88 protein-coding genes, 5 tRNA genes and 5 pseudogenes are annotated in these 92,120 nt (G+C 54.8%); 41 read left to right on the top strand and 57 right to left on the bottom strand.

Annotated elements, in window-relative coordinates; genetic code table 11:
* Window positions 1–18: 18 nt before the first annotated feature.
* The 4 genes and pseudogenes from ACKLKD_RS16190 to ACKLKD_RS16175 form a co-directional block, all read left to right on the top strand.
* Window positions 19–447 (top strand): annotated as a pseudogene (locus ACKLKD_RS16190) (VirK/YbjX family protein); the annotation flags it as partial.
* A gap of 103 nt (window positions 448–550) precedes the next feature.
* Entirely contained in the window at window positions 551–694 is a 144-nt protein-coding gene (locus tag ACKLKD_RS16185) for an Ecr family regulatory small membrane protein (RefSeq protein ID WP_042929055.1), read from the top strand.
* A gap of 221 nt (window positions 695–915) precedes the next feature.
* Window positions 916–2,052, top strand: a pseudogene (locus ACKLKD_RS16180) (DDE-type integrase/transposase/recombinase).
* A gap of 274 nt (window positions 2,053–2,326) precedes the next feature.
* Window positions 2,327–3,289 (top strand): glycosyltransferase, encoded by a 963-nt coding sequence (locus tag ACKLKD_RS16175; RefSeq protein ID WP_025711084.1) that lies wholly within the window; start codon window positions 2,327–2,329, stop codon window positions 3,287–3,289.
* A 629-nt stretch (window positions 3,290–3,918) separates the two neighbouring features.
* On the opposite strand, the gene ACKLKD_RS16170 is transcribed toward ACKLKD_RS16175, so the two are convergent.
* The 3 genes from ACKLKD_RS16170 to yobA are packed head-to-tail and all read right to left on the bottom strand — an operon-like array spanning window position 3,919 to window position 5,519.
* Complete coding sequence (locus ACKLKD_RS16170; protein ID WP_002911404.1) at window positions 3,919–4,257, bottom strand: YebY family protein; 339 nt, start codon at window positions 4,255–4,257, stop codon at window positions 3,919–3,921.
* Window positions 4,258–4,273: 16 nt separating this feature from the next.
* Window positions 4,274–5,143 carry a copper homeostasis membrane protein CopD gene (gene copD, locus ACKLKD_RS16165; protein WP_087805307.1) on the bottom strand — a complete coding sequence of 290 codons (870 nt, stop codon included), beginning with the start codon at window positions 5,141–5,143 and terminating at the stop codon, window positions 4,274–4,276.
* A 1-nt stretch (window position 5,144) separates the two neighbouring features.
* The gene (yobA, locus tag ACKLKD_RS16160; protein WP_025711086.1) at window positions 5,145–5,519 is read right to left on the bottom strand and encodes a CopC domain-containing protein YobA; all 375 of its coding nucleotides are present in this window, start codon (window positions 5,517–5,519) and stop codon (window positions 5,145–5,147) included.
* 113 nt (window positions 5,520–5,632) lie between these two features.
* Between yobA and ACKLKD_RS16155 the strand changes: the two genes are divergently transcribed.
* Both ACKLKD_RS16155 and exoX read left to right on the top strand, forming a co-directional pair.
* Entirely contained in the window at window positions 5,633–5,863 is a 231-nt protein-coding gene (locus tag ACKLKD_RS16155) for a DNA polymerase III subunit theta (RefSeq protein WP_002911406.1), read from the top strand.
* 78 nt (window positions 5,864–5,941) lie between these two features.
* Window positions 5,942–6,601 carry an exodeoxyribonuclease X gene (gene exoX / locus ACKLKD_RS16150; RefSeq protein ID WP_025711087.1) on the top strand — a complete coding sequence of 220 codons (660 nt, stop codon included), beginning with the start codon at window positions 5,942–5,944 and terminating at the stop codon, window positions 6,599–6,601.
* Window positions 6,602–6,604: 3 nt separating this feature from the next.
* Here exoX and ptrB read toward each other — a convergent pair whose 3' ends face one another.
* From ptrB to ACKLKD_RS16135, 3 genes are all read right to left on the bottom strand, one after another.
* Window positions 6,605–8,665 (bottom strand): oligopeptidase B, encoded by a 2,061-nt coding sequence (gene ptrB, locus ACKLKD_RS16145; RefSeq protein WP_042929056.1) that lies wholly within the window; start codon window positions 8,663–8,665, stop codon window positions 6,605–6,607.
* 120 nt (window positions 8,666–8,785) lie between these two features.
* A complete protein-coding gene (locus tag ACKLKD_RS16140; protein WP_025711089.1) occupies window positions 8,786–9,451 on the bottom strand; it encodes a tellurite resistance TerB family protein in 666 nt (221 codons plus the stop codon).
* Window positions 9,452–9,591: 140 nt separating this feature from the next.
* A complete protein-coding gene (locus ACKLKD_RS16135; RefSeq protein WP_080896662.1) occupies window positions 9,592–9,939 on the bottom strand; it encodes a YebG family protein in 348 nt (115 codons plus the stop codon).
* Between the two features lie 135 nt (window positions 9,940–10,074).
* Here ACKLKD_RS16135 and purT point away from each other — a divergent pair, with 135 nt between their 5' ends.
* Window positions 10,075–11,253, top strand: a complete 1,179-nt coding sequence (purT, locus tag ACKLKD_RS16130) for a formate-dependent phosphoribosylglycinamide formyltransferase (RefSeq protein ID WP_080896661.1) — start codon at window positions 10,075–10,077, stop codon at window positions 11,251–11,253.
* 57 nt (window positions 11,254–11,310) lie between these two features.
* Here the strand turns inward: purT and ACKLKD_RS16125 are convergent, their stop codons facing one another.
* From ACKLKD_RS16125 to ACKLKD_RS16110, 4 genes are all read right to left on the bottom strand, one after another.
* Entirely contained in the window at window positions 11,311–11,952 is a 642-nt protein-coding gene (locus tag ACKLKD_RS16125) for a bifunctional 4-hydroxy-2-oxoglutarate aldolase/2-dehydro-3-deoxy-phosphogluconate aldolase (RefSeq protein ID WP_002911423.1), read from the bottom strand.
* Window positions 11,953–11,990: 38 nt separating this feature from the next.
* Window positions 11,991–13,802 (bottom strand): phosphogluconate dehydratase, encoded by a 1,812-nt coding sequence (gene edd / locus ACKLKD_RS16120; protein WP_025711091.1) that lies wholly within the window; start codon window positions 13,800–13,802, stop codon window positions 11,991–11,993.
* Between the two features lie 222 nt (window positions 13,803–14,024).
* On the bottom strand, window positions 14,025–15,500 hold the full coding sequence (zwf, locus tag ACKLKD_RS16115) for a glucose-6-phosphate dehydrogenase (RefSeq protein WP_025711092.1): 1,476 nt from the start codon (window positions 15,498–15,500) through the stop codon (window positions 14,025–14,027).
* Window positions 15,501–15,510: 10 nt separating this feature from the next.
* Window positions 15,511–15,660, bottom strand: coding sequence for a hypothetical protein (locus tag ACKLKD_RS16110; RefSeq protein ID WP_042929057.1), 150 nt, complete (start codon window positions 15,658–15,660; stop codon window positions 15,511–15,513).
* 159 nt (window positions 15,661–15,819) lie between these two features.
* Between ACKLKD_RS16110 and ACKLKD_RS16105 the strand changes: the two genes are divergently transcribed.
* Window positions 15,820–16,725 (top strand): MurR/RpiR family transcriptional regulator, encoded by a 906-nt coding sequence (locus ACKLKD_RS16105; RefSeq protein ID WP_025711093.1) that lies wholly within the window; start codon window positions 15,820–15,822, stop codon window positions 16,723–16,725.
* A 125-nt stretch (window positions 16,726–16,850) separates the two neighbouring features.
* The gene (gene pyk / locus ACKLKD_RS16100) at window positions 16,851–18,293 is read left to right on the top strand and encodes a pyruvate kinase (protein ID WP_025711094.1); all 1,443 of its coding nucleotides are present in this window, start codon (window positions 16,851–16,853) and stop codon (window positions 18,291–18,293) included.
* 41 nt (window positions 18,294–18,334) lie between these two features.
* Here pyk and lpxM read toward each other — a convergent pair whose 3' ends face one another.
* From lpxM to znuA, 3 genes are all read right to left on the bottom strand, one after another.
* Window positions 18,335–19,309, bottom strand: coding sequence for a lauroyl-Kdo(2)-lipid IV(A) myristoyltransferase (gene lpxM / locus ACKLKD_RS16095; protein WP_025711095.1), 975 nt, complete (start codon window positions 19,307–19,309; stop codon window positions 18,335–18,337).
* Between the two features lie 117 nt (window positions 19,310–19,426).
* Window positions 19,427–20,746 (bottom strand): murein DD-endopeptidase MepM, encoded by a 1,320-nt coding sequence (mepM, locus tag ACKLKD_RS16090; RefSeq protein ID WP_025711096.1) that lies wholly within the window; start codon window positions 20,744–20,746, stop codon window positions 19,427–19,429.
* 15 nt (window positions 20,747–20,761) lie between these two features.
* The gene (znuA, locus tag ACKLKD_RS16085) at window positions 20,762–21,706 is read right to left on the bottom strand and encodes a zinc ABC transporter substrate-binding protein ZnuA (protein WP_025711097.1); all 945 of its coding nucleotides are present in this window, start codon (window positions 21,704–21,706) and stop codon (window positions 20,762–20,764) included.
* 111 nt (window positions 21,707–21,817) lie between these two features.
* Here znuA and znuC point away from each other — a divergent pair, with 111 nt between their 5' ends.
* On the top strand, window positions 21,818–22,537 hold the full coding sequence (znuC, locus tag ACKLKD_RS16080) for a zinc ABC transporter ATP-binding protein ZnuC (RefSeq protein WP_250098844.1): 720 nt from the start codon (window positions 21,818–21,820) through the stop codon (window positions 22,535–22,537).
* Window positions 22,537–23,322: a zinc ABC transporter permease subunit ZnuB gene (gene znuB / locus ACKLKD_RS16075; protein WP_025711099.1), complete on the top strand. Its 786-nt coding sequence runs from the start codon at window positions 22,537–22,539 to the stop codon at window positions 23,320–23,322. The genes znuC and znuB overlap by 1 nt, the downstream gene beginning before the upstream one ends.
* A gap of 63 nt (window positions 23,323–23,385) precedes the next feature.
* Here znuB and ruvB read toward each other — a convergent pair whose 3' ends face one another.
* The 6 genes from ruvB to aspS all read right to left on the bottom strand — a co-directional run bounded on the left by ruvB (window position 23,386) and on the right by aspS (window position 28,652).
* On the bottom strand, window positions 23,386–24,396 hold the full coding sequence (gene ruvB / locus ACKLKD_RS16070; protein WP_004148860.1) for a Holliday junction branch migration DNA helicase RuvB: 1,011 nt from the start codon (window positions 24,394–24,396) through the stop codon (window positions 23,386–23,388).
* Between the two features lie 8 nt (window positions 24,397–24,404).
* On the bottom strand, window positions 24,405–25,016 hold the full coding sequence (gene ruvA / locus ACKLKD_RS16065; protein WP_002911454.1) for a Holliday junction branch migration protein RuvA: 612 nt from the start codon (window positions 25,014–25,016) through the stop codon (window positions 24,405–24,407).
* Between the two features lie 79 nt (window positions 25,017–25,095).
* Window positions 25,096–25,617, bottom strand: coding sequence for a crossover junction endodeoxyribonuclease RuvC (ruvC, locus tag ACKLKD_RS16060; protein WP_025711101.1), 522 nt, complete (start codon window positions 25,615–25,617; stop codon window positions 25,096–25,098).
* Window positions 25,618–25,651: 34 nt separating this feature from the next.
* The gene (locus tag ACKLKD_RS16055) at window positions 25,652–26,392 is read right to left on the bottom strand and encodes a YebC/PmpR family DNA-binding transcriptional regulator (RefSeq protein ID WP_002911459.1); all 741 of its coding nucleotides are present in this window, start codon (window positions 26,390–26,392) and stop codon (window positions 25,652–25,654) included.
* Window positions 26,393–26,419: 27 nt separating this feature from the next.
* Window positions 26,420–26,863: a dihydroneopterin triphosphate diphosphatase gene (gene nudB, locus ACKLKD_RS16050; protein ID WP_025711103.1), complete on the bottom strand. Its 444-nt coding sequence runs from the start codon at window positions 26,861–26,863 to the stop codon at window positions 26,420–26,422.
* A 1-nt stretch (window position 26,864) separates the two neighbouring features.
* Window positions 26,865–28,652: an aspartate--tRNA ligase gene (gene aspS / locus ACKLKD_RS16045; RefSeq protein ID WP_087805312.1), complete on the bottom strand. Its 1,788-nt coding sequence runs from the start codon at window positions 28,650–28,652 to the stop codon at window positions 26,865–26,867.
* Between the two features lie 267 nt (window positions 28,653–28,919).
* Between aspS and ACKLKD_RS16040 the strand changes: the two genes are divergently transcribed.
* Genes ACKLKD_RS16040 through cmoB form a run of 5 tightly spaced genes read left to right on the top strand, consistent with a single transcriptional unit; the run spans window position 28,920 to window position 32,533 of the window.
* A complete protein-coding gene (locus tag ACKLKD_RS16040; RefSeq protein WP_025711105.1) occupies window positions 28,920–29,486 on the top strand; it encodes a hydrolase in 567 nt (188 codons plus the stop codon).
* Entirely contained in the window at window positions 29,483–30,301 is an 819-nt protein-coding gene (locus tag ACKLKD_RS16035) for a DUF72 domain-containing protein (protein ID WP_080896660.1), read from the top strand. The genes ACKLKD_RS16040 and ACKLKD_RS16035 overlap by 4 nt, the downstream gene beginning before the upstream one ends.
* A 52-nt stretch (window positions 30,302–30,353) precedes the next feature.
* On the top strand, window positions 30,354–30,749 hold the full coding sequence (locus ACKLKD_RS16030) for an MAPEG family protein (RefSeq protein ID WP_008804243.1): 396 nt from the start codon (window positions 30,354–30,356) through the stop codon (window positions 30,747–30,749).
* A gap of 39 nt (window positions 30,750–30,788) precedes the next feature.
* Window positions 30,789–31,532 (top strand): carboxy-S-adenosyl-L-methionine synthase CmoA, encoded by a 744-nt coding sequence (gene cmoA / locus ACKLKD_RS16025; RefSeq protein WP_025711107.1) that lies wholly within the window; start codon window positions 30,789–30,791, stop codon window positions 31,530–31,532.
* Window positions 31,529–32,533 carry a tRNA 5-methoxyuridine(34)/uridine 5-oxyacetic acid(34) synthase CmoB gene (gene cmoB / locus ACKLKD_RS16020; RefSeq protein WP_087805314.1) on the top strand — a complete coding sequence of 335 codons (1,005 nt, stop codon included), beginning with the start codon at window positions 31,529–31,531 and terminating at the stop codon, window positions 32,531–32,533. The genes cmoA and cmoB overlap by 4 nt, the downstream gene beginning before the upstream one ends.
* 80 nt (window positions 32,534–32,613) lie before the next feature.
* Here the strand turns inward: cmoB and cutC are convergent, their stop codons facing one another.
* Both cutC and ACKLKD_RS16010 read right to left on the bottom strand, forming a co-directional pair.
* Window positions 32,614–33,357 carry a copper homeostasis protein CutC gene (gene cutC, locus ACKLKD_RS16015; RefSeq protein WP_087805316.1) on the bottom strand — a complete coding sequence of 248 codons (744 nt, stop codon included), beginning with the start codon at window positions 33,355–33,357 and terminating at the stop codon, window positions 32,614–32,616.
* A gap of 76 nt (window positions 33,358–33,433) precedes the next feature.
* Window positions 33,434–34,003: a VOC family protein gene (locus ACKLKD_RS16010; protein ID WP_025711110.1), complete on the bottom strand. Its 570-nt coding sequence runs from the start codon at window positions 34,001–34,003 to the stop codon at window positions 33,434–33,436.
* A 236-nt stretch (window positions 34,004–34,239) separates the two neighbouring features.
* On the opposite strand from ACKLKD_RS16010, the gene argS reads away from it, so the two are divergent.
* Window positions 34,240–35,973: an arginine--tRNA ligase gene (gene argS, locus ACKLKD_RS16005; protein ID WP_080924902.1), complete on the top strand. Its 1,734-nt coding sequence runs from the start codon at window positions 34,240–34,242 to the stop codon at window positions 35,971–35,973.
* A gap of 61 nt (window positions 35,974–36,034) precedes the next feature.
* Here argS and ACKLKD_RS16000 read toward each other — a convergent pair whose 3' ends face one another.
* Entirely contained in the window at window positions 36,035–37,174 is a 1,140-nt protein-coding gene (locus ACKLKD_RS16000; RefSeq protein WP_025711112.1) for a glycoside hydrolase family 88/105 protein, read from the bottom strand.
* Window positions 37,175–37,178: 4 nt separating this feature from the next.
* A pseudogene (locus tag ACKLKD_RS15995) lies at window positions 37,179–38,761 on the bottom strand (MFS transporter).
* Window positions 38,762–39,113: 352 nt separating this feature from the next.
* On the opposite strand from ACKLKD_RS15995, the gene uspC reads away from it, so the two are divergent.
* The gene (uspC, locus tag ACKLKD_RS15990; protein ID WP_025711113.1) at window positions 39,114–39,542 is read left to right on the top strand and encodes a universal stress protein UspC; all 429 of its coding nucleotides are present in this window, start codon (window positions 39,114–39,116) and stop codon (window positions 39,540–39,542) included.
* 23 nt (window positions 39,543–39,565) lie between these two features.
* On the opposite strand, the gene otsA is transcribed toward uspC, so the two are convergent.
* The 5 genes from otsA to ACKLKD_RS15965 form a co-directional block, all read right to left on the bottom strand.
* Window positions 39,566–40,990, bottom strand: coding sequence for an alpha,alpha-trehalose-phosphate synthase (gene otsA, locus ACKLKD_RS15985; RefSeq protein ID WP_025711114.1), 1,425 nt, complete (start codon window positions 40,988–40,990; stop codon window positions 39,566–39,568).
* Window positions 40,965–41,753 (bottom strand): trehalose-phosphatase, encoded by a 789-nt coding sequence (gene otsB, locus ACKLKD_RS15980; protein WP_025711115.1) that lies wholly within the window; start codon window positions 41,751–41,753, stop codon window positions 40,965–40,967. The genes otsA and otsB overlap by 26 nt, the downstream gene beginning before the upstream one ends.
* Before the next feature lie 161 nt (window positions 41,754–41,914).
* Window positions 41,915–42,895: an L-arabinose ABC transporter permease AraH gene (gene araH / locus ACKLKD_RS15975; protein ID WP_004203438.1), complete on the bottom strand. Its 981-nt coding sequence runs from the start codon at window positions 42,893–42,895 to the stop codon at window positions 41,915–41,917.
* Window positions 42,896–42,909: 14 nt separating this feature from the next.
* Complete coding sequence (gene araG, locus ACKLKD_RS15970) at window positions 42,910–44,424, bottom strand: L-arabinose ABC transporter ATP-binding protein AraG (protein ID WP_087805318.1); 1,515 nt, start codon at window positions 44,422–44,424, stop codon at window positions 42,910–42,912.
* A gap of 63 nt (window positions 44,425–44,487) precedes the next feature.
* A complete protein-coding gene (locus ACKLKD_RS15965; protein ID WP_004203441.1) occupies window positions 44,488–45,468 on the bottom strand; it encodes an arabinose ABC transporter substrate-binding protein in 981 nt (326 codons plus the stop codon).
* 884 nt (window positions 45,469–46,352) lie between these two features.
* Here ACKLKD_RS15965 and ACKLKD_RS15960 point away from each other — a divergent pair.
* Window positions 46,353–46,862 carry a non-heme ferritin-like protein gene (locus tag ACKLKD_RS15960; protein ID WP_025711120.1) on the top strand — a complete coding sequence of 170 codons (510 nt, stop codon included), beginning with the start codon at window positions 46,353–46,355 and terminating at the stop codon, window positions 46,860–46,862.
* A gap of 150 nt (window positions 46,863–47,012) precedes the next feature.
* On the opposite strand, the pseudogene ACKLKD_RS15955 reads toward ACKLKD_RS15960, so the two are convergent.
* Window positions 47,013–47,081 (bottom strand): annotated as a pseudogene (locus ACKLKD_RS15955) (succinate dehydrogenase); the annotation flags it as partial.
* Between the two features lie 72 nt (window positions 47,082–47,153).
* On the opposite strand from ACKLKD_RS15955, the gene ACKLKD_RS15950 reads away from it, so the two are divergent.
* Window positions 47,154–48,665, top strand: a complete 1,512-nt coding sequence (locus ACKLKD_RS15950) for an MFS transporter (RefSeq protein ID WP_025711121.1) — start codon at window positions 47,154–47,156, stop codon at window positions 48,663–48,665.
* A 39-nt stretch (window positions 48,666–48,704) separates the two neighbouring features.
* On the opposite strand, the gene ACKLKD_RS15945 is transcribed toward ACKLKD_RS15950, so the two are convergent.
* A complete protein-coding gene (locus ACKLKD_RS15945) occupies window positions 48,705–48,956 on the bottom strand; it encodes a DUF2766 family protein (RefSeq protein ID WP_025711122.1) in 252 nt (83 codons plus the stop codon).
* 150 nt (window positions 48,957–49,106) lie between these two features.
* Here ACKLKD_RS15945 and ACKLKD_RS15940 point away from each other — a divergent pair, with 150 nt between their 5' ends.
* Window positions 49,107–50,531 carry an MFS transporter gene (locus ACKLKD_RS15940; protein WP_025711123.1) on the top strand — a complete coding sequence of 475 codons (1,425 nt, stop codon included), beginning with the start codon at window positions 49,107–49,109 and terminating at the stop codon, window positions 50,529–50,531.
* A gap of 34 nt (window positions 50,532–50,565) precedes the next feature.
* Here the strand turns inward: ACKLKD_RS15940 and ACKLKD_RS15935 are convergent, their stop codons facing one another.
* Window positions 50,566–51,204 (bottom strand): RpiB/LacA/LacB family sugar-phosphate isomerase, encoded by a 639-nt coding sequence (locus ACKLKD_RS15935; protein ID WP_087805320.1) that lies wholly within the window; start codon window positions 51,202–51,204, stop codon window positions 50,566–50,568.
* Window positions 51,205–51,472: 268 nt separating this feature from the next.
* Here ACKLKD_RS15935 and ACKLKD_RS15930 point away from each other — a divergent pair.
* Both ACKLKD_RS15930 and ftnA read left to right on the top strand, forming a co-directional pair.
* Window positions 51,473–51,577, top strand: a pseudogene (locus ACKLKD_RS15930) (hypothetical protein); the annotation flags it as partial.
* A 56-nt stretch (window positions 51,578–51,633) separates the two neighbouring features.
* Complete coding sequence (gene ftnA / locus ACKLKD_RS15925; protein WP_025711124.1) at window positions 51,634–52,131, top strand: non-heme ferritin; 498 nt, start codon at window positions 51,634–51,636, stop codon at window positions 52,129–52,131.
* A gap of 37 nt (window positions 52,132–52,168) precedes the next feature.
* Here ftnA and ACKLKD_RS15920 read toward each other — a convergent pair whose 3' ends face one another.
* Window positions 52,169–52,408 (bottom strand): YecH family metal-binding protein, encoded by a 240-nt coding sequence (locus ACKLKD_RS15920; protein ID WP_080896653.1) that lies wholly within the window; start codon window positions 52,406–52,408, stop codon window positions 52,169–52,171.
* Between the two features lie 190 nt (window positions 52,409–52,598).
* Here ACKLKD_RS15920 and tyrP point away from each other — a divergent pair, with 190 nt between their 5' ends.
* On the top strand, window positions 52,599–53,810 hold the full coding sequence (gene tyrP / locus ACKLKD_RS15915; protein WP_025711126.1) for a tyrosine transporter TyrP: 1,212 nt from the start codon (window positions 52,599–52,601) through the stop codon (window positions 53,808–53,810).
* Window positions 53,811–53,834: 24 nt separating this feature from the next.
* Here the strand turns inward: tyrP and ACKLKD_RS15910 are convergent, their stop codons facing one another.
* The 8 genes from ACKLKD_RS15910 to uvrY all read right to left on the bottom strand — a co-directional run bounded on the left by ACKLKD_RS15910 (window position 53,835) and on the right by uvrY (window position 59,242).
* A complete protein-coding gene (locus ACKLKD_RS15910; RefSeq protein ID WP_025711127.1) occupies window positions 53,835–54,503 on the bottom strand; it encodes a YecA family protein in 669 nt (222 codons plus the stop codon).
* A gap of 98 nt (window positions 54,504–54,601) precedes the next feature.
* The gene (locus ACKLKD_RS15905) at window positions 54,602–55,483 is read right to left on the bottom strand and encodes a dihydrodipicolinate synthase family protein (RefSeq protein WP_025711128.1); all 882 of its coding nucleotides are present in this window, start codon (window positions 55,481–55,483) and stop codon (window positions 54,602–54,604) included.
* Window positions 55,484–55,710: 227 nt separating this feature from the next.
* Window positions 55,711–55,797: transfer RNA gene (locus ACKLKD_RS15900), tRNA-Leu, on the bottom strand.
* Between the two features lie 13 nt (window positions 55,798–55,810).
* A tRNA-Cys gene (locus ACKLKD_RS15895) sits at window positions 55,811–55,884 on the bottom strand.
* 40 nt (window positions 55,885–55,924) lie between these two features.
* A tRNA-Gly gene (locus tag ACKLKD_RS15890) sits at window positions 55,925–56,000 on the bottom strand.
* A gap of 150 nt (window positions 56,001–56,150) precedes the next feature.
* Window positions 56,151–56,699, bottom strand: a complete 549-nt coding sequence (gene pgsA / locus ACKLKD_RS15885) for a CDP-diacylglycerol--glycerol-3-phosphate 3-phosphatidyltransferase (protein ID WP_008804219.1) — start codon at window positions 56,697–56,699, stop codon at window positions 56,151–56,153.
* Window positions 56,700–56,756: 57 nt separating this feature from the next.
* A complete protein-coding gene (gene uvrC, locus ACKLKD_RS15880; RefSeq protein WP_025711129.1) occupies window positions 56,757–58,589 on the bottom strand; it encodes an excinuclease ABC subunit UvrC in 1,833 nt (610 codons plus the stop codon).
* Window positions 58,586–59,242: a UvrY/SirA/GacA family response regulator transcription factor gene (gene uvrY, locus ACKLKD_RS15875; RefSeq protein ID WP_002911539.1), complete on the bottom strand. Its 657-nt coding sequence runs from the start codon at window positions 59,240–59,242 to the stop codon at window positions 58,586–58,588. The genes uvrC and uvrY overlap by 4 nt, the downstream gene beginning before the upstream one ends.
* A gap of 461 nt (window positions 59,243–59,703) precedes the next feature.
* Between uvrY and ACKLKD_RS15870 the strand changes: the two genes are divergently transcribed.
* Window positions 59,704–59,928, top strand: coding sequence for a DUF2594 family protein (locus ACKLKD_RS15870; RefSeq protein WP_004122104.1), 225 nt, complete (start codon window positions 59,704–59,706; stop codon window positions 59,926–59,928).
* 67 nt (window positions 59,929–59,995) lie between these two features.
* On the opposite strand, the gene sdiA is transcribed toward ACKLKD_RS15870, so the two are convergent.
* The 5 genes from sdiA to tcyJ form a co-directional block, all read right to left on the bottom strand.
* Window positions 59,996–60,718: a transcriptional regulator SdiA gene (sdiA, locus tag ACKLKD_RS15865; RefSeq protein WP_080924904.1), complete on the bottom strand. Its 723-nt coding sequence runs from the start codon at window positions 60,716–60,718 to the stop codon at window positions 59,996–59,998.
* A gap of 303 nt (window positions 60,719–61,021) precedes the next feature.
* Window positions 61,022–61,774: an L-cystine ABC transporter ATP-binding protein TcyN gene (tcyN, locus tag ACKLKD_RS15860; RefSeq protein ID WP_025711131.1), complete on the bottom strand. Its 753-nt coding sequence runs from the start codon at window positions 61,772–61,774 to the stop codon at window positions 61,022–61,024.
* On the bottom strand, window positions 61,771–62,439 hold the full coding sequence (gene tcyL / locus ACKLKD_RS15855) for a cystine ABC transporter permease (protein WP_025711132.1): 669 nt from the start codon (window positions 62,437–62,439) through the stop codon (window positions 61,771–61,773). The genes tcyN and tcyL overlap by 4 nt, the downstream gene beginning before the upstream one ends.
* Before the next feature lie 15 nt (window positions 62,440–62,454).
* A complete protein-coding gene (gene dcyD, locus ACKLKD_RS15850; protein WP_025711133.1) occupies window positions 62,455–63,441 on the bottom strand; it encodes a D-cysteine desulfhydrase in 987 nt (328 codons plus the stop codon).
* Between the two features lie 94 nt (window positions 63,442–63,535).
* Window positions 63,536–64,336, bottom strand: coding sequence for a cystine ABC transporter substrate-binding protein (gene tcyJ, locus ACKLKD_RS15845; RefSeq protein ID WP_004203468.1), 801 nt, complete (start codon window positions 64,334–64,336; stop codon window positions 63,536–63,538).
* A 200-nt stretch (window positions 64,337–64,536) separates the two neighbouring features.
* Between tcyJ and amyA the strand changes: the two genes are divergently transcribed.
* Window positions 64,537–66,024, top strand: coding sequence for an alpha-amylase (gene amyA / locus ACKLKD_RS15840; protein ID WP_025711134.1), 1,488 nt, complete (start codon window positions 64,537–64,539; stop codon window positions 66,022–66,024).
* 41 nt (window positions 66,025–66,065) lie between these two features.
* Here amyA and yedD read toward each other — a convergent pair whose 3' ends face one another.
* Entirely contained in the window at window positions 66,066–66,500 is a 435-nt protein-coding gene (yedD, locus tag ACKLKD_RS15835) for a lipoprotein YedD (protein WP_025711135.1), read from the bottom strand.
* 372 nt (window positions 66,501–66,872) lie between these two features.
* On the opposite strand from yedD, the gene rcsA reads away from it, so the two are divergent.
* The gene (rcsA, locus tag ACKLKD_RS15830) at window positions 66,873–67,496 is read left to right on the top strand and encodes a transcriptional regulator RcsA (protein WP_025711136.1); all 624 of its coding nucleotides are present in this window, start codon (window positions 66,873–66,875) and stop codon (window positions 67,494–67,496) included.
* 32 nt (window positions 67,497–67,528) lie between these two features.
* Here the strand turns inward: rcsA and dsrB are convergent, their stop codons facing one another.
* A complete protein-coding gene (gene dsrB / locus ACKLKD_RS15825) occupies window positions 67,529–67,720 on the bottom strand; it encodes a protein DsrB (RefSeq protein WP_012541227.1) in 192 nt (63 codons plus the stop codon).
* 136 nt (window positions 67,721–67,856) lie between these two features.
* Here dsrB and ACKLKD_RS15820 point away from each other — a divergent pair, with 136 nt between their 5' ends.
* Window positions 67,857–68,078, top strand: a complete 222-nt coding sequence (locus ACKLKD_RS15820; protein WP_042929070.1) for a DUF2525 domain-containing protein — start codon at window positions 67,857–67,859, stop codon at window positions 68,076–68,078.
* A 308-nt stretch (window positions 68,079–68,386) separates the two neighbouring features.
* On the opposite strand, the gene dgcQ is transcribed toward ACKLKD_RS15820, so the two are convergent.
* Together dgcQ and ACKLKD_RS15810 are read right to left on the bottom strand one after the other, a co-directional pair.
* On the bottom strand, window positions 68,387–70,057 hold the full coding sequence (gene dgcQ, locus ACKLKD_RS15815; protein WP_025711139.1) for a cellulose biosynthesis regulator diguanylate cyclase DgcQ: 1,671 nt from the start codon (window positions 70,055–70,057) through the stop codon (window positions 68,387–68,389).
* A gap of 124 nt (window positions 70,058–70,181) precedes the next feature.
* A complete protein-coding gene (locus ACKLKD_RS15810; RefSeq protein WP_025711140.1) occupies window positions 70,182–71,093 on the bottom strand; it encodes a DUF808 domain-containing protein in 912 nt (303 codons plus the stop codon).
* Window positions 71,094–71,276: 183 nt separating this feature from the next.
* Here ACKLKD_RS15810 and yedA point away from each other — a divergent pair, with 183 nt between their 5' ends.
* Complete coding sequence (yedA, locus tag ACKLKD_RS15805) at window positions 71,277–72,188, top strand: drug/metabolite exporter YedA (protein WP_025711141.1); 912 nt, start codon at window positions 71,277–71,279, stop codon at window positions 72,186–72,188.
* Here the strand turns inward: yedA and ACKLKD_RS15800 are convergent.
* The 4 genes from ACKLKD_RS15800 to drpB all read right to left on the bottom strand — a co-directional run bounded on the left by ACKLKD_RS15800 (window position 72,163) and on the right by drpB (window position 75,146).
* Window positions 72,163–72,657: a very short patch repair endonuclease gene (locus ACKLKD_RS15800; RefSeq protein ID WP_025711142.1), complete on the bottom strand. Its 495-nt coding sequence runs from the start codon at window positions 72,655–72,657 to the stop codon at window positions 72,163–72,165. The two genes, yedA and ACKLKD_RS15800, sit on opposite strands and share 26 nt — an antisense overlap.
* Entirely contained in the window at window positions 72,638–74,038 is a 1,401-nt protein-coding gene (locus ACKLKD_RS15795) for a DNA cytosine methyltransferase (RefSeq protein WP_025711143.1), read from the bottom strand. Before ACKLKD_RS15795 ends, ACKLKD_RS15800 begins: the two co-directional genes overlap by 20 nt.
* A 76-nt stretch (window positions 74,039–74,114) precedes the next feature.
* Window positions 74,115–74,822, bottom strand: coding sequence for a phosphohydrolase (locus ACKLKD_RS15790; RefSeq protein WP_025711144.1), 708 nt, complete (start codon window positions 74,820–74,822; stop codon window positions 74,115–74,117).
* A gap of 42 nt (window positions 74,823–74,864) precedes the next feature.
* Window positions 74,865–75,146, bottom strand: a complete 282-nt coding sequence (gene drpB / locus ACKLKD_RS15785; RefSeq protein WP_025711145.1) for a cell division protein DrpB — start codon at window positions 75,144–75,146, stop codon at window positions 74,865–74,867.
* Window positions 75,147–75,684: 538 nt separating this feature from the next.
* Between drpB and ompC the strand changes: the two genes are divergently transcribed.
* Window positions 75,685–76,830 (top strand): porin OmpC, encoded by a 1,146-nt coding sequence (ompC, locus tag ACKLKD_RS15780; protein ID WP_087805322.1) that lies wholly within the window; start codon window positions 75,685–75,687, stop codon window positions 76,828–76,830.
* A gap of 272 nt (window positions 76,831–77,102) precedes the next feature.
* Here ompC and ACKLKD_RS15775 read toward each other — a convergent pair.
* Window positions 77,103–77,192 (bottom strand) — tRNA-Ser (locus ACKLKD_RS15775).
* Window positions 77,193–77,282: 90 nt separating this feature from the next.
* Between ACKLKD_RS15775 and mtfA the strand changes: the two genes are divergently transcribed.
* The 5 genes from mtfA (at window position 77,283) to ACKLKD_RS15750 (ending at window position 84,663) form a co-directional block, all read left to right on the top strand.
* Window positions 77,283–78,083 (top strand): DgsA anti-repressor MtfA, encoded by an 801-nt coding sequence (gene mtfA / locus ACKLKD_RS15770; protein ID WP_165931779.1) that lies wholly within the window; start codon window positions 77,283–77,285, stop codon window positions 78,081–78,083.
* A gap of 100 nt (window positions 78,084–78,183) precedes the next feature.
* Window positions 78,184–78,259: transfer RNA gene (locus ACKLKD_RS15765), tRNA-Asn, on the top strand.
* A gap of 161 nt (window positions 78,260–78,420) precedes the next feature.
* Window positions 78,421–79,671 (top strand): tyrosine-type recombinase/integrase, encoded by a 1,251-nt coding sequence (locus ACKLKD_RS15760; RefSeq protein ID WP_080924906.1) that lies wholly within the window; start codon window positions 78,421–78,423, stop codon window positions 79,669–79,671.
* A gap of 634 nt (window positions 79,672–80,305) precedes the next feature.
* Complete coding sequence (locus ACKLKD_RS15755; RefSeq protein ID WP_080896648.1) at window positions 80,306–81,475, top strand: efflux RND transporter periplasmic adaptor subunit; 1,170 nt, start codon at window positions 80,306–80,308, stop codon at window positions 81,473–81,475.
* Complete coding sequence (locus ACKLKD_RS15750) at window positions 81,472–84,663, top strand: efflux RND transporter permease subunit (protein ID WP_080924907.1); 3,192 nt, start codon at window positions 81,472–81,474, stop codon at window positions 84,661–84,663. The genes ACKLKD_RS15755 and ACKLKD_RS15750 overlap by 4 nt, the downstream gene beginning before the upstream one ends.
* Window positions 84,664–84,717: 54 nt before the next feature.
* On the opposite strand, the gene ACKLKD_RS15745 is transcribed toward ACKLKD_RS15750, so the two are convergent.
* Window positions 84,718–85,137 carry an Rrf2 family transcriptional regulator gene (locus ACKLKD_RS15745; protein ID WP_020078429.1) on the bottom strand — a complete coding sequence of 140 codons (420 nt, stop codon included), beginning with the start codon at window positions 85,135–85,137 and terminating at the stop codon, window positions 84,718–84,720.
* A 111-nt stretch (window positions 85,138–85,248) separates the two neighbouring features.
* On the opposite strand from ACKLKD_RS15745, the gene ACKLKD_RS15740 reads away from it, so the two are divergent.
* Window positions 85,249–85,623: a hypothetical protein gene (locus tag ACKLKD_RS15740; protein ID WP_080924908.1), complete on the top strand. Its 375-nt coding sequence runs from the start codon at window positions 85,249–85,251 to the stop codon at window positions 85,621–85,623.
* A gap of 327 nt (window positions 85,624–85,950) precedes the next feature.
* On the opposite strand, the gene ACKLKD_RS15735 is transcribed toward ACKLKD_RS15740, so the two are convergent.
* A complete protein-coding gene (locus tag ACKLKD_RS15735; protein ID WP_075324496.1) occupies window positions 85,951–86,895 on the bottom strand; it encodes an AraC family transcriptional regulator in 945 nt (314 codons plus the stop codon).
* Between the two features lie 197 nt (window positions 86,896–87,092).
* Between ACKLKD_RS15735 and ACKLKD_RS15730 the strand changes: the two genes are divergently transcribed.
* The 4 genes from ACKLKD_RS15730 (at window position 87,093) to ACKLKD_RS15715 (ending at window position 90,152) form a co-directional block, all read left to right on the top strand.
* Window positions 87,093–87,836 (top strand): SDR family oxidoreductase, encoded by a 744-nt coding sequence (locus ACKLKD_RS15730; protein ID WP_080924909.1) that lies wholly within the window; start codon window positions 87,093–87,095, stop codon window positions 87,834–87,836.
* 34 nt (window positions 87,837–87,870) lie between these two features.
* Window positions 87,871–88,638: an SDR family NAD(P)-dependent oxidoreductase gene (locus tag ACKLKD_RS15725; RefSeq protein WP_020078425.1), complete on the top strand. Its 768-nt coding sequence runs from the start codon at window positions 87,871–87,873 to the stop codon at window positions 88,636–88,638.
* 35 nt (window positions 88,639–88,673) lie between these two features.
* The gene (locus ACKLKD_RS15720; RefSeq protein ID WP_080924911.1) at window positions 88,674–89,531 is read left to right on the top strand and encodes an SDR family oxidoreductase; all 858 of its coding nucleotides are present in this window, start codon (window positions 88,674–88,676) and stop codon (window positions 89,529–89,531) included.
* 63 nt (window positions 89,532–89,594) lie between these two features.
* Window positions 89,595–90,152, top strand: a complete 558-nt coding sequence (locus ACKLKD_RS15715) for a flavin reductase family protein (RefSeq protein ID WP_080896646.1) — start codon at window positions 89,595–89,597, stop codon at window positions 90,150–90,152.
* Window positions 90,153–90,318: 166 nt separating this feature from the next.
* Here ACKLKD_RS15715 and ACKLKD_RS15710 read toward each other — a convergent pair whose 3' ends face one another.
* Window positions 90,319–91,224 carry a LysR family transcriptional regulator gene (locus ACKLKD_RS15710; protein WP_080924912.1) on the bottom strand — a complete coding sequence of 302 codons (906 nt, stop codon included), beginning with the start codon at window positions 91,222–91,224 and terminating at the stop codon, window positions 90,319–90,321.
* Between the two features lie 141 nt (window positions 91,225–91,365).
* Here ACKLKD_RS15710 and ACKLKD_RS15705 point away from each other — a divergent pair.
* Window positions 91,366–92,120: aromatic alcohol reductase (locus tag ACKLKD_RS15705; protein ID WP_420061978.1), on the top strand; the 755-nt coding region annotated here is incomplete at its 3' end.

Raw genomic sequence — 92,120 nt, 5'->3', positions numbered from 1 at the left:
TTAATATCTGTGTGAACTTACACATTAATCATCGGCGGTCTGCAGGGACCGCGACGCCACGTTTCCCATGACGTGATTAAGCAGGCGACACGCGCCTGCTATGGCTTGTTCCCAAAGCGTCTGCTGCTGGAGTTTATCTGGCTACTGGCTGCCCGCAGCCATATCGAGTCGATCTACGGTGTCAGCGATAATGGTCATGTGTTCCGCGCGCTTCGCTATCGCCTGAGCAAGGGGCGCCATTTCCATGCCAGCTATGACGAGTTCTGGCAGTCCATCGATGGCAAGCGGGAAAGCGCCTGGCGCTGGCAGTTGCCGCTGGGTCTGGAAAGAAAATCGCTGGAGAGCATCGCCAGTAAAAAACGGGCCGAATACCGACGTCGATTCCAGTTGCTGGATCAGTTGACTGAGCAGGTGGCAATATTGACGCAACCGCGCCACCGTGCTTGAATTTCACTGCCTGTAACGCCGCGCTGACACGCGGCGTTTGCTTATTCGGTCCTTATTTCGCTACTATCATGGCCCCTGGCGCCATTGGATAGTAGGTGGCAAGATGAGTAAAACCGAAATGTTCCTGCTGATTATTCTTGCCATCATTCTGGTTGGCTGCATATGGTTTATTTTCAGCGATGAAATTTGGCTTTTACTCTGCTATCTCGAAAGTCAGATATACCCCACTTTTAGCGTTCCTGAATAAATTTATGTGTTGGGAAAAAGCCTTTTTGCCTATTATTTTATCCACACGCTTGTGCTGAGAGCGCTAATCGCATGAATTGCCAAACCGAGTAGATTTTGCTTATTTTATTTATCATACAAATATGTATACTAGCAGACTTCCGATGTTGGCCCGCCAGTTAACCTGCACGCCGGGCCTGTTTAGGTGCAGGTTTTTTCTTTTCGTCTTCCCTTCCCCAAGTCATGCGCAGCAAGCGTTATCCTGAAGCGTTTAAAAGTGAAGCAGTCGAACAGGATGTTGATCGTGCCCATTCTGTTTCCAGTATTGAAACACGTCTCAATGGCACTACCCCTAGTCGCTATACCTGGATAAAGACGCACGGGCCGGACTCGTCCACCAACAAATAGCATTCAGAGGCTCAGGTCGAGAGCCGCCGACTCCAGAATAAACCGAAGCGGATTACTGACGAGCGGGACAGATTAAAACACCGCGGTGTACTTCACGAAGCTGTTCGACTGAGGGACGTCTTTACCGGTGACAACTTCTGATCCAGGCCTGTTCGTCTACTTTGTCGGGTGGGGAATGATCATCCGAGCTGGTTTTACATCTGATTTTAGCAGCCGTATTCACCGCAGCATTAGGCGGTTCTGAGGCTGACGGACAAATCAAAAAAGTTCTGCCTGGAATCCGGCTACGTCTATGGTTATCGCACCATCTCTCTCGACCTGCGAGATAGCGGGCAATATTGCAGGATAAACCCGGTCTGGCGGTTGAAGACGCGTGCAGGGATAAAGACTCTGAAGGGGGGGGTACCGAAGCCCATGAGCGCGTAAAGGGGAAACCAGTATCGTAGCACTCAACAGACTCAAGCGGCGGTTCATCCCGGATGAACTGGATGAATCTTGGATAAGGAAAATCGCTTACATCCGAACCACCAAAGGCTGATTGTATTTTGATTGTTGGCCTGCTCATACACAACGTTATCAGCTGGTCAATATAACCCGCTGGAAAGGATATTGCCCTGTATATACCTTTGCTGGCCGTGTGGCGTCGTAATCCCCAAAACCCGGCGCAGGTTCTTTCTGATCACGGTAGTCAGTACGCAAGCCATGAGTGGCAGTCGCTGCGGAAATCATCCGGTCTGCGGGGCAGTATGAGCCGTCGCGGTAACTGTCACGGCAACGCAGTGGGAGAAATATGCCACCGCCTGAACCGCGAACCGATAAAGTAAAAAATCTACGGAACACGGGAAGCAGCGCGCAGCGATATTTTTATTATGTCGAAATGTTCTATAACCGTAAGCGCGGCATAGTTCGCATCATCAGGTGTTATCGACAGAATATGAAAATCAATATTATCAATTACTCAGAAGTGTCTAAATTAGACATGGCGCTTCACTTTTCCATTATTCAATATGGTGACTTATATTATTTGACTACCATTCAAAGTAATTTTTTATTTCAAAACTAGAGACAAAGGTTGCTTTTCCGCTGGACATGAAATCATCCTATGCAAGGGCATTAGTCTTAAAACAGGCGGAGTCTTCGATTTTTTATTGATTATCCATATAGCCTCTCTATGGAAATTCATCTATAATGCTGACATGAATAACAAAAACATCCTTAACAATGTTCGCGGGAAATTGTAATTAAGATGAAATTCTCAGTAATTATTCCAGCATTCAATGCTGAACTTTATATAGAAGAATGCATTCAGTCGGTTCTTGACAATGCGTGTCATGATATAGAAATCATCATTATAAACGATGGTTCCACCGATCGAACAGGGGATATCATCAACTCTTTTAAAGATGATTTTATTCATAAAATCCACACTGAAAATAAGGGACAATCCGCTGCCAGGAATACTGGCATTAATAAAGCAACTGGTGATTACATCCTTTTTTTAGACAGCGATGACAAACTTAACAAAAAAACCTTACATAGGTTGCTGGAGGTCATATCTGAAAGTAAGGCAGACGTTATTTTATTCGAGTCAGACGTTTTCTTTGATGATGAACTGTTAACAACCAAGTTCAATCCCATCTATGAAAGGGCACAGTCATTAGCAGATAAAGCACTCACCGGCGTTGAGTTTTTTAAAACAGCAATGAATGAAAACAATTATATAGTAAGCCCTTGTCTATATACATTCAAAAAAGAGTTTTCCCAGGATATAAAGTTTAAGGAAGGAATCATTCATGAGGATAACATATTCACTACGATGTTACTTCTGCATAACAATCCGTCGGTATATTGCATCAAAGAAAAGCTTTATCAAAGACGAGTACGGCATGGTTCCGTTATGACTCAGAAAAAAGGTGACAATCACCTTAATGGCTACTATGCATGTGTATCTGAATTAATAAACAACCCACCCAACAATCATTTACTGGCTCTCCCTGAATATAATAAATTCCTCACACATATGCTTGATTGTTTTAAATACACCAATCTGGATATTGCCAGGCAATATAAAGATGAGATGAGACAAATGCAAATTCAACATGAGAGTGAAATTAATGAGATCAAAAGTCATATTTCAGCATTAAAACAGTCCTCATCATGGAAGATTACAGCTCCGCTAAGGAAAATAAAAGATATCATCAAAAAGTGATTTTTTTAAAGAGTATGCATTACGCATACTCTTTAATGTTGATTTCGCCGCGTATTCCCGCTCGGCCTGCGGGGTTACTGGAGATGAGATTAGCGTTCAAAGAAAAGTACCCAGCCAGACCACCCAACGAATCGGAAGACTCATAGCGCAAAAGCGCTAAGCAGTGGTCAATTTTAGTATGCCACAACAAAGTACTGTCTGGATGAACATGATAAAAAATCGTTCGTTATGCTCTGAATTTTATGTAAAAGGAATGTTAGAGCGCGTTTTGTTGTGTTATAAGTGGATTCGACCGCAATGTGGAAACTGGGGAAAAGTTCGCATAATCTCGGTCACACCCTTGTAGATCTCTGATATCTATGGGGAATAAAAAGAGACCGAATACGATTCCTGTATTCGGTCCAGGGAAATGGCTCTTGGGAGAGAGCCGTGCGCTAAAAGTTGGCATTAATGCAGGCTAAGTCGCCTTGCACTATAAGAATAGTTTAACGCGTCAGCTTTTCCAGTCCGTGGCCAATGTGACCACATAATTCATGGAAAAGGGCCGCCAGTTAGACAAAAAACCGCCACAGCCGCTAGCCGGCAATGGCGGTTTTTTTTATGCTATTACAGGAAGATAGTACAAAAATTTAGCAGAGCTTCTGCGCTCGTTCGATAAACGGGGCGAGGCTCATTTTTTGTCCTGGATGCTGCGGATCGTCGATCTGGATCACTGAGATCGGCTGCGCGGTGGTTTTCCCGGCTTTGACCTGCTGTTCAGCCACCTCATTAAGCGGATACTGGACCAGCGTGCTCGGGTTGATAGCGTAGAGCGCATTACCCGGACGACAGGTCAACATCACCTCCTCACGATTAAATGCCCAGCTTTCTTTCCCCACCTCAAAGCGGCTTACCGTGATAATTTGCGGCGCCGCCAGAGCAGCGCCGGAGCTTGCCAGTAACAACATGGTCAGAACAATTTTTTTCATGATTTTGCCAGTTAATTCAATAAGGTTCCCAGGTGGCAAACAGACTAACGGCCAGTAGCGCCAGCGCGCCTAAACCCATCTCTGCCTGTGTGGTTCGCAGGATCAGGTTTTCCGCCCGCGAACCGCTTGCCGACATGCGTGGTACCAGAACATACCTGTTCACTAACGCAATTGCCACCATCCCGGCGACCAGCGCACATTTGATCAACAGCATCCGTCCCCATGGAGAGGCGCCAACCATTCCCCCCTGGATCAACAGCGCATTGATCACACCGCTGGCAATCGTGCCGGCGACGGCCAGATGCCCGTAGCGTGAAAAGCGCGCCATGGTATAGACCGCCGCCCGCCGCCAGCGCCCCTGCGTGAGGCGCAGACAATAGATGAAGGGCAACAGACCGCCGAACCAGCTGGCAGCGCAGAAGAGATGCAACGCATGATTGGTCCGCTGCAGGGCGCCAAGGAGACCCTCGTGCATAGCAGCATGCCCTACTCCGGCGGAAAGCAGCAGCTGGGCCGCCAGAAGCGCCACCAGCTGTCGGGCACCATGACGGGGGCGGATCCATACCACGGCGAAAGCGATCCATGCCAGCAGGATCTGCCAGATCCATACCCCACCAAAGCGGGTACCCGCCACTGCCTGCCAGACGGCGGGCTGCCAGACGTCCGTCCAGCCGTCGCCCATTATGCCTCCCTGCAGCAAATACAGCCCCGCCGTTGAGAGCGCGCCGATCAACATCACCGGGCGTAACAGGGGGTAAAAGCGCTGCATCAGCAGGCGTCGCAGCGTCACCGGCGCCCACCACGCGCCGTACAGCACGCAGCCAAAAGCCAGTATCAGGGTGAAAAAGTGCGCAAAGCGTAGCGTGATATAGAGCCCGGTCAGCATTTTACTTCACGCTAAAGGTGTATTGCCCCTTGGTTTTATGGCCATCCACCGAGACCACATGCCATGACACGGAGTACTCCCCCGGCGACAAGGTTTCCGCCAGGGGTATGGTGACCTGCGCGGGATTATCGGCATGACGGGTCAGTTTTCCGGTGGCAACCGCGCGCTGCTGCGGACCCGTGATGGTCACGCCGCTGAACGCGGGTTCTATCCCTTCAGAGAAACTGAGCGTCAACGACTGCGGGGCGGCTGTCAGCTGGGCACCGGCGGCGGGGGTCTGCTGTTGCAGGTGAGCGTGGGCGAAGGCGCCTGCCGCGGTTAACATACCGGCAAACGCAACGGAGAGGCGCAACGCGCGTCCAGCGAGGAGTCGCATATTCGTCATTCCCTTTTGTTATGTCTGTAGCACAGAGAATAACCCTGTATAATGGCAGAGTCGAGCTAAGCGTCAGCGACTCGACCGGGTTTACCAGCACACTGGAGTAGATAATGGAAAGAAATCTGGCCAAAATTTCGCAAGATGAGATGGATAAAGTCAACGTCGATCTCGCCGCCGCCGGCGTCGCCTTTAAAGAGCGATACAACATGCCGGTGGTCGCTGATTTGGTCGAACGCGAGCAGCCGGCCCATCTGCGCGACTGGTTTCGGGAACGGCTGATCGCCCATCGGCTGGCCTCTGTCTCTCTTTCCCGACTGCCGTGGGAGCCGAAACAGAAATAATGCGCGCTCGCCTGCTCGTCGTCGGTTGGCAAGACCGGTCAATTCCTTTACGCTTATCGTTTTGCTCTGGAGCGAGCCATGCTGCGCGTCATTGATACCGAAACCTGCGGCCTGCAGGGGGGCATCGTCGAAATCGCCTCGGTCGATATTGTCGACGGACAAATCACCAACCCAATGAGCCATCTGGTGCGCCCCGATCGCCCCATCAGCCCGCAGGCGATGGCCATCCATCGTATAACGGAAGAGATGGTTGCCAATAAGCCGTGGATTGAGGAGATTATTCCGCACTATCATGGTAGCCCGTGGTATGTCGCGCATAACGCCAGTTTTGACCGCCGGGTGTTACCGGAGATGCATGGCGAGTGGATCTGCACGATGAAGCTGGCCCGCCGCCTGTGGCCAGGGATCAAATACAGCAATATGGGGCTATATAAATCACGGAAGCTAAACGTGACGACCCCGCCGGGGCTGCATCATCACCGCGCGCTGTATGACTGTTATATTACCGCTGCGCTGCTGCTGGATATCATCAACGTTTCCGGCTGGACGCCTGACGAAATGGCCGATATTACCGGCCGCCCGGCGCTGCTCACTACCTTTACCTTCGGTAAATACCGGGGTAAAGCGGTCGCCGAAATTGCTGAAAACGACCCCGGCTATCTGCGCTGGTTATTCAACAATCTCGACCGCATGAGCCCCGAGCTGCGCCTGACGCTTAAGCATTACCTCGGGGAATAGCCCCTACACTGCCGCTTTGCCCGGCAGTGTGCCCTGCGCCAGGGCGATGAAAAAGGCGTACTCGAGCGCCACCCCTTCATAGCTTTTGAAGCGACCGGATTTGCCGCCGTGCCCGGAATCCATATCGGTGCAGAGCAGCAGCAGGTTATCGTCCGTTTTCAGTTCCCGCAGTTTGGCCACCCATTTGGCCGGCTCCCAGTATTGCACCTGGGAATCGTGCAGCCCGGTGGTCACCAGCATATGCGGATAAGCCTGCGCCCGCACGCCGTCGTAAGGACTGTAGCTTTTCATATAACGATAATAGGTCTCATCCTGCGGATTCCCCCACTCTTCAAATTCCCCCGTGGTCAGCGGAATAGTTTCATCCAGCATGGTGGTCACCACGTCAACGAACGGCACCTGGGCTATCACGCCATGAAACAGCTCTGGACGTTCATTTACGGCCACGCCCATCAGCATGCCGCCTGCACTGCCGCCCATGCCATAGCAGAGCTGCGGATCGCCGTACCCCTGCGCCAGCAGCGCATCGCAGACGTCCAGATAGTCGTTAAAGGTATTTTTCTTGCACAGGAATTTACCGTCCTCATACCACTGCTGCCCCAGTTCGCCACCGCCGCGGACGTGGGCGATGGCGTAGACAAAGCCGCGGTTAAGCAGACTCAGCCGGCTGGCGCTGAAATCGGCATCAATACTCTCACCATATGAGCCATAGCCATAGACCAGCAGCGGATTGTTCCCTTTACGAAAATGGTCGCGATGGTAGACCAGCGAAACCGGGACTTCGACGCCATCGCGAGCCGTCACCCACAGGTGTTCACTCTGGTAACAGCGCGTGTCAAGCCCCTTCACCTCCTGCTGCTTGATGACCCGCCGTTCACCGGTATCCATATCCAGTTCAAACAGGGTGTCCGGGGTGGTCATGGAGGAATAGCCATAGCGCAGGCGCGACGTTTCGGGTTCCGGATTATAGGCAAGCCAGGTGACATAGGCCGGATCGTCAAAGGCGATCCCCACTACCTCCCGGGTCTTGCGGTTAATTTGCCGCAGGCTGGTCAGGCCGCGCTGGCGCTCTTCAACAACCAGCCAGTCGGTAAACAGCGTAAATCCTTCGAGCATCACGTCATGACGTGGAGGGATCAGCGTGGTCCACTGCTCTTCATCGCGCAGTACGGTACGGTAGAGACCAAAATTCTTTCCGTCCCGGTTGGATCGCAGATAGAAGGCATGCTGATAGTGATCGAGGCTATATTCGTGATCTTTACGCCGCGGCAGGAAACAGACCGGCTCGGCGTCCGGCAGCTCGGCGTTGAGCAGCAGCACTTCGCTGGTGGTGGCGCTGGAAAGATAAATCACCACGAACTGCTGAGAGGTGGTTTTATGCACGCTGACGTAGAAGGTCTCCTCTTTTTCCTCGTAGATCAGCGCGTCGTTCTGCGCCGGAGTGCCGACAGTGTGGCGCCAGACCTGATAAGGAAGCAGCGTAGTCGGATGTTTACGCACATACCACACAAAGCGTGAATCGTTGCTCCAGGCAAATCCGGAGGTGACATTTTCGATAATTTCCGGATACCACTCCCCACTGCTGAGTTCGCAGAAACGCAGGCCATACTGGCGACGGGAAAGGTAATCCTCCGCCACGGCCATCAGCTGGTTGTTCGGCGCGATGCCCAGCCCGCCCAGCGTGTAGAACTCGCTCTTCGCCGCCCGCTGGTTGCCGTCGAGCAGGATTTCCCACTCGTCCCACTCCTCTTTCAGCACCGACTGCCGCTGGTAGATAGCGTATTCGCAGCCTGGCTCATATACCTGACGGTAGCGAAAGCCATTTTTACTGTAGGGGGCGGAGACTTCCCGCTGCGGGATGCGGTCGATAATCTCTTTCAGCAGACGTTCCTGCAGATTGAGCTGCGAATCCATCACTTCCTTGCCGTAGGCGTTTTCCGCGTGCAGGTATTCCAGCACGTCAGGTCGCGCACGCTCATCGTCGCGCAGCCAGTAGTAGTTATCGATGCGTGTATCGCCATGCAAGGTCATGGCGTGCGGGATCCGTTTGGCTTTAGGTGGCATGTTATTCTTCTGCTGCTTTATCGTGACACAAGTGCATTCAGGGCGCACGGTGGCGCCTGAATGATGACGTGTCTATAAGGGTGGCAAAAGACGCGGGCGATGCAAGCGAAACGTGATAATTTAACCGCTTAGCGCTTGTTTTTGTGACTGGATATCCTGTTCGATGTCGGCCCGCACATCTTTTGGCAATGCCAGAGCCTCTCCCAGCGCGTTCAGATAGCTGCGCTCCATAAAATGGTCGATATCAATCACCGCGCAGCTGAGGTAATAGATCTCCAGCGCCTCCTGCGGATCAACAATGCCCTCTGCCAGACGCTGCGGATCCAACGGCTGGGCCAGCGCCTGGTCAATCAATACCCGGGCCTGAACGTCAATATTGGCCGCCCGCAGCTGGGTTTCAATATTCGCCCGCTCGTGGTCATCAATATGGCCGTCGCTTTTCGCGGCAAACACCAAGGCCGTAATCAGCCGTACGCTTCGCGGATCGACATCCGCCGGCACCGCAGTCGTTTCAGGGACAGATCCGGGTGCGGGCGTGTGCTGAGCGCGCATTTTCTGCTGATACTTGTTCCACAATACCGTGCCTGCCACCGCCCCGCCGCCTGCCAGCAGCGCGCTGGTGCCATATTTCGCCAGCAGTTTGCGTGACGATTTGCTGGCCACCAGCAGTCCGGCCAGCCCACCGATGGCGCCGGGTAGTAAGGCGCTTCCTGTTGACGACTCGCCAGTCGGTGACGCGCCCTTCTGCCCAAGCAGCGACTGCAGTTGATTTAGCCAGTTAGCCATGGTTTTCCTCTCAGGTGACAAACACTGTTATCAGCCTAAACGACGCGATGTCAGGAAATGTTAGACGTGGCTAAAGATGCGCAAAGGTGGGCGCGGCAGACGGCTTCCTGCCCCCTCAGCCGATGGCTGGCCGCCGCTAATCAGGCCGCTTTGCCTTTGCGCGCTTTGGCAACCGGCACGGCGTCATCATCCGCCGAAGAAGTCTCGCCGGCCGCCGCCGGTGCGGGGACGTCGTGCGCGGGCGTATCATGCTCCGGCAGTCGGCCGACGCGCAGAATATGCTGCAGCGCCTCTTTTCGCTCTGCCAGCCACATCGCCATGGTATCGCGCTGGGCGTCATCCATCTCCAGCGGCGATGCCACCAGCCAGTCATTCAGCACCTCTGCCAGATCGAGCATTTTGTCGTAAGCGTCGGCCTCTTTTTTGCTGGCAAAAGACATTTTTTCCTCACCTTCGCGGATCACCACATATTTAATTTCAACCGCCATGCTGCAGCCTCTCAATACTGTATTTTTATACAGTATAACAAATTTCCTCTGCGGACTCAACTCACGCGCGTAAAGACAGACGCAAACGTTTTCGTTTATAATCGTGGCCATCTTTTTTTACTGCGGAAGAGAGTTATGACTGTATTAGGCACCGCGCTGCGCCCGGCAGCCACCAAAGTAATGCTGTTAGGTTCCGGCGAGCTGGGCAAGGAAGTCGCCATTGAATGTCAGCGTCTGGGCATTGAAACTATCGCCGTCGACCGCTACCCCGATGCCCCGGCGATGCAGGTCGCCCACCGCGCTCACGTCATCAATATGCTGCACGGCGAGAGCCTGCGCGCCCTGATTGAACAGGAAAAACCCGATTACATCGTGCCTGAGATCGAAGCGATAGCCACCGATACCCTGGTCGAACTCGAGCAGGCCGGGCAGAAAGTGGTCCCCACGGCGCGGGCGGCAAAGCTCACCATGAACCGCGAAGGCATTCGCCGCCTGGCGGCAGAAGAGCTGCAGCTTCCTACCTCCCGCTATCGTTTTGCCGACAGCGAAGACGGCTTCCGCGCGGCGGTTACCGAGATCGGTTTGCCGTGCATCGTCAAACCGGTGATGAGCTCCTCCGGCAAAGGCCAGAGCTTTATCCGCTCGGCTGACCAGCTCAGCGAAGCCTGGCGTTATGCGCAACAAGGCGGCCGCGCCGGCGCCGGGCGCGTGATTGTTGAAGGGGTGGTGAATTTCGATTTCGAAATTACCCTGCTCACCGTCAGCGCCGTCGATGGCGTGCATTTCTGCGCCCCGGTTGGTCATCGTCAGGAAGACGGCGACTATCGTGAATCCTGGCAGCCGCAGCAGATGAGCGACCTGGCCCTCGAACGTGCCCAGACCATCGCCCGCAAGGTAGTGCTGGCGCTGGGCGGTCATGGCTTGTTCGGCGTGGAGCTGTTCGTTTGCGGCGACGAGGTGATCTTTAGTGAAGTCTCCCCTCGCCCACACGACACCGGCATGGTCACGCTGATCTCGCAGGATCTCTCGGAATTCGCCCTGCACGTTCGCGCCTTCCTTGGACTGCCCGTCGGCGCCATCCGCCAGTATGGCCCGGCCGCCTCCGCGGTGATCCTTCCGCAGCTGACCAGCCAGAACGTCCGCTTTGGCCAGCTACAGTCAGCCGTCGGGGCTGGCCTGCAGCTGCGTCTGTTCGGCAAGCCGGAGATCGACGGCACCCGCCGCCTGGGGGTGACCCTCGCCGTTGCCGATTCGGTTGAGGAGGCTGTAGTACGGGCTAAAACCGCCGCCGCTGCGGTCATCGTCGAAGGCTAAAGACAAAAAAACCCGGTCGCGTTGCCGCTGACCGGGTTGTTGACCTTGAGGCGCCGTTTACTTCGCGCCTTCCACCGCTTCACGCGCCAGGGTGGTGATGCGATCGTAGTCACCGGCTTCCAGCGCGTCGGCTGGCACCAGCCAGGAACCACCGATGCACAGCACGCTGTTCAGCGCCAGATAGTCACGGTAGTTAGCCGGAGAGATACCGCCGGTCGGGCAGAAGCGAATGTGGCCGAACGGACCCGCAATCGCCTGCAGGGCTTTCACGCCGCCGTTGGCTTCCGCCGGGAAGAATTTAAACTCTTTCAGACCATACTGCATACCCAGCATCAGCTCGGACACCGTGCTGATCCCCGGGATCAGCGGAATGGTGCCGTCTTCGGTCGCCGCTTTCAGCAGGGATTCGGTCAGCCCCGGGCTGATAGCGAACTGCGCGCCAGCTTCCGTCACCGCTTTCAGTTGCTCAACGTTGGTGACTGTGCCCGCGCCGACAATCGCGTCCGGCACTTCTTTAGCAATCGCGCGGATCGCTTCCAGGGCGCACTCGGTGCGCAGGGTGACTTCCAGCACGCGCACGCCGCCCGCGACCAGCGCTTTCGCCATCGGTACCGCGTGCTCCAGCTTTTTCACTACGATAACCGGGACAACCGGACCGGAGGTGAGGATTGCTTCTGCTGTTGTTTTCCAGTTTTTCATCAGGATTTTCTCTCGCCAGATCTAGAAATTAAATCGTCTTAAAAAGTGATGCAGGTTGCGCCCTGCTCCGCGCCAGAGAGCTTCTCACGCAGCGCCCCAAACATCTCCCGACCGGTTCCCACGCGCGACGCGCTGAGGTCAGGGATATGCGGCTGACGCGCCGCCAGTTCGGCATCCTCCACCAGCAGCGTCAGTTCCCCCGTCTGCCCGTTCACGCGAATAAGATCGCCATCGCGCACTTTCGCCAGCAGCCCACCGTCGTACGCTTCAGGCGTGACGTGGATGGCTGAGGGGACTTTACCGGAGGCGCCAGAGAGTCGGCCATCGGTCACCAGCGCTATTTTGAAACGGCGGTCCAATAATACACCAAGTGGCGGCATAAGTTTATGTAATTCTGGCATCCCGTTCGCTTTTGGTCCCTGATGACGGACCACCACTACGCAATCTTTGTCCAGCAGACCCGCTTCAAAGGCCGGCAACACGTCGTGCTGGCTCTCGAACACCACCGCCGGCGCTTCGATCACCTGGTTCTCTACCGGAACGGCTGAGGTTTTCATCACCGCACGTCCCAGGTTACCGCTCAGCACTTTGGTGCCGCCGTGACGGGAGAACGGTTTTTCGAAAGTGGCGATGACCTGGTCGTCCAGCGGCGCTGTCGCCCCTTCACGCCAGTCCAGCTCGCCGTTATTCAGCCATGGCTCCAGGGTGTAGCGTGACAGACCGAAGCCGGCTACGGTGTGAACATCCTCATGCAGCAGGCCGCCTTTCAGCAGTTCGCGCACCAGTACCGGAACGCCGCCCGCTGCCTGGAAGTGGTTGATATCCGCCGGGCCGTTGGGATAGAGGCGCGCCAGCAGCGGCACCACGTCGGACAGGTCGGAAAAATCATCCCAGTTAATGATGATCCCTGCCGCGCGAGCCATCGCCACCAGGTGCATGGTGTGGTTGGTGGACCCCCCGGTCGCCAGCAGCGCCACGATACCGTTGACCACCACTTTTTCGTCGAACATTTTCCCCAGCGGCATCCACTCGTTGCCATTGCCGGTCATGCGGGTGACCTGGCGCGCGGCGGCGGCGGTCAGCGCTTCACGCAGCGGGGCATCCGGATGGACAAAAGAGGAGCCCGGCAGCTGCATGCCCATAAACTCGACCACCATCTGGTTGGTATTCGCCGTGCCGTAGAAAGTACAGGTCCCCGGCGCGTGGTACGAGGCAGCTTCGGACTCCAGCAGCGCCATACGATCCACTTTACCTTCCGCGTACAGCTGGCGAATGCGGACCTTCTCTTTATTAGCCAGGCCGCTGGCCATTGGACCGGACGGAATAAAGACCGACGGCAGATGGCCGAAAGAGAGCGCTGCCATGGTCAGGCCGGGGACAATTTTATCGCACACGCCGAGGTACAGCGCGCCGTCGAACATGTTATGCGACAGACCAATGGCAGCGGACATGGCGATCACTTCGCGGCTCAGTAAAGAGAGCTCCATCCCGTCCTGCCCCTGGGTTACGCCATCGCACATCGCCGGCACGCCACCGGCCACCTGGCCGACCGCATTGGCGCTATGCAGCGCTTTACGGATGATGTCCGGATAGTGTTCATAGGGCTGGTGAGCGGACAACATATCGTTGTAGGACGTGATGATGGCGATATTGTTGCGCAACATGCTTTTCAGGGAGGCTTTGTCTTCCGCCTGGCAGGCCGCGAAACCGTGAGCCAGGTTGCCGCAGGCCAGTTGCGCACGATGCACGGTGTCGGTTTTAGCCTGGTTAATCCTTGCGAGGTAAGCCGCGCGGGTATCACGCGACCGTTCGATAATGCGATTTGTTACCCGTAACATTGTCGGATTCATAAAGGCTCCTCAAATTTTTATCTGTCCGGCCGCTGCGTGATGACGTATTTTTGTGCTAAAGGCCACCAACACCAGCGCTCAGGGGCAAAATGTCTGAAAGCAGTGTAATAAAAAAAGCCCCGTGGGTGAATCCTCACGGGGCTTAAAAGATTAAAAAGCATGCGACTTTCTGCGTCAGATCATGTTACCGGTAAAATAACCCTGACGGATTAGCCCGCAGGCTTATTCAAACTCGTTCCACGAACGGCCGTCGCGGGTGATCATCGCCACTGACGCAACCGGTCCCCAGGTCCCGGCCTGATACGGTTTCGGCGCATCGCGATCGGCAGCCCAGGCTTCGGTGATGGAATCCACCCACTTCCACGCCTCTTCCACTTCATCACGACGCACAAACAGCGCCTGGATGCCACGCATGGTCTCCAGCAGCAGACGTTCATAAGCATCGGCCAGGTGCGTCTGGTTGAAGGTTTCGGAGTAGCTCAGATCCAGCTTGGTGATCTGCAGGTTATGCTTATGGTCGAGTCCAGGCACTTTGTTCAGTACCTGGATATCCACCCCTTCGTCCGGCTGCAGACGAATGGTCAGCTTGTTCTGCGGCAGCTCCTGCCAGGTTTCTTTAAACAGGTTAAGTTCCGGCGTTTTGAAGTAAACCACGACCTCAGAGCATTTGGTTGGCAGACGTTTGCCGGTACGCAGATAGAACGGTACGCCAGCCCAGCGCCAGTTATCGATATCGACGCGGATCGCCACGAAGGTTTCGGTGTTACTGGTTTTGTTGGCGCCCTCTTCTTCGAGGTAGCCCGGCACTTTTTTGCCCTGGGCAAAGCCGGCGGTGTACTGGCCGCGAACGGTTTTCTCACGCACATTGGAGCGATCAATGCGGCGCAGGGATTTCAGTACCTTAACCTTTTCATCGCGGATGCTGTCGGCGCTGAGATCGGACGGCGGCGACATGGCAATCATGCACAGGATCTGCAGCAGGTGGTTCTGGATCATGTCGCGCATCTGCCCGGCCTGGTCAAAGTAACCCCAGCGCCCTTCAATGCCCACCTCTTCTGCCACGGTGATTTCAACATGATCGATGGTACGGCAGTCCCAGTTATTGACGAACAGGGAGTTGGCAAAGCGCAACGCCAGCAGGTTGAGGACCGTCTCTTTGCCGAGATAGTGGTCGATACGATAGACCTGGCACTCTTCAAAAAACTCGCCGACCTGGTCGTTGATTTCACGGGACGTTTCCAGCGAGGTGCCCAGCGGCTTTTCCATCACCACGCGCGCAGGTTTGGCATTGAGCTTCGCTTCGCCCAGCCCTTTGCAAATTGCGCCAAAGGTGCTCGGCGGCATGGCGAAATAGTTGATGGTGACACGGTTCTCTTGATCCAGCATTTCGCCCAGGCGAGTGAAGCCGCTGGTGTCATTGACGTCAAGATTACAGAACTCCAGACGTCCGCTCAGGGAATCCCACAAACCTTCATCAATTTTTTCCTTCATGAAGGTTTCCAGCGCTTCGCGCACGACTTTGGTGTAAGCCGCGCGATCCCAGTCGGCACGCCCCACGCCAATGATACGGGTGTCAGCGTGGATCTGGCCCGCTTTTTCAAGCTGATACAGGGAAGGCAACAATTTACGTCGCGCCAGGTCGCCCTTCGCGCCGAAAATGACCAGGTCGCATGCCTGGGCCGTTTGCGTTACCGCCATGTCATTCTCCTCAGTTGATAGTCTGGTGCTTTTGCCAGGCTATATTTGTAATTTTCTTACACTGCACTGTACTGTGTTTACGTATTTCCCGAAAGCCTTCCCCTCGGTTTGCGGCGGTAAAACCGCACAGGGTGAAAACATTCGCTGATGATTTGGGCATCTGGCCGTGATTGTTCGTTGTTTGTGCCTGGTTCAGGTCAGTAAAATACGACTCTGATCATGTAATGAAAAAAAACAACATTATTTCACGTCATTCCTCACCGCTGGCGCTTGCGGAGGGGTATATTCTTGCTAAAACGCCCGATGATTTCACCGATTAATGAAATCGTTTCCATTGATGAGCGCCCTGTTACTAATGAACATGCTGGAAAAAATCCAGTCCCGACTGGAACACCTTAGCAAATCTGAACGCAAAGTGGCGGAAGTGATCCTTGCCGCCCCCGCACAGGCCATTCATTCGAGCATCGCCGCCCTCGCCCTTGAGGCCGGGGTGAGCGAACCCACCGTCAATCGCTTCTGTCGCAGTCTGGAAACCCGTGGATTTCCCGACTTCAAACTGCATCTTGCCCAGAGCCTCGCGCACGGCACGCTCTATGTTAACCGGAATGTTGATGAAGACGACAGCGTTGAGTCATACACGGGAAAAATATTCGAATCGGCCATGGCGAGTTTAGACCAGGTCCACCATTCCCTCGACATGTCGGCGGTGAACCGCGCGGTGGATCTGCTGACCCAGGCGAAAAAAATCGCCTTTTTCGGTCTGGGTTCCTCCGCAGCGGTCGCTCATGACGCGATGAACAAGTTTTTCCGCTTTAACGTGCCGGTCATCTATTCCGACGACATTGTCCTGCAACGCATGAGCTGTATGAATTGCGATGACGATGATGTGGTGGTGATTATCTCGCATACCGGAAGAACCAAGAGCCTGGTGGAGCTGGCGCAGCTGGCCCGTGAAAACGATGCCATGGTGATCGCCCTCACTTCCGCCGGTACGCCGCTGGCCCGGGAAGCCACGCTCGCCATTACCCTTGATGTCCCGGAAGATACCGACATCTATATGCCGATGGTCTCCCGTCTGGCCCAGTTGACCGTCATTGATGTGCTAGCGACAGGCTTTACCTTGCGCCGGGGGGCAAAATTCAGAGATAACTTGAAGAGGGTCAAGGAAGCGCTGAAGGAATCGCGTTTTGATAAAGAACCGTTCGTACCCAGTGATAATCAATAAAAGTTGATAACAAGCAGTACCCCATTACACCTTCGATAACGATCCGGCTGTGCGACGTTGCAGGCTGGCGCTACCGAATCCATGTTCACGCAACACCAAAGTTGTATCAGTCAACGGAGTATTACATGTCCAGAAGGCTTCGCAGAACCAAAATCGTCACTACCTTAGGCCCAGCAACGGACCGCGATAACAACCTGGAAAAAGTTATCGCCGCGGGCGCAAACGTAGTACGTATGAACTTCTCTCACGGCACCCCGGAAGATCATCAGCTCCGTGCCGATAAAGTGCGTGAGATTGCGGCAAAACTGGGCCGTCACGTAGCCATCCTCGGCGACCTCCAGGGACCAAAAATCCGCGTATCGACCTTCAAAGAAGGCAAAATTTTCCTCAATATTGGCGATAAATTCCTGCTAGACGCTAACCTGGGTAAAGGCGAAGGCGACAAAGAGAAAGTCGGGATCGACTACAAAGGCCTGCCGGCGGACGTCGTGCCGGGCGATATCCTGCTGCTCGACGATGGTCGCGTGCAGCTGAAAGTCCTCGAAGTGCAGGGGATGAAAGTGTTCACTGAAGTGACCGTCGGCGGCCCGTTGTCTAACAACAAAGGGATCAACAAACTGGGCGGCGGCCTGTCTGCCGAAGCGCTGACTGACAAAGACAAGGCCGATATTGTCACCGCCGCTAAAATCGGCGTCGACTACCTCGCCGTCTCCTTCCCGCGCTGCGGCGAAGACCTCAACTACGCCCGTCGCCTGGCGCGCGATGCCGGCTGCGATGCGAAAATCGTCGCCAAAGTTGAGCGTGCGGAAGCGGTCTGCGATCAGGACGCGATGGACGACGTGATCCTCGCCTCCGATGTGGTGATGGTTGCGCGCGGCGACCTCGGTGTCGAAATCGGCGATCCGGAGCTGGTTGGTATCCAGAAAGCGCTGATTCGTCGTGCTCGTCAGCTGAACCGTTCCGTCATAACCGCTACCCAAATGATGGAGTCGATGATCACCAACCCGATGCCGACCCGCGCGGAAGTCATGGACGTGGCCAACGCCGTGCTGGACGGCACCGACGCGGTGATGCTTTCCGCGGAAACCGCGGCCGGTCAGTACCCGTCAGAAACGGTAGCCGCGATGGCACGCGTCTGTCTGGGCGCCGAAAAAATCCCCAGCCTCAACGTTTCCAAACACCGTCTGGACGTCCAGTTCGACAACGTGGAAGAGGCGATTGCCATGTCGGCAATGTACGCCGCCAACCATCTGAAAGGCATCACCGCCATCATCACCATGACCGAATCGGGCCGTACCGCGCTGATGACCTCGCGCATCAGTTCCGGCCTGCCGATTTTCGCCCTTTCCCGTCACGAACGCACCCTGAACCTGACCGCGCTCTACCGCGGGGTAACGCCGGTATTCTTCGACAGCCAGAATGACGGGGTGGCCGCCGCGCACGATGCCGTCAATCTGCTACGGGACAAAGGCTACCTGGTCACTGGCGACCTCGTGGTTGTGACCCAGGGCGACGTGATGAGCACCATCGGCAGCACCAACACTACGCGTATCCTCACCGTAGAATAAGCGCCGCCAGCGACAAAAAAGCCTCCTGACGGAGGCTTTTTTTATTTTTTCTTCGGATACAGCTCTTTGCGCTTGTAGGGCTCGATTTCACCCGGCTTACGCGTCTTCAGTAGCTTCAGGATCCAGGTATATTGCTCGGTATGCGGCTTAACAAACACCTCCACCTCTTCGTTCATTCGCCGGGCAATCGTCGTATCGTCAGCGTCCAGCAGGTCGTCCATCGGCGGACGGACCAGCACCGTCAGGCGATGCGTCTTGCCATCGTAGACCGGGAACAGCGGTACCACGCGGGCGCGGCATACCTTCATTAAACGGCCAATCGCCGGCAGCGTGGCCTTGTAGGTGGCAAAGAAATCCACAAACTCACTGTGCTCGGCGCCGTGATCCTGATCGGGCAGATAGTAGCCCCAGTAGCCCTGGCGCACCGACTGGATAAACGGTTTGATCCCATCGTTGCGCGCGTGCATACGCCCGCCAAAACGACGGCGCACGGTATTCCACACGTAATCGAACACCGGGTTACCCTGGTTATGGAACATCGCCGCCATCTTCTGCCCACCGGAGGCCATCAGCATCGCCGGAATATCCACGCCCCAGGCATGTGGAACGAGGAAAATCACCTTCTCGTTATTGCGCTGCATCTCGTCGATGATCTCTTTGCCCTGCCAGTCAACGCGGGCAAGGATTTTCTGCGGATCGCGCAGACCCAGCTCAGCCATCATCACCATCGCCTGTGGCGCCGAGGCATACATGGCGTCGATGATAGCCTCCCGCTCGTGCTCGCTTTTTTCCGGAAAGCAGTACAGCAAATTAATCTGCGCCCGGCGACGCGAGCTTTTTGCCAGACGTCCTACGAAGCGACCGAGTTTGCCAAGGATCGGATCGCGAAAGGAAGGCGGCGTCAGCGCGATGCCAGCGAAGGCAAAGACGCCCAGCCACGCGCCCCAGTAGCGCGGCAGTAAAAAGGATTTCTCAAACTTAGGGATAAACTCAATATTATTTTTTTTCGTTTCCATGCCCAATCCGCAGGTCGACTGCTTAATCAAGATAATGGGATAGTGTAGCGAGACGTTGGATAACCTACAAAAGAAAAAGCCGGCGCCCTGAGGCACCGGCTTTCCACTGACCGGCAGTTAGTCAAACCGCAGCTGCGGAACGACCTCTTTGACCTGCGCCAGGTAATCGGTACGATCGGACCCGCTCAGCCCTTCGGTACGCGGCAGTTTCGCCGTCAGCGGGTTGACCGCCTGCTGGTTGATCCACACTTCATAGTGTAGGTGCGGCCCGGTAGAGCGACCGGTATTCCCTGACAGCGCAATACGATCGCCGCGCTTCACTTTCTGCCCCGGCTTCACCAGCAGTTTACGCAGGTGCATATAGCGGGTGGTATAGGTACGACCGTGGCGGATCGCAACATAATAGCCGGCAGCGCCGCTGCGCTTGGCCACCACCACTTCGCCATCGCCCACCGCCAGCACTGGCGTTCCCTGCGGCATCGCGAAATCGACGCCACGGTGCGGTGCGACGCGGCCGGTCACCGGATTGAGACGACGCGGGTTAAAGTTAGAGGAAACGCGGAACTGACGCGCCGTCGGGAAGCGCATAAAGCCTTTCGCCAGCCCCGTCCCGTTGCGGTCGTAGAATTTGCCGTCTTCGGCGCGGATAGCAAAGTAGTCTTTACCATCGGAGCGCAGACGCACGCCCAGCAGCTGGCTTTGCTCACGTTTGCCGTCGAGCATTTCGCGCGACATCAATACCGAAAATTCGTCGCCTTTCTTCAGCTTACGGAAATCCATCTGCCACTGCATGGCCTTGATCACCGCGCTGATTTCCGTGCTGGTCAGCCCGGCATCACGCGCGCTGGACACAAAGCTGGCGCCGACGGTGCCCTTCAGCACGCTGTTGACCCAGTCGCCTTTCTGCAGCTCGCTGCTCATTTTAAAACCGTTATCCACACGGGTATAGGTGCGGGTTTCGCGGCGGGACATCTCCCAGGTCAGACTCTGCAGATCGCCATCGGCGGTCAGGGTCCAGGAGAGCTGCTGACCAATCTTCAGGTTACGCAGTTCTTTATCGGCGGAGGAGAGCTGGGCGATATCGCCCATATCGATACCGTACTGGTTCAGAATGCTGCTGAGCGTATCGCCGGTCGACACCACGTATTCGTGCCCGCCGGCATCGGTATCGGCTTTTTCGTCGAGTTCATCCTGAGGAATGGCTTCTTCTTCCTGTGGGGCCTGGTCGATCGGCTCGGAGGCTTCCGGCAGCAGGGAGCGGATCTCGCTTTTTTCCAGTTCAATGGTTCTGACGATGGGAGCGGATTCCGGGTGGTAAATGTAGGGTCGCCAGACGGCGACCGCTAAGGTAAGAACGCTAAGCGACCCCAACATGACGCGATGAGGTCGTGGCAAATTGTTGAATGCCTGAGTGACAGCGCGGGCTATCTGTTGCACGTATTCACTTCCTCGTTAATCTCCTTTCAGGCAGCTCGAATACTGATTTGCCAGCTGGGTGAGGAATTGCGGGTAACTCGTTTTACCCAGCGTAATTCCTGTCCCCAGCGGATCCAGGGTTCCCATGCGCACAGACGTGCCCCGGGCAACAGCTTCGATAACTGCTGGCCTGAACTGTGGCTCAGCAAAAACGCAAGTGGCTTTCTGCTCAACCAGTTGTGTTCTGATTTCGTGTAAACGCTGCGCACCGGGCTGTATTTCAGGGTTGACGGTAAAATGCCCCAGCGAGGTCAAACCGTAGTGTTTTTCAAAGTAACCGTAGGCGTCATGAAAAACGAAATAGCCCTTTCCTTTCAGCGGTGCCAGCTCATTGCTCACCTGCTTGTCGGTCTCCGCCAGCGCGGCCTCGAACTGCTGCAGGTTGCTGTCGAGTTTGGCTCGACTCTGCGGCATAAGTTCCAATAATTTATCGTGGATTGCAACCGCCGAAAGCCGCGCTATCTCTGGGGATAACCACAGATGCATATTGTAAATACCGTGATGGTGATCGCCGTCACTTTTTTCTGCTGCGCCATGGTCATGACCCGCATGATCGTCATCGTCGTCCGCGCCGGTGATGAGCAGCGGTTTGACTCCATCCAGTTCGGCAATCGTCACCTTTTTATTCGCCGCAATGCTTTGCGTCGACCTATCCATAAAGGCTTCCATTTCCGGACCAATCCATACCACTAAGTCTGCGTTCTGTAAGCGTTTTACATCAGAAGGACGGAGAGAATAATCATGCTCGGAGGCACCATCAGGGAGCAGTACCTGAGTCTCGGTAACCCCATCGGCGATGGCGGCAGCGATGAAGCCCAGCGGTTTCATGGAGGTGACCACAGCGGCGCTGGCCTGCGGTACCTGCGCGAACAAAAAAACAGCGCTAAGTCCAGCGCAAAGAAGCGTATTTTTATGTAACATAATGCGTCTAGTCATCGAAACGAGTGAGTGTGATGTGATATTATAACATTCACTAGCTTGTGCAACCCCTAAATTACTATGACAAACCTTGTAACGCTGGAAAATGTCTCGGTGGCCTTTGGCCAACGCCGCGTGCTGTCTGACATCTCACTGGCTCTTACGCCAGGCAAAATATTAACGCTGCTGGGCCCGAATGGCGCCGGCAAATCGACCCTTGTACGGGTGGTTCTCGGGCTGGTAGCACCGACAGAGGGTGTGATCAAGCGGGAAGCACGCCTGCGGATCGGCTATGTGCCGCAGAAACTGCATCTGGACGCCACGCTGCCCCTGACCGTCAGCCGCTTTCTGCGTTTGCGTCCTGGCACTCGCAAAGACGACATCCTGCCGGCGCTGAAGCGCGTGCAGGCCGGGCATCTGATTGACGCGCCGATGCAAAAGCTCTCCGGCGGCGAAACCCAGCGCGTGCTGCTGGCCCGCGCCCTGCTCAACCGCCCGCAGCTGCTGGTGCTGGATGAGCCAACCCAGGGCGTTGACGTCAATGGCCAGGTGGCACTCTACGATCTAATCGATCAACTGCGCCATGAACTGGACTGCGCGGTGCTGATGGTATCGCACGACCTGCATCTGGTGATGGCTAAAACCGACGAAGTCCTGTGCCTGAACCAGCATATCTGCTGCTCCGGCGCGCCGGAGGTCGTCTCCATGCACCCGGAGTTTATCTCCATGTTTGGCCCGCGCGGCGCGGAACAGCTGGGGATTTACCGCCACCACCATAATCACCGCCACGATCTTCAGGGGCGAATTGTACTGCGTCGGGGAAACAGCCGCTAATGATTGAACTTCTGTTACCTGGCTGGCTTGCCGGGATGATGCTGGCCTGCGCCGCCGGTCCGCTGGGCTCCTTTGTGGTCTGGCGCCGCATGTCCTATTTTGGCGACACGCTGGCGCATGCTTCGCTGCTCGGCGTCGCTTTCGGTTTATTGCTTAACGTCAATCCGTTCTATGCGGTGATCGCCGTGACCCTGCTGCTGGCCGGCGGGCTGGTGTGGCTGGAAAAACGCCCCCATCTGGCGATCGATACCCTGCTGGGCATCATGGCCCACAGCGCGCTGTCGCTGGGGCTGGTGGTGGTCAGCCTGATGTCTAACGTCCGCGTCGATCTGATGGCGTATCTGTTCGGCGATCTGCTGGCGGTGACGCCGCAGGACCTGATCGCGATTGCCACTGGCGTGGTGATTGTGATAGCCATCCTGCTCTGGCAGTGGCGGAATCTGCTGGCGATGACCATCAGTCCGGACCTGGCGTTTGTCGACGGCGTGAAGCTGCAGCGGGTCAAGCTGCTGTTGATGCTGGTCACCGCCCTGACTATCGGGGTGGCGATGAAGTTCGTCGGGGCGCTGATCATCACTTCCCTGCTGATTATCCCGGCCGCCACCGCCCGCCGTTTTGCCCGCACACCGGAGCAGATGGCCGCCGTGGCGGTGGGCGTGGGCATGCTGGCCGTCACCGGCGGGCTGACCTTCTCGGCCTTCTACGACACCCCGGCCGGGCCGTCGGTGGTGCTGTGTGCCGCCGTGCTGTTTATTCTCAGCATGACGAAAAAAGCCGCCAGCTAATAATGCAAAAGCCCGGTCGCGCTGCTGACCGGGCTTCCTCACTACCTGCGCCACCGCAACACGCTACGGCATTTCCGGCGGCGTAATCCCGAAGTGATTCCAGGCGCGCACCGTCGCCATTCTTCCGCGCGGCGTACGCTGCAGAAATCCCTGCTGGATGAGATAAGGCTCCAGTACATCTTCAATGGTTTCCCGCTCTTCGCCGATCGCGGCGGCGAGGTTATCCAGCCCCACCGGCCCACCAAAGAATTTATCTATCACCGCCAGCAGCAGTTTACGGTCCATATAGTCGAACCCTTCCGCATCGACATTAAGCATATCCAGCGCCTGGGCGGCGATATCGGCAGAGATGGTGCCATCGTGGCGCACTTCCGCGAAGTCGCGCACCCGGCGCAGGAGACGGTTAGCAATACGCGGCGTACCGCGTGAACGGCGGGCCACCTCCAGCGCGCCTTCATCGCTCATCTCCAGCCCCATATGACGGGCGCTGCGGCTGACAATATGCTGTAGATCGGGTATCTGGTAGAACTCCAGACGCTGCACAATGCCGAAGCGGTCGCGCAGCGGCGAGGTCAACGAACCGGCCCGGGTAGTAGCGCCGATCAGGGTAAACGGCGGCAGGTCGATTTTGATGGAGCGCGCCGCCGGACCTTCGCCAATCATAATATCCAGCTGGTAGTCTTCCATCGCCGGATAGAGTACCTCTTCCACCACCGGCGAGAGACGATGGATCTCATCGATAAACAGCACGTCGTGCGGTTCGAGGTTGGTGAGCATCGCGGCGAGATCGCCGGCCTTCTCCAGCACCGGGCCGGAGGTGGTGCGCAGATTCACCCCCATCTCATTGGCGACGATATTGGCCAGGGTGGTTTTGCCCAGCCCTGGCGGGCCAAAAATCAGCAGGTGATCGAGGGCGTCGCCGCGCAGTTTCGCCGCCTGGATAAAGATCTCCATCTGCGAGCGCACCTGCGGCTGACCGACATACTCTGCCAGCAATTTTGGGCGGATGGCGCGGTCAGCAGCCTCTTCAAAGCCGCTGCTGTCTGCCGATACCAGCCGGTCTGCTTCAATCATCCCTTACCTCACAACGCGGCGCGCAGCGCTTCGCGGATTAGCGTTTCACTGTTGGCGTCCGGACGCGCAATCTTGCTTACCATCCGGCTGGCCTCCTGCGGTTTATAGCCCAGCGCGACCAGCGCGGCAACCGCTTCCTGTTCGGCATCGTCTGCCGTCGGGCCTGCCGGCGAGGTCAGCACCAGATCGGCCGCCGGGGTGAACAGATCACCGTGCAGGCCTTTGAAGCGGTCTTTCATTTCGACAATCAGGCGTTCTGCGGTTTTTTTACCAATGCCCGGCAGTTTCACCAGCGAGGCGACTTCTTCCCGTTCAACGGCATTGACGAACTGCTGCGCCGACATGCCGGAGAGGATCGCCAGCGCCAGCTTGGGCCCCACACCGTTGGTTTTAATCAGCTCTTTAAACAGCGTTCGTTCCTGTTTGTTGTTAAAACCATACAGCAGCTGGGCATCTTCACGCACCACAAAATGAGTGAAGACAATTGCCTCCTGCCCGGCCTCCGGCAGCTCATAGAAGCAGGTCATGGGCATATGCACTTCATAGCCGACGCCCGCCGTTTCCAGCAACACCAGCGGGGGTTGTTTTTCGAGAATGATGCCTCTGAGTCTGCCTATCACGTGGGGCTCCTGCGTTATGGTCTAAGTATCTGGCGGTATCATAAAAAAAGGCTGGATAGATATCCAGCCTGATTTGCGATTATCGTAAGCGCCCTCGCGCCAGATTAAGCCGGGTCTCGCTGATCTGAGCGACATTCTGGCTAACGTGGCAATGAGTGATGGCAATCGCCAGCGCATCCGCCGCATCCGCCTGCGGGTTAGCGGGCAGTTTGAGCAGGGTTCGCACCATGTGCTGGACCTGGCTCTTCTCGGCGCTGCCAATCCCGACAACGGTCTGCTTGACCTGGCGGGCGGCGTATTCAAACACCGGCAACGCCTGATTGGTCGCCGCGACGATGGCCACCCCGCGCGCCTGCCCGAGCTTTAACGCCGAGTCGGCATTTTTGGCCATAAAGACCTGCTCTATGGCGAAATAGTCGGGCTGGAACTGGGTGATGATCTCCGTCACCCCGGCGTAAATCAGCTTCAGCCGCGACGGCAGGTCGTCCACTTTGGTGCGGATGCACCCGCTGCCAAGGTAGCTCAACTGCCGTCCGACCTGGCGGATCACGCCATAACCGGTGACGCGCGACCCCGGGTCAATGCCGAGAATAATAGCCATCACGCGCCTCCGGTTAATCGTGGATGCGACAGCATCACAGGGTGGCTGCGACCTCGTCGGAGATCTCGCCGTTATGGTACACTTCCTGCACGTCGTCGCAGTCTTCCAGCATATCGATCAGACGCAGCAGCTTCGGCGCCGTCTCGGCATCCATATCCGCTTTGGTGGACGGGATCATCGACACTTCAGCAGCGTCGGCTTTCAGGCCAGCGGCTTCCAGCGCGTCGCGCACGGCGCCCATCTCTTCCCACGCGGTGTAGACGTCGATGGCGCCGTCGTCATAGGTCACCACGTCTTCTGCACCCGCTTCCAGCGCCGCTTCCATAATAGTGTCTTCATCGCCTTTCTCGAAGGAGATGACGCCTTTTTTGCTGAACAGGTAGGAGACGGAGCCGTCGGTACCGAGGTTACCACCGGTTTTGGTGAAGGCGTGACGCACTTCCGCAACGGTGCGGTTACGGTTGTCGGACAGACATTCCACCATCACCGCGGTGCCGCCAGGGCCATAACCTTCATAAATGATGGTTTCCATGTTCGCGTCTTCATCACCGCCGACGCCGCGCGCGATGGCGCGGTTCAGGGTGTCGCGGGTCATGTTGTTAGACAGCGCTTTATCAACGGCCGCACGCAGGCGCGGGTTGGAAGCCGGATCGCCGCCGCCCAGACGGGCTGCGGTGACCAGCTCGCGAATGATTTTCGTAAAGATTTTACCGCGTTTAGCATCCTGTGCCGCTTTGCGGTGTTTGGTGTTGGCCCATTTACTATGACCTGCCATAAAAAACTCTCCAAAAAGCGCGCCCTTTCAGGCGGCGTTAATTACAAATTCTTCAATCGCCTGCCGGTTGCTCCACGACTTGGTCAGCGCAGCGGCTTCCGTCGCGCTAACCCAGCGGTAGGCCAGATGTTCGGTGAAGGTAATCTCCCGCTCATGAGGCAGCGCAAGACAGAACCAAAATTCTGTATTGCGCTCCACGCCCGGCGCATAGCGATGACGCAAATGAGAAAATATCTCGAACTCCACCGTGCGCTGACAGTCGATTAAGGCCAGTTGCTCGCAGGCAACATCAATGGCGACCTCTTCCTTTACTTCACGCGCGGCGGCCTGCAGCGCGGTCTCTCCTGCTTCCAGGCTGCCGGTGACCGACTGCCAGAACGCGGGATCGTCGCGCCGCTGCAACATCAGCACCCGCTTCGTATCTTTGGCGTAAATCACCACCAGCACCGAAACGGGCAGCTTAAATGACATATTACTTGTTCTCCAGAGACGCTTTCGCCTCTTTCTCCACAACCTGAATACCCAGTTCACCAAGCGCAGTCGGATTGGCGAAGCTTGGCGCTTCGGTCATCAGACAAGCCGCGGCGGTGGTTTTCGGGAAGGCGATAACGTCGCGGATATTATCGGTACCGGTCAGCAGCATGGTCAGACGGTCAAGACCGAAGGCCAGGCCGGCATGCGGCGGGGTACCGTACTTCAGCGCATCCAGCAGGAAGCCGAATTTCTCACGCTGTTCCTGTTCGTTAATGCCCAGAATACCGAATACGGTCTGCTGCATATCGCCGCGGTGGATACGCACCGAACCGCCGCCGACTTCATAACCGTTAATGACCATATCATAGGCGTTCGCTACGGCCTCTTCCGGCGCGGCTTTCAGCTCATCCGCCGTCATATCTTTCGGCGAGGTGAACGGATGGTGCATCGCCGTCAGACCGCCTTCGCCGTCGTCTTCGAACATCGGGAAGTCGATCACCCACAGCGGCGCCCATTTGCTTTCGTCTGTCAGGCTCAGGTCTTTACCGAGCTTCAGACGCAGCGCGCCCAGCGCGTCGGCCACCACTTTCTTATTGTCAGCGCCGAAGAAGATCATATCGCCGTCCTGCGCGCCGGTGCGTTCAAGGATCGCTTCCACGATCTCCGCGGTCAGGAACTTCGCCACCGGACTGTTGATCCCGTCCATGCCTTTCGCACGCTCGGTCACTTTAATATAGGCCAGCCCCTTCGCGCCGTAGATCTTCACAAAGTTGCCGTATTCGTCAATCAGCTTGCGGGTCAGAGATGCCCCGCCCGGGACGCGCAGCGCCGCCACACGCCCTTTCGGATCGTTAGCCGGGCCGGCAAAGACCGCGAATTCCACAGACTTCAGCAGGTCGGCGACGTCCATCAGCTCCATTGGGTTACGCAGATCCGGTTTATCGGAGCCAAAGCGACGTTCGGCTTCGGCGAAGGTCATGATCGGGAAATCGCCCAGGTCGACGCCTTTCACTTCCAGCCACAGCTGACGCACCATCGCTTCCATGATCTCACGCACCTGCGGCGCGGTCATAAAGGAAGTTTCCACGTCGATCTGGGTAAATTCAGGCTGACGGTCGGCACGCAGGTCTTCATCGCGGAAGCATTTAACGATCTGATAATAGCGATCGAACCCGGACATCATCAGCAGCTGTTTGAACAGCTGCGGGGACTGCGGCAGCGCGTAGAATTTGCCTTTATGCACGCGGGAAGGCACGAGGTAATCGCGAGCGCCTTCCGGGGTGGCTTTGGTCAGCATCGGGGTTTCGATGTCGAGGAAGCCATGGTCGTCCATAAAGCGGCGCACAAAGCTGGTAATTTTCGCGCGGGTTTTCAGACGCTGCGCCATTTCCGGACGACGCAGGTCGAGGTAGCGGTATTTCAGACGCGCTTCTTCGGTGTTGACGTGATTGGAGTCCAGCGGCAGCGATTCTGAGCGGTTAATAATCGTCAGATCGGAGGCCAGCACTTCGATGGCGCCGGTGGCCATGTCCGCGTTGATGTTTTTCTCTTCACGCGCGCGGACGGTGCCAGTGACCTGAATGCAGAACTCATTACGCAGTTCAGAGGCTAATTTCAACGCATCCGCACGATCCGGGTCGAAAAACACCTGAACGATGCCTTCGCGGTCGCGCATATCGATAAAAATGAGGCTACCGAGATCGCGACGGCGGTTGACCCAACCACACAGAGTCACCTGCTGCCCAACGTGGGACTGTCGAAGCTGTCCGCAATATTCTGTACGCATGAGATATCCCTTAACTTAGCCGTCGGCGGATTGTCGTCTGCCCTGCAGGCGACGAGGTCGCAGCTTTAGCTGATGTCACAACTGAATGAAAAAAGGCGGCTATTATACTGGAAATTCTGTCGTTCGATAAGTCCGACGCACGATGTACGCTGCTTTGCTGCGCGCTTAACGTCTACACTCACATAAATTAACAATATTTGTTACCCTTTTGCAGAAGCCGCGCAGGTATTGTAGCCGCCTGACAACAGAAGAAGATACGGGGATACCATGTTAGAACTCAATGCAAAAAACACGGCGCTGGTGGTGATCGATCTGCAGGAAGGCATTCTGCCTTTTGCCGGTGGACCACATCGGGCTGATGAGGTGGTGGCGCGCGCCGCTCGCCTGGCAGACAAGTGCCGGCAACAGGGTTCGCCGGTCATCATGGTCCGCGTCGGCTGGTCCGCCGATTTCGCCGAAGCGCTGAAACAGCCTGTCGACGCTCAGGCCGGAGCACATACGCTACCCGAAAACTGGTGGACCTACCCGGCCACGCTCGGTAAGCAGGAGAGCGATATCGAAGTGACCAAACGCCAGTGGGGCGCGTTCTATGGCACCGACCTGGAGCTTCAGCTGCGCCGCCGCGGGATCGACACCATTATCCTCTGCGGTATCTCCACCAACATCGGCGTCGAATCCACCGCCCGCAACGCCTGGGAGCTGGGCTTTAACCTGGTCATCGCCGAAGATGCCTGCAGCGCCGCCTCCGCCGAGCAGCATCAGGGCAGCATGACGCATATTTTCCCGCGCATCGGCCGGGTGCGCAGCACCGAGGAGATCCTCGCCGCGTTATGATTTATATTGGGCTTCCCCAGTGGTCGCACCCGAAATGGGTGCGCCTTGGCATCACCAGCCTTGAAGAGTACGCCCGCCACTTCAATTGCGTGGAGGGCAACACCACCCTGTATGCGCTCCCGAAGCCAGAGATCGTCGCCCGCTGGTACGAACAGACCCACGATGACTTCCGTTTCTGCTTCAAATTCCCTGCCACTATCTCGCACCAGGCCGCGCTGCGCCATTGCGACGAGTTAAGCCGTGAATTTTTCGCCCGCCTGGCGCCGCTGGCCCCGCGCATCGGCCAGTACTGGCTGCAGCTGCCGGCAACCTTCGGTCCTCGCGATCTCCCCGCGTTATGGCAATTTCTCGACGGGCTGCCGAAGGATTTCACCTACGGCATCGAGGTTCGTCACCCCGAATTCTTCGCCAAAGGCGAAGCAGAGCAGCAGCTGAACCGCGGGCTGCACGAGCGCAACGTTAACCGCGTGATCCTCGACAGCCGCCCGGTTCACAGCGCCGTGGCCACCAGTCCGGCAATGATCGACGCGCAGAAAAAGAAACCCAAAGTGCCGGTGCATGCGGTGATGACCGCCCGGCAGCCAATGGTGCGCTTTATCGGCGGTGACGACATGGCTCACAACCGCGAACTGTTTCGCGTCTGGCTGCAGACCCTGCTAAAGTGGCATCAGTCCGGCACCCCGTGGCTGTTCCTGCATACCCCGGACATTGCTTTCGCCCCGACGCTGGTGGATACGCTGTGGAGCGATCTGCGCGCCGCCCTGCCGGCGGCAGGAAATGCGCCGTCGATACCGCAGCAATCCTCCCTTTTCTGATATCCTGCTATCATAATCGGAGCCATCTGACAGAGTTAAAGGGAGTTTTCGTATGGTCAGCGCGCTGTATGCCGTTTTAGGTGCGTTATTGTTAGTGAAGTTCTCATTTGACGTGGTGCGTTTGCGCACCCAGTACCATGTAGGCTACGGTGACGGTGGTTTCAGCGAGCTGCAGGTCGCCATTCGCGTTCATGGTAATGCCGTCGAATATGTACCGATTGGCCTGATTTTGCTGCTGTTTATGGAGATGAACGGCGCCCAGACCTGGATGGTGCACGTTTGCGGCATTTTATTGATTGTCGGGCGACTGATGCACTCCTGGGGTTTTCATCACCGCGTTTACCACTGGCGCCGCTCCGGCATGAGCGCCACCTGGTGCGCGTTGTTGCTGATGGTGCTGGCCAACCTCTGGTATATGCCCTGGGAGTTGGTTTTCTCCCTCCGTTAGCGCACAATACGCCGTTTTCGTTTTTTCGGGTTTAACGTTATGTCTCACCGCGATACGCTTTTTTCCGCGCCGATTGCCAGCCTCGGCGACTGGACCTTTGATGAACGGGTTGCTGAAGTCTTCCCCGATATGATCCAGCGCTCTGTGCCCGGCTACTCCAATATCATCTCGATGATCGGCATGCTGGCCGAGCGCTTCGTTCAGCCCAACACCCAGGTTTACGATCTTGGTTGTTCGCTGGGCGCCGCCACCCTCTCTGTGCGCCGCAATATTAGTCATCCGGGATGTCGCATTATCGCCATCGACAACTCTCCCGCGATGGTAGAGCGCTGCCGTCGCCATATTGACGCCTATAAAGCGCCGACGCCGGTCGAGGTTATTGAAGGGGATATCCGCGATGTGGCCATTGAAAACGCCTCGCTGGTGATCCTGAACTTTACCATTCAGTTCCTTGAGCCGGGCGATCGCCAGGCGATCCTCAATAAAGTCTATCAGGGGCTTAATCCGGGCGGCGCACTGGTGCTCTCGGAGAAATTCAGCTTCGAAGACGCCCACGTCGGCGAGCTGCTGTTCAATATGCATCATGATTTTAAACGCGCGAACGGCTACAGCGAGCTGGAGATCAGCCAGAAGCGCAGCATGCTGGAAAACGTGATGCTGACGGACTCCGTGGAAACCCATAAAAAACGCCTGCGTCAGGCTGGGTTCGAACATGCCGAACTGTGGTTCCAGTGCTTTAACTTTGGCTCGCTGGTGGCAGTAAAATCCGGGGAGCAGGCATGATCGACTTCAGTAACTTCTATCAGCTGATCGCCAAAAGCCCGCTGTCTCACTGGCTGGAAACGCTGCCTGCCCAGGTAGCCGCCTGGCAGCGCGAGGCCCTGCACGGCAAGTTTCGCGAATGGGAGCGCGCCGTTGAATTTCTGCCGGAGTTAACGCCCTGCCGTCTGGACCTTCTGCACAGCGTCACCGCCGAGAGCGAAACGCCGCTCAGCGAAGGCCATCAGCTGCGGATAGAAAATCTGCTTAAAAACCTGATGCCGTGGCGCAAAGGCCCTTATTCGCTGTACGGCATTAATATCGATACCGAATGGCGTTCCGACTGGAAATGGGAGCGCGTTCTGCCGCACCTGTCCGATCTCACCGGGCGGACTATCCTGGACGTGGGCTGCGGCAGCGGCTATCACATGTGGCGGATGATCGGCGCCGGCGCACATCTGGCGGTCGGCATCGATCCCACCCAGCTGTTCCTGTGCCAGTTTGAAGCGGTGCGTAAGCTGCTCGGCAACGACCAGCGGGCGCATCTGCTGCCGCTGGGTATCGAGCAATTGCCGGCGCTGGAAGCTTTTGACACCGTGTTCTCGATGGGCGTGCTCTACCATCGCCGCTCGCCGCTGGATCACCTGTGGCAGTTGAAAGATCAGCTGGCGCCGGGGGGCGAGCTGGTGCTGGAGACGCTGGTGGTCGAAGGGGATGAAAATACGGTGCTGGTTCCGGGCGACCGCTATGCGCAAATGCGCAACGTCTATTTTATTCCTTCGGCGGCGGCCCTGAAAATGTGGCTGGAGAAGTGCGGATTTATTGACGTGCGCATCGTCGACGCCTGCGTCACCTCGACAGAGGAGCAGCGGCGCACCGAATGGATGACGACCGAATCGCTGGCCGATTTCCTCGATCCACAGGATCAGAGCAAAACGGTGGAAGGCTATCCGGCTCCGCTGCGCGCAGTGATAATTGCCACCAAACCGGAAACCCAGCAGTCGCTGGCGAAAAAGGCGAGATAAAAAAAGGCCCCTGTTTAATGGGCAGGGGCCTGGTACGGGCAATCATCATATTGGGCGACATGATGTGCAGCAAAAATCGTTTAACGTCTCCAGGCGGAAATCATCTTTTTCATCTCCGCCACCGCTTCGCCATTGACGGCGTAGCGCCTGTATTCGTCTGCATCGGGATCGGCTGACATCGAAACGCCCGGATGACGAAAGCGCATTTCCGATGGTAACCACTGGCCTGCCGAGCTATGAACCTCTTTCACCCCCGCCTGCAGAAACAGCGGCAGGTTCGCGGCGCGGACTCCCGCACCGGCCATAATGATTGGAGTATCCCCTGCGGCAATAAGTTCCGTAATTAATGAAATACCTTTCTCTGCCGAGGATTGCTGACCGGAAGTCAGGATACGTTTGACCCCCAGGTTACCCAGCGTATTCCAGGCCTGACGCGGGTCGGCGCACAGATCGAACGCACGATGAAAGGTCACCGCCAGCGGTCCTGCCGCGGCCATTATTTTTTTCATCCGCGGGATATCGACCTGGCCATCGGCATTCAGTACGCCGGTCACCACCCCGGGAAAGCCGAGCTCCCGCACCATGTGAATATCGCTAAGCATCGCGGCGAACTCCTCTTCGGTGTAGCAGAAATCGCCGCCGCGCGGGCGAACGATCGGATGCACCGGGAGGGTAATCGCCTCGCGGACCGAGACCAGCACCCCGTAAGACGGCGTTAGTCCCCCTTCCTGCGGCGCGGCACAAAGTTCAATACGGTCAGCGCCGCAGCGCTCAGCCTCCCGGGCGCACGCCATGCTGTAGCAACACACTTCCAGTACCGCCATTCCTCTCTCCCTGCTCCAGACAACCTTTGCAGCATGTCATGATTTCACGCGGCAGACGCCGCGCCGCTTCACAGTGTTACCTATCGGCTTGCTCGCTGGCGACGATTTGTTCTATGGACCACGGATGAAATTTTATCGTCACGCTGCCATCCGTTACCGCCAGGGTGGGATTCGGCAGGCGCTCGCGTTCCCCTTTCGGCGAGCTGGTTTTGACGACAATTCCCGGCTGGCCAAGCCCATCATCGGCCAGCAGCGCCAGCGCGCGGGCATTTAAGGTTGCCGGATCGCCGGGCAGGACAATTTCAATATGCTCCCAGCCTTCATGGGGATAACGCTTTTCACCCGGCCACGGCAGCTCAACGATATGGAAGCGCCAGTGCGCCACGCAGACCGGCTCCGCCAGCTTGAACAGGCAGATAGGCCGGCCGTTGATCATATTCTCCGACAGCAGGGTTCCGCACTGTTCCAGACCGCGGCGCCAGCGTTCCGCGGTGGTATTCTGATGACAGCGCAGGGAGATATGGTCGGCGTCGAGTCCAGCGATCTCCAGTCCCAGTCGCGCAGCGAAGCGCTGCAGCGCTTCGGAAAATCGCGGGAGATCCGCCGTAATATCGGCCAGTTGTTCAATCTGCTGCCAGTTCGCCATGGGTTTGCTCGTCACTTATGTTCGTCAATAATAAAAAGGCTAATCTACCGTGTTTCGGCCTGCGGACCAACCGCCGTCCTGCTGATGGGCAACTGAACGGCGATGGATTGCGCACGCCGCCACGCCGCGCGCAATGCTGACGGACGGGGACAAATGCAGTATACTCCCGCCCTAATTTGTCCACATTCCGGCGCCGCCTCCCTCGGGGGCTGGCGCATTACACGTAAGGTATTCCGGTGAATATTCAGGCTCTTCTCTCAGAAAAAGTCAGCCAGGCCCTGATCGCGGCAGGTGCGCCTGCCGATTGCGAACCTCAGGTCCGCCAGTCAGCAAAAGTTCAGTTCGGTGACTATCAGGCCAACGGCGTGATGGCTGTCGCCAAAAAACTGGGCATGGCGCCGCGACAACTTGCAGAGCAGGTACTGTCTCATCTTGACCTCAACGGCATTGCCAGTAAGGTTGAAATCGCCGGGCCGGGCTTTATCAATATTTTCCTCGACCCCGCGTTCCTGGCGGACAATGTCAACCGCGCGCTGCAGTCTGAGCGCCTGGGCGTCACAACCCCACAGGCGCAGACCATCGTCGTCGACTACTCGGCGCCCAACGTGGCGAAAGAGATGCACGTCGGCCATCTGCGGTCGACCATCATCGGCGATGCCTCGGTCCGTACCCTGGAGTTCCTTGGCCACAAGGTGATCCGCGCCAACCACGTCGGCGACTGGGGCACCCAGTTCGGCATGCTGATCGCGTATCTGGAAAAACAGCAGCAGGAAAACGCGGGTGAAATGGCCCTGGCCGATCTCGAAGGGTTCTATCGCGAAGCGAAAAAGCACTACGACGAAGACGAAGCCTTCGCCGAGCGCGCGCGCAGCTATGTTGTTAAGCTGCAGGGCGGCGATGAGTACTTCCTGCAGATGTGGCGTAAGCTGGTCGACATCACCATGTCGCAGAACCAGATCACCTACGATCGCCTGAATGTGACGCTGACCCGCGATGACGTGATGGGTGAAAGCCTGTACAACCCGATGCTGCCGGGGATCGTCGCCGATCTGAAAGCCAAAGGGCTGGCCGTCGAGAGCGAAGGCGCCACCGTGGTGTTCCTTGATGAGTATAAAAACAAGGAAGGCGAACCGATGGGCGTCATCATCCAGAAAAAGGATGGCGGCTACCTCTATACCACCACCGATATCGCCTGCGCGAAGTATCGCTATGAAACGCTGCACGCCGACCGCGTGCTCTATTACATCGACTCCCGTCAGCACCAGCACCTGATGCAGGCGTGGACCATCGTGCGTAAAGCAGGCTACGTGCCGGACGCAGTGCCGCTGGAGCACCATATGTTCGGCATGATGCTGGGTAAAGACGGCAAGCCGTTTAAAACCCGCGCCGGCGGCACCGTGAAGCTGGCGGATCTGCTGGACGAAGCGCTGGAGCGCGCCCGCCGCCTGGTGGCGGAGAAGAATCCGGATATGCCGGCTGACGAGCTGGAAAATCTGGCGAAAGTAGTGGGCATCGGTGCGGTGAAATATGCCGACCTGTCGAAAAACCGCACCACCGACTACGTTTTCGACTGGGATAATATGCTGGCGTTCGAAGGCAACACCGCACCGTATATGCAATATGCCTATACCCGCGTGCTCTCCGTCTTCCGTAAAGCCGGCATCGACGAAAACGCGCTGATCGATGCACCAGTGGTCATCGCCGAAGATCGCGAAGCCCAGTTGGCCGCGCGCCTGCTGCAGTTTGAAGAGACCCTCTCCGTGGTCGCTCGCGAAGGGACGCCGCATGTGATGTGCGCCTACCTGTACGATCTGGCGGGGCTGTTCTCCGGCTTCTACGAGCACTGCCCGATCCTCAGCGCGGAAAGCGAAGAGACCCGCAACAGCCGCCTGAAGCTGGCGCTGCTGACGGCGAAAACCCTCAAACTGGGCCTCGATACCTTGGGTATCGAAACCGTAGAGCGTATGTAATAAGCAACCCGGCGAAAGCCGGGTTAGTTTTATTCACCGCCCCGCCAGCGGGGCCTCCTGCTCAGAAATACTTGCGCAGATACTCCGTCAGACAAAGGATCGCCATCGCCTGGCCATAGGGCATCGAGGTAAGCGGGATCTGGCGATAAAAATCGAGGTCTGACCCCATCCCGGTGCCAAACGAGGTCTGCAGCAGCTCTCCCTCAGGTGAAATATTCCGCACAATCCCGCGAATCGCTTTTTCCGCCACCCCGGCATAGTGCTGGCCGACGTAACGCTTGCGCACCGCTTTGAGAATGCCGTAGGCAAAGCCGGCGGTCGCCGAGGCCTCAGGATATGAGTGCGGATCGTCCAGCAGGGTATGCCACAGGCCGCTGTCGTCCTGACATTTCGCTAAGGCAGCAATCTGCGCGTTGAGTACCGCCATCAAATAGCGCCGTACCGCGTTCCCCTCGGGGAGATCCACCAGCTCCAGAAAATCCGGGATCACCATGGTAAGCCAGCTGTTGCCCCGCGCCCAGCGCGCCCGGGCAAAGTTATGCCGCCCCTCATAGCTCCAGCCGTGAAACCACAGCCCGGTCTCCCGGTCCATCAGGTTCTGCACATGGAGCAGGAACTGATAGGTCGCCTCCTCCACATACTGCGGACGATTGAGCAGCTTGCCAATTTTGGCTAACGGCAGCACGGTCATCATCAGGGTGTCATCCCATATTTGCTGATGGTTCTCCTCTGCCAGAGTGATGTGTTGCATCCCGCCCTGCTCGGTGCGCGGCATCTCATGCATCGCCCACTCCGCCCAGCTCTCCAGCCACGGCAGATACGCCCTCCGTCCTGTTTCTTCAAAACGATACGCCAGCGTCAGAAACGGCGCCATGGTGTTGACGTTTTTGGTCGTCGCTCCCTCGGCAAAACGCTCGTCAAACCAGCGGTCGATGATATCGCGCATCTCGATGTCACCGGTTTGCTGATAATACTGATAAATGCCGTACAGCCCGACGCCGTGGGTCCACTCCCAGCCGGCCCAGCCTTTGGTATCGATAACGCGCCCGTCATCCAGACGCAGTAGAAACTGCCCGCTCTCATCCTTGATATTCACCAGATTTTGCGTCACGTTGCGGATCAGCGCCTGCAGTTCGCTGCGGGCGATAAAACGCTCAGGCTGACACAGTAAGGGGCTATGTTTGACCGGCCAAACTTTCATGTTGTTAACCTCGGGTGTATGTCGAATTGAAAGCGCCGCCCTGGGTGAGCGCCGGGGCAGCAGGTTTATGACGATTCAGATAGCCAATATTGTTATTGCCCCACAGGCAGTCGTAAGGCATCCCCGCCAGCATCTCGACCACCGCGCGGTGTTCCGCACGGGTCTGTTCCGGCTGGGCACTGCCGAGATCGCGCATTCTGAGGGTTTCACTACGCAGGATGCTGTGGGTGTGCAGGTTAAGCTTGAAGCGTAGCGAGACGAGGAAGCCGCAGGCTAACACCACTACTGTGCCGACGCTGAGGATCAGCAGAATGGTATGGCTCACCCCTTCAGGCTGTATTTTTTGCCCGGAGACAAACCCCGACAGCTGCATGATGATACCCACCAGCATTACCGCCCCCGCCTGCGAGGCTTTGCGGGTCAGCGTCATGATGCCGGCAAAAATCCCCTCCCGGCGCTGGCCGGTGATCGCTTCATCGACGTCGGCAATATAGGTGTAGGTATTCCACGGCACATAGTTAATGCCGCCGCGTCCCAGTCCGGCAACAGCCGAGATGAGCAGCAATAATGAGTAGACATCGCTCAGCCCGGCGTAATAGAGCAGCGCATACGAGAGCGAGCTCAGACCAAACAGAACCACCACCATGCGGTAGGACGGCGCGGGGCCAAAGCGAATGCACAGCGGGATCATGGCGATCACCGCGATAAACTGAAAGATAGCCATCGTTCCCAGCAGATTCGAGGCGACAGAGGCTTCCTGCATCAGAACAAAGACCACGTAATAGGTAAACACGGCATTGAAGACATCCTGGGCGATATAGCCCCCCAGATACATGCCAAGGTGCTGGCGGAAAATTTTTATCCGCAGCGTGGAGCTCAGCTCAATAATCAGACGATTGAGGCTCTGGCCGAGGGTTAAGTTCTGTTTTTCCGCCTCCGCCCGCAGCGCCGCCTCTGACCACGCTTCACGCGGCCGCTCCCAGGTGAAACACCAGACGAAGGTCAGCATCACCGCGCACAGGACCGAGAACACCAGACTGGCATAAAAGAACGAGCTGGCATTATCTTTGCCGAGCCAGGTCAGCAGGATCCCCGGCAGAAAGGAGGCTAAAATCGCCGACATCTGCGCCATCGAAATACGCGCGCCGGAGAATTTGGTTTTCTGTTTAAAGTCATCGGTCATTTCCGGCACCAGCGTCTCGTAGGGCACCAGAATCATGGTATAGACCATATCAAACAGCAGATAGGTGACCAGGTAGTACCAAAAGCCCATCTCGCCGACCCACATCGCGAGTAGCTGAATACACACGGGATGCCGAGCAGAATAAAGAATTTTCTGCGGCCGAAACGCTTGCCAAGCCAGGTGGTGCCGAAGTTATCGGTGAGAAAGCCCATCAGCGGGCTCACCACCGCATCCAGCACGCGGGCAGTAGCGAAAATAAGCGTGGCCTCTATTGGGGTGAGTCCGCAGAAGGTGGTGTAAAAGTAGAGCAGCCATGCGGCGGTAAGCGCCGTCGTGCCGGCGCCGAGAAAATCGCCCGCGCCGTAGGCCAGGTAGTTAGCCAGTCCAATTTTTCGTGTTTTCATCGTCGTGATCCTGTGTCTTTTTTTAAAAGAACGCCGACAATCTTTCCGGATTTTTTACCGGAAGGGAGTGGGTACCTGGCTACACTAAAAGCAGCGAAACGACGTTACCTTTGCGCTTTTGCCATGAAAAAGCCGCCAGTGGCAAAGAGACAAAGAGACGCCCTCTTCACTTCACTCATTTATAAAACAGCATTTCTTTTTACTCAAAAGATTGGTCCATTTTAATGATATCACCGTGAAATCACGCACAGGCGAAGAGGCTCGCAAATCCCAGGTGTGGCGCTTGCGCAGCCGGGGAAACAGGAGTAAAGAAGGAAAGGAAGGGTTATTCCGCGTATCTCAAGGAGGCCAGATGCCTTATTCACATCTGCTGGTTGCCGTCGCACCAACGCCGGAGAGTCAGATATTAATTAAAAAAGCGGTGTCGATCGCCCGCCCCGTTAATGCGAAGGTGAGCTTTATCACCCTCGCCACGGATCCGGAGATGTATAACCAGTTTGCGGCGCCGATGATGGAAAATCTGCGCGAACTGATGCAGGAAGAGACGCGTGATTTTCTCAACGAGCTGGCTCGCCACGCGGACTACCCAATAGAAAAAATGACCATCGCCTGTGGCGAACTGGGCCATCATATTAAGGACTTTTGCCGGTCAAACCAGGTCGACCTGGTGATCTGCGGCAATCACAACCATTCCCTGTTCTCGCGCGCTACCTGCTCAGCGAAAAGTATCGTTGGCAGCTGCGGCGTCGATGTCCTGCTGGTTTCCCTTGAAAAGGGCTAACACCGGTTAGCCCTTATCCTGACCTAGGCCAGTTTAGGGAAAGTGGCTATCTTCCCCCGCAGACGGCTCTCCTCGCTGCGCGGCGAAATATGCTGCAAATCCTCGACAAAGCGCGCCTGCCAGTTATGAATATCATTCTCTCTGATCACGTCCAGCATCGCGGAATGACGGGCGATACGTTCCGCCAGCGGCATGCTGAGCGCGCGATCCAGCGCGGCGGCAACCTCGTCGCGATCGTAAGGGTTGACGATCAGGGCGCTGGTCAACTCCTGCGCCGCCCCGGCAAATTGCGACAGCACCAGGACGCCAGGGTTATCCGGATCCTGCGCCGCAACGTATTCCTTCGCCACCAGGTTCATACCATCGCGTAGCGGTGTCACCAGCCCGACGTCAGAGTAGCGGAAGACCTTCATCAGCAGCTTACGGTCAAAATGCTGGTTCAGGTAGTAGAGCGGAGTCCAGCCAAGCTGACCAAACTGGCCATTGATGCGTCCGGCTGCGGTTTCCAGTTGATGGCGGATATCCTGATAGGCCTGCACATCGCCGCGGGACGTCGGTGCGATCTGGGTGTAACGGATCTTGCCGTGGTGCTGAGGGTACTTCTCGAGCAGCGTCTCGTAGGCGAGGAATCGCTCCGGCAACCCTTTCGAGTAGTCAAGGCGCTCCACGGAGAAGATATTCTTCACATTTTTCAGCTCATTTTTCAGCTGGGCCAGCTTCGGCGGCAGGGGGCCTTTGGCGTTGCGCGTAATCTCGTCTGGATCGATGCCAATCGGATAAACTTCGGTGCTGAAGGCTTTACCCCACGCCTGATAACGTTTATCGCCGAGCTCGGAGAGCCGGGTCTGCATGGCAACACTGTCAAGGAAGGCGGTTCTGTCGCTTTCGGTCTGGAAGCCCAACAGGTCGTAATCGCACAGTTGCTCAAGCAGCTCGGCGTGCGGTGGCAGCGCGTTAAAAATCTCCGGCGTCGGGAACGGAATATGCAGGAAGAAACCGATGCGGTTGTTGACTCCGCGCTGACGCAGCTCGCTGGCGAAAGGCAGCAGATGGTAATCATGGATCCACAGCGTATCTTCAGGCTCAATCAACGGCAGAAGCTTGTCCGCCAACATCGCATTGACCCGCTGATACCCCTCCCAGGCTTCGCGCTGGAAGCTGACCAGGTCAAGGCGATAGTGGAAGGCCGGCCACAGCACGGCATTGGAAAACTGGTTGTAGTATTCATCATGGTCCCGCTCATTGAGGTTGAACGACGCCCATGAAATATTCCCGCGGGAGACCTGCTTCAGCGGCTGCTGGTCATCGCCAATTTCGCCGCTCCAGCCAAACCACAGACCCCCCGCCGCTTTCAGTGCCCCCAGGATGCCGACGGCCAGGCCGCCTGCGCTCGATTTTTTATCGTCCGGTAAGGCGATACGGTTAGAGACTACGACTAAACGACTCATGGTCATCCCTCCTTTCGGTTTGCGCGTCATACGCCAGATGTTGCAACCACGTCCTTACAGCGGCGGCATCCGCCAACCGCCAGTGCGCCTGAGTTTCCCCGGCGCCTACTTTGACCGACATTCCCTGCAGTTGATTAACTACGGTGAACCCCGCTTCGTCGGTCAAGTCATCGCCGACAAAAACCGGTTCACGGCCGGCAAACGGCGCCTCCTGCATGAACGCAGTAATCGCCTCCCCTTTATTCACCCCCCGGGGTTTAATCTCCACCACGCACTTGCCAAGCTGAAGCGCCAGCAACGGGTAGCGCTGAACAATGCGTTGCGCCAGCTCCAGCACAGCGCTTTGCTGTTGCGGGGCCTGGCGATAGTGCAGGGCGAAAGCCATCTCTTTACTCTCCAGCTCGCATCCCGGGAGCGCTTCCAGCGCCGAGGTGAGCTCAGACGCGATCTCATCGCGCAGCGCCGACGGCAGAGAGACGATATAGGTTTTTCCATTGATATCACGGCGCTCGGCCCCGTGAACACCGGCCAGCGGTAGCCGCCAGGGATGGGTTAGCGCGTCAAGTTCAGCCATTGAGCGCCCTGAAATCAATGCCACTGCGCCCCCCTGCTGCTGGGCTAGCGCGTTGAGCGCCTGCAGCGTGTTGTCAGGTATCACCACCTGATCGGGGTGCGGCTGGATATCGGCAAGAGTACCGTCGAGGTCAAAGAAAAAGGCGTAGTTTCCGGTTAGCGCAGGCGGTACAGATATCTGGTTATCCACCCTGTTTCCTCCTTATCATGGCCAGCCGAAGCTGGTTGTTAATTATATGTTAGCCATGTAAGTATAGACAGTGTGACCAACCTCGCCATTTTTGATAGTTACCGCCAGCGAAACGGGCGCTGGCGGCAATTAGTCTGTATACTTAAAAGTTCGGCTTAATTTCAGGCCGCACGTTTGGCTTTTTGTTTGTAACGGTCAAAGATTACCGCCGCCAGCAGGATCACCCCGCGCACGACGTATTGTGAGAAAGGCGAGATGTTCAGCAGGTTCATCGCATTCTCCACGGTGCCAAGGATCAGGATCCCGGCGACCACATAAGAGATCTTGCCGATCCCGCCTTTCAGTGATACTCCGCCCAGCACACAGGCCGAAATCACAATCAGCTCATAGCCAATCGAGGTCATTGGCTGGCCGCTGGTCATGCGCGACGCCAGAATGATGCCCGCCGCCGCCGATACCAGACCGGAGAGCACAAAGATAATAATCTTGGTGCGTACCACCGGGACACCGGCCAGACGCGCGGCTTCTTCGTTGCCACCAATAGCCAGCGTATTACGGCCAAAGGTGGTTTTGTTTAGTAATAATCCGAAAACCACCAAGCAGGCGACGGTCAGCCAGATAGGCGCCGGCAAACCAAACCAGTTGGCGTAGCCGAGGGTAAAGAAACGCTCATCTTCGATCCCTACCGCTTTACCATCGGAAATAATATAGGCCAGGCCGCGAACAATCTGCATGGTGGCCAACGTGGTGATCAGGGCGTTAATTTTCAGGCGCGCAATCACAAAACCGTTAACCAGGCCACTGACCGCGCCTAACAGCAGGCCAGCGGCAATCCCCAGCCACAGGCTTTCGCTCAGGTTAATCACCACCGCGGTAGTGACCCCGGCACAGGCGATAACCGACGCCACCGACAGGTCGAAATCCCCGGAAGCCAGGCAGAAGAGCATACCGCAGGCCACCATTCCGGACATCGAGATCGCCAGCCCCAGCCCCTTCATGTTGACGAATGAGGCAAAGTTGGGCACAAAAATTACGCAGCCGATAAACAGCACCGCAAACACCACCAGCATGCCAAACTGATCCCAGATACGGGCAAAGCTAAAGGCAGAGCGGGTAGCGCCGGACGTAGTCACTGATGACATCATTTACTCCTTACTCAGGCGACAGCCTGACTCACTTTTGGCATTGCAAGGCTTAACGCCTGCTGTTCATTGGCATCTTCATGCAGCAGTTCGCCGGCGATTTGCCCTTCGCGCATCACCACGATGCGGTCGGCAACGCCCAGCACTTCCGGCAGATCGCTGGAGGCAAACACCACGGCGACACCGGAGGCGGCGAGACCATATATCACGTTGTAAATTTCATGTTTGGCGCCGACGTCGATGCCGCGAGTGGGCTCGTCGAGCAGGATCACCTTCATCTCTTCCGACAGCCAGCGGCCAAGGATCGCTTTCTGCTGGTTGCCGCCGGACAGGTTCATGATTAGCTGTTCCGGGCCAGGCGTTTTTATGTTCAGCGACTGGATATGCTGAGCGGCATTGTCCGCCTCCCAGGCGTTGTTAATCAGGCAGCCAGCATGGATATGTTTGCGCCGGGCGCTGATATTGATGTTGTCGCGCACCGAGTGAACCGGAATAATCCCGTCGGCTTTACGATCTTCCGGGCACAGCATCATGCCAGCCTGGATGGCCTGGGCCGGTTTGCGGATGTCGACAGGCTGGCCATCGATATACACCTGACCGCCGGTGATCCGGGTGCCGCCAAATAAGCCTTTCATCAGCTCGCTGCGCCCGGCGCCCACCAGCCCGAACAGGCCGACGATTTCGCCACTGCGTACCGAGAGACTGATCGGCGTACGCACGCCCGGAGCTTTGACCTCCTCCAGGCGCAGCCGCTCTTCGCCGTACGGTCGTGACTTCCAGCCATATATATCGCCCAGGTTGCGTCCCACCATCGCCTGGACCAGCGCGTCGTGGCTGACGCTCGCCATATCGTCAAAGGTGCAGACATAGCGGCCATCCTTAAAGACGGTGATGGCATCGCTGAGCGCAAAAATTTCTTCCATCCGGTGTGAAACATAAATGATGACCCGGCCCTCTTCCCGCAGCTCGCGGATAACGCGAAACAGGTTGTCGATCTCCCGGGCGGAGAGCGAACTGGTCGGTTCATCGAAAGCAATGATCTTGGCGTTACGCGCCAGCGCTTTGGCAATCTCCACCATCTGCCACTGGCCAATAGAGAGATACTTCAGCGGCGTTTCGGGGTCGATATCCAGCCCCAGATGTTCCAGCTGCAGACGAGCCTCATAGTTGAGCAGCGAGCGATTGACGATGCCGCCTCTGTGCGGCAGTTGGCCAAGATAGATATTTTCGGCGACGGTCATCTCCGGGATCAGATGCAGCTCCTGGTAGATAATCGCCACGCCGGCGTTCAGCGCCTCCATGGTATTGGAGAACGCCATCTGCTGGCCGCCGATCTGCAAATGGCCTGCGGTCGGGATGTAGTTGCCACTGAGAATTTTCAGCAGCGTCGATTTGCCTGCGCCATTTTCACCCATCAGGGCGTGGACCTGTCCGGGATAACAGTCAAAACTGATATCGGACAACGCCTTCACGCCGGGGAATGTCATGGTGATGCCGCGAAATGAGAGATAAGGGGTAGACTGTTGCATAACGACTCCACTCTTCTGCACTCAGCCCCCACCGCTACGGCAGGGGCCAGTTCAACCGGGCTGTTACAACCCTTTTTTCGCCAGCTCTTCTTTGAAGTTATCGCGGGTGATCAGTACCACGTCGGTCACCGCTGTGAACTTCGGCGGTTCAACGCCCTTGGTGACCCAGTTGTAAAGCATTTCGCTGGTTTTATAGCCATGAATATCCGGACTTGGCAGCAGGGAGCCATAGAAGCCGGTCGGTTGCGCTTTCGACAGTTCGTTCACGGCATCTACGCCGTTGATGCCGATACCAATGACATCCGGCGCTTTAAACCCCTGGCCTTCGGTGGCACGCACGCCGCCGAGGACGGTGTTGTCGTTCATCCCGACGATCAGCCAGTGCTTAACCTGCGGATGCTGAACCAGCATCGAGTTACCGGCGTCGAACGCCCCGGGGATATCGTTAGATTTGGTTGGTACGCGGTAGATTTGCGCTTCCGGAAAGCCAGCCGCCTTGAGGGCATCAATAGAACCGGTGGTGCGACGGCGGGCGGTGTCCAGCTCATCAGCGGTGATGGCCATCACGGCGGTGTCTTTGACATCCCAGCCGCGTTTTTGCATCTCTTTATACAGTTCCTGCCCCTGGCGGGCGCCGATTTCGCTGGCCGCCATCATCACCAGCGGCACACTCTCCATCGGTTTGCCTTTGGCGTTGACGAACTGATCATCGACGGTAATGACCTTCATATCATAGCCACGCGCTTTAGCGACAATCGCCGAGCCGAGCTTCGGATCGGGGGTACAGATAACAAAGCCCTTCGCGCCGCTGGCCGCCAGGCTGTCAATCGCGTTGAGGGTTTTCTCCCCATCCGGGACCGCAATTTTAATAACGTCAAAGCCTAAATCTTTTCCTGCTTTATCAGCAAATTTCCACTCAGTCTGGAACCATGGCTCTTCTGGTTGTTTCACCAGAAAACCCAGTTTAAGATTTTCCGCCATAGCTGATTGTGACATAACCGCAGCGAGACCAATGGCCGCCAGCGCTTTAGTAAATTTGTGCATGGTAAGCTCCAGCTTTAATTCGCTTTCATGTAGGGAAAAATCGGAATTAACAATTTTATCGGCATCAAAACAAGGCATTAGAAAAATCGCATTCCCTACTGCCGTTGTTAGAGTAGTAATACCCGGAAATTAATTCTCCATACGAGAGCATCATCACATCGCGGAATTACAGTAATTGCGTACATACATTTAGCAAAAAATGACATAAAAAAAGACATAATTGTCATACAATTTAACCTGGATATAGCAGGATTATCTATACCATCAGCAGACTTATCCTTGCGATGTCAGAGAGGTTTTAACAGGGAGTTAAATCGCTGTTATAACGATGAGGATAATGCGTTTGAAAGGGCCGTTTCCCGCCTGCCGGGCATCATGATCAACGGTCTGATGCCGGAATCGTACTGAGGCCCGTTTAATATCGCGAAAAAACGGATCTTTAACGTAATTTATTCCGAATAAAAGGCTATCCCTCTTATAAAAAAGCCTGCAACAAAAAATAAAAATAATCATCATCAACCTGAAACATTGCTTATGAAATAACTTATTTCTTTTTCTTCTACGATTAATTTCGTAGTCAAATAGCGATAACTTATAACCTAATCAGCACTACACGCCCCAGTCGGCGCCGCACAGCTCACGCTCGCTGTCATTTATGAATAATGGTGTAACAAAACGTAAATTACCCATATTGAGAGTTTTCTTAATTCATTTCAGCGAGTATTCTTAACTGGTCGGTAAGCGGAAATATTACCCGACACATATGGAATGTGTAGAGTTTTATTATTCTGCAACAGTGCAGTGCGTCACCCTTTTACTTGGCTGTTTCCATCCACTGAGGTGATGCGCATCAGTAACCCTTCCCGGTTAATAAGGATATTTTTATGGCAGTTCCAGGAATGGCACAAAAGCTAAACACCCAAATGAATCTTGAGTTCCACGCCTCTAACGTTTATCTGAACTTAAGCGAGTGGTGCGCCCGGCATCGCTTCGACGGCGCCGCGACGTTTCTGCGCACCCGCGCGCAATGCAGCATTACGCTCACCATGCGCGTGTTTGACTATCTGAAAAAAGCCGGCAGCTGGCCTATCGTCAATCCCGACCACGCCTGTAATCCAGAGTGTAGCTCGCTGGAAGACCTGTTTACCCAGACCCTGCTCGATTACCGTCAGCGCAGCACTATGTTGAGCGGTCTCGCCCAGGAAGCCAAAGCGCAAAGCGATGACAGCACCTGGCGGTTTCTCACGCTGCTGGCGGAGGAGCAGCAGCAGGATGGCCTGCTATTGCAAAGCGTGCTTGAGGAAATTCGTAATGCCGATAAAGCCGGACTCGGGATGGAGCAGACCGATCGTCGTCTGATGGCGTTCGTCGGGGACGCACAGAAACCGCACTAAGCCGTATCAGGTACCCGGTCAGGGGGAGCGCGACCGCGCTGCCCCGCCCTCTCCTTTAACACCATTTCGTCAATTTTCCCTGTCATCTATTCTTCAAAAGAATAAAAAAGTTTTAACTCGATCCCATTCCCTGGTCGCCGTTACCCCTTAATAGGGATTAGTGAGCAAGGTCACTTTTTGCTGAGCCGAAAAGAAATATAAAAACAGTGTTTCAAAAATTTAAAACACGGGGTTTATTTTATGGCTCGATACACGGCTTCAGCCACTGAACGGCTGCAGGGAAGACCGATTTTGTTACGCCATCAGTTAGCCTACGGCGGCGGCAACCTGTTGGGAAGCGGCGCACTGGCGATTAGCGGAGCGTGGTTACTCTATTTTTATACAACCTTCTGCGGCCTGACGCTGATCGAGGCCTCATTTATCTTCTCCGTCGCGAGCATCATCGACGCCATCAGCAACCCACTGATGGGTTATCTGACGGATAACTTTGGTAAAACGCGGTTAGGTAAACGCTTTGGCCGCCGGCGTTTCTTTCTGCTGATCGGCATTCCGCTGATGATGTTCTACCCGCTGCTGTGGGTGGAGGGTCTCAGTTTCTGGTATTACCTGTGTACCTATGTGGTATTTGAGATCATCTACACCTCTATCATGGTGCCCTATGAAACACTGGCGACAGAGATGACTGATGATTTCTCGCTGCGCTCAAAGCTTACCGGCTATAAAGCCATCTTCGGCAAGCTGGCCAACTTCCTCGCGGCGTTTATTCCCGGACAGTTCATTCTGCTGTATGGCAAAGATTCCGCGACTCCCTTCTTCCTCACCGGACTAACCTATGGCGTAATTCTGATCATCGCCATTTCCTGCCTGTGGCTGTGCAGCTGGGAGCGCGAGCGCGACGAGGAAGTCGATACCAGCGCGAAAAAAGGATTGTTCAGCACCCTGCTATCGCTGGCCAAAGATATGCGTTCCACTTTTTATCTACGCGTGTTCCGTAAACATCTCGGTATGTACCTCTGCGGGTTTGGCGCGGAATGGCTGTTTGCCTCCATTTTCACCTACTTCGTGATCTTCGTTCTACAACATGATCCGGCGATGGTGGCGGGCCTGAACAGCCTGAACTCGATTCTGCAGCTCATCTCCACCGCGCTGTTTATCGGCCTGTGCGTGAAAAAGGGCTTCAGCAAACCCTATATCCTGGCGCTGGGGATCGTGATTTTCGCAGTGCTGCTGTATACCTCGCTGTGGTTTTTCCATCTACCGTCCGGCCTGGCGACAGTGCTGATGTTCGGCATTACCGTGCTGTTCGGCCTGGGTACCGGCGGGGTTTACTATATCCCCTGGACCGTTTACACCTTCCTGGCCGATGTCGATGAGATCTACACCGGACGCCGCCGGGAAGGGATCTATGCCGGCGCCATGACCTTTTCAGGGAAAATTCTGCGCTCGATTGTGGTGTTTTCGATGGGAGCGATTCTGAGTTTCTATGGCTTCCAGTCAAAAGCGCACAGTCAGCCGGAAAGCGCAGTGACCGCTATCGCGGTGGTATTCTGCGTCGGGGTCATCGCATTAGCGCTGGCCGCTATCGTCTTCAGCAAACAGATGAAGCTGGATCGTAAGGCGCATCTGGTGGTACTGCAGGAAGTCGCGCGGATTAAAGCGGGCGGTAAAATCAGTGATATTGCGCCAGACGTGCGGGTTATCGTGGAGGATCTGGTTGGCCATCGCTACGAAGAGTGCTGGGGCAACAGCAAACTGTTCAAAAGCGCTGACCCAACCCCAGCGCAGACCGTGGTGTCCCATTAAAGTAGCACACCCCGCCCGGTAACCGGGCGGGGTCTGGTATTAATGCGTTTCTTCCTGTGGAGTAAACTTCAGCTCAATCAACGCGATCGCTTTCTGTACCGCGCGAAGGGTCACCGGATCGGCAGAGGCCGGATGGCTGGCGAAGTCGATCGCTTTCAGCTGAGTGGTCATTTTTTCACGGACTTCCACCGGCGCGATGACGTCAATCACATCGAGGATTTGTTTGATAACCAGCTGGCAGGCCACTACATCGGAAACCAGCTCGTCGTGTTCGCTAAGATGTTGAGACATTAATTACTCCTTTTTTCCGGAGCGTAATAGTACCCTAAATCGTTAGTGATGATAAAACCTGCCGTGGCAGGTTTTTTTAACTATCTTACTGGCTGGCGGCACCTTTCCTGCCGTATTGCACAGGATCACACTCTGAATGGCAGTAATGACATGACTACCGCGATCTCTTCCAGGAACGAACGTGCTTTTTCCGCGCCTGCGCTGTTGGTGGCTGGCGCCTTTTTTATGGAGTTTCTCGACGGGACGGTGATCGCCACCGCCCTGCCCGATATGGCCAGGGATTTTGGTGTTAGCGCAGTCGAACTGAATATCGGTATCAGCGCCTACTTGATCACCCTCGCGGTACTGATCCCGGCCAGCGGCTGGATCGCCGATCGCTTCGGCGCCCGCGCTATTTTCACTCTCGCCCTGGCTATCTTTACCCTGGCCTCGGTTTTTTGCGGCCTTTCCACCGAGGTGAATACCTTTGTCGCCATGCGTATCCTGCAAGGGGTCGGCGGCGCGCTGATGGTGCCCGTTGGTCGCCTGGCGGTACTGCGAACCACGCCAAAACACCTGCTCATCAAGGCCATCGCCACCCTCACCTGGCCGGCGCTGGTGGCCCCTATCATTGGCCCACCTCTGGGCGGATTTATTACCCGCTACGCCAGCTGGCACTGGATCTTTTTTATCAATGTTCCGCTGGGCCTGGCGGCCATTTTCCTTTCACTGCGGCTCATTCCTGATATACGTGAGACGGAAAGGCGTTCCTTCGATCTGACCGGTTTTATCACCACCGCGGTGGCGATGGTCAGCCTGGTCACGGCGATGGAAAGGCTCGGCGATCGCCAACCGGCGATCTGGCCGACGCTGGCTCTTGCCGCGCTTGGCTTCGGCTGTCTGTTATATTCTATTCGTCATTTCCGCCGGGCGGCGGCGCCTATGGTTCGTCTTGATGCTCTGCAGGTGCCGACTTTCCGGGTAACCATGTACGGCGGCTCGCTGTTCCGGGCCTCGATCAGCGCGGTGCCCTTTCTGCTTCCCCTGCTGTTTCAGGTGGGGTTCGGCATGGATCCTTTTCACTCCGGCCTGCTGGTGCTGGCGGTTTTTGTCGGCAATTTGACCATCAAACCCGCTACCACGCCGCTGATTCGCTGGCTGGGCTTTCGTCGGCTACTGCTGATCAACGGCGCGCTGAACGTCTGTTCGCTGCTGGCCTGCGCGCTGCTCACGCCGCAGACGCCGGTCTGGGCCATCATGCTGATCCTTTATCTCGGCGGGGTTTTTCGCTCTATCCAGTTTACGGGTGTGAGCACGTTGGCCTTTGCTGATGTCCCCGCCGCGCAGATGAGCGATGCCAATACCTTGTTCAGTACCGCGTCGCAGCTGGCGGTAGGGCTGGGGATCACGCTCGGCGCTATCGGCATCCGCCTGGGTGAGCAGGTTGGCGACTGGCTGCACCTTTCCACTGTGCCGGGAATTGCCTTTCGCCTGTCGTTTGTCTTTATCGCGTTGATCTGTCTGGTGGGGATGATCGACAGCCTGCATCTGACCAAAACGGCAGGCAGCAGCGTATCGGAAAAGAAACACAAATAAACGAAAGGGCCAGCGAGGCTGGCCCTGGCAAGGATTAGCCAACAATCTGGCGAACGAAGGCCTCAATCGCTTTATCCTGGCAGTTTTCGAAGAAACACTGCTGGAAGCGTGGGCCGGATACCGCGGTTTTCACCAGCTCAGGATCGATGGCGCGCAGGGTGTCGAGATAGTTCTCTTTGACTACCGCTGCTTTGACCTGGTTGAGGATCCCGGCATTGCGCACCTGCGGTTCTTTACGCTCCGGCGGATAGCCTTCGCCATTGCGACCGGTAAACGCTTTTTCAAAGATAAACCGTACGTTCAGTTCAGCGCCCCAACCGAAACCTTTGGCAAACGGCAGCGACAGAGCGTTACCGTTGTTGATCTGGGCAAACAGGAACGCATCCGCCGGATCGATACAGTAGCCGCAGACCACGCCCGGATGGATATTCAGCGACATCAGTGCCCCCTGCCCGGTACCGCAGCCGGTGACGACAAAGTCGACTGCTTTCGAATTCAGCAGGATGCTGGCCATGATCCCGAGGTGAATGTAGGTCAGGTGATGATCGTTCTCATCGCTCATGCCAACGTTATAGACCGGGAATCCTTTTTCGTCGGCAACTGCGGTAAGCTCCTCGAGGATGATGGCGTTTTTGTTCGCTTGGCTGTTCTCCATCATCAGTGCAATCTTCATGGTTTACTCTCCTGAATGCTGTGCGGGCCTGCCCGCAGAATGTCATTGGCGTTGACTGCACTTTACTACCATGAAAACAAACTTTCAAATTTTATGAAAAGTTGTTTTAAAAATTACGCAGCGCTTCACATTTTCACGCCCCCACTGCGGCATCCTGCGCCCGCGCAGCACTGTGTCGCACCGCGCCGGGACGAAACCGATGCCGGCCGGTCATGCTCCCCCTCGCCAGACCATCAACGACCTTATTTTTATTTCTTCTTCGATTTTAATTAAATTAAAACCATTCTCATTTATTATTTTACTGCCAATGCGTGTTATTCCCATTTGCATTTTAAATAAATTATTTTTAAATTTACTTTTTGCAAATAATTAAATAACAAATTATAGTAGCAGCCTATAACATCTATTTTTAATTCCAGGAGCGCGATGATGCTGAAAACGGAAATGATCGACAAACTTAATGAGCAGATGAATCTTGAACTTTATTCTTCTCTTCTTTATCAGCAGATGAGCGCCTGGTGCAGTTACCATAGTTTTGAAGGCGCTGCGGCGTTCCTGCGTCGCCATGCTCAGGAAGAGATGACGCATATGCAACGCCTGTTCGACTACCTGACCGACACCGGCAGCCTGCCGCGAATCAACGCTATCGCTTCTCCGTTCGCCGACTACGCGTCGCTGGATGAACTGTTCCGCCAGACCTATGAGCATGAGCAGTTGATCACGAGTAAAATTAACGAGCTGGCGCACGCGGCCATGACCAGTCAGGATTACCCGACCTTCAATTTCCTGCAATGGTATGTTGCTGAACAGCACGAAGAAGAGAAATTATTTAAATCAGTGATTGATAAACTGAGCCTCGTCGGGAAAAGCGGCGAAGGCCTGTACTTTATCGATAAAGAGCTGGCGACCCTCGACACGCAAAATTAATCGCCCAGGCCGCGACGACTTTACGTCGCGGCATTGTTTAATGGCGGCAAATCTTATTTTCTGCGGTAGTAAACCCTTCCTCTTTAGCTATAAATTTGCCTTTTTTCTGTAAGAAGGCCACCAGCTCAGCAGCACTCAAATTTTCCGCTGAACATGTATGAAAGCGCGCCTCTGCACCGAAACGACGGTGAATCGCCGTTTCCAGCGAGGAGACCGTCCAGGACTCCTGCGACGCCAGCATCATCTGCAGTACTTCATGACCATGAATAGAAGACATAACCCCTCCTGAAAACTGCCAGCTTAGGCCAAACGGGCAGCCCGTGCTTTGCGTCAGCGCAGACTTTTGCCTGTCAAATTTCGTAAAGTTTACATTACACCACTTGTAACCCTCATTTGACGAATGCCGCAAGATCCCCTACTCTGCGCGGCATAATTTATTGTTATTTGCTGTAGGGATAGCGAAAAGCGTGAAAAACCGCACTCTGGGCAGTATTTTAATCGTAGCAGGCACCACAATCGGTGCGGGAATGTTGGCGATGCCATTGGCCGCCGCCGGCGTCGGTTTTGCCGTCACGCTGGGTTTACTTTTCACCCTGTGGGCGTTGATGTGCTATACCGCGCTTTTACTGCTGGAAGTCTATCAGCATGTCCCTGCCGACATGGGGCTGGGCTCTCTAGCGGCGCGCTATCTGGGCCGATACGGGCAGTGGGTTACCGGGTTCTGCATGCTGTTTCTGCTATATGCGCTCACCGCGGCCTATATCAGTGGCGCCGGTGAATTACTGGCTTCCAGCCTCAATCAGTGGCTGGACTGGCAATTGCCGCCGGCAGCGGGCGTAATGATCTTCACGGTGCTCGGCGGGGCGGTGGTCTGCATCGGTACCGCGCTGGTCGATCTGTTCAACCGTTTTCTGTTTAGCGCCAAGATCATCTTTCTGGTGGTGATGCTGGCCCTGCTGATGCCGCACATTCATCAGGTGAATCTGCTGACGCTGCCGGTTGAGCAAGGCCTGGCCCTGTCAGCCATTCCGGTCGTCTTTACCTCCTTTGGCTTTCACGGCAGCGTGCCCAGCATCGTCAGCTATCTTGGCGGCGATATACGTAAACTGCGGCGGGTGTTTATTATCGGCAGCTTTATCCCATTAGTGGCCTATATTTTCTGGCAACTGGCGACGCTGGGCAGTATCGACGCCCCAGCCTTTACCGCCCTGCTGGCGCAAAACGCCGGTCTGAACGGTCTGCTGCAGGCGATCCGCGAAGTGGTTGCCTCACCGCACGTGGAGCTGGCCGTTCATCTGTTTGCCGACCTTGCGCTGGCGACCTCATTTCTCGGTGTCTCGCTCGGCTTGTTTGATTATCTGGCCGATATGTTTCAGCGCAAAAACAGCGTCAGCGGGCGTCTGCAAAGCGGCATAATCACCTTTCTGCCGCCGCTGGCGTTCGCCCTGTTCTATCCCCGCGGCTTTGTTATGGCGCTGGGCTACGCCGGGGTGGCGCTCGCCGTGCTGGCCCTGATGTTGCCAGCCCTGCTGGTCATGAAGAGCCGTCGTCAACATCCGCAGGCCGCCTGGCGGGTGGCTGGAGGGGCTCCGGCGCTATGGCTGGTTTTGCTGTGCGGAGTGGGCATCGTAGCGATCCAGTTCTGCATCGTCGCCGGACTGTTACCCGCAGTGGGATAAAAAAGGGGCCGAAAGGCCCCTTTTTCATTTCGCTAAGCAGCATTGCTTAAACTTTTTTCCGCTGCCGCACGGACAGGGATCGTTGCGTCCAACTTTCGCCTCGTTTCTCACCGGCTGTGGGACCAGCACCGGCTGGGGATTCGCCATCCAGTACTGATAAAGCGCCAACGCCGCCGGGGTAATACGCTCAATGCTGGCGATAAACTCATCCGCCGTCAGATTATCCAGCGCGGCAAACTGTTCTTCGCTGCCGTGGAGCGCGATCGCGTCCAGCTCCGGCTGAAGTTCAGCGGGCAGCGTTGACCAGTCGCTCAGCGCCACGCCGCGGAGATAGCCAAAGCACCACTCTTCGACGATGGTCAGTTCCTGACCTTCCGCTTCGCGGGTGCCAAACAGCGGTTCAAACTGATCGGGATAGGACTCCAGTCGCTCGGCGATGTCGCTCATATGCTGCAGCGTCAGATTGACAAAGCGATCCCGTTCGCGATCGTTGGCCCAGCGGGGCACATTGTCCGCCCCGCCCCAGATGGCGAGCAGCCACTCGGCAGGCTCGATGTCAGTCGGCGCAGAAAGGATTGCCGTCAACAGGCCATCCAGTTCAGACACATCCAGAATAGCGCCTTCGGTGGCGTATTTCGCCAGGGTTTCGTCCAGCCATTCCAGTTCGTTTTCGTTTAAAGGTCCGGTATTCATTCACAGGCTCGCATGGTAAAAATCGGGCCTACAGTAGCCGAATTGTTGGCAGAAAGCCACCCGGCGACACCCATTGTGCCGGTATCAACGGTAAGCGATCAGGCCAGACCGTGCAGTGCCGTTGCCACATCACGGCGGGCCTCCTCCCCTAACGGCAGCAATGGTCGGGGAAGCGAGTCAGGATCGCAGAGCCCGAGGATCGCCGCGGCGCTGGCTATCACCCGCAGGCTACCGCCATAGCGGTCAAAGCACCGCCAGAGCGGCGCCAGTTGCTCATTCAGCGCAATAACCTCTGTTGTATCACCGGCACGTATCGCGTTGACCAGCCCCCGGGAAAGATGGGGAAAAAGGCCGCCACAGACCGAGTACCACACTTCGCAGCCTGCCTGCAAACCCACTGTCGCCCAGGCATCGCCGCTGACGCCGAGCGAGACACGGGCAGGAAGATGACGGCGTAAGGCTGCCACGCGCTCACTGGCCCGTGGCTCAGGCAAGCCGGGAATTTTGATCGAGGCAATGGCCGGCAAGGCGGCGATGCGTGTCTGCAGCTCATCCGGCAACGTGACGTGTGTGGTGCGAGGATTGTCGTACAGGCAAACTGGCACTGAAACATGCCGACAGACCTCCTCGTAAAAAGCATAGATCTCCTCCGCGGCAAGCGGCTGATAGGACATCATCGGCAGTAACAGCGCATCTGCGCCAGCCTGTTGGGCATCTTCCACCAGCCGCAGCACCTCGCTGGTGGCAATAGCGCCGACGCCCACCATCATCGGGATCGACCCCGCATGCGCCTTCGCCACCTGCACCACACGTCTGCGCTGCTCACGGCTGAGATAAGCGTAGCTGCCGGTTGAGCCTAAGATGCCCAGGGAGTCGACCCCGGCATCGGTAAGACGCGCAAGAATACGGCTAAACGCCTGTTCATCGATATCTTGTTGACGCAAAGGTGTCAGGGGAAATGCGCAAAGTCCAGTGAACATGATGCCTCCGGCAGGCTGGGATAAGAGTCCGGTTGATAGTAGCAAGGGAAGATCGTTTTGTCCTGGGACAAATGAGACGTTGACTGCAAGGGTAGAGTTAACAGAAAAACGCCGTGGAGTCAGGCTGGCGGAAAAGGCATCAGAAAGCGAAAGTACAGACACAAAAAAACCACCCGTAGGTGGTTTCACGACACTGCTTATTGCTTTGATTATTCTGTATTTCCCAATGGTACCCGGAGCGGGACTTGAACCCGCACAGCGCGAACGCCGAGGGATTTTAAATCCCTTGTGTCTACCGATTCCACCATCCGGGCTCGGGATATAAAGTGGAGGCGCGTTCCGGAGTCGAACCGGACTAGACGGATTTGCAATCCGCTACATAACCGCTTTGCTAACGCGCCTTTGATACTGAAGCACCCGCAACTGCCGATGCTGTTAATCTGGAGCGGGAAACGAGACTCGAACTCGCGACCCCGACCTTGGCAAGGTCGTGCTCTACCAACTGAGCTATTCCCGCATCATCAAGTTATTTGCTAATCACTTGATTTTGTTATCGTCTGGAAGACTGTGCCGCCGTTCGATGCGTTGCATTCTACTTATCTCTGGCGGTGAGTCAACGGTATTTTTCGCAACTTTGTATCGTTTGCTGAAAATAACGTCGAAACGATCACTGATCAAGCAAATCGCCGCGCGCCGCGTTCAAATACTGCAGCATTGACCATAGCGTCAGCACCGCCGCCACGAGGAAAAGCGCGATCCCGGCCCACTCTACCCATGGATAAGGACGCCACAGCATCCATACCAGGGCGGCCATCTGCGCGGTCGTTTTGACTTTACCAATCCACGAGACCGCCACGCTGCTGCGTTTCCCCAGCTCCGCCATCCACTCGCGCAGCGCCGAGATAATAATTTCACGGGCAATCATGGTCGCCGCGGGCAGCGTAACCCACCAGGTATGATAATGCTCGGCAACCAGCACCATGGCGATAGCCACCATGACTTTATCAGCCACCGGGTCAAGGAAGGCGCCAAACCGGGTGCTCTGATTCCAGCGACGGGCCAGAAAACCATCAAACCAGTCGGTCACCGCGGCGACAAAGAAAATCAGCGCGCAGGCAAACGGCGCCCAGCTAAAGGGCAGATAAAACGCCAGCACAAAGAACGGGATCAGTATGACGCGAAACAGAGTAAGCAACGTAGGGATATTAAATTGCATAGTGACGGGTAACTATCTGTTGTAAGTAAAAATTAGCCCTATGTTGCTACAGAGCCCCTAATGTTTCAACGAGTAGAAGATCTTTTCTGCCAGAGCGTGAGAGATGCCCGGTACTTTGGCAATTTCCTCGACGCTGGCCTGCTGCAACCCCTGCAAACCGCCCATATACTTCAGCAGCATCTGACGACGCTTCGGCCCCACTCCCTCGATAGTCTCAAGCGAGCTGGTGCTCTTCACTTTCGCCCGTTTTTTACGATGTCCGGAAATCGCATGATCGTGCGATTCATCGCGGATGTGCTGGATTACGTGCAGGGCCGGCGAATCCGGCGGCAGGCTAAACCCCTCCCCTTCCGGTTCAAAGAATAACGTTTCCAGGCCGGCTTTACGATCGCTACCTTTTGCCACGCCCAGCAGTAGGGGATGATGTTTATCCCAGGGCACGTCCAGCTCTGCAAACACCGCTTTCGCCTGGGCCAGCTGTCCCTTTCCGCCGTCGATTAAGATCACATCCGGTATTTTGTTGTCATCAATCGCTTTACCATAGCGACGACGCAGGACCTGATTCATCGCCGCATAATCATCGCCCGGGGTAATGCCGGTGATATTGTAGCGTCGATACTCCGCACGCAATGGACCATTGCTGTCAAATACCACACAGGACGCTACGGTCTGCTCGCCCATGGTGTGGCTGATATCAAAACACTCCATCCGCTTCACGGCCGGCAGCTCCAGCACAGTAGCCAGTGCCAGTAAACGTTGATGGATGGTCGACTGCTGAGACAGTTTAGTGGTTAACGCCGTCGCCGCGTTAGTGCGCGCCAGCTTAAGGTAACGCGCCCGGTCGCCGCGCGGTTTCGTTTGCACATTGATTCGACGTCCCGCCAGCTCCGACAGTGAATCGGCCAGCAGCGTTTTATCGCCGAGGCTGAAGTCGAGTAAAATTTCCCCCGGAAGCGTGCGCATCTGGCTACCCTGCAGATAGAACTGGCCGACAAACGTCTCCACAACCTCTCCCAGCTCGGTGCCGCCCGGCACCTTCGGAAAATAGCTGCGGCTGCCCAGCACTTTGCCCTGACGGATAAACAGCACATGAACGCAGGCCATTCCGGCATCGAAAGCGACGCCGATTACGTCAAGATCATCGCCGCTGTTAGAGACAAACTGTTTCTCCGTCACCCGGCGGACGGCCTGAATCTGGTCGCGAATGCGCGCCGCCTCTTCAAACTCCAGACTCTGGCTGGCCTTCTCCATCCTCGCGATGAGCTGGGTCAGGACCTGATCATCTTTGCCGGCCAGGAACAGCCGCACATACTCGACCTGTTGAGCGTACTCTTCCTCACTGACCAGGCCCACCACGCATGGCCCAAGACAACGCCCAATCTGATACTGCAGGCAGGGACGAGAGCGGTTGCGATAGACACTATTTTCACACTGGCGAATGGGGAAGATTTTCTGCAGCAGCGCCAGGGTTTCCCGCACGGCATAGCCGTTGGGAAAAGGACCAAAGTACTCGCCTTTCGCATGCTTAGCGCCACGATGCATTGCCAGGCGCGGATGGGTATCGCCGCTGAGGAAAATGAAAGGATATGATTTATCGTCACGTAACAGCACGTTGTAACGTGGCTGGTACAGCTTGATATAGTTATGCTCCAGCAGCAGCGCTTCCGTCTCGGTATGCGTGACGGTGACATCAATTTGCGCAATCTGCGCCACCAGCGCTTCGGTTTTACGCGACGCGAGATTGCTGCGGAAATAGCTGCTGAGCCGCTTTTTCAGATCTTTGGCTTTGCCAACATAGATGACGGTCCCGCCAGCATCATACATCCGATACACGCCGGGCTGGCTGGTCACCGTTTTCAGGAAAGCTTTTGCGTCAAAAACATCACTCACTGGCTTGCTAACGACTCCGCATTACACAGGCCATGGCGAATTGCCAGGTGGGTCAGCTCCACATCGCCATGAATGTTTAATTTGCTGAACATTCGGTAGCGATAGCTGTTAACCGTTTTAGGACTCAGATTCAGCTGCTCTGAGATCTCATTCACCTTCTGACCTTTGGTGATCATCAGCATAATCTGCAATTCGCGTTCAGACAAACTGGCAAACGGCGATTCCGTTTTTTCCGGTTCAATCTGACTTAGCGCCATTTGCTGAGCAATATCGGAAGCAATATAGCGTTGTCCTGACGCCACGCAGCGGATCGCATTCACCACTTCCTGCGGTGCCGCACCCTTGCTAAGATAGCCCGCCGCCCCCGCCTGCATGACCTTGGCAGGAAGAGGATTCTCGGTATGCACGGTGAGCATGATCACTTTCGTGCCCGCCACAGAGCGCGCGATTTTGCGCGTGGCTTCAAGACCACCGATCCCGGGCATGTTCATGTCCATCAGGACGACATCTGCGGAATTAGCCCGGCACCACTTCACGGCGTCCTCGCCGCAACAGGCTTCGCCAGCGACTTTAATCCCTTTTATATCTTCCAGAATGCGTCGTATCCCTGCGCGCACCAGTTCGTGGTCATCAACAAGAAGAACGTTGATCAAAGGAATAATCTCCAGAATGAGGGATAACGCTACTGATACTTTATCTCCCACATATTACCGGGTTTTATTGCTAATTTAAAAGGCAAAAAAATGCCCTCTCCTCGATTTGACTCTCATTTATGGCAATGTCTGTGCACACATAGTGGAAAGTCATTGAGAACAGTCAGTTGCGCTGGTCTTATTTTTTAACAATCCTCATACAGAAAGCACAAAAAACACAACAGATTACGTAGCGCATAAATACGAAGCAAAATATGTAACAAATATTAACGTGCTAAATAGATGGAATAAATTAATGGCGGACTGGCGGCTATTACGTATTATCCGAAGCGCTGAATCATTCACAACTCAGATGAGAGGACAAAAATTCAGCACTCCTTTTTTTTCTTTCGCTTGTGGTATACTGCGCGGCCTTCACATTGAGTAATGCGCAATAGCGCAGCAAGCTAACGAGGATATCGATGAGCACACCAGATTTTTCCACTGCTGAAAATAATCAAGAACTCGCGCAGGAAGTCTCCTGCCTGAAAGCGATGATAACGCTGATGCTGCAGGCGATGGGTCAGGCGGATGCGGGCCGCGTGATTATTAAAATGGAAAAGCAGATCGCGCAGATGGAAGATGAGGCTCAGGCTGCCGTATTCTCCAGCACCGTTAAGCAAATTAAACAAGCTTACCGTCAGTAATCCTGTACCGGCTGAAAGTATCCCTGACAGCCGGTGTCACGTCTGGCACGCAGAACGACAGGCGCTCTCAGATTAATCCCGTCGCCACGGCGTAACAGGCGATTTGCGTTTTATTCGGCGCATTAAATTTCCGTTGCATATTCTTCTGATGGAAATTCACCGTATTTTCCGAAATCGAGAGAATCATTGCCACTTCCGCCGAGGTCTTCCCTTCCGCCGTCCATTTAAGAATTTCCAGCTCGCGACGGCTGAACTTCATCTCCGGCGGCATCACCATTTCGTCTTCCAGACGCAGCAGCGCCAGCAAGCTGAGCTCCGTCAGCGTTCGCAGGCGCATCTCCAGCTCATCTTCAGGGTAAGAGCCCGGCAAACGGTTATTCGCCGACACGGAGAGAAAGCCTTGTGCATGATTCGGAAGCGTCAGGCACTGGGTCACCCCTTTTTTCAGACCGTGATCGCGGGCTCCGTCCCACAATACTGGTGCATCGCGAAACAGACCATCGTCCCATGGCAGATGACCACGCAAAAAATTCTCCGGCCGTAACACAGGATCTATCGCGAAATAATTCTCAGCCTGGTAGTGTGACATCCATGCGCGGGGATAGGTCGACTGGAACGTGACGCGGGGGCGGGTGAAAGGCACCGGATGACGTACACAAAGCGTGTAGTAATCATATTCCAGCGCTTCAGTTTCTCGTTGCAGGAGATTATAAACCTCCTCACCGGTGGCCATGGACTGAAATTGATGCAGCATATCCCGCCGCCAGCTGAAAAAATCATTGTCCCTCATAGCTGTGCAAATAACTCCTGATTGATAATCATTATTATAAATACAGAAAACTAACACATAAATCTTATTTATATGTATAAAATATCGTTGCTGTCGCATTTATTAGCCTGATGCCTGGCCTTTTGGCTCATGACGCGCAGAAACTCAGTCTCCCTCTGGCGTCATTTTCTACACCCAACCAGGGAGGATGGGAAGCGGTGTATACGGCCACAGGATGAATAAGGCGACGGAGCCTTCCCATGACAGGAAGGCAGGCTAAACGCGGCAGCTCCGGGTCAGGAAGCCGCCGCGCCAGCATATCATTTACTGCATCAGGAATTTTTCGAGGAACTGACGGGTACGCGGCTGCTGAGGTGAGGCGAACAGCGCTTTCGCCTCACCCTGTTCGATAATCCGCCCCTGGTCCATAAAAATAGCCCGATCGGCGACATCGCGGGCGAAGCTCATCTCATGAGTCACGATAACCATCGTACGCTTTTCCTGCGCCAGCTGGCGGATGGTATTAAGTACCTCCCCTACCAGTTCAGGATCGAGGGCCGATGTCGGTTCATCAAACAGGATCACGTCCGGACGCATGGCCAGCGCACGAGCAATAGCCACCCGCTGCTGCTGACCACCGGAGAGGCGGCGCGGATAGCTGTTCTCTTTTCCGCTGAGCCCCACCTTTGCCAGCAGATCGCGGGCTCGCGCTATCGACTCCTGCTTGTCTTCCCCTTTTACGATGACCGGCCCTTCAATAATGTTCTCCAGCACCGTACGATGGGGAAACAAATTAAAGTTCTGGAAGACAAAGCCAACGTGCTGGCGCAGCTGGCGGATAAGCCCTTTCTGCGGCCCGAGGCTACGGCCGGCGTCGATCGTTACCTCGCCGACGCGGATGGTGCCGCTTTCTGGTTGCTCCAGCAGGTTGATGCTGCGCAGCAGGGTGGTTTTGCCCGAGCCGCTGGGGCCGATGATCGCCACCACTTCCCCTTTCTGCACCTCCAGATCGATACCGTGGAGCACCGTCTGGCCATGGAATTTTTTCACCAGGCTTTTTACTTCTATCGCACTCATTTCGGATCACGCTCCTGGCGGTTCAGCTGGTTTTCAAAATAGTTCTGCAGCGAGGAGAGTACCGTCGCCATCACCCAGTAAATGAGGGAGGCCGCCAGATACATAGTGAAGACCTCAAGGGTTCGCGAGGTGATAAGCTGCGCCTGACGGAACAACTCCGGCACCTGGATCGTCGCCGCCAGCGAGGTATCTTTTACCAGGCTGATAAAGCTATTGGACAGCGGCGGCAAAGCGACCCGCGCCGCCTGGGGTAAAATAGCCCGGCGCATCGTCTGCCAGGGCGTCATGCCGATACTCGCCGCCGCTTCCCACTGCCCCTTGTCGATGGAAGCGATGGCCGCACGCAACGTCTCCGCCGCGTAAGCCGCCGTATTTAGCGACAGACCAATCATTGCCGCCGGGATCGGATCCAGCTCGATGCCAAACTGCGGCAAGCCGTAGTAGATCATAAACAGCTGGGCAATGAGCGGCGTACCGCGGAAAATGGAGATATACATGCGCGCCAGCCACTTTATCGGCCACAACGGCGACATGCGCATCAGCGCCAGAATAAAGCCCAGCACCAGGCCGAAAAACATCCCGCCAATGCTCAGCTGCAGTGTAAAAACGGCCCCTTTGAGCAGAAAAGGAGCGGAATCGATGACCAGTTGGATACTTTCTTGCATGCTGTATTTTCTGTATTAAAGGTGCGGATGATAGGCAAACAGCGCTGGCGCCCCGCCGGTATGGACGAACAGAATCGGCCCTTCATCCTTAAATCGCTTCTGCGTGATGCCGTCGATAAGCCCTGCCATCGCTTTGCCGGTATAGACCGGGTCAAGCAAAATACCTTCCAGCTGCGCCAGCAGCTTCACAGCGGCCATCCCTTCTTCGTTCGGCGTACCGTAGCCCGGGGCAAAGTAATCATCCCACAGCTGAATGTCGGCTTGCGCCTGCAGCGCCAGACTGTTGGCCACGGCCTGCTGCAGCGCCACCACTTTCGGCAATTGGTCCGCGACCGAACGCGATACCGTCACCCCAATTAGTTCTGCCTGCGGCATCAGTTGTTCAAGGCCGACCGCCAGCCCGGCATGCGTACCGGCGCTGCCGGACGCCACCACGACCGACGAAATCTCCACCGCGCCGTCACACTGCTGGGCAATTTCCAGCGCGCTTTCCACATAGCCTAGCGCTCCGAGGGCGTTCGAACCGCCAACCGGAATAACGTACGGACGATATCCCTGCGCCTCGATACGGGTCGCCAGCTCGTCGAGCTGGGCGGCAGGATCGGTCAGGGCATCACACATCTCAACCTGGGTGTTAAACAGATCCAGCAGCAGGCGGTTACCATTGCTCAGATAGTTCTCCGCCCGGGTGCCGATGGGGTTTTCCAGCAGCGCCACGCAGTGCAGCCCCAGTTTGGCGGCGACCGCGGCAGTCTGCCGCACGTGATTAGACTGGATCGCGCCGGCGGTGATTAAGGTATCCGCGCCTTCGCGTAGCGCATCGGCGGCAAGAAACTCCAGCTTACGCAGTTTGTTGCCCCCCATCGCCAGCGGCGTCGTATCATCACGTTTGATGAAAATTTCACGTCCGAGGTGATCGGACAGACGCGGCAGATACTCCAGCGGCGTTGGCGCGCCAATCAGTTCCAGACGCGGAAAGCGGGTTAAATTTTGCAGTGACATGGCCCCTCCTGACTCAGTTATGCTTCATTATGCACACAGTTATGCGCTAAATAAAAAAGGCGCTTCCAGGAGCGCCTTTTTTACCCGCCGTCCGTTATTTCGTCACGTCAGCGCCAAACCATTTCTCGGACAGCGCCTTCAGGCTGCCATCTTTCTGCATATCGGCTATCGCGCCATCTACCGCTTTCAGCAGATCGTCGTTGCCTTTGCGCAGCGCCACGCCGGCCTCCTGACGGGAGAACGCTTCACCGGTTACTGCCAGGGTATTGTTGGTTTTTTTCACCAGATCCAGCGCGGCCAGACGGTCGACCAGAATGGCGTCAATACGGCCAACGCGCAGATCCTGGTACTTCGTCGGGTCGTCATCATAGGTGCGAACATCAACGCCCTGCACGTTCTGACGCAGCCACTCTTCATAGTTAGTGCCCAGCCCAACCCCGACTTTCTTGCCTTTCAGATCCGCCGCGGTTTTAATCGCGCCTTCGTTACCCTTTTTCACCAGCGCCTGCACGCCAGAGATGGTATACGGGGTAGAGAAATCATATTTCTTCTTACGTTCATCGGAGATAGTGACCTGGTTAATCACCACGTCAATGCGTTTGGAGTCCAGCGATGCCAGCATACCGTCCCATTTGGTCGGCTTGAGATCGGCTTTCACGCCGAGGTGTTTAGCCAGCTCATTGGCAAACTCCACTTCAAACCCGGTCAGCTTGCCGTCATCACCCTGAAAGCTAAAAGGAGGATAGGTGCCTTCGAGGCCCACGCGCAGGGTGCCGCGCTCTTTAATCTGATTAAGCAGGTTTTCCGCCGCAAAAGTTTTCACGCTGACGCCAGCCATCAAAACAACGGCCATCGCGCCCATCAGCGCCTGACGACCCAGAAGTGCTAATTTCATAGATACCCCGAAGGTTAGGATTTTCCTGTAGTGTAAAGCGCTTAACGGCCTCACACCAACATCGTTACGCTACATCTTATGCCAATTTATTATATATGATCCCGTTTAGGGTATAGCGAAAATCAGGCCTTTCCTCCCCCGTTTTGCTGGATATCTCCCATACTGCAAAGGTCAGCCTGTTGACGTCTGGAGCATGGAAGATGAAAAACCCCACCTTGTTGCAATGTTTTCACTGGTACTACCCCACTGGCGGCGAACTGTGGCCTGAGGTCGAAGCGCTGGCCCCCAGTCTCAATGAGATTGGCATCAATATGGTCTGGTTGCCCCCCGCTTACAAAGGTGCTTCAGGCGGTTATTCCGTCGGCTATGACACCTACGACCTCTTTGATCTCGGCGAGTTTGATCAAAAGGGCTCTGTCGCCACTAAGTATGGCGATAAAGCGCAGCTGCTGGCGGCCATAAAGGCCCTGAAGGAGCACAACATCGCCGTGCTGCTGGACGTGGTGGTAAACCATAAAATGGGCGCCGATGAAAAAGAAGCGCTACGGGTCCAGCGCGTCGATGAGCAGGACCGCACCCAGATTGATGAAGAGATCATTGAGTGCGAGGCCTGGACTCGTTACACCTTCCCGGTGCGGGCCGGTCAGTATTCCCAGTTTGTCTGGGACTACAAATGTTTTAGCGGCATTGATCATATCGAAAACCCGACGGAAGACGGCGTATTTAAAATCGTCAACGATTACACCGGCGAGGGCTGGAATGAACAGGTTGACGATGAACTGGGTAACTTCGATTACCTGATGGGCGCCAATATCGATTTTCGCAATCATGCGGTCACCGAGGAGATCAAATACTGGGCGCGCTGGGTGATGGAGCAAACCGGCTGCGACGGTTTTCGTCTTGACGCGGTGAAGCATATTCCCGCCTGGTTTTACAAAGTGTGGATCGAACACGTTCAGGAGGTGGCGCCGCAGCCATTGTTTATTGTGGCGGAATACTGGTCCCATGAAGTGGAGAAGCTGCAGCAGTATATCGACCTGGTCGAGGGCAAGACGATGCTGTTTGATGCCCCGCTGCAGATGAAATTTCATGAAGCGTCGCGCCAGGGGCGCGATTATGACATGAGCCAGATTTTCAGCGGAACGCTGGTGGAAGCTGACCCGTTCCATGCCGTTACCCTGGTTACCAATCATGACACCCAGCCGCTGCAGGCCCTCGAGGCGCCGGTTGAGCCGTGGTTTAAACCGCTGGCCTATGCGCTGATCCTGCTACGTGAAAATGGGGTGCCCTCGGTCTTCTATGCCGATCTCTTCGGCGCCTCCTATGAAGATACCGGCGGTGACGGACAAACCTACGCTATAGAGATGCCCGTTATCGAGCAACTGCACGAACTGATCGACGCCCGTCAGCGCTTTGCGCACGGTGTGCAAACGCTCTGGTTCGATCACCCCAACTGTATCGCCTTCAGCCGCAGCGGCACCGACGAGGATCCTGGTTGCGTGGTGGTCATGTCCAATGGCGATGAGGGGGAAAAGACCCTGACGCTGGGCGAAAATTATGGCAAAAAACGTTGGCGGGATTTTCTCGGTAACCGGGAAGAGATTGTTGAAACCGACGACGATGGCTGCGCGACCTTTACCTGCAACGGGGGAAGCGTCAGCGTGTGGGTAATGGAAGCAGTGCTGTGAGGTGATAATCGACGGGCGGGCCAACATGGCCCGCCGGTGTTTTAACGCGCAGTGGCAGGCGCGCTGACGGGTCCAGTCGCACGCGCTTTCGCCCATGCCTTTTCACACTCGGGAGTGAGGCGTTCAACGCGGGTCAGCGTCATACGATCATAGGACAGCGTGTTACCTTCACGCTCGATCGGATAGATATCCAGGGAAGCCGTGACGTTGTAAACCTGACTATCGCGGTTCATCAGTTTACCCGGCTGCGCGATCACACGCTGCCACTGGCGACAGTCGAAAGTATCCCCTTCTTTGGTGACAATCAGGCTGGCAATCGCGTCCGGACTCATCATTTCGCTCTGCGGCCCTTTCGATTGCCAGTAGCCCTCAAGACCGGCCGGTGCTGGCGCTTTAACAACGTCGTCGTAATGATCAACCTGCACACATCCGGCCAGCGCCACGACCATGCCCGCAAAAACTAACTGTTTCATCATTCATCCCACAAGCCGATAAAAAAGTATTGTGGCATTAAAGCGTTAAGCCTTCCAGCCCCGACGTCAGTGGAACCCCTGAGCCTAGCCTGAGCCAGCATGGCGCCTTTCATTTGAAATAAGGAAATTCTGAAAATAAAATATTAACAAGGCCGTAACCATAGCATCTATGGGCACTTTTTGTTTTTAATTCGCTCACACTACCGGTTCTCGACTTTACTTTAAGAGTTTTCCTGGCAAATTATATGCATGGATGCGGAATAGTTTAAAGGAACTAAAGGGTTCTTTCTTACCTACTATTATTTCCGCCCGCAAGGACTGCTTCCCATCACCGGTGGGAAGTGAATATCGTTACGTGTTGATTGAGGATGGGTCATGTCAACGATGATTATGGATTTGTGCAGCTATACCCGGTTGGGATTAACGGGATACCTGACTAGCCGGGGTATAAAAAAGCAGGATATCGTTGAGGTCCGTGCAGTCACAGAACTGCAAAACCACTGCGCGTCGGGTCGTCCGGCGGTAGTCTTTCTTAATGAAGACTGTTTCGTGCATGACGATGAGAGTAATACAATTATCCGTCAGATCATCATGCAAAATCCGGCCACGCTGTTTGTTATCTTTATGTCGCTGGCAAACATCCATTTTGACCGTTATCTACGGGTACGTAAGAACCTGTTGATCAGTTCAAAATCGATAACACCAAAAGACCTTGATGTCATTCTGGTTAATTATCTCAAATGCAAAAATAGCAGTCTGGGGCAGTTAAATTTACCCACCTTGTCATTGAGTAAAACAGAATCAAATATGCTGCAAATGTGGATGGCCGGACATGGGACAACGCAAATTTCAACGCAAATGAACATCAAAGCAAAGACAGTATCATCCCATAAAGGCAATATTAAAAAGAAAATCCAGACGCATAATAAACAAGTTATTTACCATATCGTTCGACTCACCGAAAACATCACTTCAGGTATTCAGGTGAATATGCGCTAAAACAAACTGGCGGTGATGCCGCCAGTCCGGTTTTACGAGGCTTCTTTTTCAACGAAGATCCCATCCGGGTGTCCTATTTCATTGAAAAACCAGATCCCGAGCGGATAGTCTTCCAGCGAAACCAGATACATCGTCCCTTCACTAAACGACTCAATTGCCAGTACTACGCCCGACCGACGTGGACCACCGTCGGTCTTCACTGTCACACGATCGTTCACCTGCATAATTCATCTCCTCTATTTTTCAGCCAGTGTAGAACAAAACCGCGCAACTCGCAGCGTCGTGGCCAGTGACTGGTGTTTTTTTAGACCGGCTATACTTAAAGTGGCGTGAGCAACGCTCAGCGAGTGGGGGGTAATGATGAAGAATCGATTGACAGGCCAGGTCGCGGATGACGTAGAGGTCAATGCGGATGCCCTGCTGGCAGCGATTAATGAGATCAGCGAAAGTGAGGTTCATCGCACTCTGGATGACCCGCAGCGTGCCAGTATTGACGGCCGTGGCGCGCATACCTGGCGCGAACTGGCGGAGGCATTCGAGCTTGATATTCACGATTTCAGTGCCAGTGAAGCCAACCGCTAAACGCGGTTGAAAAAAATCCCGACTCGCAGGAGTCGGGATCAAACTTGCTAATGCAAGAAGCACTTGAAAATTCGTTACACCGAGAAATCCGATGCGTTGAAACATTATCCTCAATTATTTTGCATGACAAGCGATATTCATGACGCAAATTATTGAGGATGTAGGCGCTTTGCCACAGACAAGCCTGCAAGGCTGATGCTGGAAGGGTTCGTCGCAAACCGGTTTCATTCGATAGCGCGATTGCCCACCCTCACTTTAAGATAATTCTCATTTTCCCCATCAGGATCGAAACGTTTTCTTCACACATCTCAACGAAAACAGACTTGATTGCGCCCATTTTGCTTGGCCTGGTAGAGTCGACGATCGGCAACCGACTGTAAAGCTTCAAACTGATACTCCCCCTGCTCTTCGCTGGCGCTCACCCCTAACGAGGCGCTGACCCGCAGCGTCACGTTATTATGTAAAAAGATCTCCCGGCCCTGAATACGCAGACGTAACCGCTCCGCCACCGCCGCCGCTTCCCGCAGCGTGGTATTCGGCAGCACGATACAAAACTCTTCTCCACCTACGCGGCCCAGTAGATCACCCTCACGGACAGTGCTGGCCAAGGTACTGGCCACCGTGGACAGCACTCTGTCGCCCGCCTGATGACCATAGCGATCGTTAATGCTCTTGAAGTGATCCAGGTCGAGCTGGATCACCGCCAGCGGCCGTCCACTGCGCTGGCAGGCGCTGGCTACCGCCATCGCTTGCTCAAACAACGCCCCGCGATTGAGCAGGCGAGTTAAAGCATCATGCCATGCCTGCCATTCCAGGGAGGTCTGCAGAACGCTCATATTGCGGACCATGCGGCGGATCACCAGCCAGGAAAGCAACAGCATCAGCGTAAAGAGGATCCACATCAGGGTCAAAGCGATGGTGATGGTGCCAAAATTGCCTCGCACGCCTTCCCGCAAGGTATGCACCCGCAGCAGCACGCCGTCGAAATTACGCAATTTTGACCAGCTGATATAGCGTGTCAGCAGACGCAACCCGCCCTGATTATCATGGGCAAACGCGCGGCTGAGCAGTTCTTGTTCCCGCGGTGACAGCAACGTGAGGACATTTCCCGGTGCGGAAGAAGCCAGCAGGTTCAAATGGCTATCATAGAGTTGATACTCCCCCTCTTGTCCTCCCTGCATGGCGCTGACCAAAAACGCTTTTATCTCATTGACTGAAAAATCCATCGCCAGCACGCCGCGCCAGTAACCGGCAAAATCCAGCGGTATCGAAGCGGTGACCACCTGCTCTTCCAGCTGCGGGTCATCATCAGGAAAGGTTTGCCAGATGACGCCTCGCCCGGGATTATTCCGCTGGGTCTGGCGGGTAAACCAGAGGGCATTGACGGCTTGCGAATAATGCGCCCTCAGCTGCGCCTCATCCCTGAGCGGCAGGGTGGAGGTGAAAAAGCCGCTGCGGGAGATATACTGCATCCGTTCAGCGAAATCGCGGTCATGCTGCGTCAGATTCAACAGATAGCCCAGCTCAAGCGTGGCCATCAGTTCATCCGCCGCCAGCGGATCGTCCGCTAACAGCATAGGATTGTTGCTGACGACACTGCCCGAAACGCCAAACACCGGCAGCGTTCGGCGATTTGGCAGCGCCACCCGCCAGGCCTCCAGACGGCGCTGACTCAGATAGCGCTGGCTGGCCTTACGCAATACGTCGATATCGAGCGGCTGTTCGAGAGCAGCCTGCATCCCGTGACGAAAAAACATCATCCTGTCGATGTTGAACTGCAGCAGTCCATCCATTTCATGCGCGACGTTCGCCAGGTTGTTACGCTGGTTAGCCACGTAGGCCTCTTCCAGGACGTTGATTTCACGCCAGATCAGCAGCGTGGATAAAAGCAGCACCACGATAAAGCACACATTGACCACATGTGAAGGACGAGTCAGATGATGAAGCTTTTTCAACGTCAACCGCAGTGACTTATCCATCATTTTCTCGCAGTACGTTCCGCAAACCAGACCCTATCCGCGTCCCAGGCGCTTTGGCCTGCGGGCGCACTAAAACGCCAGGCATCTCCGGCGCAGCGTTTTCAGGAGTAGACAACACGACGCGTTATTTCAGGGACTGACGCAGACGGCTAACTGCCTTCACTCCCGCCAGAACCACCGCACCAATGATAAAACCCAGCACCAGATTGGCGATGACCGGCAGCGAGGAGGCCAGCACCCCACCCATACCCGCGCTCCAGTGCTCAATGGCATGATGCAGCGGCGCGATGCCGTGAACCACAATCCCACCACCAACAAGGAACATGGCGAGCGTGCCGACGATAGAGAGCACTTTCATCAGTCGGGGAGCCACGGCTAATAATCCTTTGCCCAACCATTGCGCCAGCGCGCCGCGCTTCTCCACCAGCCAGTATCCCATATCATCCAGCTTGACGATCACGCCCACCAGGCCGTACACCCCGATGGTCACCAGGATGGCGATACCGGAGAGGATCAGGATCTGATTGAGCAGCGGTGCTTCCGCTACAATGCCGAGGGTAATGGCGACAATTTCCGCAGACAAAATAAAATCGGTGCGAATCGCCCCTTTGACTTTGTCACGCTCAAAGGCCAGCGGATCGCGCTCCGCCAGCGCTTCAAGGCGCTGCTGCCGCCGTTCGGGATCCTCTTTGTGTTTGCGCGCCTCCAGGCTGTGAAGCACCTTCTCCACCCCTTCGAAACAGAGAAACGCCCCGCCCAGCATTAATAATGGCGTAATCGCCCAGGGGATGAAGGCGCTGATCAACAAAGCCAGTGGTACCAGGATCACTTTATTAACGAACGACCCTTTTGCCACCCCCCAGACTACGGGCAGTTCGCGATTCGCGCGCACCCCGGTAACCTGTTGGGCATTGAGAGACAAATCGTCGCCCAGCACCCCTGCCGTTTTTTTCGCTGCGACCTTGCCCATCACAGAAATATCATCCAGCAACGTGGCGATATCATCGAGTAACGTTAAAAGACTACTTCCTGCCAAAATGATTTTCCTTCTCTTTTCATCAATGTCTCCCTCGAGTATGCGTTAAAAAACGGCCGGTGCCCAAGGTACAATTAGTCAATATAAATTTAACAAATTCGGGCAAATTAAGCGCTCGCCAGCACGATCGTTTTCACGTTTACTATATGTCCCCTTTCTATCTCTGCACCGTCGTGAGGAAGTATGTCTACCCGTCAGCTGTTACCGCTTATCGGGGCGCTGTTTGCGCTGTATATCATTTGGGGTTCAACCTATTTTGCCATCGCCGTCGGCGTCGCCAGCTGGCCGCCGCTGATGATGGCCGGCATTCGCTTTCTCTCGGCCGGCGTGCTGCTGCTGGGCTGGCTACTGGCCACCGGTCATAAACTGCCGGCATGGCGGCCGCTGCTTAACGCTGCACTTATCGGAATTTTGCTGCTTGCCGTCGGCAACGGCTTCGTCACCCTGGCTGAACATCAACATGTACCCTCCGGCATTGCGGCGGTGATGGTTGCTACCGTTCCGCTGTTCACCCTGTGCTTCAGCCGCTTTTTCGGCATCGCCACGCGAAAACTGGAGTGGCTGGGCATTGCGATTGGCCTGGCGGGTATCGTGATGCTAAACAGTGGTGGCAATTTAAACGGCAATCCCTGGGGGGCGCTGCTGATCCTGATCGGCTCATTAAGCTGGGCGTTTGGTTCGGTTTACGGGTCGCGGATCGTGCTGCCGACCGGCATGATGGCGGGCGCTATTGAGATGCTCGCCGCCGGGATCGTCCTGCTGGCCGCCTCATGGCTGAGTGGCGAAACCTTAACCCAGGCGCCCTCCTGGTCAGGGATTGCCGCTCTGGCCTATCTGGCTATCTTTGGCTCGCTTATCGCCATCAACGCCTACATGTTTTTAATCCGCAATGTCACCCCGGCGGTAGCCACCAGCTACGCCTATGTTAATCCGGTGGTCGCGGTTCTCCTCGGCACCGGCTTCGGTGGCGAGAGTCTGTCACTCATCGAGTGGCTGGCGCTGGCGGTGATTATTTTCGCCGTGGTGCTGGTGACGCTGGGGAAATATCTCTTCCCCGCCCACAGCGAGGCTACCCCTTGTAAGGTGGCGAAGTAAGCGCCAGCTCGCGGATCCCCTGCGTGTCGATCTGCGCGTCGTGCCCGGCGCCGCAGATCCATTCTTCCAGACGCTCAGTGAGCGCCTTATCGTCCAGCTTCAGACGGCCGCGCAGGGCGCATTCCCAGATGATCAGCACCCGCCAGCCCTGCTCTGCCAGCTGTTGCCGGTCGCGGGCGTCGCGCGCCACGTTGCCGGCGATTTTATCCAGCCAGAACGTCGTCCGGGTGGCCGGTACTTTAAACAGATAACAGTCATGGTGATGCCAGAAACAGCCGTGAGTAAAGATAACGCAACGGTAGTCGGGTAACGCGAAATCGGGGCGCCCCGGCAGCGCACGCGCCTGGGCAACAAACGTGAAACCCGCCTGGGTGAGAAGGCCCGCTATCCGCTTTTCGATTGCCGTATCGCGCGTGGCGATAGCCCGCATATTTTTACTGCGGGTGGCTTTATCGTGAACATCCGCCATCGTTATCATCCGCTTCACGACGCGCCACTGCCTGAGCGATGCGCGGCGCCAGGAGTCTCGCCACCGCGGCAAAGACCGGAACCACCACCGAGTTGCCGAACTGACGATAGGCCTGGGTATCCGATACCGGAATGCGAAAACGCATCCCCTGCGGCGATTCAAAGCCCATCAGCCGGGCACACTCGCGCGGTGTCAACCGGCGAGGCCGCCGCAGTTGATTTTGCGGATCGTCGAAATGCGTCTCACCCAGCGCCCGGTCCCAGCCGCGATCGACAAGAATTTCGGCACCATCTTTATAGTAGCGGGCAGACAGCGTCCGGGCCACACTATGGGGATTGCTGGGATCAACCAGGCCATAACCAAAGCCATTGCCCCGCGCCTGGTGCTTGCGGGCATAACGATAGAGATATTTCCACAATACCGTGGTGAGGATAAATTTCGCATCGACCGTCGGCTCCAGCAGCTCGCCAAACGTTGGCCTCACCGACGGATAGAGCGCAGCGATGTCGCGCAGGGTAAATCCTTCATGCAGCTGCAGATCGCGACGAAAACCCACCAGCACAATGCGCTCGCGGTGCTGCGGTAAAAAATGACGCCCATCGATCACCTTCGGGTCATCCGCTCCGGTATGCCCGGCATCGGCCACCTCATAACCCAGCTCATCCAGCGTCTGCATGATGATGCGGAAGGTACGTCCCTGATCGTGACTTTTCAGATTTTTAACGTTCTCCAGCACAAAAATGGCTGGCTGACGGGCAGCGATAATTCTCACCACATCAAAAAACAGTGTTCCCTGAGTTTCGCAGGCAAAACCGTGGGCGCGGCCCATGGCATTTTTTTTGGACACCCCGGCGAGGGAGAAAGGCTGACAGGGAAAGCCTGCCAGCAGCACGTCATGCTGAGGGAGGGTCTCGCGGATATGCTGTGCCGCCTCTTCGTCGCTGACCTCAGGACGATGGCTGAGAGTGATATCGCGGATATCTTCATTAAAGCGATGCTGCTGCGGGTCGCAGTACCAGTTGGCCTTATAGGTACGCACGGCATGCTTGTTCCACTCGCTGGTAAAGACACATTGCCCACCGATAGCTTCAAAACCGCTGCGGATCCCGCCAATGCCGGCAAAAAGATCGACAAAACGGAACGCATAGTGCGGATGATGGACCGGCGGCGAGGGCAGCAGCGTCGCCAGATGGGCGATCTCCTGCGGACGTAAACGTTCCGCCACGCGGTTAAGCGTCACCACTCGCTTGAGGATCGCCGCACTCCAGTGCTGCTCCCCGACGCTTATCAGCTCGGCGACCAGCGTTTTCACATCGTAGATCGTCATTAACTGACGCAGCAGCGCCTGAGCCTCTTCACTGGCCTGCTCCGTCAACGACAACGACTTGTTTTCCTTGATTAACTTTTGTGGCATATCCTCAACCAGCGCGGACGATTTTTGCAGAGAGTACCATAAATCACGGGTCGGTTGACGCCTGCGGTGCAAAGCGGCGTAAAACCGCTTCATCCAGCGCCAGCGGCTCGCCCTGCAGCTCCGCGCTAAGCTTGGCCATAAATTCGACGAGAAAGCGCGCATTATGCTCGGCCATCGCTCTGCCTCTGACTGTTTGCATGCTTTCCGGCAGGCGCAGGAGTTTGCACTGGAAATGGTCGAGGGCATATTTTCTGTCATCCAGCGCCCGCTGGTCGGCAAAGGGATCAGCGGCATCAAACAAGATGGTGTTCAGCGCGCCGGAGACGGCGAAGACCCGCGCCAGACCAATCGCCCCCAACGACTCAAGACGGTCGGCATCCTGCACAATCTTCGCTTCCAGCGTCCGGGGGGAAATAGACGCGCTAAAGCTGTGCGCTTCAATGGCATGACTGACCGCCGAATAACGCTCTGCAGGAAAATCGGCAAACGACGACTGCAGGATAGCGAGCGTCTTCTCGGCGGCCATCATGGAGGAGCGGCTTCGCTCGGGATGATTTTTTGGCAGACTGACGATGTCATGAAAATAGCAAGCCGTCAGCAGCACCAGTTGGTCAACATCCTCCCCTGCGGCCAGTTGAGTGGCCGTGGCCCAGACGCGACGAAAATGGGACAGATCGTGCGCGGCATCATCCTGCGTGTGATGCGTGAGTATCCAGTGCTCAAACCGTTGCTGCCAGTCAATCAGGTCCATAGGCTTTCCTCTCTATAAAGGTCAGCCTCGAGCATAGCAACTTTACCGCTGATTATCCTGGCCACCGCGGGACGGTCGGGTATACCAGACGACCGCGCCGAGTATCGCCCCAATGCCCCCGAGAACCAGCATCCCCAACAGCGCACCCAGCCATTTCCCTGCCGTGGTTCCAAAATCGCCGTCCACGCTGGCGCCGGGAACGCTCTGAATTTTTCCGACCACCCACCAGTAACGCACAATGACCCAGATACAGTATCCGCAAAAAGCATACAACGCCCATAACGCGAGCTTCCCTCCGGGGCTGCGTTTTGCCTGCTCTTCCATCTCTTTCCTCTCCGTGACACAACACACTACCGCCACCAAAAACGTGACTAACATCACATTATACCGCCAACCTGCGTCACAGGCAGCAGTTTCATCTTCGTCTTCTGCGCCTTCTCGCGACTTATGCTGCCAATGCGCACAGGCTGAAGAGATGTCTTTATTATCTCCTGTATGCTTAAAGCTATTCATTCCTTAAATAACGCAAGCTGAGTTAATAATTTCCTGGTTATTTCCATTCACGAAAAATAAATTTCCATAATGAATAATGCCTTTGACTATAATTTATACAATCCATTTCATAACATTAACAACATCTAACCAATGTTCCAATAAAGCATTGCTATATAATAAGATAATAAATCTTGCACAAACATCCAAATTTAATATAAAGAACCACATGGAAATAATTAGAAATATTTTACATTATTTATTTACATATTTTATTTTAAATAAAGGTGAACTTAGTCGTTAGTATCGGATCGTCATTCCGGAGGGTTTGTCATAATTCATAGCAATTATTATTAAAAGGGAATATATAATGAAAAGAAAAGTACTGGCACTCATGGTACCGGCACTCTTAATGGCCAATGCCGTTAACGCCGCGGAAATCTATAACAACAACGGCAACAAACTGGACCTCTACGGTAAAGTCGACGGCCTGCATTACTTCTCTGACGACACTTCAGAGGACGGCGATCAGACTTATGTTCGCTTTGGTCTGAAAGGCGAAACACAAATTGCCTCAGAATTAACCGGCTACGGTCAGTGGGAATACAACATTCAGGCAAACACCACCGAAAAAGAAGGCGCGAATTCCTGGACCCGTCTCGGCTTTGCCGGTCTGAAGTTTGCCGACTGGGGCTCACTGGATTACGGTCGTAACTACGGCGTAGTTTACGACATCGAATCCTGGACCGATATGTTGCCGGAATTCGGCGGCGATACCTACACCCAGACCGACGTCTACATGACCGGCCGTACCAACGGCGTGGCCACCTATCGTAACAGCGACTTCTTCGGCCTCGTCGATGGCCTGCACTTCGCCCTGCAGTATCAGGGTAATAATGAAAACGCCGGTTCTGGCGAAGGCACTAATAACGGCGGTGATCGTAAACTGGCGCGGGAAAATGGCGACGGTTTCGGTATCTCCAGCTACTACGATCTCGATATGGGCATCAGCTTCGGGGCAGCCTATTCGTCTTCTGACCGTACCCATAACCAGCTGGCAGAAGCTCGTAGCAGCCAGCGCTACGCCAATGGCGATAAAGCCGATGCCTGGACCGTCGGGGCGAAATATGACGCCAACAACATCTATCTGGCCGCCATGTATGCAGAAACCCGCAACATGACCTTCTACGGCAACGATAGTTTTGGTGGGATTGCCAACAAAACGCAGAACTTCGAAGTGGTCGCGCAGTATCAGTTTGACGACTTTAATTTACCGCTGCGTCCGTCTGTCGCCTATCTGCAGTCGAAGGGTAAAGATCTCTACACCTATTCCCGCTACGGCGACAAGGATCTGGTCAGGTATGTTGACGTGGGCATGACCTACTACTTCAACAAAAATATGTCCACCTATGTGGATTACAAAATCAACCTGCTGGATGAAGACGACCGCTTCTATAAAAACAGCGGTATCGCGACCGATGACATCGTCGCCCTCGGTCTGGTCTATCAGTTCTAATCCCCCTCTAAGCCCGCGCTCAGCGGGCTTTTTCTTACTCCCGCTCCGTTGAGATCACTCTTTTCAACATTGCCGCTTTCCAGGCGCACCTTCCCTCTTTATGATGCGTTTAAGCTCGTTCGGGCAACATTCAGCGGTAAGGACACAAAAGGATAAGGCGCGCAGGCGTTTTACGCTGAAACCAGGACGATGATGATGGCGATACCCCAGCCCAGGCGTTATACCTGAAGCTAACGGAGTCATCGAAGGGGAATGGTCTTACGAGGAAAAAGTGGCGGAGAGAGGGGGATTTGAACCCCCGGTAGAGTTGCCCCTACTCCGGTTTTCGAGACCGGTCCGTTCAGCCGCTCCGGCATCTCTCCGCTGTGATGGTTGCTATAATGCCAGGATCTTTGGCATTTTAATAGCACCTGTTTCGGTAATCGTGTTCAAGTGACGACTTTGCGAGCAATATGATGTTTAAATGGCCCTGGAAAGCAGATGATGAGTCCGGCAACGCAGAGATGCCCTGGGAGCAAGCGCTTGCCATTCCGGTTTTAGCCCATCTTTCGCCCTCTGAGCAGCAGAAGCTTACGCAGATGGCTGCCCGTTTTTTACAGCAAAAGCGGCTGGTGGCCCTGCAGGGGCTGGAGCTGACTCCGCTGCATCAGGCGCGCATTGCTATGCTCTTTTGCCTGCCCGTTCTTGAACTTGGCATTGAGTGGCTGGACGGTTTCCATGAGGTCCTGATCTACCCTGCCCCGTTTGTGGTCGATGACGAATGGGAAGATGATATTGGACTGGTTCATAATCAACGGGTAGTACAATCGGGACAGAGCTGGCAGCAGGGTCCAGTGGTGCTGAACTGGCTGGATATTCAGGACTCGTTTGATGCCTCAGGCTTTAACCTCGTGGTGCATGAAGTGGCGCATAAGCTTGATGCGAGAAACGGCGATCGGGCCAGCGGCGTGCCTCTCATCCCGCTGCGCGAGGTTGCTGGGTGGGAGCACGATCTCCACGCGGCGATGAACAACATTCAGGATGAGATAGACCTGGTGGGAGAGAGTGCAGCGAGCATTGATGCCTATGCGGCGACCGATCCTGCGGAATGTTTTGCCGTGTTATCAGAATATTTTTTCAGCGCTCCCGAATTATTTGCGCCTCGTTTCCCGGCCCTGTGGCAGCGTTTCTGCCAGTTTTACCGACAGGACCCGCTAATGCGTATTCGTGAGAATGGCCTGCAGGATGAAGACGAACGGCGCATTGTACACTAAAACAACGTGTTGAACTAAATTTAGCCATTTGAATCAGCGTGTTAATTTTAGTGTTGACACAAAAATGCGGGGCCAGTAGTATGCGCCTCGTTCACACGATTCCTCTGTAGTTCAGTCGGTAGAACGGCGGACTGTTAATCCGTATGTCACTGGTTCGAGTCCAGTCAGAGGAGCCAATTTCCTGTTTTCATGCATCCTTGCGAATCATTATATGATGTTGGTTCAACAGGTTAGCGTGAAAACTCTTCCCGGTGCATTTTGATTTTACCCTCCGCATCGGGAAAAATTGGTGGTCAAATCTGGGGTCAGGTTAGTTCGATAATGGAGTGACCCCCATATGTCCCTTACCGACGCGAAAATCCGCACTCTCAAGCCTTCTGATAAACCCTTTAAAGTCTCCGATTCCCACGGTCTGTATCTGCTGGTCAAGCCGGGTGGCTCACGTCACTGGTATCTCAAGTACCGTATTAACGGTAAAGAATCCCGCATTGCGCTGGGTGCCTATCCTGCCGTCTCCCTGTCTGATGCGCGACAGCAGCGTGAAGGTGTCCGTAAAATGCTGGCGCTGAACATCAACCCGGTACAGCAGCGGGCTGCTGAACGTGGCTCACGAACACCGGATAAAGCTTTTAAAAACGTGGCGCGGGCGTGGCATAAAACTAACCGGAAATGGTCGCAGAACACCGCTGACCGTCTGCTTGCCAGCCTGAACAATCACATCTTTCCGGTTATCGGGAACCTGCCTGTATCAGAACTTAAACCCCGTCATTTCATTGACCTGCTGAAAGGGATCGAGGAAAAAGGTCTGCTGGAAGTTGCGTCCCGCACGCGGCAGCACTTGAGTAACATAATGCGCCATGCGGTCCATCAGGGGTTAATCGATACTAACCCGGCAGCAAACCTTGGCGGCGTGACCACACCTCCTGTCAGACGGCACTATCCTGCCCTGCCACTGGAGCGGCTGCCTGAACTGCTTGAACGTATTGAGGCATATCATCAGGGCCGCGAACTTACCCGGCTTGCCGTCCTGCTGATGCTGCATGTGTTCATTCGCTCCAGTGAACTGCGTTTCGCCCGCTGGTCAGAGATTGATTTCACAAACCGGGTCTGGACGATACCCGCGACGCGAGAACCCATTATTGGCGTGCGTTATTCCGAGCGCGGGGCCAAAATGCGAATGCCGCATATCGTCCCCCTCTCAGAACATGTCATCGCCATTCTGAAACAGATTAAAGATATCACCGGTAATAATGAACTGGTCTTCCCCGGCGACCATAACCCGTATAAGCCAATGTGTGAAAACACGGTCAACAAGGCATTGCGGGTGATGGGCTACGACACAAAAAAGGATATCTGTGGCCACGGCTTTCGGGCGATGGCATGCAGTGCGCTGATGGAATCGGGTTTATGGTCAAAGGACGCAGTAGAACGCCAGATGAGTCATCAGGAGCGCAATACCGTGCGCATGGCTTATATTCACAAGGCAGAACATCTGGAAGCCCGCAAGGCGATGATGCAGTGGTGGTCCGATTATCTGGATATATGCCGTGAAGCCTACGTTCCACCATATTTCCTTATCAGAAAATAAAGCATTACGCCAGATAGTTCATGAATTATCTGGCGTAACAAATCAACCCCATATCGGCGTCAATTGATATGGTTTTTTTAGTTTAAATCCCATGACTGCGAAGGAGTAATGACTCCTGTAAGGTATTTGCCTTTGAAAAAGGCTATTGCGGATGTTCTCTACAGAACATTCCATAGTCTTAAAACGGCCGACAAAGGAAAACTCTAAGAAATGCAGATCAGGCTCCTGACGTATCGAACACGCTGCTGGTTTAGGGCGAGAAGGTACTCGGCTATTAACTTGACGTGAACATTACTGTGTTTGCTTCCCAGCCCCACTCATTCTCCCGGTAAAACCGGAATGTTATCAAGACTGATTAAATAGCAAATAAAAACAACTTTCTCGTGAAAGATTGCATTCACTTTAACGGAATTGAAAACATCACACGCAAAATATCATGTAACTTTCATGGTTTCATGTAATAAGCTAACTCATGTCCCTTGTAAAGTTACATGAGTTTATCTTTCCGATGCGAGTTTGCAACGTCTTATGGTGCGCACACATCACAAAGTAACGCAGGTAAACGCTGTGACATGTAGGGGCCAACAAACAACTTAACTTTACCTTTATAACCACATGATTTTTGGAATGATTTATGACTGTATCGTTCAAACTTCGCATGTTGTGCTTAACCGGTACACTGGCTGTCATCGGGCTGTTCCTTTCAAAACAGAGCGTCATACCCGGCGCGTATGCACTTGAGACATCAAACTTTAAAACGGTGCGAACTACGTCCGCAGTTGTTCATACGGTAAACGACTGGGTCGAATTCTCGGGAAAACTGGAAGCCACCGATGAGGTCACTGTACGTTCAAAAGTTACAGGCTCGATTGTGGATGTTAAGTTCAGGGATGGTCAGTTGGTCAGGAAAGGCGATATTTTATTTATTATCGATCCAGCCCCTTATAAGACTGAACTGGCCCGGGCTCGTGCAGCATACGCGCAGGCAAAAGCGAAGCAGGACTTGGCATTGCTGGATCTGTCCCGGGGTAAAAAACTTATCGGGACCCATGCTATCTCACAGCGCGATTATGACGTTCTGAACAATGCCGCCCGGGAATCGAAAGCAGCCAGGGAGATTGCCGAAGCTGAGGTCGAGAGCGCCAGGCTCAGCGAAAGCTATACCCGGATCACCGCACCGGTAACTGGCCGTATTTCCAGAGCAGAACTGACAGTCGGTAATCTGGTCGCAGCCGGTATTGACAGTCCGGTTCTTGCATCCATTGTTGCTCTTGATCCCTTGTATGTCGCTTTTAATGCGGATGAACGAACCTATCTTAATTATATCGACAAGCTTTCAAATAAAGACAAACCTGAAGTGCTGGTAGGACTGGCCGATGAAAAAGATTATCCACATAAAGCCATTCTTCATTCTGTGGATAATCATCTCAGTACTGAAACCGGCACTATCAGGATGCGCGCACTTCTTGATAATCCAACATCAAGGTTGCTTCCCGGTTTACAGGCTCGGGTCAGACTCCAGGCAAGCAAATCTTATACAGCAGTAATGATTGACCAGACACTGATCCGCACCGACCAGGACAGACGCTATGTTCTGGTAGTCGGAAACAATGACAAAGTTGAATATCGCCCCCTCGAACTGGGAAACAGACAGGGGGAACTGATTGTTGTGAAAAAAGGCCTCAATAAGGGTGACAGAGTTATTTCCGATGGGGCGCAGTTGGTCAGTCCCGGTGAAACAGTCGTTGTCAGCAAAGACGAATCCCCTTCTTCAAAATCCCGGGAAGGAAATAAGTCATCATGAAAGTATCAAAATTCTTTATCGACAGGCCGGTTTTTGCTGGAGTACTGTCTGCGTTGTTCATTCTGGCAGGGATTATCGCCATATTTCGTCTACCGGTATCGGAATACCCACCGGTTGTCCCCCCATCCGTTATCGTTCATGCCCAGTATCCTGGAGCCAATGCCACTACGATTGCACAGACGGTTGCAGCTCCAATAGAGGAAACTGTGAACGGCGTAGAGAATATGCTGTATATGCAGTCACTTTCAAATGAGGATGGCAATCTCTATCTGACAGTGACCTTCAAACTGGGCACAGATCCCGATCAGGCTCAGCAATGGGTGCAGAACCGGGTGTCGCAGGCTCTGCCCCGGTTACCTGAAGATGTCCAGCGACTGGGTGTCACAACGAATAAAAGCTCGCCGAATATCACACTTGCCGTTCATATGATATCGCCTGATGGCAGATATAACGATAATTACATCAGTAATTACGCCATACGTAACATCAAAGACCAGCTCTCGCGTATTGAGGGAGTTGGCCAAGTATCAGTATGGGGCCCCGGTGGTTACGCGATGCGAATCTGGCTTAATCCTGATGCTATGGCTGCTCGCGGACTGACGACATCAGATGTCGCCTCTGCTATCCGTGAACAAAACGCCCAGTCACCAGTGGGAAGCGTTGGCGCAGCCCCTATGGCGGAAGAAACACCGTTACAGTTGTCAGTTAATGCCAGCGGTCGGCTTAAAACGGCTGAAGAATTTGGCAACATTGTGCTTCATGCCCGACAGGATACCAGAACGACATTATTGAAAGATGTCACCCGTATTGAACTGGCCGCTGAAAATTATGCCATGCGTACTTACCTGGATAAAAAGCCTGCGGTAGCGCTGGCCATACAGGAGTCTCCGGGCGCAAATGCTCTGGAAATTGCCTCACGGGTAAGTCGCACAATGGAAGAGCTGAAAAAACAGTTCCCCGAAGGACTGGATTACCAGATAGTTTACAATCCAACCAAATCAGTCAGGGCGGGTATAGAAGCTGTGCTTCATACTCTTTTTGAGGCCATACTCCTCGTGGTACTGGTTGTTTTTCTTTTCCTCCAGACCTGGCGCGCCTCAGTCATTCCTCTGCTGGCTGTTCCCGTTTCGATAACCGGCACAATGGCATTTCTGTACCTTTTTGGGTTTTCAATCAATGCCCTGAGCCTTTTTGGCCTCGTCCTGGCTATTGGCATTGTCGTTGATGATGCCATTGTTGTTGTTGAAAATGTAGAAAGAAACATAGAAAGAGGCATGACGCCATATCATGCCGCCTGCAAGGCTATGCAGGAAGTCAGTAGTCCCATTATTGCGATCGCGCTGACGCTGAGTGCCGTATTTGTTCCGCTGGCTTTTATGAGTGGCCTGACCGGGAGGTTTTATCAGCAGTTTGCAGTGACAATAGCAGTTTCAACGATTATCTCCGCTATTAACTCCCTTACGCTCTCACCGGCTCTCTCTGCCATGCTGCTGAAGTCACGTGATTCAGACAGCGACTGGCTTACGCGCATTATGCATCGTAGTTGTGGACGGTTCTTTACTGTTTTCAACCGCCTGTTCAACAGTAGTGCCAGGCGATATGAAAAAGGTGTTGGCGCGCTTGGCCAGCGCAAGATTCTGATTATGGTGATTTATGGCATTCTGCTGGCAATTACGCTGTTACTGGGCAGGTCTGTACCTGGGGGGTTTATCCCTGCTCAGGATAAAGAATACCTTATCAGTTTTGTGCAGCTTCCTGCTGGCGCATCATTGTCCAGAACAGACCGGGTACTGGAAAAAATGAATGAAATAGCACGAAGTGAGCCAGGAGTATCTTCCACATCTTCTTATGCTGGATTGTCTGTAAACGGCACCACCACAAGCCCTGGTTCCGGTCTGACATTTGTCCTCCTCAAGCCTTTTGAGCAACGGCCTGGCATCAGCGCAGATGATGTTGCCGCCTCTCTGAATGCCAGATATCAGTCACTTCCTGGCGCAGATTTTGCGGCCGTTTTCCCGGCACCACCCGTTATGGGTCTGGGTTCCCTGGGGGGATTCAAATTGCAGCTTGAAGACAGAGGAAATATCGGTTACGACGGAATGGCCGAAGTACTTCGACGCTTTCAGGCAGAAGCAGCTAAATCACCTGTGCTGACGCCACTTTTTTCAACATACCAGAATAATTTTCCACAAATTAATGTCGATATTGACCGTAATCGCGCCAAACAACTTGGGGTGAACATCAGTGATATCACCGAGACATTACAATCCTATCTTGGCTCATATTATATAAATGATTTCAATATAATAGGTCGTGTATATCAGGTAAGAATGCAGGCCGACGCAGAGTTCAGGGCGACCCCGGAGGATATACTGAAACTACAGACCCGAAATGCCGATGGCAATATGGTACCGCTGTCTGCCATAGCCCGTATTGAGCCGACACACGGTCCTGAGCTGGTTACCCGTTATAACGGTTTTACAGCGGTCGATCTTAGTGGCGCTCCTGCTCCAGGCTATTCTTCAAGTCAGGCGATGGAAGAGATTGAACGTATAGCGATGAAAACACTTCCACCCGGCGTAGAGTATGAGTGGACAGACCTGACCTACCAGCAAATTCTTGCAGGCAACAGTGCCGTCTGGATTTTTCCACTCTGTGTATTATTGGTATTCTTGGTACTGGCTGCCCAGTATGAAAGCCTTACGCTCCCTTTGGCTGTCATTATGATTGTCCCAATGAGTATCCTTTCTGCACTTACCGGGGTGTGGCTGACTCATGGGGACAATAATATCTTTACGCAAATTGGATTTATCGTCCTGGTCGGGCTCGCATCTAAAAATGCCATTCTTATCGTTGAATTTGCCCGTGAACTTGAGCTTTCAGGTAAGTCTGCCTTTAACGCGGTGAAAGAGGCATGCCGTCTCAGGCTGCGTCCAATTCTGATGACCTCACTGGCTTTCATCATGGGTGTAATCCCCCTGATGGTATCGCATGGAGCAGGCGCTGAGATGCGTCAGGCAATTGGGATATCAGTATTCTTTGGCATGCTCGGCGTCACCCTTTTTGGCTTGTTTATGACCCCCGTGTTCTACCTGTTAGCCCGACAAATATCAGGGAAACCACTGCACTCGGCCACTTTACCGGACGCGCCTGAGGAACAGCCGATAACAGAACAGGCTTCAGACTAAAATTTATGGTGACCTTTCAACAGCCGGACATTATATGATGCCCGGCTGTTGAATTTATTTATGTTTAAGGACTTCCGGCACAAGCTTATCAAGGGTAAGTTCAGCAAAGCGGTTCGTAATCAGACGTCTCGCCTCTTCAAGCGTATCACTTATTTCATTGTTAACTGCATCCTCTATCTGGCATTTGTCATGTTCAGTCGCCCAGCCTATTGAAAAAAGTTCAGTGCTGCCAATAGCGTGGAAAACCTGAAGGAGAGTGATGTCTCCGAGAGGTTTCTGGAGTGTCCAGCCACCTCCATGCCCTTTTTCAGAATGAATGATACCCGCCTGTTTGAGCCCCTGGAAAAGGCGTCTGACCACAACCGGATTCGTATTGATCATCGAGGCTATATCTTCGGAGGTAACGGGATCGCGGATTTTATCCATATGTATCAGCACGTGTAATGCACGGGACAGCCGGTGGTCTTTTCTCATTTTTTATCCTGTTTTCTGCGAAGTTGCTTATGAAACTTTCGTTGTTGCATAAGTGGCGCGATTTCATGTATCTTATACTATTACATGAAATCCATACAGAGAGTATTTTTTATGTCATTCGATAATGTGTTAGAACAGTTATGGGTCTGCCTCGTCATTGCACTGATGTCCAGTTGCATTTCAATCACCGTCACGCAGCAGGAAATGTTTCGCCCGTTGCGTGAATGGATGGTCAAAAAAAATGCCATGATAGGCTACCTGTTCAGTTGTTTTTATTGTTTCAGTCACTGGGTGGTTTTTGCCGGTGTTGCAATTTACAGGCCCGTTCTTGTTCATTCCGGATTCTGGTTAATTGACCTTGCGGTTACGGCATTCTTTACCATCGGTTTAACGGCTATGTTCAGCGGGATCATTCTGAAAGTAATGAGAAACGCTATCGCCAAAGCAATTGAAGAAAAAGAAATGAAAGACAAGCTGGGTTTGTAAATCGAACGGAGCCTGAAAACCTGGTGATGAAAACAGGACGGTTAGCCCGGCAATCTGCGCGTATAAATGGCACTACTGCTTTACGCTTTCGCACCAGGTTTTGCGATGTTTTTACGTTCGTCTTCCACGCAGTTCACAGAGGTACGGGTACATACTGGTTCTGGCTGCCGGTGTTGATGTGCCGGCAGGTGTAGCTGACATTTTTGTTACGAAAGAAAATCCCACAGGTTATTCAGATAACCTTCATATCAGCATGAACTGTTAGCGTCCTGGCGTCTCAGTCCGGTTTACAGTGAACATTTGCGCATGAATATCGACAGTTGCAGATTAGTGTGTCGATGTCGCTGCTTCGAGTTGCGCAGGTTCCATCAGTGCGAATGCCGTGCGCATTTTACGTGTCTCCTCTCCGGGACTGCGACCAAACAGTCTTTTGAACTCCCGATTGAACTGCGACGCACTTTCGTAGCCGACCCGAGCTGCTGCCCCTGCTGCAGTAACGTTGTCCCGTATCATCATCAGTCGCGCCTGATGAAGACGTACTGACTTGATGTACTGAATGGGAGAAGTCGCCGCCACGGCTTTGAAATGCGCATGAAAAGCCGGAACGCTCAGGCCAGCTTCGTGCGCAAGTGAAGCCACATCCAGTGGACGGGCGTAATCGAGGTGGATACGCCGTAACGTACGTGCAATACGTCCAAAGTTGCCATGGCAGGCCAGCGCAGCACGAATGGCTCCGCCCTGTTCACCCAGCAGCACACGAAAAATCAGCTCCCGCACAATCCCCGGCCCCAGAACCCGCGCTTCAAGTGGTGAAAATAATACCTTCAGAAGACGAACTGTCGTATCTGCCAGCGTGTCGTCAAGTGGTGTGGAGACAATGCCAACGGGTGAACCTGATGCAGTGGCATGGTGATCGACAGCCATAACCAGGTCTGCCACAGCTGTCATATCCAGCCGAATGGACACAGCAAGAAAAGGTTCTGCCGGGCTGGCATCTGTCTCGCTTGAAAATGGCAGAGGTACTGACAGCACCAGGTAGTGCAAAGGGTCGTAGTGGTAAACCCTGTCAGCCAGGTAACCTCTTTTGTGCCCCTGACAGACAATAACAATGCCTGGTTCGTACAACACGGGGGTACGCCCCAGCGCACCGTCAGCACGCATCAGACGCACGCCATCCAGCAACGTACGGGTGTGACCTTCATGTGGGGCGAGCTGGCAAATCATAGCCGCCATTTCGGACTGTTGAGATATGGAGGGCAATCTTTCTGGCATACATCAGACCTGCTAACTGAATTTAATGATTATATTTTCACTCCCTGCATGCTTAAAAATCAATAAAGAAAATAGGATTAGGCAATGATGCAAGAGTGTCAGGCCTGTCGTCGTATGTGCCCTCTCTTTATGATACCTGCCTGTTTGATATTCCAATGACATTCCCTGTCCCGCCCGGTGACAGGCAAGGAGGAGTGATGAAAACAGTGGTATCAGAAACGTCTAAGGTGGTCATTCTTACCGGTGCCAGTAGTGGTATAGGTGAGGCCACAGCCCGTCATCTTTCCAGTAAGGGGCATCATTTGTTTATCGGTGCCAGACGTATGGAAAAACTGACCGCACTGGCGACAGAATTGCGGGCAATGGGGGGTAATGTTGATGCCATGGCAATTGACGTCACGCAACCAGAAGATTTGCAACGCATCGCAGCCAGGGCGCTGGAGAAGCACGGACGCATTGACGCGCTCATAAATAACGCTGGCGTTATGCCACTCTCACCGCTGGCAGCGTTGAAGGTCGAAGAGTGGAACCGCATGCTGGATGTCAATGTTCGGGGCGTTCTGCACGGAATAGCCGCCGTCCTGCCGATCATGCAGGAGCAGGGTTATGGCCACATCATTAATATTGCCTCCACAGGCGCGTATACGGTCTCGCCCACAGCCGCTGTCTATTGCGCCAGCAAGTTTGCCGTGCGCGCTATTTCTGACGGACTGCGACAGGAGACCGACGCGATCCGGGTGACGCTGGTCAGCCCGGGGGTGGTCGAGTCAGAACTTGCCGATCATATTACGGACGAAACAGCCCGGACTGCCATGCGCGAATTCCGGCGCATCGCCTTACCTCCGGAGCCCGTGGCGCAGGCAATCGCCTATGCCATCGAACAACCCGCTGGCGTTGATATCAGCGAACTCATCGTCCGCCCTGTGGCCAGTCCTCATTAACCGTAAACATGTTTTCATTTATTCAGGAGTGTTCATGTCAGAGTCAGGCTCTTTTTCCAGGGCTATGCCCTTTGCAGGCCGTGTTGCGATTGTCACCGGTGCCGCCAGCGGTATCGGCCTGGCGACCGTCGAACTGTTGCACCGCCAGGGCGCTCGTATCGTCGCAGTTGGCCGGGGGGATAATGTCAATGCGCTAGCACGTGAAGGCATTGTCCCCGTTGTCGCCGACGTGACTCAGGAAGCCAGTGCGGAACTGGCCGTGCGGACTGCAACAGAACAGTTCGGTCGCCTCGACGTCTTAATCAACAACGCTGGCATCATCATCAACCAGCCCGTGGCAGAAATGACGCTCAGGGAATGGAACCAGGTCATGGCTGTTAATGCCACGGGGGCATTCCTTTTTTCAAGGGAAGCCATGCGCCCAATGATGGCGGCAAAATCGGGTGCAATCGTTAATATTGGTTCTTACGCCTGTTATCAGTCTTTTCCCGGTATCGCCGCCTATGCAGCCTCCAAGGGGGCGCTGGCACAGTTAACCCGCACACTCGCGCTGGAGGCTATCGCTCACGGTATTCGTGTTAATGCAGTCGGTTCCGGAGATGCGGTGACAAACATCACGAATACAATCCAGCCCGACGGGCAGGCATATCTGGCAGAGCATGGTCGTAAAGCGCCTGTTGGTCGTGCAGCCCACCCCGATGAAATCGCAGAAGTAGCAGCCTTTCTGGCGTCAGACAGGGCCAGTTACATTGTCGGCGCAGTGGTTATGGCCGACGGTGGCATGAGTGTCGCCATTCAGTGATGCAATTCATTTTTCAACAACAGGAGTCTTCATCAATGCAACAACAAACCTCCCCTGCAAAAGTCTGGTTTATCACCGGCGCTGCTCGTGGTATTGGCCTTTCACTGGCACGCCAGTTACTGGCGCGAGGCGATGCCGTAGCCGCAACCTCCCGCACCCTGACCAGTCTGCGTCAGGCATTCGGCGACGATAACGCGCGACTGCTGGCGCTGGAGGTGGACCTGGTGAACGAAGCCAGCGTTCAAAAAGCCATCGACAGCACCATTGCCGCCTTCGGGCGCGTTGACTGTGTGGTCAACAACGCAGGCTACGGCCAGCAGGGCACCATTGAAGCATTAACCGACAGCGAATTGCGTCGCAATTTCGATGTTAACGTATTTGCTCCCCTGCATGTACTGCGCCATGCCCTGCCGCATATGCGTACGCGGCGCAGCGGCCATATCTTCAACGTGGCGTCGATCGTGGGCTTTCAGGGCGGTTACGCGGGCTGGGGCAGCTATGTCGCCAGCAAATTCGCACTGGCCGGTCTGACCGAAACCCTGGCGGCCGAACTGGCCGAGCTGAACATCAGAGCCACAGTGGTTTATCCAGGACCGGTGCGCACCGGGTTCCTGTCAAAGGAGACGCTGGTCGTGGCCCAGCGCACAATCTCTGATTATACCGAAGCTCAGGCCTCGCTGGACCTCCATCTGAACGGTCTGGACGGCAAACAGGCTGGCAATCCTGATAAAGTCGCTTCTCTGATACTGCAGGCGGCCAGTGCTGACACCCCACCCGTGCATCTTTTTGCAGGTAAGATTGCTAACACCCTTGCTGAACAAAAAATGCATGCAGTGAGTCAGGACATTGATGTCTGGCGAAGTGCGTCAGATGCCACGGATTTTGAAGAGTAATACCCCATTCACCGGGGACATGTGAACCACACTGTCCCTGATTTGCTTTCTGGAGGATATCTCATGCATGACAGCCTGCCTGCGGAGAAAGCGTACCGTATTCTTGAAGCTGGTCCCGTTATTCTGGTATCCACGAGGGGGACAGATGGCCGAACGAATCTGATGACCGCAGGTTTTCACATGATGATGCAGCATGCCCCACCGCTGGTCGGTGTGATTATCGGCCCCTGGGATTACAGCTATCAGGCGCTGTCAGATACAGGGGAATGTGTTCTGGCTGTACCGCCAGCCGGGATGGCAAAGACCGTTGTGGACATCGGTAATTGCTCGGGGGAAACAGACGACAAATTTTCGCGTTTCGGCCTGACGCCCGTCGCCGCGCAATCGATCAGTGCGCCTCTGGTAGATGAATGCCTGGCTAACCTGGAGTGCAGAGTGGTGGATGACCGCCAGGTGCGGCTCTATAACCTGTGGGTGCTGGAAGTTCGGCGGATTTGGCTTGACAGCGCATGGCAGGAACTGCGCCTGCTCCACCATCAGGGCGATGGCCGTTTCAGTGTCGACGGAGAGATGCTTGACCTTAGTGACAGGATGGTAAAATGGCGCGACCTGATGAACTGAATGTTGTTCCATTCTGACTACAAGCGCTTGCTGGCAATACATCACCGGTAAAAGCCGGTAATGTATTGTCATGAAAAAGGACGCAGGTCTTGTGATCCATCCCGTAGCAGGATCTGACGGCCAACAGAATGAAAATGTACGCTAAAAAGTTAACTCTCTTTTTACTTTACTGACGATTATCCGGGTGACTTAACATCGTTCTGCTCCAGTCATAAAAAGCGCGAACTGACGGTGGTATATAACGGCTATAGGGGTATACCAGGGATAGCGGTAATTTAGAGGTGCTGTTCTCCAGACAGGAGACCAGTTCCCCGCTTTGCAGGTACGGCATAGCCAGATAACTGGCGACACGGATTAACCCAACCCCCTCTATCCCGGCCTGAATATAGGCATCGGTATCGTCAACGATTAGCACCTCTCTCATACGGATCGCCCGATCCCCACCATCAAGGGTAAAAAACCATTCAGTTGTGCGTCCGGTGCGGTGATTCAGATAGCCAACCGCGTGATGCTTTTCCAGTTCATCCAGTTTTTGCGGCTTGCCGAAAGCATCAATATAAGACGGCGCGGCCAGAACGACCCAGGTAAAACCAGGCAGTGGGCGGGCAACCAGGGTTGTTGAATCTTCGATCCTGCCAGTACGGATCACGCAGTCATACCCTTCCCTGATGATATCCTCAACATTATCGCTTGAGCACAGCATCACTTCCAGCCCGGGGTACTGGCGGAGAAACGACGGGAGCCCGGGGATAATGCAATGTCGGGCGAGGGAATGGGGCATCCCCACTTTGAAACGGCCTCCTGGCTGCTCAGATCGGGTGGGAAAAGACGACTCCATGGCCGCAATATCCGTCAGGATCCTTTTGCATTCGTCGTAGTAGCGCAGGCCCTCCGCCGTGATGCTGAGTTTGCGGGTAGTACGCTGCAAAAGCTGGATACCAAGCCAGGATTCCAGCTCCCGGATAACCCTAGAAACCGTAGAGCGTGGCAGACCCAGCACTTCTGCCGCTCTTGCAAAGCCATGAGTTTCCACCACGCTGACATAGACCTGCATTGCTGCCAGTTTATCCATCCTACCCTCTTGCCTGTAGATATTGATTATCCCGTCAGAGCGAACAGTCTAACTCGGTTTAGGGATCTTATCGAACGTACATCATCGCCCTACACTTTCTCCTGGACACTGAACACGGCTAAAATAGTATAAGGAACTAACATGGCAGAGCATAAATTACACTCAGGTGAAAAAATACTGGTGCTGGGCGCAGGACAACTCGGGGCGGCTGTACTGCAGCATCTGCTCCCCGCAGTCTCTCAGCGAGAAGGCACTGTGTGCGTTATCGTTTCGCCTCGTGCCAGGGATGAACAAGGTCAACTGCGCGCTTCCACGCATCAAAAATATGTGGATGCCGAAGCAAAATTAATCCCTCTGGACATCGCCAACAGCACGATGGACGCCCTGAAGGATCAGTTTAAAGAGTTTGATACCGTTATCAATTGTATGGGGTTTGTTGCAGGCGCAGGCACCCAGATAAAAATTACCCGCGCAGTACTGGAAGCCGGAGTTAACCGCTACTTTCCATGGCAGTTTGGTGTTAACTACGATGTCGTCGGCAAAGGCAGCGGCCAGCCGGTCTGGGACGAACAGTATGATGTAAGAACATTACTGCGAGAACAACACAACACCGAATGGATCATTATCTCCACCGGTATGTTTACCAGCTTTCTCTTCGAGCCTGCATTCGATGTGGTGAATTTATCCGCACGGACTATCAATGCGCTGGGGGGATGGGACACACAGGTTACAGTAACTTCTCCGGAAGATATCGGCCGACTCACCACCGACATTTATCTACATCAGCCGCGTATTGCCAACGAAGTGGTGTTTGTTGCAGGAGAAACGACTTCCTATGGTGAACTGGCAGAAACGGTCGAGCGAGTGACACAACAAACCTTTGTAAAAAAGGTTCT

The organism is Klebsiella sp. 10982, from assembly GCF_048589245.1.
In the GTDB taxonomy this organism is placed as follows: domain Bacteria; phylum Pseudomonadota; class Gammaproteobacteria; order Enterobacterales; family Enterobacteriaceae; genus Klebsiella; species Klebsiella quasivariicola.
Note: the sequence above shows the minus strand (reverse complement) of the source record. Positions and strands in the feature narration are given on the sequence as shown.

Coding starts and splice junctions, on each gene's coding strand:
- ACKLKD_RS16170 (WP_002911404.1), bottom strand. CDS start 4,257: ATGAAAAAAATTGTTCTGACCATGTTGTTACTGGCAAGCTCCGGCGCT.
- cutC (WP_087805316.1), bottom strand. CDS start 33,357: ATGGCGGTACTGGAAGTGTGTTGCTACAGCATGGCGTGCGCCCGGGAG.
- ACKLKD_RS15960 (WP_025711120.1), top strand. CDS start 46,353: ATGGCAGTTCCAGGAATGGCACAAAAGCTAAACACCCAAATGAATCTT.
- mtfA (WP_165931779.1), top strand. CDS start 77,283: ATGATGTTTAAATGGCCCTGGAAAGCAGATGATGAGTCCGGCAACGCA.
- sdiA (WP_080924904.1), bottom strand. CDS start 60,718: ATGAGGGACAATGATTTTTTCAGCTGGCGGCGGGATATGCTGCATCAA.
- ACKLKD_RS15755 (WP_080896648.1), top strand. CDS start 80,306: ATGACTGTATCGTTCAAACTTCGCATGTTGTGCTTAACCGGTACACTG.
- ACKLKD_RS15750 (WP_080924907.1), top strand. CDS start 81,472: ATGAAAGTATCAAAATTCTTTATCGACAGGCCGGTTTTTGCTGGAGTA.
- ACKLKD_RS16110 (WP_042929057.1), bottom strand. CDS start 15,660: ATGCCCAAATCATCAGCGAATGTTTTCACCCTGTGCGGTTTTACCGCC.
- pyk (WP_025711094.1), top strand. CDS start 16,851: ATGTCCAGAAGGCTTCGCAGAACCAAAATCGTCACTACCTTAGGCCCA.
- ACKLKD_RS15910 (WP_025711127.1), bottom strand. CDS start 54,503: ATGAATACCGGACCTTTAAACGAAAACGAACTGGAATGGCTGGACGAA.
- uspC (WP_025711113.1), top strand. CDS start 39,114: ATGCCTTATTCACATCTGCTGGTTGCCGTCGCACCAACGCCGGAGAGT.
- tcyJ (WP_004203468.1), bottom strand. CDS start 64,336: ATGAAATTAGCACTTCTGGGTCGTCAGGCGCTGATGGGCGCGATGGCC.
- ACKLKD_RS15945 (WP_025711122.1), bottom strand. CDS start 48,956: ATGTCTCAACATCTTAGCGAACACGACGAGCTGGTTTCCGATGTAGTG.
- ACKLKD_RS16030 (WP_008804243.1), top strand. CDS start 30,354: ATGGTCAGCGCGCTGTATGCCGTTTTAGGTGCGTTATTGTTAGTGAAG.
- ACKLKD_RS16105 (WP_025711093.1), top strand. CDS start 15,820: ATGAAATCGTTTCCATTGATGAGCGCCCTGTTACTAATGAACATGCTG.
- lpxM (WP_025711095.1), bottom strand. CDS start 19,309: ATGGAAACGAAAAAAAATAATATTGAGTTTATCCCTAAGTTTGAGAAA.
- ACKLKD_RS16140 (WP_025711089.1), bottom strand. CDS start 9,451: ATGGCTAACTGGCTAAATCAACTGCAGTCGCTGCTTGGGCAGAAGGGC.
- tcyL (WP_025711132.1), bottom strand. CDS start 62,439: ATGCAAGAAAGTATCCAACTGGTCATCGATTCCGCTCCTTTTCTGCTC.
- ACKLKD_RS15760 (WP_080924906.1), top strand. CDS start 78,421: ATGTCCCTTACCGACGCGAAAATCCGCACTCTCAAGCCTTCTGATAAA.
- dcyD (WP_025711133.1), bottom strand. CDS start 63,441: ATGTCACTGCAAAATTTAACCCGCTTTCCGCGTCTGGAACTGATTGGC.
- ACKLKD_RS15730 (WP_080924909.1), top strand. CDS start 87,093: ATGAAAACAGTGGTATCAGAAACGTCTAAGGTGGTCATTCTTACCGGT.
- ACKLKD_RS16010 (WP_025711110.1), bottom strand. CDS start 34,003: ATGGCGAACTGGCAGCAGATTGAACAACTGGCCGATATTACGGCGGAT.
- ACKLKD_RS16155 (WP_002911406.1), top strand. CDS start 5,633: ATGGAAAGAAATCTGGCCAAAATTTCGCAAGATGAGATGGATAAAGTC.
- ACKLKD_RS15870 (WP_004122104.1), top strand. CDS start 59,704: ATGAGCACACCAGATTTTTCCACTGCTGAAAATAATCAAGAACTCGCG.
- ACKLKD_RS16040 (WP_025711105.1), top strand. CDS start 28,920: ATGTTAGAACTCAATGCAAAAAACACGGCGCTGGTGGTGATCGATCTG.
- ACKLKD_RS16055 (WP_002911459.1), bottom strand. CDS start 26,392: ATGGCAGGTCATAGTAAATGGGCCAACACCAAACACCGCAAAGCGGCA.
- ftnA (WP_025711124.1), top strand. CDS start 51,634: ATGCTGAAAACGGAAATGATCGACAAACTTAATGAGCAGATGAATCTT.
- ACKLKD_RS15800 (WP_025711142.1), bottom strand. CDS start 72,657: ATGGCGGATGTTCACGATAAAGCCACCCGCAGTAAAAATATGCGGGCT.
- otsA (WP_025711114.1), bottom strand. CDS start 40,990: ATGAGTCGTTTAGTCGTAGTCTCTAACCGTATCGCCTTACCGGACGAT.
- araH (WP_004203438.1), bottom strand. CDS start 42,895: ATGTCATCAGTGACTACGTCCGGCGCTACCCGCTCTGCCTTTAGCTTT.
- ACKLKD_RS15715 (WP_080896646.1), top strand. CDS start 89,595: ATGCATGACAGCCTGCCTGCGGAGAAAGCGTACCGTATTCTTGAAGCT.
- cmoB (WP_087805314.1), top strand. CDS start 31,529: ATGATCGACTTCAGTAACTTCTATCAGCTGATCGCCAAAAGCCCGCTG.
- pgsA (WP_008804219.1), bottom strand. CDS start 56,699: ATGCAATTTAATATCCCTACGTTGCTTACTCTGTTTCGCGTCATACTG.
- ACKLKD_RS16135 (WP_080896662.1), bottom strand. CDS start 9,939: ATGGCGGTTGAAATTAAATATGTGGTGATCCGCGAAGGTGAGGAAAAA.
- ruvC (WP_025711101.1), bottom strand. CDS start 25,617: ATGGCTATTATTCTCGGCATTGACCCGGGGTCGCGCGTCACCGGTTAT.
- tcyN (WP_025711131.1), bottom strand. CDS start 61,774: ATGAGTGCGATAGAAGTAAAAAGCCTGGTGAAAAAATTCCATGGCCAG.
- ACKLKD_RS15720 (WP_080924911.1), top strand. CDS start 88,674: ATGCAACAACAAACCTCCCCTGCAAAAGTCTGGTTTATCACCGGCGCT.
- drpB (WP_025711145.1), bottom strand. CDS start 75,146: ATGGAAGAGCAGGCAAAACGCAGCCCCGGAGGGAAGCTCGCGTTATGG.
- araG (WP_087805318.1), bottom strand. CDS start 44,424: ATGCAACAGTCTACCCCTTATCTCTCATTTCGCGGCATCACCATGACA.
- ACKLKD_RS16035 (WP_080896660.1), top strand. CDS start 29,483: ATGATTTATATTGGGCTTCCCCAGTGGTCGCACCCGAAATGGGTGCGC.
- ACKLKD_RS15710 (WP_080924912.1), bottom strand. CDS start 91,224: ATGGATAAACTGGCAGCAATGCAGGTCTATGTCAGCGTGGTGGAAACT.
- yedD (WP_025711135.1), bottom strand. CDS start 66,500: ATGATGAAACAGTTAGTTTTTGCGGGCATGGTCGTGGCGCTGGCCGGA.
- amyA (WP_025711134.1), top strand. CDS start 64,537: ATGAAAAACCCCACCTTGTTGCAATGTTTTCACTGGTACTACCCCACT.
- zwf (WP_025711092.1), bottom strand. CDS start 15,500: ATGGCGGTAACGCAAACGGCCCAGGCATGCGACCTGGTCATTTTCGGC.
- ACKLKD_RS15940 (WP_025711123.1), top strand. CDS start 49,107: ATGACTACCGCGATCTCTTCCAGGAACGAACGTGCTTTTTCCGCGCCT.
- dsrB (WP_012541227.1), bottom strand. CDS start 67,720: ATGCAGGTGAACGATCGTGTGACAGTGAAGACCGACGGTGGTCCACGT.
- ompC (WP_087805322.1), top strand. CDS start 75,685: ATGAAAAGAAAAGTACTGGCACTCATGGTACCGGCACTCTTAATGGCC.
- exoX (WP_025711087.1), top strand. CDS start 5,942: ATGCTGCGCGTCATTGATACCGAAACCTGCGGCCTGCAGGGGGGCATC.
- aspS (WP_087805312.1), bottom strand. CDS start 28,652: ATGCGTACAGAATATTGCGGACAGCTTCGACAGTCCCACGTTGGGCAG.
- ACKLKD_RS16000 (WP_025711112.1), bottom strand. CDS start 37,174: ATGAAAGTTTGGCCGGTCAAACATAGCCCCTTACTGTGTCAGCCTGAG.
- cmoA (WP_025711107.1), top strand. CDS start 30,789: ATGTCTCACCGCGATACGCTTTTTTCCGCGCCGATTGCCAGCCTCGGC.
- ACKLKD_RS16125 (WP_002911423.1), bottom strand. CDS start 11,952: ATGAAAAACTGGAAAACAACAGCAGAAGCAATCCTCACCTCCGGTCCG.
- edd (WP_025711091.1), bottom strand. CDS start 13,802: ATGAATCCGACAATGTTACGGGTAACAAATCGCATTATCGAACGGTCG.
- copD (WP_087805307.1), bottom strand. CDS start 5,143: ATGCTGACCGGGCTCTATATCACGCTACGCTTTGCGCACTTTTTCACC.
- ACKLKD_RS15920 (WP_080896653.1), bottom strand. CDS start 52,408: ATGTCTTCTATTCATGGTCATGAAGTACTGCAGATGATGCTGGCGTCG.
- ACKLKD_RS15745 (WP_020078429.1), bottom strand. CDS start 85,137: ATGAGAAAAGACCACCGGCTGTCCCGTGCATTACACGTGCTGATACAT.
- ruvB (WP_004148860.1), bottom strand. CDS start 24,396: ATGATTGAAGCAGACCGGCTGGTATCGGCAGACAGCAGCGGCTTTGAA.
- ACKLKD_RS15965 (WP_004203441.1), bottom strand. CDS start 45,468: ATGCACAAATTTACTAAAGCGCTGGCGGCCATTGGTCTCGCTGCGGTT.
- ACKLKD_RS15790 (WP_025711144.1), bottom strand. CDS start 74,822: ATGGACCTGATTGACTGGCAGCAACGGTTTGAGCACTGGATACTCACG.
- ACKLKD_RS15935 (WP_087805320.1), bottom strand. CDS start 51,204: ATGAAGATTGCACTGATGATGGAGAACAGCCAAGCGAACAAAAACGCC.
- ACKLKD_RS15740 (WP_080924908.1), top strand. CDS start 85,249: ATGTCATTCGATAATGTGTTAGAACAGTTATGGGTCTGCCTCGTCATT.
- nudB (WP_025711103.1), bottom strand. CDS start 26,863: ATGTCATTTAAGCTGCCCGTTTCGGTGCTGGTGGTGATTTACGCCAAA.
- ACKLKD_RS15905 (WP_025711128.1), bottom strand. CDS start 55,483: ATGTTCACTGGACTTTGCGCATTTCCCCTGACACCTTTGCGTCAACAA.
- ACKLKD_RS16185 (WP_042929055.1), top strand. CDS start 551: ATGAGTAAAACCGAAATGTTCCTGCTGATTATTCTTGCCATCATTCTG.
- znuA (WP_025711097.1), bottom strand. CDS start 21,706: ATGTTACATAAAAATACGCTTCTTTGCGCTGGACTTAGCGCTGTTTTT.
- ACKLKD_RS16175 (WP_025711084.1), top strand. CDS start 2,327: ATGAAATTCTCAGTAATTATTCCAGCATTCAATGCTGAACTTTATATA.
- ACKLKD_RS15820 (WP_042929070.1), top strand. CDS start 67,857: ATGAAGAATCGATTGACAGGCCAGGTCGCGGATGACGTAGAGGTCAAT.
- ACKLKD_RS15725 (WP_020078425.1), top strand. CDS start 87,871: ATGTCAGAGTCAGGCTCTTTTTCCAGGGCTATGCCCTTTGCAGGCCGT.
- znuB (WP_025711099.1), top strand. CDS start 22,537: ATGATTGAACTTCTGTTACCTGGCTGGCTTGCCGGGATGATGCTGGCC.
- rcsA (WP_025711136.1), top strand. CDS start 66,873: ATGTCAACGATGATTATGGATTTGTGCAGCTATACCCGGTTGGGATTA.
- ptrB (WP_042929056.1), bottom strand. CDS start 8,665: ATGCCACCTAAAGCCAAACGGATCCCGCACGCCATGACCTTGCATGGC.
- ACKLKD_RS15735 (WP_075324496.1), bottom strand. CDS start 86,895: ATGCCAGAAAGATTGCCCTCCATATCTCAACAGTCCGAAATGGCGGCT.
- dgcQ (WP_025711139.1), bottom strand. CDS start 70,057: ATGGATAAGTCACTGCGGTTGACGTTGAAAAAGCTTCATCATCTGACT.
- yobA (WP_025711086.1), bottom strand. CDS start 5,519: ATGCGACTCCTCGCTGGACGCGCGTTGCGCCTCTCCGTTGCGTTTGCC.
- yedA (WP_025711141.1), top strand. CDS start 71,277: ATGTCTACCCGTCAGCTGTTACCGCTTATCGGGGCGCTGTTTGCGCTG.
- purT (WP_080896661.1), top strand. CDS start 10,075: ATGACTGTATTAGGCACCGCGCTGCGCCCGGCAGCCACCAAAGTAATG.